We start from the raw sequence: 114816 nt of genomic DNA, 5'->3' as shown, positions 1-114816 counted from the left end.
TGGGCTCCACTTGGCCACCAGTTCGGCGCTGCACGCCTCACCACCGACGCACAGCACCTCGAGGCACCCGAGTCCCTCCGGATCGAGGGTCGACAGCGCCGAGGGCGTCATCAACGCATGGCTGATCTGCTCGTCGCGGATGAATGCGGCCAGCTCCGCGCCACCGAGAATCGTCGGCGGGGAGACGACGAGGGTCGCGGCGGCGGACAGTGCCGAGATCATCTCGCCGACGGCCATGTCGAAGCTCGGAGAAGTGTTGTGCAGGAACCGAGACGACGCTTCGACGCGATGCAGCTCCTTGCGGGACGCGGCCAGGTTCGCCAGTCCCCGGTGGCTCACCACGACGCCCTTCGGTCGGCCGGTGGACCCGGAGGTGTAGATGACGTACGCGGCGGTGGAGGCCGACACCGGGCCGAGCAGTTCGGCTGCTCCGATGGCCGATTCGGGTGCCAGGTCGAGCTCGGCGATCGTCGCGGGATCGTCGAGTTCCACCCACGGCACCTCCGACGGCAGGCCGCGTCGGGCCGTCGACGACGTCAACCCGAGCACGGCACCGGAATCGGCGATCATGTGCGCGATGCGCTCAGCAGGATAGGCGGGATCGACCGGTAGGTACGCCGCACCGGTTCGCGTGACGGCCCAGGTGCACAGAACCGATTCCGCCGATCGAGGGAGGGCGACGGCCACCACGGTCTCGGGACCGACCCCGTACCCCAGCAGAACGCGAGCCAACCGATTCGCGTACGCGTCCGCCTGGCGGTACGTGTAGTCGATCCCGTTCCAGCGCAGGGCAACTGCGTCGGGTCGGGCAGCCACGGCATCGTCGATCAGTTGACCGAGGGTGCGGGCCGGGGCGTCGACCGGTCCGACGAGCACGGCGTCCTGGCACGGGGCGAGATCTCCGATCGGTGCCGACGGATCGGCCAGTGCCGCGTCGAGCAGAGCGGTGAACTCGTCCACGAATCGGACAGCAGTGGGCTCGTCGAACAGATCGGTTGCGTAGCGCAGCGATCCGCCCAGCCGGTCGGAATCGGTGACGGTCAACGCCAGATCGAAGCGAGTGGCCTCCGATTCGTACGGGAACGGCGTGATCTCGAGCCCGGGCAGCTGCATGTCATTCGGCCGCTCGGTCTCCAGTGCGATCAAGGCCTGGAACAGCGGGGAATGCGCGGTCGAGCGGGCCGGTGCCACTGCCTCGACCACTCGCTCGAACGGAACGTCGGAGTGTTCCATCGCGGCCAGATCGACGGTGCGGGTCTGCGCAACGAGTTCGGTGAACGATCGACTCGGGTCGACGTCGAGGCGCAACACGAGGGTGTTGACGAACATGCCGACGACGTCGTCCAGTGCCCCCGATCCGCGGCCCGACACGGGTGTGCCGACGGGGATGTCGGTGCTTCCGGTCAGCCGGGCCAACAGCGCACCGTACGCCGCGTGCAGCACCATGAAGACCGAGGAGCCGGTCGACCTGGCGAGTGAGCGCACGTCCGCGGTGGTCTGCTCGGAGAACGAGAATTGCACGGCGCGTCCACGTTTGGATGCCACCGCCGGCCGGGGTCGGTCGGTTGGAAGTTCGAGCACGGCTGGCAGGTCGACCAATGTCTGCGTCCAGTATCGAATCTGTTGGGCTAGAACCGAAGTAGGATCCTCGGCGTTGCCCAATACCTGTCGCTGCCACACCGCGAAGTCGGCATACTGCACAGGAAGCGGAGACCACTGCGGTGGAGTGCCGTGGGACCGCGCCCCGTAGGCCAGTGCGACATCGCGTGCCAAGGGAGTCATCGACAGACCGTCGGCGCTGATGTGGTGCACGACGAGAACGAGAACGTGCGCCCTCGGCCCGGTCCGCAGCAACGCACCGCGCAGCGGCACACCGTCGGTGACGTCGAACCCGCGGCCGATCATTGCCGCCACTCGGGCCAGCACCTCGCTGTCGTCGACCTCCACAGGGCGCAGGTCGAGTGCCACGTTCCGGGCGATCACCTGGGCGGGATCCCCGTCGACCACCGGGAAGTAGGTTCGCAACGACTCGTGTCGGGTCAGCACATCGTCGACGGCGAGTTGCAACGCCTCATGGTCGACGGTGCCGTCCAATTGCACTGCAAAGGCGATGTTGTACGCGGCCGACGTCGGATCGAACCGATTGAGCAACCACATTCGCATCTGCGCGAACGACAGTGGGACGACCGACGGTCGCGGACCGGCGACCAGACGCGGCAACGCGGAACGCTCGGCGGAGTCGACCGCCACAGCCAACGACCGTACCGTCGTCGACTCGAACAGGGTGCGGACCGGCAGCGCGGTGCCTGCGGCGTCGTTGATGTGCGCGATCACCCGGGTAGCCGAGAGCGACGTACCGCCGAGGGCGAAGAAGTCGTCCCCGGCACCGACGGATGGCCCATCGAGGACCACGGCGAAGGCGTCGGCGACGATGCGTTCGGTGGCAGTTGCGGGCTCGACGAAGACCCGTGCCGAGACAGTCGGTGCCGGTAGTGCCGCCCGGTCGATCTTGCCCGGGCCGGTCCTCGGCAGAGCCTCCAGAATCATGATCGCCTGCGGCACCATGTGAGTGGGCAGGAATCGGCGCGAGTGTTGTCGAATCAGCTCGGGTTCCAGCACCCGACCGACCGCGGGGACGACGTATCCGACCACCTGCGAACCGATCACGGCACTCACCGACTGTGCGACGCCGTCGTAGGTGGCCAGTACCGCGTCGATCTCGCCGAGTTCGATCCGGAATCCGCGTACCTTCACCTGAGCGTCGCGTCGTCCGATGTACTCGTACCGGATTTTTTGCCGGCGAACGAGGTCGCCGGTGCGATACATTCTCCGGCCGCGGTGGTCGGCGACGAAACGTGTTGCTGTGAGACCGAATCGGCGGTGGTAGCCGCGTGCCAGCCCGTCTCCGGTGAGGTAGAGCTCCCCGATGGTTCCGGTGGGCACCGGATGCAGGCGGTCGTCGAGAATCACCGACTCGACGCCCCGAACCGGGCTCCCGATCGACACTGGAGCCCCTGGCTCGAGCGGTCCGTCGATCGTGGCGAAGATGGTGGTTTCGGTGGGACCGTACCCGTTGAACATGCGCAGGCGCGCGGACCACGCGTCCGCGAGAGTCGGTGGGCAGGCCTCGCCGCCGACGACGATCGTGGTTGTCGCCGGAACATCGGACGGGTCGACGGTGGCCAATGCTGCAGGGGTCACGAAGGCGTGGGTGACGCGTTGCAATGTTGCAGCGAGTTCGACCCCACCGAGGACGTCGGCGTCGGCGATCACCATCGCCGATCCGGCACCGACGGCCAACAACAGTTCCAGCACCGAGGCATCGAAACTCGGCGATGCGAAATGCAGAGTGCGTGAGGAGTTGTCGAGCTCGAACCGATCTACCAGGTCGGCCACCAGATTCACCAGTCCGCGGTGCGAGACGACGACCCCCTTCGGTTGCCCGGTGGTGCCCGAGGTGTAGATCATGTAGGCGGGATGATCCGATCGGAGCATCTCGGTTCGGTCCAGGTCGCTCACCGGCGTGCAGTCCGAGTCGACGTCGGCCACATCGTCGATGGACATCCAGGTGGGTCCGTTCGGCAGAGATCCGAGATGCCGATCGTCCGTGATCCCCAGTACCACAGCGGAATCTGCGAGCATGTACGCGAGGCGCTCCGCTGGGTAGGTGGGGTCGATCGGAACGAACGCGGCGCCGGTCTTGGCTACGGCCCAGGTTGCGAGTATCGAGGAAAGTCCGCGACGCAGTGCGACTGCCACGTACTGCTCCGGTCCGACGCCTCGTCGAATCAGCCTGCGCGCCAGTACGGTCGCCGCGTCGTCGAGCTCGGAGTAGGTCCACCGGACTCCGCCTGCTTCGAGGGCGAGAGCGCTGCCGCCTGCACTCATGACGGCCCCCGTCAGCAGATCCGGCAGGGTGCGATGAGCCAGCGCGGGCGCGCCCTGCAGCCGCGCTGGCTCGTCGGCGAAGAGAACCGGAATGTCTCCAACCGGGAGATCGGGATCCGCGAGCGCCGTCGTGAGGATCGTGCGATACCGCTCGGCTATCCCGGCAACGGTATCGGCATCGAATATATCTGTGGCATAAACGAACTCGATCGATGCGGTCTCAGGTGACGACCAGAAGGCTGCGTCCGACGAAAACGAGACGGTGACGTGCAGGTCGAACTTGGCCGCCACGTGCGCGGTATCGAGGGGGCGAATCGACAGGTTCGGCAGCTCCACCGCCGGCGGCGACGCATCCTCGATCGACAGCATCACCTGGAAGAGCGGGTGATACGCCGTCGAACGTGGGGGTTGGAGGATCTCGACCAGTCGCTCGAAGGGGATGTCGGCGTTGGCGTAGGCGTCGAGATCACGCTCGCGCACCGCGCCCAGGACGTCGGTGAACGTGTCGGACGGCTCGATCTGCGAGCGCAACACCAGAGTTCCGACGAACATTCCGACGAGGTCGTCCAGTTCGCGCTGCCCGCGGCCGGCCACCGGAGTGCCGATGGTGATATCGCGGGCACCCGAAATGCGGGCGAGTGCCACTGCCAGTGCCGCGTGCGCGATCATGAACCGCGTCGTTCCGGTGCGTTGGGCCATCGAGGTCATTGCCGCGACGGTGCCCGGTTCCAGATCGATCGACAGTCGGCCCCCGCGATGGGACGCGACCGGGGGGTGGAGCCGATCGGTCGGCAACGCGAGTCGCTCCGGCACACCGTCCAAAGCATCTGTCCAGTATCGGATCTGTTGGGATGCAACCGAATCGGGATCGTCCTCGGCACCGAGACGGCCCAGTGTCCACAGTGCGTAATCGGAGTACTGCACCGGCAGCGGCGTCCATTGCGGGGCGTGGCCGGCGGCACGGGATCCGTAGGCGATCATGACATCGCGAGCCAGTGGGTTCATCGACCACCCGTCGGCGGCGATGTGGTGCGCTACCACGATGAGTACGTGGTCCTCGGGCGACACTTCGAGTACCGCCACGCGCAGCGGCGGAGCAACGGTCACGTCGAATCCTCGAGCTGCAACTGCGTACAGGGCTCCGTCGAGCAGCGGCTCGGTGGTCCGGGCGACGGTGACGTCCGGGTACTGCGAGGTGACGACCTGTTGGGGCCCGTTCGGGCCGTCGGGGTAGACGGTACGCAGAATCTCGTGGCGTCCGACGACGTCGACCAGACCGGTGCGCAGTGCGTCGACGTCGAGGGCGCCGATGACGCGGAAGGCGGCCGCGATGTTGTAAGCCCCGGACGACGGATCGAATCGGTTGAGCAGCCACATCCGGTGCTGGGCCGGCGACAGCGGAATCCGGTCCGGTCGAGGTCCGACGACGATGCCGTGGCTGCCGACGCCACGGCCAAGACGGGTCGCCAGCAAACGGACGGTCGGGGCCTCGAACAGGTCTCGGACGCCCAGGTCGGAGTCGAGTTCCGCATTGATCCGCGCGATCACCTGGGTGGCGGTGAGCGAATCGCCACCGAGGGCGAACCACGACCGGGTGACGCTCACGCGCTCGGTGTCGAGCACGTCGGAAAAGATCTGTGCCACCGCCTCTTCGGACTCTCCAGACGGTGCCACGACACTCTCGGACGACACCAGTGTGTCCGGAAGTGCGGTGCGGTCGAGCTTTCCGGTGATGCCGAGCGGCATCGCGTCGAGCACGACGATGGTCGACGGCACCATGTATTCGGGGAGGGTGCGTGCCGCGTGCGCCGTCACGGCGTCGGTGTCCGCGGTGCCCACGATGTACGCGACGAGGCGGTCCGAGCGCACGACGGCAACGGCCGAATGCACACCGTCGACTGCGAGCAGGGCCGATTCGACCTCGCCGAGTTCGAGACGCTGGCCACGGAGCTTGACTTGGAAGTCGTTGCGGCCCAGATACTGCAGAGATCCGTCCTCGGACCACCGCACGAGGTCGCCGGTGCGGTACAGCCGGCGTCCCGAGTCCGCGGCGACGAAGCGGGCGGCCGTCAGGTCCGGCCGCGCGGCGTAACCGCGGGCCAGCTGTACTCCGCCCAGATAGAGCTCGCCGGTGACGCCCACAGGCACGGGTTTCAACAACGAATTCAGAACGTGGACAGTGGTGTTCCAGACCGGTGCGCCGATCGTGACAGGGCCTCGTTCGCCGGCTCGGGTGCGATGGTAGGTGACATCGACGGCGGCCTCGGTCGGTCCGTAGAGATTGTGCAGCTCGGCGTCGATCGCCCTGTGGTACCGGTCGACGATGGCCCGGGGCAACGCCTCACCGCTGGCGAACACCTGCCGCAGGGAGGTGCACTGCTCGGGGGTGCCGTACGTGAGAAACAACTCCAGCATGGAGGGTACGAAATGTGTTGTTGTGACGCTGTGTTCGCGTATCAGACCCGACAGATACATCGGGTCGCGATGGCCTTCGGGTTCGGCGATGACCGTCGTGGCACCGACGAGAAGCGGCCAGAACAATTCCCATACCGAGACATCGAACGTGGCCGGAGTTTTGTGCAGCACGACGTCGTGGGGCATCAGCGGATACTCGTGCTGCATCCACAGCAGCCGGTTGACGATCGCGCGGTGGGAGACCGTGACGCCCTTGGGCTTTCCTGTCGATCCGGAGGTGAACAGAACGTAGGCAGCGTGGTCCGGCAACAGCTCGGGCAGCGGATCGAGGGGCGCGGTGCCGAAGTCGCTCAGATCCAGTGAGTCGAGGTCGACCACGTCGACCGGAACATCCACCAGTGCACCGAGAATCAGCGATGGTGACGCGGTGGTGATCAGGTGCTCGATGCGGGTACGCGGCATCGACGGGTCGACGGGCAGGTAGGCACCGCCGGCGGCCACGACAGCGTGGACCGCGACGAGCTGGTCGAGCGAGCGCGCCATCGCCACACCCACTACGTCGTCGGGTCCGATTCCGATACTGCGTAGGTAGCGAGCCAGGCACCGCACCCGGGCCCAGAAGTTCGCGTAGGTCAGGCTCTTCCCCTCGAACACCGCTGCGGTCTCGGCAGCGTGTTCGTCGGCCGCGGCAGTGAGCAGGTCGACGAGGGTGAGCGCGGCCACCGGGTGCTCGGTGCGATTCCAGGCTGCTCGACGCGCATGCTCGTCCTCGGAGAGCAGGTCGAGTTGGGCTACCGGGCAGCATGGATCGCCGGTGAGTCCGTTGAGGGCACGGCGGAAGCGCTCGACGATCGACGCCGCACGAGAAGGATCGATGTTTCCTGCAGCGTATTTCAGCGTCATGCGCACCGTCGGCTCGAGGACGGTGATCAGCGTCAAAGGGTAGTGGGTGGCATCGGTGACGCGTAGGTCACGCACCCGAAGCCCGGCGATGTCGGTGTTTCGATCGAGTGCCGAATGGTCCACTGGGTAGGACTCGAAGACCGTCAGCGTGTCGAATCCGGCGCCTGCACCCACTCGCGAGCGGACCTCGGGCAACCCCACGTGATGACTGTCCAGCAGCTCCACGCTCTGAGCCTGCACTCGGGTGAGCAGTGCCGCGACGGTGTCGTCTCGGTGCACACGAACCCGGACCGGGAGGGTGTTGATGAACAGCCCGAGGGTGTCCTCGACGCCGGTCAGATCGGCGGGCCTACCCGAGACGGTCGCCCCGAACACGACGTCGTCGCGCCCGAGCTCGGCGGCGAGCACCAGAGCCCACGCTGCCTGCACGACGGTGTTGACGGTGACCGAGAGGTCCCGAGCCGCGGCTTCGAGGGCAATCACGGAGGCGTCATCGAGGGGCACCGCCAGCTCGGCGGGTATTTCATGGTTCGCTCCGTGGCCGGGAGCGAGCAGTGACGGTTCTTCGACCCCCGCCAAGGCATCGGCCCACTTGTCCAGTGCGCCGGTGTGATCGCGCTCGTCGAGCCACTTCACGTAGTCCCGGTACGTCCTGGCCGGAATCGGAATGGGACCGTCGGCGGCATAGAGTACCAGCAGTTCCTTGACGAAGATCGGCATCGACCAGCCGTCGAAGAGGATGTGGTGGTTGGTGACCACGAGGGACGCGCCGTCCTCGGTGTTGACCAGTACGAACCGCAGCAACGGTGGTGCGTCCAGGTCGAATCGCGCGGTGCGTTCGGCATGGGCAATGGTGGGCACTTCGGTGGCCTCGGCATCGACTGTGCGCCAGGGTAGTTCGGGATCGGTGAGGACCAGCGCCGCCGCGGTTCCCCGGTTGTCACGAACGAAGGCCGTGCGCAGGCTGTCGTGGCGGGCGAGCAGTCTGCGTGCGGCGCGCTGCAGTCGTGCCCCGTCGATCTTGCCGCCGAGCTCGAACACCAGCTGGGCGGTGTAGACGTCGACGTGCCCGCGGGTGAGCTCGGAGTGGAACATCAGTCCGTGCTGAAGCGGGGCGAGTGGCCAGATGTCGTCGAGTTCGCCGTAAGCGCCCTCCCATCGATCTATCTGATTCTGATCGACATTCACCAGCGACACATCGCTCGGGGTCAGTCCACCCGCATCCGGTGCGGATGCGTGCTCGGCCAGGCGGGCAAGCGCTGCCGTCCATCGATCGGCCAACCTGTCGACCTCCGCGCGGTCGAGCACCCCACGGGGGAACGCGAACGTGGCCTGCAACCGACCGTCGACGACCACCGCATTGATGTCGAGTGCGACCGTGACCGGCAGCCGATCACCACTCCCCGACCCGATGTCCATCGACGCGTCCGGGATCCAGCCCCGCCCGCGCAAGGCGTCGGGAATGTCGGTGGCGATGCGCCCCAGATAGTTGAAACCGATCTGCGGAGAGGGGCTTTCGGCGAGCACGGCGCTGGTGTCGTCGTTCAGGTACCGCAGCAAGCCGAATCCCGAGCCCGCACCCGGTATCGCGCGGATCTGCTCCTTGATGCGCTTGACGGCATCGGAGGCCGACACGTCACCGGCCAGGATGCCCTCGGCATCGATACCGTTCAGGCACAGGCGTACCGGATGGGTGGAGGTGAACCAGCCGACCGTTCGAGACAGATCGGCTCCGGGTACCAGATCCTCGTCACGACCGTGACTTTCGACCGAGACGAGGAACGACGATGGACGTTCGGGCCAGACGGCCAGCGCCAGGGCGGTGAGAAGGACATCGTCGACGGTGCCGCGGTAGGCGCGTGTGAGCGGCCCGATCAGTGCCTCGGTGACCTCTGCGGTGAGCTCTACCGCGACCTGATCGCGGGTGGCACCGACGTCGATCGAAGGATCGAGTGGACGTCGACCGATGAGATCGTGCGGACCGTCGAGAAGCGCTGTCCAGCTCGGCAATTCCGGCTGTACCTGCGTAGCGACGTCACTCAACCCATGGGCCCACCGGCGCATCGAGGTGGCCACCGGTTGCAGCTGCACCGCGGCCTTCGACTGCACCTGATGCCACGCTGCGGCCAGGTCGGGAACCAGAATGCGCCACGACACGCCATCGATCACGAGGTGATGCGCGATGACGATGATGCGTCCGATGCCGTGGGTGTCGATGATCTCGGGGTGGCCGGTGTCGGGTGCCACCCAGACCACCTGCAGCACGACGCCCGCACGCGGTCGCAGGCGCGCAGCGAACACCCGAGCGGATTCGACCAGCACAGAGGTGAACTCGCGACTACCCGGCCTGCTGGTGGTGGACACGCGGGTGACGACAGTATCGAGATCCACACTGCCGGTCGGCCGGATCGTCAGGCCGTCGTCGGTCAGCATCGAGCGCAGTGCGTCGTGATGGTCGAGTATCGCGGCAACGGTCCGGCGTAGACCGTCCAGTTCGAGATCTGCAGGCGCGGTGAGTACCACGGTCTGGTGGAACGCGTCCATGCCGTCGGCCCGGGTCAGCGACCGAACCGTCTGATTCATGATGGGGGTCAACGGCATATCGCCGACGCCGCCGCCCGGCAGCTCGTCGAGCGTCATCTGATGCGCTACGTCCGTTGCAACCTCGGCCAACCCGGCGACGGTACGACGCTCGAAGACGTCACGAGCGGTGATCACCACTCCGAGCGACTTCACGCGAGCCACCAGCTGGATGGCGACGATGCTGTCTCCGCCGAGTGCGAAGAACGATTCGTCCACACCCACCGAGTCGCGCTGCAACACAACGGCCATGGCGTCGGCAAGAATTTTCTCGACCGGTGTCGACGGGGCGCGGTAGGCCGTGGTGTCGGAGTCGAAGGTGGGTGGCGGGAGCGCGGATCGGTCTACTTTGCCGGTCGGGGTCAGGGGGATGGCGTCGAGTTCGACGAACACCCCGGGCACCATGTGCGTGGGCAGGTATCGAGAAGCGAAGGCACGCAACGCCGTGTGATCGAGAGCGTCTACCGGTTTGACGTACGACACCAGGATCGATGCCTCGCCGCGACGGTGCACCACCGACACCGCGAAGTCGACGGCCTCGAACTGCGAGAGGACGGTATCGATTTCGCCGAGTTCGACGCGTTGGCCGTGGATCTGAACCTGGAAGTCGCTGCGGCCGACGAACTCGAGCTCGGCGGAGTCCAGCGGACCGGTCCACCGCGCGATGTCTCCGGTGCGGTAGAGACGCCGTCCGTGTCCGAAGGGGTCGGCAACGAAGCGTGCGGCCGACAGCGCGGTTCTGTGGTGGTAGCCGCGGGCGATGCCGGGGCCGCCGAGGTAGAGCTCTCCCGCGGATCCCGGCGGCACGGGCTGCAGCCGGCGATCCAGCACGACTGCGTGTGAGCCCTGGACGGGACGGCCGATCGTGATGGCGCGCGGATCTGTCTGCGGCTGTGTCATCGTCACGACGATGGTGGTCTCGGTGGGTCCGTAGCTGTTGAACAGCAATGCTTTCGCGCCGAACCGATCGACCAGGTCCGGCGGCATCACGTCTCCGCCGACGACAACGGCGTCGAGGTCGTCGAGCTCGGTGGCGTCGACGGTGGTGAGCAGCGCGGGTGCGCAGATGATGTGGGTGACGCGATGGTCACGAAGGAAATGAGTCAGTTCTGCACCGCCGATCACGGTGGGCGGAGCGACGATCATCGTTGCTCCCGCACTGAATGCCTGGATCATCTCGAACAGGGACGCGTCGAAACTGGACGACGAGAAGCGCAGCAGTCGGGACGAGGTATTCACACGCAGTTCTGGTCTGGCGTCCGAGGCGAATGTCGCCAAGCCGGCGTGGGTGACCAGAACGCCTTTCGGAGTGCCGGTGGAGCCGGAGGTGTAGATCATGTACGCGGCGTGGTCTTCGAGGAGGGTCGCGCGTCGATGCGCGTCGGTGATCGGCGCACCCGATCTGCCCGTGCATTCCGCTCGAAAGTCTTCGTCATCGAGGTCGAGCCAGCTCACTTGCTGCGGAAGCTGCTGTGAGAGCGCGTGTTCACTGATCCCGATCGTTACCGCGGAGTCGACGAGCATGTGGGTGATGCGCTCGGGAGGGTAGCCGGGATCGATCGGAACGAACGTGGCACCGGACGCAGCGACGGCCCACAGCGCGACGATGGAGGCGATCCCGCGAGGTAGTGCGACGGCGACCCCGCTGCCCGGCCCGGCTCCGCGCGCGATCAGGGCACGTGCGATCGCGTTGGCCCGTTCGTCGAGTTCGCGATAGGTCAGCTTTTCGGCACCGAACTCGACTGCGATGTTGTCGGCCGCAGCGTCCACGCCGCGGCGCAGCAGGTCCGGAAAGAGCGCGGGCACAACTGCATCGGGCCCGACGAGCGGGACGAGGGTCGATCGCTCGGCGGCGTCGAGCACATCGAGTTCGAGAATCGGTGTGTCGGAGTCGGCCGTGAGGAAGCGCTCGAACAATGTCAGGAAGCGACGATGCAGGTCCGCGAACTGTTCGGCTCCGTAGATGTTGGGGTTGCCCTCGAACTCCAAACGGGAGCGTGTTCCGTCCGACGCCGGGTAGATGTTGATCGAGAGATCCTCCACCGGTCCGGTGGAGAGCACGTTGAACTCGCCGGTGAGCGGGCCGAACGTCACCTCGGTCTCGTAAGCCATGATGTTGATCGCCGGGCCGAAGAATCCGCGAGTCTCACTGCCTGCGCCTGCATCGCGGCGGATGTCCTCGGCTCGATAGCGCTGGTGTCGCAGCGCACCGGTCAGTTCCAACTGCACGTCTTCGACCAACGCCGACAGCGTGCACTGCGGGCCGATGCGTACCCGGACGGGCAGCACGTTGGAGACCATGCCACCGGAACGTCGCAGCAGGGCCGTCGTGCGGCCGGCAACCGGCAGGCTCAGCACCACGTCGTCGGTGCCTGTCATGCGAGCCAGAAAGGTCGCCACGGCGGCGATGGCGAGCGGAGCGAAGGCGGAGTCGAGTCGGTTCGCGGCGCTGTCCAGTACCCGCTCGATCGTCTCCGGTAGGTACCCGCCGCGCACGTGTGCCCTGGCCGCGGGCGGGGCGAGAGCGCCGGTGATGGACGGCGGCGGGGGCAGATCGGTCGTCTTGCTCTGCCAGTACCGACGATCCTTGGCGAAGCGGGGGGACTGCCGATACTGCGCCTCGGCGGCGTAGACCTCCCCGAGCGAGCCCGCCCGGGACGGTGCGGGCTCGCGGCCCTCGCTGACGTCGGTGTAGATCGACGCGACGCGTCGCATGAACTGAACGGCGCCGTAACCGTCGAGCACGATGTGATGGACGTGGGAGTACCAGAACGTGCGGTCGTCGGAGATGCGGAGCATCGCGCCCTTGATCAAGCGACCGTTCGTCAGATCGACAGCGGTGCCGTACGAGGTACGCATCCACTCGCGCGCCGCATTCTCCGGATCGGATTCCTGGCGGAAATCCACTGTCTCCGAATCGTCGCCTTGCTCGACGTCGATGTATTGGTGGGGTTCTCCGTCCTTTTCGAGCAAACGCAGAGAACCGACTCCGAACTCTCGCGCCGTGCGGCGGCAGGCATAACGCATCAGATCGAGATCGACGGCACCGCGAATATCGAGGTAATTGGCGATGGTGATCGGAACATTACTCAACAAATGTTGAGCAAACCATAAACCGCGTTGGGCGGCGGTGAGAGGAAAAGGGTGGGTGTCTTCTATGGACGTCCGATCCAGTTCTTCTTCCCGAATCGTCAGTGAATCAACGGATTCCAATGACTCGCCTCTTCGCGCACATAAGGGAGCAGTTACCGGCACGCCGTCGTGCGATGAAAGGAAATCGACGTTGCCCCGAAACGTCCTCCATTGCGCGCACAGCCCGAATGGAGTTCCAGCTACCGGCCTATCGACGTAGGTTTACACATCCGTTACCAACGGGTCAACCATCTTCGGCGCATCGTCGTAGACCTTGTGAATTGACAGAATCGCCGCCGGGCATTCGATGACACCTAACAACGCCGAAAGGCACTTACAGCCGACTTTTGCCGACTATAAGTGCCCCGGTTCAGGCGAAACAGATACGGCTAAGCCGATTTCCAGACTGCGACGACGGACGGCCGCGGTTGGGTGTCGCCGCCGTCGGGCCAATGCGAAATCGGCGCGTCGGCGGTGGCGTCGTCGCTCTCGCCGGGGTGCTGCACACACACCATGACACGCTCGTCGGTGACGATCGGACCGCAGGTCTCGCCGCCGGCGGGAACCGTCAGGAACTGCCGAGTCTCGCCGCGACGTTCGCCGTCGAGCACGACGGCGAACAGGCCGTCGTTGGAGTCGAGGGCATTGCCGTCGGTGGAGACCCACAGGTTGCCCTTGGCGTCGAACGCGAGGTTGTCGGGGCACGAGATCGGACTGACCTGGCTCTTGTCGAAGCCGCCGAAGTAGGTGTCGGCCTCGCTGGGGTCACCGCAGACCAACAGCAGATTCCAGGTGAAGGACGTGCCCGCGTGGTCGTCGTCGAGCTCGAGCACCTGACCGTTCTTGTTGGTGTTGCGGGGGTTGGCCTCGTCGGCCGCAGCCTTGCCTTCGGTGCCGCGGTTGGAGTTGTTCGTCAGCGCAACGTAGACCTTGCCCGTCACCGGGTTGGGCTCGAAGTCCTCGGGACGGTCCATCTTGGTTGCGCCCACCTTGTCGCCTGCCTGACGGGTGAACACCGCGACCTCCTCGGCCGACATACCGTCGACGAGGGATGTGCCGCGGCCGTCCTCGCCGGTTTCGAGCAGCGGGATCCACGTACCGGTGCCACGGAATTCACCGTTGGACGGCAGGGTGCCGGATCCGTCGATCTCGTCGGGAGTATCGCCGGTGAGGGTGGCGACGTACAGCGTGCCCGCGTCGAGCAGCGTCAGGTTGTTGCGCATCGCGGCCTGGCCGGTGCCGGGCATCATCTTTCGGCTGGAGACGAACTTGTACATGTAGTCGAAGCGCTCGTCGTCGCCGCTGTAGGCCACCACGGTGCCGTCATCGGTGACGTGGATCGTCGCGGCCTCGTGCTTGAAGCGGCCGAGCGCGGTGTGCTTGATCGGAGTCGACTGCGGGTCCCAGGGATTCACCTCGACGATGTACCCGAAGCGGTTCACCTCGTTCGGCTCCTGCGCCAGGTCGAAGCGCTTGTCGAAGCGCTCCCACTTGCGGTCGCTCGCGGCACCTTCGATTCCGTAGCGCGAGAGACGCTGCGCTACAACGGGATCGGTGACCGACTCGGCGTTGCCGAAGTACTGGTTGAAGTTCTCCTCGCCGGAGAGCACGGTTCCCCACGGTGTCAGGCCGCCCGAGCAGTTGTTGAACGTGCCGTACACCTTGGTGCCGGTGGGGTCGACGCTCGTCTTGAGGAAGTTGCTGCCCGCGGCGGGGCCGGTGACGACGAATTCGGTGGTGCCGGTGATGCGGCGGTTGTACTGCCCCATTGCCGGGGTGAGCTTGCCGGTGCCCGACTCGCCCTGCACCTGCACCACCGAAAGTCCGTGTGCGGCAAGGGCGACGTCGAACTGCTCTCGGGTGGGGTTCTCGGCGTCGTAGCCCTTGAACATCGCGGGCTCGGTGCTGTACTCGTGGTTGACCACCAGCAGGTGCGCGTTCGGAGTGCCCTCGATCGCCAGTAGACCGGCGAAGTCGTTGTTGAAGCCGAACTGCTTCTCCTGCGCGGCGGCCGTCTGGTTGTCGAAGTCGAACGCCGGTGCGCCTGCCACGACCGCGTCACCCCAGCGGATGACGATGCCCTGCTCGTAACCCTCGGGTACCACTACGGCGTCCTCGGTGTTCGGTTCCACCGCAACAAAATCCACGCCATCGACCGGTGGGGTGCCGGAGCCCGTGGTGTCGGAACTGCCGGTAGCCGCCGGCTCGTCGGTGGAACACGCGGCCAGAGCACTGCCCGCGCCAACGGCGAGCACTGCCATCGCTCCACCCTTGATGACGCCACGCCGGGACATCGCGGTCTTGACGATGTCGCCGAAGTACTCGCCCTTCGACGTATTGGGAATCTCGTGGAAGCACGCATCACCGCACTTGTACTTGCACGTCAATGATGAGCGCTTGGAGCTTCCGTCGTGAACGGCGAACAAGGGTAGTGGCTTCATGTCACGGCACGCTGTCACCCAAAAGCGAAAGTAAAGGAACGTTCAGGTGAAGTTGGGGCGAACGAGGCTGCCCTAAGACCCGATCGACTGCCACAACGGATCGTTCGGGCCGATGTCGTAGCTGCACTCGGTGGCTCGTGGGTCCGGTACGAAGGCCCACAGCAGCGCACCCGCAGTTCCTGCGGCGCGTTGACCGGCGATCTTGGTGGCGATACTGGTTGCGCGAGCTCCGGTCTCGCCACACGAACCGGCAAGTTGGCCGATCTCGCCCACCAACAGCGGCTTGCCGACCGAGTCGGTCTGAGTGATGCGCCGCTGCAACCCGTTCCACTGATCTCCGGGCAACGGCACGCCGTCGGCACCGTAATCGTGATACTGCAACACATCGACGAAGGGCGACTGGGCGAGGTACTCGTACTCGTCACCTTGGCTTCCGCACTGCCCGCCGCCGGTGAGACCGGCGGTGATCAGTGTGCGGGCATCGACCGAGCGCACCTGCTGCCCCGCGGTGTCGAAGAAGGATCGCAGAACCTGGGCTGCGTCGGCGGTGCAGGTTCGGGTGGTCCAGGAGCATGCCGCGTCGGTGCACGAGCTGGTCTCCGGCTCACCGACCAGTTCCCAGGCCGCCAGCGCGGGTGAATCCTTCCACCGATTCACGGCGGTGAGCATCCATTGCTGGAAGCTGGTCACGGCGGTTGTGCCGGGGACGGTAGGTGGCGTCGTCCAACCGTCGACGTACCACTGCTTGCCTTTGAACACGTTTCCTTCACAGGCCCCGTCCTGAGGCGAGAGAACGGGTACGAGCAGCTGACCGTGTGCCTCGGCCGCAGCGAAGACCGCGTCCATGGGACGAAAGTCGAGAGTGCCGGTGAATCGGTTGATTGCCAGGGCCTGGAATGCGTCGAATCGCGTCAGGGAATGCGGAGGCAATGCGCTGAAGTAGCCGTCCAGGTCGACCATCGCTCCGCAGCCCGCGTTGACCGACCAATCGGTCGCAAGCTGGTAGGCGTTGAATCCGGTCGGCCACCAGGGATTCCCGTCGAGTGCGAGACCGTCGGCGCTCGCGGTGACTCTGGCACCGGGGTCGGGGGCTGCTGCGACGTCGGCCGCGTCGGCACTCAGCATGAGCGACAGCACCATTGCGGTGCCGAGTGCGCACCGTGAAAGCATCGAGACGATCCGCATCGGCGTAATGTTAGACGGCTGCTACCGAATTACGAATTCGCCGACTGTCGGCAAAGGCGCGCCGCCGGTGACGATTACCGCCTCCCCTGGATCTTTCGGGTCGAGTGCGTCTCATTCGGATCGAGTGGACGAAATCGCTGATACTCGTCAATTATCATGTCTCCCAGTCGGTTTCTCGCAGGTAATCGAGACGCAGGGATACCGAATCATTTATCCTCCGGGGCGTCCGAAAACGATAATGCGCGATACCCTCATGGTCTTTACGTTTCTTTCATCGAAAGCTGGACCAATTCCTATGCGAATCGTTCGCGTTGCTTCCGCAATAGTTCTCACCGTGATTCCTCTGCTGATTCCGGTCGCGGTGGCGTCGGCGCAACCGGCCGATCAGGAAGCCAACCGATTCACGTTCGCCGAATTGGGCCTGGGGCGATCCACCACCGTCGATCCGACCGGAGAGCGCACTCGGCTGACAGTGCCGTCCCCCGTGGGCTCGGTGCCGTCGACCCTCAGCGGTGTGCTGACCACACCGGCCTGGCTCGACCGTGGATGGGTCGACGTCGAATCGGCCGGCCGGCCGATCGCCCGCATCACCCTCGACAACGCGGCACCGACAACCCCGGTATCGATTCCTCTCGCCGCAGCACAGACGGTCGACGGGGTGATCGCGCTCGACCTGATCCCCTCCTTGATCCCCGACGATCGGTACTGCCCGGATCCGGCTTCGGACGCGGTCCGGCTCATCGACGCGTCCGTCGACTACGCAGGGCAATTCGCTGTGCCGGGCACTGTCGCGGAATTTCTGCCTGCCCTGCTGCGCAAGCTCACGGTGTTCGTTCCGTCCGATCCGGATCGCGACATGATCACCGCAGCAACAGTTGTGGCGACATCGATAGTCCATCGCTACGGATCGCAGCCGGTTCAGGTCGTAGTGCGGCCGGACAACGAGCTGCAAGGAGCTGCGCCGGACGGTCCGCTCGAGAGGTCGGTGGTCCTGGCGAAGAACTCCGACGCCGGTGCCGAGCTGATCTATCCTCTCGAGCAGGCCCCGCCGCGCATGTACCTCACCGGTACCGGGTCGGATCTGAGCGATCAGGCCCGCCTGATCACCAGCGATCTTTCCGAGATTGCAGTGGCCACCTCTGCTCTGGCAGGACCATCCGCCCCGAAGGCGCAACTGGCACCAGAATCGATCACGCTCGACGATCTCGGGATCGGCACGGTGACCGGTTCGGGCGGTGCCACAGCGACCGCATCCATCGCGATCGATCAGACGCGGCTCGGCCGGTCTGCATCGAACATGTCCGTGCACCTGATCGGCAGCTACACGCCGGGCGCAGGATCGGTGCGGGCCACGGTGAACGGTTCACCGCTCGCAGTGTGGGAGGCCGACGACACCGGTCGGCTCGATCGATGGATCGACATTCCCGATTCGGCACTGTCCCGCGTCGAGACACTCGACATTGCCGTCGACCATCCGCTGACCACCGGCAGCGGTGGTTGCTCCGCTGCGGCCGATACGAGTGTGACCGTGGATGGTTCGAGTCTGGTGCGGTCGTCCGATTCCTCGACGCCGGCCCCGCTGGGAATGCGATCGATGCCGCAGGCGCTGATGCCGAAGTTCGAGATCGCGCTCGCCGACGAGTCCTATGTGGGAGTCGTCCGAGCGGTCACGATGGCAACCGGACTGCAGCGTCTGTCGAGTCTGCCGCTCGTGCCGGAGGTCGTGTCGATGGATCAGGCACTCGACGGTAGTGGCCCCGCACTCGTGATCGCACCGGCGTCGGATCTGCCGGACACGGTGACGCTTCCGCTGTCCTCGATCGACGAGACGACATTCCGGATCGCGAACCCGGACTCCGCCGGCGGTCCGACCGAACTGACGATCGATACCGATCGGCCATTCGCGACGGTGCAGGTCACGTCGGTTCAGGACAGCGCGGTCCTGGTCGGCTCCTGGAACTCGACGCCGAACGAATTCGACGCCATGCTGTCCTGGCTCGATGCCGATCCCGCTCGGTGGTACGCACTGGACGGCGACATCGTGTTCGCTGCGCAGAACACCGAACCGATGTCACTGTCGAGCGCGGCACTGTCCGGTAGCGACGAGCCTGCTGCCACGTCCGACGCCCCCTCCGACCGAACGACTGTGCTGATCGTGGGAGTCGGTCTGGCGGTCCTTGCCGTCGCCGGAGTGGGCGCTCTGGTCGTCACACTTCGAGCGCGCCGGTCGAGGACCGAGCCGAGCCGGCACAGCGACTCGCAATGACGGTGGACACGGCACCGGAGAAGGAGGAGGCCACACCGCCTCGGTGGCGCTCGCGACGGCCGTACGACCTGCTGATTCTGCGCTGGGCGGTACTGCTGACCAGTGTCGTGCTCGCATTCCTACCGACCTGGGTTCGGCTGGCACGCGAGGCAGCCGACGGTGCCGTGACCGCGTACATCTTCGTGCTGCCGTTGCTTGCCGTCGTCGCAGCACAGGGTGTCGCACGGCGGCGGACAGGCGAGCTGCCGATTCACGATCGTCAGACCGACAACATCGTCGGCGGCATCGGGTTGCTGGGCTCCATCGCGATCAAGGGGCTGTGGTTGCCCCGGTATGCCGACCAGTACGAACTCTCGCACCTGGACGTCCTGGCGGCGCTGGCCTTTTTCTTCGGTGGCGCGATTCTGCTGTTCGGGCTCCGGCCGGTGGGTCGGTTCTGGTCGGTGTGGGTGCTGCTGCTCGCGTTGAGCCCGCTGGGCTACCGGATGGTCGCTATCGGCTTCGGCGGAAGCCGATTCGCGTACGCGGCAGTGATGGTGATTCTGGCGGGCATCGCCGGTGCCATTGCCGTGGGCCGTACGAGTCGTCGGGGGTGGCTCGGATTCGCATGCACCGTGTCGACCGGACTCGCAGTCGCCGCAATCATGTTGGCGCTGTGGCCGCAGGTCCACATCGTTTGGTTGCAGCTCGTCCCGACGGTCGGCGCGGCCGCGGTCACCGGAATTGCCTTCTACGTGATCGCCCGTCGTGGGCGGTTCGACGAGCGAGAGCCGCATCGTATCGGTTCCCCGACGGCCAAGTGGTCGCCGAGTTCCCTCGTCGTCGCCATCGTCGCAGCCGCCGTCCTGTCGATCATTCCGCTACCCGGCCGCGCGGCGGTGGCGTCGGTGCCGGGACCACCCGGCGTGTCGACGACTCTTGCGCCCCCGGTCGGGTTCGGCCAGACGGACATTCAGGAATTCGGTTGGGTACGTGCATTTTTCGGATCGAGGGCAGCTCTGACTCGGCAGACGATGCGTGCCGAGGAGGGCAATTCCGCGTGGGACATGCGTTCGAGGCCACGGACCGTGGTCGTCGACGTGCTCTCGACCACGAATCGGGCCAGCCTGGCCGTGTATCCGGAGAGCACGTTGTACCGCCTGTCCAACACGCGCACGAGCAAGCCGCTGACCATCGATCTCGGTCGCGGAGTGACGGGTTCTCTGTACACGTCGGTCAGCGACGCGTTACTGCTCACGTGGACGAAGCTCGTGTTTCATTGGCAGCGAGGCGATGTGATGCAACGCGTGACCGTCATCAGCGTCGACAATCACGACCTCGATGCGGCGTTCCCGCAACCGATGCCGTCGATGGCGTCGAACCTCGGCACGACGATCGGCACCTTCCTGCGGGGCAACGCCATCTCCATCGACGACGATCCGGAATACAAGGACCGTGAGTTGTTGACGACCTTCGGTACCGGGCTCGTTCGCCAGCAGTGGGCCCTGGTGAACGGTGCGCCGCGATGACCGCGGCGCCCATGGGGGAACGGCCTACTCCCCCGCGCGTCGGAACGGAAACCGAGGAGTTCCGAGCAATTGCGCTCGACGACGCGATCAATGGCTTGGCCGATCGAAATCCGTTGGCGTCGGCAGCAATTGCCTTCGTTCCCTGGCAGAAGTACACGGCAATTGCGGCTGCGGTGCTGCTGCTGGCCTGTGGAGTGATCGCCCCGGTCGGGACCCTGCTCGCGGTCACGGTTGTCTGCACCATCGGGTATCTGCTGGCGATGATCGACCGCCTGTTGTTGTTCTCCCGTGGTCTGGACGCGTCGGCGATCGTCACGGTGACCGACACGGAGGCTCGGGCCGTTCCCGATGATCGGTTGCCGTACTACACCATTCTGGTTCCGGCGTACGACGAGCCGGAGGTGGTGGGTGACCTCATCGCGGCGATGACCGGGCTCGACTATCCCGCCGAGAAGCTGCAGGTTCTGTTGCTGCTCGAGGAGGACGACGAGGTGACCATCGAGGCGGCCGCGCGCAGCGGCGTCAGCGATCTTGTGGACGTGGTCCTGGTGCCCGCGGGCGATCCTCGCACCAAGCCGAAGGCCTGCAACTACGGATTGCATTTCGCGACCGGGACGATCGTGACGATCTTCGATGCCGAGGATCTGCCCGAGAAACTGCAACTGCGTCGCGTTGTCGCTGCTTTCGAGCGGCTGCCTGACACCGTGGCATGTGTGCAAGCGAAGTTGGCGTTCCACAACGGTTCTCAGAATCTGTTGACCGGCTGGTTCACCGCGGACTACGCGCTGTGGTTCGGTTACCTGTTGCCGGGCCTGATGGCCAGCACCTCGCCGATCCCCCTCGGCGGAACCTCCAATCATCTTCGGCGCGATGTCATCGACGAAGTGGGTGCCTGGGACGGCTTCAACGTCACCGAGGATGCCGACCTCGGTGTCCGCATCGCGGCCTCGGGGTACTCGACGGCGGTGTTGGACTCCACGACCCTCGAAGAGGCCAACAGTGATCCGATCAACTGGGTCCGCCAGCGATCCCGTTGGTACAAGGGTTATCTGCAGACGTGGTTGGTGCACATGCGCAGACCGGTCGAGACGGTTCGTGCCCTCGGACCGGTCGGCACCTACCGCTTCACGTTGTTGCTCGCGGGAACTCCGATCACCGCGTGCATCAACATGGCCTTCTGGTTCACCACGGCGGCATGGATTCTCGGCCAGCCCGCGTTGGTTGCCGAGCTCTTTCCGCCGTACATCTACTACTTCTCGTTGCTGTCGCTGGTGGTGGGCAACATCGCCACGGTGTACATGTATCTGATCGCGAGCCGAGAGAGCGACAACGCGTACCTACTGGTCCCCAGCCTGACGATGCCCCTGTACTGGGTGATGATGAGCGTGGCGTCCATCAAAGGCTGTTGGCAGCTGGTTCGCAATCCGTCGTACTGGGAGAAGACGTTCCACGGCCTGTCCGGCCCCGCTCCGGAGCCGTCGGTCGGCGAAGAGCAGAACACGTGAATCGGCGCACTCCGTGGATCGTGTTCGGAAGCTCGCTGGCGGCCTACCTGGCGGTGGGGCTCACACTGAGCATGCGTTTCGGCTACCTGCTCGGCGACGCACTGTCGCGAACCTCGGCCGCGCAGGCGGTGCTGCTCAGCCGCGATCCGCACGTGTCGGCCATCGGCTTCATCTTCACGCCGTTGACGGCCCTCGCGCAGTTGCCGATGGTCGCCTTCGCATCCTGGTGGCCGGCGATCACCCGGTGGAATATCTCGGGCATCGCGGTGTCGGCGGTGTTCATGGCCGGTGCCGTGGTGATGATTCACGGCATCTGCCGAGACCGCGGACTCGCCGGCCGATACCGCCTCCTGATCACCGTCGTCTTCGCGATCAACCCGATGATCGTCTTCTACGGCGCCAACGGCATGAGCGAGGCAGGCTTCCTGTTCTTCCTCTGCTGGGCCGTACGACGGTTGATTCGATGGGTGAACACCGACGACGTTCACGATCTCCTCCTGGCAGGCATCGCGTTGGCTCTCGCCTTCCTCGCCCGGTACGAGGGCGTCGTCCCGATAACTCTGGCCGCGGTGCTGGTGTCAGTCGTCACCGTGCTTCGGCGCGGCCGACCGCACTGGAAAAGCATGCGGCGCAGAGCAATTCTGGACGCAGTACTCGTCGCCGGGCCCGGCACGGCAGTGTTTCTGGTGTGGGTCACCACGAGCTGGCTGATCACCGGTGAGGCGCTCGCCCAGCTGTCCTCCAGTTACGGAAACGCCGCGATTCTCACGCAGTCCGGCGGGTCCAGCGGCGACCTGATCGGCACCGCGATGTTCTCGCTCGGTGCCGTCGTCGTGCTGGGGCCGACGTTACTGGTGACGCTACCGCTCGTCGCGGTGCTTGCGCTGCGTCGACGAGACCTCGAATTCGTGGTGGCACCATTGCTTTTCGGCGGGGTGCTCGGGTTCCAGGCCGCGAGCTACATCACCGGCTCGACGTTCGGTTTCCTGAGATTCTTCATCTGCACGATTCCACTGGCCGCCGTTGTTGTGGTGCAACTGTTTCCGGCTGCCGGAGACCAGTCGACGCGGCGAGCGGGCGCATTCCGGAAGTACCGCCCGCCACTTCCGGCACTGCGTCCGGCGGCCGCGACTGCCGTCGTAGTGCTCTGTGCACTCGCTCTTCCGGTGACGGGATGGGCGATGCTGCAGCCGTCGTTGTCCAGCCAGCAGTACGCCCTCGGCAGTCTCTTCGACGACGATCCTCCGGCCGACGACGCCGAGGCGATGGCGGCACGTCGTGTCATCGATTCCTTCTCCACCGAACGTCGACTGGCGTCCTACCTCGACAGCCAGGACCTCCCCGAGGGGTCGATCCTCGTCGACACCGTCTACGGGTTCGCCGTCGTCGCAGCGTCGGAACACCCGAAGCGGTTCGTGGTTCCGTCCGATCTGGACTTCACCAAGATCCTGAACGACCCGGCATCCGCCGGCGTGCAGTATCTGCTGACGGTGCCCAACGAGGGCCGCGGAGTGTCCGACGCCGTCAACCGGCGATATCCGACGGTCTACGACAACGGCGCCGATCTGTATCCACTCGTGCTCGAAGTTCCGAACGACGGTGCCGACCAGCCGGACTGGCGTGTGTACCGGGTGCCCAGCTGAGGCCCGGTGCTACAGCACCTGCGAGAGGAACGTCTTCAGTCGGTCGGTGTGCGGATCGTCGAACAGCTGCTCCGGCGTTCCGGTTTCGACGGCGCTGCCGTGATCCATGAACAGCACTCTGTTGGACACCGATCGTGCGAACCCCATCTCGTGGGTCACCACCACCATGGTCATTCCGCCCTTCGCGAGGTCGGCCATCAGCGCCAGCACGCCTTTGACCAACTCGGGATCGAGCGCAGAGGTGGCCTCGTCGAAGAACATCACCTCCGGCTTCATCGCCAGAGCGCGGGCGATGGCAACGCGCTGCTGCTGGCCGCCGGAGAGATTGCCAGGACGCGAGTCCGCCTTGTCGGTCAGCCCCACCAGTTCGAGCTGATCCATTGCCGCCGCACGAGCGGCTTCCTTGGACAGGCCGAGCAGCTTTCGTGGGCCGAGCGCGATGTTGTCGGCAACGGTCTTGTGCGGGAACAGATTGAACTGCTGGAACACCATGCCGATGCGTTGACGCAGCTCGTCCGGGTTGTCCTTCAGTACCGATGTGCCGTCGAGCAGGATGTCACCCTGCTCGGGCTCGTGCAGTCGGTTGAGGGCACGCAGCAGCGTGGATTTGCCCGACCCGGACGGGCCGATGACCGTCGTGGTCGTGCCGGCCGGGACGTCGATGCTCACCCCGCGCAGCACCTTGTTGGTGCCGAACGACAGGTGAATGTCTTTGCCTACGAGCGAAACAGAAGTCATGTCAGCCTCTTTCCACGACGACGGCCTGCTCCACCGGATCGAGCGTCTGCTCGGCCTTACCGGTGCGCAATCGCTTGTCGATGTAGTTCACGAGATGGGTGAGCGGCACGGTCAGCACCAGGTAGAACAATCCGGCCGCGACGAGCGGAGACAGGTTTCCGGTCTGCGCGTTGAGATCTCGACCGACGGCGAACAGCTCACGCTGGGTGGCGAGCAACCCGAGGAAGTAGATCAGCGACGAGTCCTTGATCAGCGAGATGAACTGATTCATCAGAGCCGGCAGGACGCGTCTGACACCCTGCGGGACGACGACGAGGTTCATCGAACGACGACGGCTGAACCCCAGTGCCCGTGCGGCTTCCATCTGACCGGCCTCGACGCTCTGGATACCGGATCGGAAGATTTCGCCGATGTATGCCGCGGCGAGCAGAGACAGTGCCGCTGCGCCGAGCCAATACGGGTTGCCGCCCGTCAGACCCTGCACCACCGGTCCGATACCGAGTCCGATGATCAGAATGATGACCACCGCGGGCAGTCCGCGGAAGATGTCGGTGTAGACCCGTGCAGGCCAGCGCAGCCAACGCGTGCGCGAGAGGCCCGCCAAGGCCAGCAGCATGCCCAGGGCCGTACCGATGATGCCCGACGCCAACGCCAGAATCAGCGTGTTCGGCAGACCGACCTTGAACAGGTCGGGGATGGCCGACTTGTACAGCGACCAATCGAAGAACGTATCCCCCAGCTGCGCCAGCGTGGATTTGGGTTGCACGGCAACGGCTTCGGGAGCGTTCGCATCGTTCTGAGCTGCGATGGCCGCGAAGTCGGGTAGCTCCGGCTGTGGGGCGGCCTTGCTACCGGGCTTGAAGCCGTCGGGCAATTCGCGCGGGACCCAGTCGGAGTAGAGGGTGGCCCAGGTACCGTCGGCGATCACCGCGTCGAGCCCGGAGTTCAGGGCGTCGATCAGCGGTTGATTGTCGCGGGCGACGGCCCAGCCGACGAAGTTGTTCAGCGAGAACGTGTTCTGCGTGATCGCGGTGCCGTCCTCGGGCTTGACCAAGCCCTCCGCCTGCTGTGACGGGGCGACCCATGCGTCGATCTGGCCGGTCTTGAGATTGGCGTAGGCGGTGTTGTAATCGGGGAACTTCACCGGATCGAGGCCGAGCGTGTTCACCACGTAATCGTCCTGCACGGTGCCCTGCACCACGCCGATCCTGGTGCCCGGGTTGAGGTCCTCGAACTTGGTGATCGGGCCGCCGGCCTTCGCAACGAGGGAGAAGTAGCCGAAGTCGTAGCCGTTGGTGAACCCGACGGTGTTCCGGCGCTCGTCCGTTGTCGTGATCGAGGACGACCCGACGTCGAAGCGGCGGCCGGCCACCTGCGCGAGCAGGCCCGAGAACTCGGTGCCCGAGAAGTTGATCTGCAGGCCGAGCTTCGCAGCGACGGCCTTCAGCAGTTCGTTGTCGTAGCCGGTGTACTCGCCGGCCGAGTCCAAGCAGATGCTGGGCGGGGCGTCGGACAATGTGCCGACGGTGAGGACGCCTGGCGTCGCCAATCCGAGGGATCCCGTGTCGATCCGGTCCAGCGGGGTGACGTTCGCTGTCGTGTACTTGTCCTCCGTCGCGGCAGCGGCCGCGGCGTCGAAGTTCGTCGGCGTCGACGACGCACTGTCGACACCGGGAGGGGCACACAGGTCGGTCGGACCTGCAGCCGCCTGATCATCGGAGGAGGACGTGCCACACGCGGCGAGCGTGAGAGCCATCAACAGTCCGAGAACGAGAACCACGAGCGCGCGTGAAGCGCGTACGGCAACCATGGACAAAACCCTAAGCGGACCAGGGCCCACTCACCCAAACGGGCGTCGCGCAAGGGTTTCGCTCAACGAACTGCAGTGACGTGTCTCTACTTGTGCGAGTCCCGCCACGCGATGGCATCGCCGAGCTCTGTGAGGTCGTATTCGGGGCCTCCGGTACCCACGGTGAACAGCGTTGCTCCGGCGTCGACGAAGTCCTGAGCGGTGTCCGCGCCCGGCCACGAGACCGATCGAGTGATGCCCGAGACGTCGCGCCCGACGGTCGTGCCGTGCTCGGCGAGGATCTCCGACTTGCGCTTCAACGCCTCGAGGTCCGCGAAGCTGTGCCAGATGTGCGCGTACTCGGCCACCATCTTCAGCGTCTTCTTCTCACCGCCGCCGCCGATGAGGATCGGGATGTCGCGGGTGGGCGCCGGGTTGCCGACGTCCAGTCGGTGTCGGATTCTGGCGAGACTTTCCTTCAGCAGCGCCAGCCGCGAACCGGCCGTGCCGAACTCGTAGCCGAAGTTGTCGTAGTCCTTCTCGTTCCAGCCGGCACCGATGCCGAGGATCAAGCGGCCGCCGCTGATGTGGTCGACGGTCCGCGCCATGTCGGCGAGCAGGTCCGGGTTGCGGTAGCCACCGCCGGTGACCAGGGCACCGATCTCGACGTTCGACGTCTGCTCGGCCCAGGCACCCAGCATCGTCCAGCACTCGAAATGAGCGCCGTCGAGATCGCCGTACAGCGGGTAGAAGTGATCCCAGTTGAAAACGATGTCGACGCCCGCGTCCTCCGACCGCAACACCGCGTCGCGGATCAACTGGTAATCGGGGGCGTGCTGGGGCTGAAGCTGAACACCGATCTTGACGGTCATGTAGGTCTCCTCGTCGTGTGGGCTGCGTCTCCCATGATGCACCCGAATACGCCTAGCCGATGCGGACGCCGTTCTCGGCCATCATCGCCCGCAGCACGAACCCGGCCTCGGAGCCGATGATCTCACCGACGAGGGTGACGTAGCGGTCGACGAATGCACCTCCGTGTTGCTGCTCGTTCTCCTCTGCGAAGTGGTGCGCGAGCTCGTGCAGCACCACCAGTTCCCGCAGCGCCCACGCTCTGTTGCCGCGATGCAGGGGAACGGCAATGGTGGCCGTGTCCGGTTCGTAGTGCGCGGCACCCGAGCCCGACCGGGCTCGGACGGTGATCACGCGGCCGGCGTCGGGCCACGTGGCCGTCACCCAGCTCAGCGCCAGAACCGCGTCGACATACGTCTGCACCGATTCGACGGAGGCGAACTTCCGCTCGATCGGCAGCGTGAGCTGAGAGCCCAGCACCTCCACGACGCGAATGCCGCGCTCCTCGGCGCGATCGAACATGGTGCGCACCAACTGCTCCGCGTCGTACACCGCGGATCGCTGCGCGTCCCTCACCTTGCCCATCCAGCCAGCCTAAGTGGTGTGAACCGCGAGTTCGTCGGGGGAACGCCGCACCTCCTGCTCCACTCCACGGCGTCGAGCGCGGGAATCGAGGTATCCGAAGTCGAAGTGGAGCAGGAATTGCAGATGACCCGGTTACGGAGCTCTGTGCGGACGGTGTAGAGATGCCAGCTTCGCCGCCAATGCGGTCCCGACTGCTGCAGATACTCCGCCACAGAGTGAGGCCACAGCCAATGCATGTGCGTAGCTTGCAGTATCGGCATTGGCCGAGGAACCGAGCGCCGTGAAGAACACCGCCCCGATCGCAGCGATTCCCATCGCGCTGGAGAACTGTTGAGCAGTGGTCAGGACGCCCGCCGCGGCACCTGCGTGGAGCGGGTCGATCTTGGCCAGCACTGTGCCGATCAGTGCCGGTACCGCCGTACCGTTGCCCAGACCGATTGCGATCATGGGCCCTGTCAACATCCAGGCAGCCAAATCTGTTCCAGCACAGAGTGAAATGACAGTAAGGGTGAAAAACCCGATCACCGCAAGCCCCGCTCCGAAGGCGATCACCGCAGGTCCGCGTCGGGCGATCGCTCCCTTCGCGCAGATCGACGCTACCGCGAAGGCGATGCCCAATGGGGCGAACATCAGTCCTGCCCACAGTGGTGTCAGGCCTAGTCCGTTCTGCAAGACCAGCGTCAGAGTGAACACCTCGCTGAAGAACGCAGCGAACAACGCAACCGAGGCCCCCAAACCCACAGTGAACGCGGCACGAGAGAACAGTGCGAGCGGAACGATCGGCCGCCCACCGCGTCGTTCGAGCGTCCGTTCGCGAAACAGCGTCAGCACCAACGTCGGTATCGACAGGGCAAGGCAGATCCAGGTCCAGGGAGCCCAGCCCTCGCCACGACCCAGAACCAACGGGACCAGAACGAGTCCGAGTGCAGTGGTGATCCCGACGGCCCCGATGAGGTCGAATGACGCCGGTTCGGTGCGGTCGTGTCGGGGCAGCGAACGCAGACCCAGTACCGCGGTCGCCAAGGCAATGGGCACATTGATCAAAAAAATTGTGCGCCAACCCAATCCGAGTACATCGAAATTGAGTAGTACCCCACCGAGAACTTGACCGGCGACGGCTCCGACCCCCATGGTGACGCCGAACCAGGACAGTGCGTTCGTGCGTTCGGCCGGTGGAAACGCGCGTGTGATCAATGCCAGTACTTGCGGAACCAGCAGCGCTGCGGTCAATCCATGAATCAACCGGAATGCGACGAGCTGCGTCGAGGTGGCGGCAAGCCCGCAGAGTAGTGACGCAAGACCGAACAGGACCATGCCGACGAGGAACGCGCGTCGATGACCGAACTGATCGCCGATACGGCCTCCTGTGATGAGTCCCGCTGCATAAGTGAACGCGTAGCCGCCGACGATCAACTCCAGCCCCGCCTCGGACGCACCGAGTTCGCGCTGAAGTACCGGAAGGCCGACATTGACCACATAGAGATCGAACTGCGCCATGAACATTGCGACCAGGACGACCGGCAACATCACCCACCGCAATGGGTGTGCGCCCGACGGTGGCGCCTCCTGACGTGACATTCCACCCGACGACTCGAAGCTGGGAACTGCAGCGCGTGACCTGCCCATATCGACTCCTACTATGTTCGACGTATATCGAATGATTGGAGACGCTACCTCCAAGTACGATGGATGTCGAACGGTTGGCTCCACTCATCGAAAGAGGCTCGACATGCGGACTCGGCAGCGCGCCGCTCTCCACCACCCCGGTGCCGACGAAATCGATCTTCTCGAGGTCCTACATGCGCTCGCCGATCCGACTCGGATGAGTATTGTCTTGACGCTCATTCGAGACATCGAAAGGCCCTGCGGCACATTCGATGTCGACGTCGCACCATCCACCCTGACTCATCATTTCCGAGTACTACGGGAGGCCGGGGTGATCCATCAACGCGAGGAAGGCCGGCGAAAATGGACAACTCTTCGACTGCATGAACTCGACGAGCGCTTTCCGGGTGTCTTGGCATCGATCACAGAGGCATACCTCGCACAGCCCGGTGTGTGACGACTCCGCTGCCTGCGGTCGTCGAGCTCATGTTGTCGACCACCGCCAGCGTTAGTCACCAGCGAACTGACCTCCAGCCGAACAGCCCCGACGAGCCAACGGCTCGCGTTGCCGAGTTAGCGGGTTTGTGTTCGAACTTCGACTCCCCTAAAGTCGTCTATCGACAACGATTGTCGAAGTCGTTCCCAGTTCTATCGTTCAGGAGATCCCGTGCTCGTCGTCGATGGCCTCTGCATCGACGCCGGGCGCACCCGCATCGTCGATCGTGTGTCGTTCGAGATTCCAGCCGGCCGCCGTCTCGGCCTGCTGGGGGCGTCGGGCTCGGGCAAGTCCCTGATCGCGTCGGCCCTCGTCGGGCAGCTGCCACCGGGCATCACCTGTACCGGCCGAATCCTCGTCGGCGGCCATGACGTTGCCGGAGTTCCTACGCCCCGGCGACCGCGCACCGCTCGCCCCGCGATGGTGTTTCAGGATTCGTCCACCGCCCTCAATCCCATGGTCACCGTCGGTAGGCAATTGCGAGCACCCGACGCGGCCGCGCTGCTCGAACGTGTGGGTCTGCGTGATGGGAGGCGCATCCTGGCCTCGCATCCGCTCGAGCTGTCCGGCGGTCAGCGCCAACGTGTGTGTATCGCACTGGCATTGGCGCGGGAGACCTCGCTGGTGATTGCCGACGAGCCGACGACGGCCCTCGATGTGGTCAGCCAGGCGCGAGTGGTCGACGCGCTCCGGGAGGCGGCGTCGCTGCTGTTCATCACCCATGACATCGCCGTGGCCGCACAGCTCTGCGATCACCTCGTGATCGTGGACTCCGGCACCATCATCGAATCCGGTTCCACCGCAGCAGTACTCGAGAACCCGGCATCGGATCGGGTGCGGCACATGCTCGACGTAGCCAGGGCTGCAGATCCTTACCGTCAGTTGGTGACGCCATGACGCCAGGATTGGTGGCGACCGAGGTCACCCGGCGCTTCGACTGTCACGGATCGTCACGCACCGCGCTGGACGCAGTCTCGTTCACCCTGTCGCCGGCCGGTCGTGTCGCCGTGATCGGCGAATCCGGTTCGGGCAAAACAACATTGCTGCGCACGCTGTTGGCGGTGGACTCGCCCGAGACGGGTTCCGTCGAACTGGAGGGACGCACAGTACGTCCCGGTTCGGCTCGCTCACTCCGATGGTTTCGGCAGCGTGTGCAATATGTGCCCCAGGATCCGGCGACCAGCCTCGACCCACGACGGAGTGTTCTGGATCTGGTGGCGACACCGCTGCGACTTCTCGGGGTCGACGGCGATCATCGAACCAAGGCAGGCGCGGCACTCGCTGCCGTCGGACTGGACGAGCGCTCTCTGCAGCGCCGACCGACGGAACTGTCCGGTGGTCAGAATCAACGCGTTGCGATCGCTCGTGCGGTGGCATGCGAACCGCAGTACTTGCTGGCGGACGAGCCGGTCAGCGGACTGGACCCCGATCTGCGCGAGCAGGTCCTCGCAGTGTTGGCTGGTCTGCCGAGCGCATTGCTGATCGTCAGCCACGATCTGTCGGCAGTTGCTCGGCTCTGCAACGACATATCGGTGATGCACGACGGCCGGATCGTCGAAACCGGCTGCGTGCGAGACATTCTGACCGAACCCCAGCACTCGTGCACCCGAGACCTGATAGACGCCGTACCCCGGCTTGCATGACTACACAGGAGATCCCTTGACCAACAACATATTTCGCATCGGCGCGCTCGTAGCCGTCGGTGCACTCACGCTCACCGGTTGTTTCGCATCCGGGTCCGCGTCTGGGGATGCCGAGAACCGCGCGCGCGTGGCGATGCTGCAGCCACCGCGCTCGGGGCTCTCGCAGTTCAGCGACGACGCCTTCAAACTCTCACGCTGGTCGACAGCCGAGACCTTGATTTCCCTCGACGACCTGGGTGACGCTCAGCCGGCGCTGGCGACAGCGTGGAATCGTGTCGACGAACGCACCTGGAGTTTCGACCTCCGACCCGACGTGACCTTCCACAACGGGGAGCCTCTCGATGCCGCCGCCGTCGTCACCGCTCTGACCGCTGCCACGACGGCCGCGCCGAAGCCGCGCATCCTCGACGGCGTCGAGCTGACGGCCACTGCCTCCGACGACGACACCGTATCGGTGACCACCGAGGTCATCGATCCGCTGGTCCCGCAGCGACTCTCGAGCCCTCAGTTGGCAATCCTCGCCCCCGTGGCCTATTCGTCCGGTGGAAGCAATCCCGTCGGCACCGGCACCGGGCCGTTCGTGTTGACTGCCGTGGACGGCACGTCGAGTGCCACTCTCGATCGCAACGAGAACTATTGGGGAGAGCCTGCGAAACTCTCCGGCATCGACGTCGATTTCGTGCCCGACGGCACCGCCCGCGCCGCTGCGCTTCGCAACGGGACGGCCGATGTGGTGGAGGCGATTCCGGTGTCGCAGGCCGCCAACATCGACCGAGAGCTGGTGCACGAGGTCCCCATGCCGCGTACCAACACCCTCTACCTGAACACCGCTTCCGGAGTGTTCGCAGACCCGGCCATGCGCGCCGCCGCAAGGGAATCGGTGGACAAGGATCGTCTGGTCGAGCAGGTCTACGAGGGTCGCGCCGACGCCGCGAACGGATTGCTCGGACCGGCGCTCCCGTGGGCCGCGGACCGTCCCACGCGCACCGAGACCCCGGCGGGCGACGCCACAGGTAAGACGATCACCCTCGCCACGTTCACCGACCGCGCCGAACTTCCCGAGGTCGCCGTGCTGTTGCAACAGGAACTCGAGGCGAAGGGATTCGTCGTGAACCAGGTGGTACGCGAGTACCAGTTCATCGAAACAGACGCTCTCAGTGGCGCATTCGATGCGTTCATCCTCTCCCGCGCCACGGTGCTCGACTCCGGTGACCCGGCGGCCTACATGTACTCCGATTTCGCGTGCGAGGGCTCGTTCAACATCTCCCAGTTCTGCGACCCCCAGGTGGATGCGGCCCTGGGAGATGCCTCCGCCACCGAGCCGGGTGACGAGCGCCGCGCCGCCGTTCTCGAGGCCGAGAAGCTGATCCTGGAGAAGGATGCGGCGGTACCGATGCTGCACGAACGCGTCATCCAGGGCGAAACCGAGGGAATCACCGGCGTTGCCCGCGATCCACGAGAACGCACCCTCATCACCAACCAGACCACCTTCGAGTAGGAAGTGCGCACCACTGCCTCGCGCCTCGTTGCGGTCATCGGAGTCGTTCTCGTCGTCGGGATGCTGCCCTGGCTATCCGATCGCGATCCGGCACTGAGCATTCTGCGGGCTCGCTCGGCAGAGCAGGAGGCAACACCGGAGGCCCTCGCCGCCATTCGCCGCGACCTCGGCCTCGACTCCGGACCGCTGCGGATGTTCTGGGACTGGCTCACCGGCATCGCGTCGGGCAATCCCGGAACGTCCTGGAACACAGGTGAACCCGTTCTGCCGGGGGCACTCGATGCCTTGACGGTCTCGCTCACACTCGTGGTCTTTGCGATGGTGGTTGCAGTCGTGACGGCGGCTGTCGTCGTGTTGCCCAGTGTGCGAGCAGGTTTGCGCGGCAGCCCGAGACGCACCGGGGGCGGCGTCGCCGCAGCGTTGACATCGCTACCGGAGTTCTTGCTCGCGTCGGCACTCGTCGTGCTCGGAGCCGTCTGGCTGTCCTTTCCGGCGTACGGCTGGAACGGTCCCGAGTACGCGGTGCTGCCTGCGCTCGCCCTCGGACTCCCGGCGGGAGGGCTGATCGGCCGATTGCTCGCGGACGCGATCGCCGTCACCTTCACCGAGAGATGGGTGACCACGTGGACGGTCGCCGGATTCTCCCGATCGGAGATCGCCTGCGCAGTACTGCGCCGTGCACTTCCGAGTATTGCGTCGCAGATCGGTCTTGTCATGGTCGCGATGACGGGCGGTGCGGTGGCCGTCGAAAAGGTCTTCGCCATACCGGGATTGGGCCGTGCCACCCTGGGCGATGCGCAGTCTCAGGACCTACCTGCCCTGCAGATCGACATTCTGCTGCTGTTGGCCGTCAGCGCTGCGCTCGGAATCGTCGCGGAACTTGCCCGGCGATTGCTTCTCGGCAGCGCAGTGCACGAGAAGGCAATGCCCATCCCGTCCGGCGTCTTCCACCCGTCTCCGCGACGCTGGCTCGTGCCGATCGTGGCGGCTTCCGCCCTCGGGATCATGGTGATCGTGGGTCTTCCGCGCGATGGGCAGTCAACGACGAGGGAGAAGTTCGCGGCTCCATCCCTTGCCTACCCATTCGGTACGGACGCGTCCGGACGAGATCTACTGGCCCGGGTCGCCGATGGTGCACTACGGTCCATCGGCCTCTCCCTTGCCGTCACGCTCGCGGCGCTGGTGGTCGGAGTTCTGTTGGGTCTGGTTCCGCGCGCGTCGAGGGGCCTGGTGGAGGTGACCAACGCGGCACCGCCGGTGGTCACCGGAATTCTGATCGCGGCGATCTGGGGGCCGAGCGCAGGAGGTGCTGCCGTCGCGGTCCTGATCGTCACGTGGGCACCGCTCGCGGCGCACACCGCTGCGCTCGTCGAGGAAACCCGGGCTCGGCCCTACATCTCCATTCTGCCGACGCTCGGTGCCGGCGAGACCCGCATTCTGCTCGGGGCTGTCGTGCCCACCGTGGTTCCGGTGGTGCTGCGGCACGCCATGATTCGGCTTCCCGGTGTCGCTCTGGCGTTGGCTGCACTCGGATTCCTCGGTCTCGGACCGCAACCGCCCGCAGCGGACTGGGGGTTGATTCTGTCCGACGGAGTCGCAGCGGTCGAGCGAGCACCGTGGGTAGCGGCAGCTCCGCTGGCCTCGTTGATGGCCCTCGCCGTTCTCGCTGTCTCGCTCGCCGCAGCCGCATCGGGTCGGGTGAGGTCGACCGGTAGCGTCGTCGAGAAAGTCGATGCAGGAGGGCGCGTTACATGAGTTCGAGTACATGAGCACGGGGACCGACAGGTCGCCGACGCGATGGCGGTGGTCGTTTTTCGTCGATCTAGGGCGGGCCACCCCCACCGTCCGATTGCTCGTCCTGACCCAGATGACCTTCAACATCGGCTTTTTCATGGTGTTGCCGTATCTGTCGGTTCATCTGACGAGTGACCTGGGGCTCGGGGCGGCGGTCGTCGGAGTGGTTCTCGGCATCAGAACCTTTTCGCAGCAAGGGTTGTTCTTCGTCGGCGGCACACTCGCGGATCGGTGGGGCATCAAGCCGGTCGTGCTCGTCGGCTGTGTGCTGCGGGTGGCGGGCTTCGTTGGCCTGGCGTTCGCCGATTCGCTGCTGGCGGTGCTGATCGCCACGGTATCGATCGGATTTGCCGCCGCATTGTTCTCTCCCGCAGTGGAATCCGCTGTGGCGATCGAGGCGGGCAAGAGCGAGGTCGATGGCGGCCCGACGCGGGTGCAGACGTTCGCGCTGATGTCGGTATGCAGCCAGATCGGCTCCTTCACCGGCCCGCTCGTCGGATCGGTGCTGTTGCTCGTCGACTTCCGTATCGCCTGCCTGGTGGCTGCGGCGATCTTCGTCCTGGTCATCGCGGCCCACGTGCGGTGGTTGCCGCGCGAGCGTGGTGAGCATCGCGACGACCCGTGGCTCTCGGGATGGACCGATGTGGTGCGCAACCGGACTTTTGTGCTGTTCGCGGTGGCGATGAGCGCACAGTTGGTGGCCTACAACCAGCTGTACCTGCTGCTGCCGCTCGAGGTCGAGCGGGCATGGGGTTCGCAGACGGTGCTCGGTTGGTTCTTCGCGATCTCGGCGGTACTGGTGGTGTCGACTCAGCTGCCGATCACCCGACGGGTCGCCGGGGTATCACCGCGGATCACATTGCCGATCGGATTTGCCGTCATGGCAGCGTCTTTCGTTCTCGTGGCCGTTGCTGCGCCGCTCGAATTGCACGGATTTGTGGGTCTGATCCCGGCAGCACTGTTCGTGTTGTTGCTCGCTCTGGGACAGATGATCGCCATGCCGCAAGCTCGGGACCTGGTGCCGCGCATGGCCGCCGAACGTCGACTGGGCTCGTACTACGGTTTCATGGCCTCGCTCGGCGGCATCGGAGTGCTCATCGGATCGACCGCACTCGGCGCCGTGATCGACGCGTCCCCTGCCACCGGCTGGGGTGCGGCCGTCCCGTGGCTGGTCGCCTCGCTGTTCCCCGTCGCCAGCGTCGTCGGCCTTCGTGTGGTGCTGAAGCGTCTCGACTGACCCGTCACGCTCCCCCACCCGTCGCCCGAACGGCCGGCTACACCCGAGCCCTCCTTTTCGGGGAGAGTCGACTCTCCCCCACCGAGAGGGGTGAGAATGTCGACATGAACGGATTGCTGACGATCGGCGAGTTCTCTCGGATCACACACCTGTCGGTGAAGACGCTGCGGCGCTATCACGAGTCGGGGCTGCTCGAGCCTGCGACCGTCGACGATTACTCCGGCTACCGGTACTACGACATCGAACAGGTCGCCACGGCGCAGATCATCAGACGGTTCCGCAGCATGCAGATGCCGGAGAAGGAGGTGCGGGCGATCGTGCGCACCCCGGACCCCGATGCACGAGCCCGGTTGATCAGCGAACACCTCACTCGGCTCGAACGGCAGTTGGACGACACCCGATCCGCGGTTACTGCCCTGCGCCGATTGTTGGATCCGACGCCGCCGACCATCGAGGTTCGACGCATCCTCACCGAGAAGTGTTCGGTGGCCGCTATTTCGGAGGTCGTCGACGCGTCCGACGTACTCGGTTGGTACTCCGAGGCGATGGCCGAGATCGACGCAGTCGTCTCCGAAACCACCGGACCACCGGGCGGGCTCTACGACAATGAGTTGTTCACCGAAGGTCGCGGGGTCATGACCGTGTATGTCCCCACACCGGATGCATCGTCTCTGAACAGAATTCGGCCGATGACGCTGCATCCCGCCGAACTCGCGGTGACAGTTCATCACGGATCGCACGACGATATCGATGTCACGTACGGCGCACTCGGGGTATATGTCGAGACCAACGGCCTGGCGATCGCGGGACCGGTGCGCGAGGTCTATGTGGTCGGTCCGCGCGATACCGAGGACTCTGCGTTGTGGCGCACCGAAATTGGATGGCCGGTATTTGCGGCGACGTCGAGCGGGCCTTGATCAGCGACCCAGCTGCCTGCTTGCTCCGTCGAGTTCGGCGTGCGCACCGATCTTCGCGTTTCGTCCCGCTCGATCTCCGGCCTTGCGGGCACCCTCGGAGTACCCGGCGTTTGCACTCTGACCCCGCCAGTGGCCCCGAGCCGTCGAGGTCTGACGGTAGTAGTCCCGAAGCTCGACCTCCTTGTTACGCAACACCAATGCGGTACCGGCACCCTGCTGTTCCTGAGCGATGGCGGTGGCCTCGGTGTCCTTCTTCACCTCCCCGAGTCGCTGACCGATGCGGGCTGCGAACGCGGTCTGGAAGTTCAGTCGTGCGGTCACGGCAGCGACGGGCACTTCCTCGCGCCGGGTGTAGCGTCGGCGATTCTTGATCTCGGTGACGGTACGAATGGCCGTCTCGGACTTGTAGGCACCGGATTTGATGTACGCGTCCGATGCTCGGACCATCTGGATCAGCAGTGAGGAGTACAGGGCCTCGGTGGTCTCGATGTCGGAGTCGAAGCCGTAGGCGAACACCTGCGTCGACGATCTGGACACATCGCACTGGACGTCGTTGGCATGGGCGATGGCGACGAACAGTTGCACGTAGGTCTTGAGCCCACGCTTGCCGGGTTCACCGATGGGGATGACCTTCTGGGTCGGCGTCGCCTGCCGTTCGCGGGATGCGCTGTGTGAACGCGCCACGGCCAGATCCACCGATGCCGACGTGGCCAAACGCTGAGCTGCCTCCATGAAGGCCTCGGCCTCGTGGGGGTTGTCGGTGGACTCCGCCTGGCGCAGTAATCCGCCGATTCGCGTCAGCATCTTGTCCGAACTCATGAGCGAAAGGGTACCGGGCACCTCCGACAGGTCGGGGTTGACCGATTCAGGAACGCGATAATGACCCCTGCGCGGTGAGTTGTGTGCCACAGTACCCATCGACATATGTGTCGGGGGAGCATCACTGCACGATTCTGCATGCCGATCTCCGGGCGCATACCACCGCGTAGAAGTAAGTGGAGAGAACACATGGCGTCTTTGATCACGAAGGTGGCGGTGGTTGCAACGGCAGCCACGCTGCTGACGCTCACCGGATGTTCGAGCGACAGCGGTTCGAGCGGCGATTCGGGTGCTGCATCCGAAAACGCCGACGGCCGTGGACCTATCACCTATGTAGAGGGCCAGGACACCACCGAGACCGGTGTCGTCCAGCAGATCGTCTCGGAGTGGAACTCCAGCCACCCCGAAGAGCAGGTCACCTTCAAGGAACAGTCCGCCGATGCCGATCAGGCTCACGACGACTTCGTTCAGCAGCTCCAGGCACAGCAGAGCGACTACGACGTGATGGCACTCGACGTCGTCTGGACCGCCGAGTTCGCGGCCAAGGGCTGGCTCGTGCCGCTCGAGGGCGAATTCGCCCTCGACAACGCAGGCGTTCTGCCCGCGACCGTCGCGAGTGCCACCTACAACGGCAAGCAGTACGCCGCGCCGAAGAACACCAACGGCGGGCTGCTCTACTACCGCAGTGATCTGCTCCCCGAGGCGCCCACCACCTGGGCCGAGCTCACCGAGGACTGCCAGGTCGCCCGGGACAACAACATCGATTGCTACGCAGGGCAATTCGCCCCATACGAAGGTCTGACGGCCAACGCGTCGGAGATCATCAACGCACACGGCGGATCGATCGTCGCCGAAGACGGCAAGACCCCCACCGTCAACAGCCCGGAAGCCAAGGCCGGACTGCAGACCCTCGTCACCGCGTTCGAGACCGGCGTCATCCCGGCCCAGGACACCACGTTCAAGGAGTCCGACAGCCAGCAGGCGTTCCAGGACGGAAAGACACTGTTCCTGCGCAACTGGCCGTACGTCTACGGCACCGCGGGGGAAGAAGGTTCGGCTGTGGTCGGCAAGTACGCGGTGGCACCGCTTCCCGGAGTCACCGGAGTGGGCACCTCGACGCTCGGCGGATACAACGCCGCGATCAGCGCGTACTCCGCGAACAAGGCCACTGCTGCCGACTTCCTGCGATTCATGCAGGGTGAGAAAGCTCAGCGCATCATCGCCGAGGGCGCTTTGCCGCCTGTGCTCTCGTCGTTGTACGACGATCCCGCACTGATCGCCGCGATGCCGTACCTTCCCGCGTTGAAGGCATCCATCGAGAATGCAGTTCCGCGCCCCGTCACCCCGTTCTACCCGGCCGTCTCGAAGGCCGTGCAGGACAACGTTTCTGCCGCCATCAAGGGTGAGAAGAGCGTGGACCAGGCGATCACGGACATGCAGGCCGGTATCGAAACCGCCGGCGCCAACTGATTTCGGGAGAACCAATGGCTGTACCTGCTGGTGTGACCAGTGGGGCCGCCGCAACCACCGCGGCCGGGGGCTCGTTCCCCGGCCGCGGTCGGCATGTGCGGTCCAAGAACAAGCGCTTCGGCCTGACGCAGGGCCGGGCTTGGCTGTTGATCGCACCGACGATGGTGATCCTTGCGATCGTCATCGTCTACCCGGTGATCCGAGCTCTGGTGATGTCCTTCTCCAAGGATCCAGGTCTCGATCCCGCTACCGGCATGTTCGTCACCGGTGGTTCTGCCGGCTTCGACAACTACACGCATTGGATTCTGCAGCAGTGCACCTCGGCGTCGGGCACGTTGGTGCCCTGCCCGCCGGGGACCCTCGGTTCTCAGTTCTGGGGTGCGGTCGGAAACACGGCGTTCTTCACGGTGGTGACCGTGTCCATCGAGGTGGTGATCGGCTTCGGGATGGCCCTCATCATGGGCAAGACCTTTGCCGGACGCGCTTTGCTGCGCGCGGCAATCCTGATCCCCTGGGCTATCCCGACGGCGGTCACGGCCAAGCTCTGGTACTTCATCTTCGCGTACGACGGCATCGCCAATCGAATTCTGGGAACGAACATTCTGTGGACCGGCGACGCGTGGCCCGCTCGTTTTGCGGTAATAATCGCCGACGTGTGGAAGACGACGCCGTTCATGGCGCTGTTGATTCTGGCCGGGTTGCAGATGATTCCCGCCGACGTCTACGAGGCTGCTCGCGTCGACGGGGCATCGGCGTGGCAGCGTTTCACCAAGATCACGCTGCCGTTGGTCAAGCCCGCATTGATGGTCGCGATTCTGTTCCGCACCATGGACGCGCTGCGGATGTACGACTTGCCCGCCATCCTCACCGAGGGCAACCCCGCCACGCGAACCATCTCGATCCTGGTGGTGGATCAGATCCGGCAGGGATTCAACAGCGCGGCGTCGTTGTCGACCATCTCGTTCATCATGATATTCGTCGTGGCGTTCATCCTGGTGAAGTTTCTCGGTGCCAATGCCGTTGCCACTCAGGACAATCAGCGTAAGGGGCCCGGCCGATGAAGCAGGCTCGCATCTACCTCGGTGTTGTCGTCATTCTCGTCTGGGGACTGGCGCCGTTCTACTGGATGGTCGTCACCGCATTCCGCGACCCGCGCTACACCTTCGACACGACGCCCTGGCCGACCCATGTCACGTGGGAAAATTTCGAGAACGCGTTGTCGACGGCGAACGGCAACAATTTCCTGCGTGCGGTGGGCAACAGTCTGATCGTGGGCGGCGCGACCACGCTGATCGCGTTGGTCATCGGCATCTTCACGGCATACGCGCTCTCCCGCATCGACTTTCGCTTCAGGTACGTGGTGACGGGCATCATCCTGGGTGCGTCGATGTTCCCCGTCGTCGCATTGGTGACCCCGCTGTTCCAGTTCTTCACCAACATCGGATGGATCGGCAGTTACCAGGCGATGGTCATCCCCAACATCTCGTTCGTCCTGCCGTTGACGATCTATACGCTGGCGGCGTTCTTCGCCGAATTGCCCTGGGAACTCGAAGAAGCCGCGCGGATCGACGGTGCCGGACGTTTCCAGGCATTCCGCCTGGTGATGCTCCCACTTGCCGCACCTGCCTTGTTCACCACCGCGATCCTCGCGTTCATCGCAGCAGTCAACGAGTACCTGCTGGCCAGTCAGCTCTCGAGTGACAAGACCGAACCGGTGACCGTGGCCATCGCGCGGTTCACCGGCAACGATCCGCTGGTGGTGCCGTATGCCGCGATCATGGCCGCGGGCACCATCGTTGCGATTCCATTGGTGATCATGGTGCTGCTGTTCCAGCGCCGGATCATCTCCGGACTGACGGCGGGCGGCGTCAAGTCGTGACGGCGCAGGACCATCTACAGTTGTTGGCAGGCATTCTCGGGTTCTTCGCGCTGGTAGCTCTCGGTTTCGCCGTCGCCGGGATCATCGGAGGAAATCCCGGCGTACTGCCGTCCGTGACGTTGCTCGGTCTGCTTGTCGCACTGTGGTTCGTCGTCAAGAGGATTCGCTGAAACTCGCCGTCGCCACGGACACCAGTTCGGTCAGTGCAGGACTCATCGCACTGCGCCACACCAGGGCCAGCATGGCGGCGGTGTGTGAGTCGGTCAGCTCGACTGCGACGAGCTTGTCGCCGTAGAACTCCGCCATCGATCGGCTGAGGATCCCCACCCCCAGACCGCGGGCTGCGAGGTCGGCCACCGCGTCAGGTGCACTGGCCTGCAATGTGATCGACGGAGTCAGACCTACTCCATAGCAGTCCCTGTCGAACACCGCACGAATGCCGGTACCCGATGGTAAGGCGACGACCGGGTACTCGCACACCTCGGCGAGTGTCGCTTCCTTCTGCGCCGCCAGTGGATGCTCCGCCGGAACGGCTGCGACGATCCGCTCGTCGATCACGACCATCGATTCGAGCCCGTCGGGGCTGCGGGCGGCGACACCTACCAGCGCGAGATCCATATCTCCCGCGCGAACAGCGGCCACCAGGCGGTCCGAATTGTCCTCGCGTAGTGCAAGTTCGACGCCGGGATGAGCCGCGTGGAAGCGCGCCAACGCGTCGAACAGTTGTGGAACGGTGCAAGCGGTGACCATACCGATGCTCAGTGAGCCGCGCAGTAGCCCGGTCACGTCGTCGACGGACTGTTTGACGGATCCGGCTGCGGCCAATGTGGCGCGAGCCTGCGTCAAAGCAGCCTTGCCGGCCGTCGTCAACGTGGCTGTGCCGCCGGACCTGTCGATCAACTCGGCACCGAGTTCTCGTTCGAGCGAACGGATCTGAGCGCTGACCCCCGACTGGCTGATATGCACGCGGGCCGCGGCTCGGGTGAAGTTCGCTTCCTCTGCGACGGCCACGAAGTATTCGAGTTGTCTCAGTTCCATTGCTGGACTCCAAGATTCGGACCCTCGCCGGCGTCGAGCCTCGCCACAGTGCGCTTCGGTGCCGTGACGCGGTAGCTGCAGTCGATCAGTTCGGCGGCTTCGGCCCAGACGTCGTCATCGGCCTTGCCGTTGCGGTCACTGCTCAGGTCAAATCCCACCCATCCTGATGGACCGAGGTAGGCGGGATGGAAGTAGCGCGGTTCGAGCTCGCAGGCCCGCTGCTCCTCGGCGCTCTCGCATTTGACCAGAATCGACAGATCGAACTGGTCACCACCTTTGACGCCACCGCCGAAGTAGGCGAACACCGTGGCTGTACGGAACGTCGGCCTGCCATGGGAAATTTTCTCTGTCACCTCGGGGTAGGCGAACGCCAGTGTCCGGACGCGTTCGAGGACCGGATGCTGGGAGGTGGGATCGATGGCCACTCGAGAACGATAGCGCGTGTTGTGTAGCTGCGGTTATGAGTAGAACTTCTAGGGCTTATCGGAACCAACTGTTGGACTTCTGACTCAGCTCGTTCGAGACTCGAAGTCATGACACCGACACCCGAAGACATTGCTGCGACCTACTTCGAGGCCTGGAAGGGCAAAGATTTCGACACCCTGGCGACGATCCTGCACGAGAACGCAACGTTTCGTGGGCCACTCGGCACAGCGACCAGCGGTGCCGAATGTGTGGCTGGATTGAAGGGAATGTCGCAGATCGTGACCGATATCGACATCGCGCACGTCTTCGTGGATGGCCCGAACGTACTGACGTGGTTCGACCTGCACACGTCGATCGCACCGCCGGCCGCGACCGCGAACTGGCAGCGAATCGAGAACGGAAAAATCATGGAAATCAAGGTGACATTCGATCCGCGCGACATCATCGCCGCGGGATAGGCGAACGCCCGCCGGCACTCGATGTGACATTTGGTGGCCCTTTCGGGGGTCAATGTCACATCTAGTGGACCGGCGGGCGTTCTGCGTAGTGGTGCGGACGAGTGCCGCTGGGGGCACTCGGTCACACCACTGCCGCAGGCAGTTATGCGTCGATGATGAACGCTTCGAGCTGCTCGCGGGCGACGTCGTCGGCCAGCTGCTTCGGCGGGCTCTTCATCAGGTATGCGGAAGCGGGGATGACCGGTCCGCCGATGCCGCGGTCCTTGGCGATCTTGGCGGCGCGGACTGCATCGATGATGACGCCGGCGGAGTTGGGCGAGTCCCATACTTCGAGCTTGTACTCGAGGTTGAGGGGAACGTCACCGAAGGCGCGGCCTTCGAGGCGGACGTAGGCCCACTTGCGGTCGTCGAGCCAGCCGACGTGGTCCGACGGTCCGATGTGGACGTCCTTGGCGTTGAACTCCTTCTGGAGGTTCGACGTCACGGCCTGGGTCTTGGAGATCTTCTTCGACTCGAGGCGGGTGCGCTCGAGCATGTTGAGGAAGTCCATGTTGCCGCCGACGTTGAGCTGCATGGTGCGGTCGAGCTGCACGCCGCGGTCCTCGAACAGCTTCGCCATGACGCGGTGGGTGATGGTGGCACCGACCTGGCTCTTGATGTCGTCGCCGACGATGGGGACGCCTGCGTCCTCGAACTTCTTGGCCCAGACCGGATCGCTGGCGATGAAGACGGGCAGTGCGTTGACGAAGGCGACGCCTGCGTCGATGGATGCCTGTGCGTAGAACTTGTCGGCTTCTTCGGATCCGACGGGCAGGTAGGACACGAGCACGTCCACCTTGGCGTCACGAAGGGCCTGTGCCACGTCGACGGGCTCGGCGTCGGAGATCTCGATGGTCTCGGAGTAGTACTTGCCGATGCCGTCGAGGGTCGGGCCGCGCTGGACGCTGACGGTGCTCGGGGGCACGTCGGCGATCTTGATGGTGTTGTTCTCGCTGGCGAAGATGGCCTCGGAGAGGTCGAAGCCGACCTTCTTGGCGTCCACGTCGAACGCGGCGACGAACTCGACGTCGCGGACGTGGTACTTGCCGAACATCACGTGCATCAGGCCGGGAACGGTGGCGTTCTCGTCTGCGTCCTTGTAGTACTCGACACCCTGGACCAGGGATGAGGCGCAGTTGCCCACACCCACAATGGCCACGCGGATTGCGTTGTTGTTCTCACCCATGGTCGGGTTCTCCTTCTGTCTTGACTGTCCGGTTCGGTGCTGAGTGGGACGGTGCTGGGTTGGGGCCGGCCTGCTCGGCCGCGATGACTTCGTTGAGCCAGCGCACCTCGCGTTCGCTCGATTCGAGACCGAGCTGGTGTAGCTGCCGGGTGTAGCGGTCGAGAGTCCCGTTCGCCTTGGCCACTGCGTCGCGGAGGCCTTCTCGGCGCTCCTCGACCTGGCGACGTCTGCCTTCGAGAATGCGGACCCGAGCTTCCGCCGGGGTCCGGCTGAAGAAGGCCAGATGTACGCCGAATCCGTCGTCGGTGTAGTTCTGCGGTCCGGTGTCGGCCACCAGTTCGGCAAAGCGTTCCCTGCCGAGTGGGGTGAGCACGTACACCCGTTTTGCTCGTCGTTTCACGAGCAATTCGGGACCGGCGTCCTCGGCGATGAGACCGTCGGTTTGAAGTCGACGGAGTGCCGGGTACAGCGATCCGTACGAAAATGCTCGAAAAGCTCCGAGTAGGCCAGTGAGCCGCTTGCGGAGCTCGTAGCCGTGCATGGGTGATTCGAGAAGCAAGCCGAGAATTGCGAGCTCGAGCATGCAACTCCCCCTTCTCGATTCCAACGACACAACATGGCGATGCGATTGACTGCACTATCGAAGAATGTATCGCGCCGATACATTGAATGACAAGCCGGTGTCCGGTTTTGTCGTGCCGAGACGCTGTTGTGAGGTCGAATCGAGCGATGGAGCGGGCAGGTGGGTTATCGATCTCCTCGATGCAGTGCCGCCATCTGTGTTCCGAGCGGCGTGAGCCGGTACAACACCGACCGGCCGTGTCGAGAGCCCTCGATCAGTCCGTTGTCGCGTAACACCCGAAGATTCTGTGAGACGGCGCTCGGCGTGACGGAGAACCGGTGCGCGAGCTGGGAGGTGGATGCGGGCTCGGCAAGCGCGAGCAGCAGCTCGGCCTTCGCGCTTCCGACCAACGCCGCGAGTGCAGGACCTCGGTCGAGTGGGGTGTACTCCCCGATCATTGTTCCCTGTCCGCGGGCCGGATACGACAGCCACGAGTGGCCGGGTGATGCTTGGTTCCAGATTGCCGTCACGTTCTTGGTGAAAACCGACGGGGTGAGCACCAGTCCTCGGTCGTCAGGTGACCCGTCGCCGACGGACGACGTCGTCAAGTGCTCTTCCAGCAGTCCGTTGTCCAGCAACCGAATAGAGCTACCGAGCCCGTCGAACAACCCCGTTGTACCTCGCTGCGCGAACTCTCTGCCGCGAAAGGTGATGTCCGACTCCAGGACTCGGTTGATCGCCGACCAGCATGGAGCGATTGCTGCGCGGTGGTAGTCGTAGAGGGCGTCGGCAACGACCTGCGCAGCTCGCTGCGGGTCATCGAAGACTCCGGCCAGCGCCGCCGGCGGCGGACGACCCTCGAACACAGTAATGAGGTCGTGTGCGACGACAGTCGGATCGGACGTCGCGATCAGCTCGCACTCCTCCTCGAGACCGAGTCGTTTGTCGGTGGGCAGCGGTGTGATGAAGTCAGGAATCCGTGCTCCGGAGGGGGATACGAGTGCGCGCACCAGTTCGGCGTCGTAGTGCGCTTCGGCATTCCGCGCTTGCTCATGCCAGTCCGTCAGATGAAACCTGCCCTGCGGCCCCAGCACCAGGGCCCACAAGCTCAATGCCGTTTCGGTCATCGCCGAGTACGCCAGCCGCACGCGAGCCAGATCGTCGACGCCGAGCCGATAGGTGATCATCGTGCTGCGACGCTAGACCGACGTCGCGCGATGCCGCAAGAGTGGGCGGTGGTCGGGCCTCGACCGAAGTACGGCGTCGACCAGGCGGGTCAGGAGCCGCGGGCGACGATCGATCGGATCGATCTGCTCCGCCCGCGCTGCGTCGTGCAAGTCCGCGATCCGTGTGTAGACGAGCGCGGCGGGTGGGTCGGCGGTCAGGTGGTGGAACGTTCGGAACGTGTTCATGCCGTTCACTGAACGCCCAGGGTGACGGGCAGGGAATCGATTTAGAGGGTGCCTACATCGTCGGCAGTCTCGGGCGGAGGGGAGACGGTTACGTGAAGACCGCCAGCGTTACCTGTAAATCGCAATCGGATTACCGGCGAAATCGAAGATGATGCGGCTGCTGTCGGCGGTGCGGAATTCCATCTCCGGTCTCTCTCGGTTGTCGATCGTGAGGTTGTTCACCACGGCATTCGGGTTCCCGAGGGATTCGGGAACTCCGGCAAGCAAATTGGCCACGAGCGTGTGGTCGATCGTCGTCCAGTCGAAAGTCCCCGCGTCGTTCAGGCTGGACGACGAATACAGCCTGGGCTCGAAGCCGCCGCTGACGCTCACATCCTCGACGGCACGGTCGGCGTCGAAGCGGTAGATGTCGGCGCGTTCGTCGTTGAATCGGATGCTCACCGAGATCACCTCCGAGGACTTGTACTGCTCGAGGTAGCGCGCTCGGAAATCGTCGAGACCAGCGGCGGTGTCGAACACGAAGGGCCGCGCGACAATCGGCGTCACACCGTCGGCAACCTCGACGGCAGACATCGGGGTCGCAGCTGACGTGGGCACTGCGACCTCGGCGGGCTCGTCGTCGGCGCGAGAGTCGAGCAGGATCACGGTCAATCCGACGGCGACGACGATGACGGCGAGAATCGCATACAGCACCCGGCGCTTGGGTTCGTAGTGCCGCGGCGGCGGTTCCGGCAGGTCGACGTCGCTTTGCAGGTCGTCGGTCAGAGCGCGGAGATCGCTGAGTGTGACTGCAGTGCCGGCTCTTTCGATACGAAGTCGATGTTCCTCGTAGGTCATCTGGCCGTCGGAGTACGCCCTGTCCAGTGCGGTTGCCGTCGTGGCGCGATCGATGTCCCGCGCTCGTTTGCTCGAGTTTTCCGCCATGGTCGGCCCCTAGCCTTCCGGATCGAACGGTCTGACGGAAGTGAAATGTCCGTCGAGATCAGTTGTCAAATAACCATTTTCACCGAGCTCGTTGCTCGCATACACCGACACCTGGGGGCCACCGCCGAAGTCGCGCACCAGAAGGTAGACGGTATCGACCCGAGTCAGGTTCAAGCTGACGCCCGCGCCGGCGGTCACGCCTGCGATGACGGGCAGATTCAAGGAACCGATGTCGACGGTGAGCGTGGAGGGAGTGCGCGTGGACGGAGTGCCGAAGTCGTCCATCGCCCCGTCGCGGTAGATCGAGTCGGTGTAGAGAAGTGGACGGTCGCGAACGGCATGGGTGTAGATGGCGTAGTCCGGATAGACACTGAGGTCGTCGAGCACCGTTGTGCCGAGTTCTTCGCGTGCAACCGACACGACCCGTTCGAGACCCTCGAGTTCGAGGAACCCCGCCGGGCCGAACTGGTGGCGAGGGTCGTCGGCCACCGCGCAGGAGCGAATGCCGAACGTCAGGGCCACGATGGCACCGATCAACGGCACGACAACGGTCAGTAGCCCGAGCCGGCGTCCACGCCGCCCGGGCACCGTGACGCTCTTCCACGGGGCTATCTCCGCGAGATCGGTCTCGCCCTGCAGGTCTTCGATGAGCCGGTGAAGATCGCCCAGCGTGGTCGCTCTCACGGCCGTTGCAACCCGCGCAGAGTGTTCGGCGTCGGTCAGCTGCCCTTCGTCGCGGGCTCGATCGAGGGTTGCACAGGTGGAGCATAGTTTCTCGGGCCTCGAACGCGGGCCGCTCGTCGTCGAGGCGGGGGTTCGCAGGTCCCCATCGGAGGGGGCGCACGTACTCTGGTCCTCGTGCGACTTCAGCGACAGGTGGTGGACTACGCCCTTCAGCGTCGGTCGCTGCTGGCCGAGGTCTACTCCGGTAGGACGGGTGTCGCGGCGGTCTGCGACGCGGATCCGTACCTGCTCCGCGCTGCCAAGTTCCACGGACGCGGTAGCGATGTGGTGTGCCCCATCTGCCGCAAAGAGCAGCTCACCTTGGTGTCCTGGGTTTTCGGTGAGAAGCTCGGTGCGCTGTCCGGGTCGGCGCGAACGGCCGACGAACTCGTTCGGCTCGCTGCGACCCAGGAGGAATTCTCGGTCCACGTGGTCGAGGTGTGCCGCTCCTGCAGCTGGAACCACCTCGTCCAGTCCTATGTCCTCGGGGCCGTCCCCGCACCCAAGCAACCCCGTCGTCCGCGATCGGGTTCCCGCCAACCGAACCGTCGTACCGCGAGTGAGTGACACAATCGCTCGGCTGATGCCTTTTCGCGAGAAGTCGACGCGGCCGCCGAAATTACTGGAGATCTGTACGTGAGTTCCCCCTACGACAACAACCCCGGTAACAACGAACCTGGCCGCAGCGACTCCGGACGGCGTCCCGACGTGCCGGGGCCCCCGCGCGGCAGCAGGCATTCCGATCCGCCCGGGCGTCGCCCAATACCGCCGCCCGGTCAGCGGCCGATGCCTGCGCCCGGCCAGCGTCCGATGCCGCCTCAGGGTCGGCCACCGATGCCTCCCCCCGGTCAGCGACCCGGACCTCCCCCGGGACAGCGTCCTGGACCTCCGCCCGGTCAGCGTCCGATGCCGCCTCAGGGTCGGCCTCCGATGCCTCCGCCTGGGCAGCGTCCTGGTCCTCCGCCGGGTCAGCGGCCGATGCCGCCTCAGGGCCGGCCTCCGATGCCTCCGCCTGGGCAGCGTCCGGGACCAGCGTCAGGCCAGCGTCCCTTACCGCCCCAGGGTCGGCCCCCCGGTGAGCGCCGCTATGGGGAGCCACCGGTCACGCCCGCTGCGCGCTCCGCAGCAGGGCCGGCAGCCGCTGCGGCCGGAGTGACCCGATCGGGATCCGTCCCGCCGCCACACGAACCGAACGATCCATCAGTCAGCTCCTCGGGCAGCGAACCGCCCGAGCCGCCCGAAAGAGGTCCCGCCGCGAAAACGAAGAAGAAGTCCAAGTGGCGGGTTGTTCGGCGCACGATGTACGCGCTGATCGCCTTGGGTCTGATCGTGCCGATTTTGGCGTTCATGGTGGCGTACACGCTGGTCGACGTCCCGCGTCCCGGTGACCTCAGAACCAACCAGGTCGCCACTGTCTTTGCGTCCGACGGCACGAGCGTGATCGGCAAGGTGGTGCCCCCCGAGGGCAACCGGACCGATGTGACGATCGACCAGATCCCGGAGCACGTACGCAATGCCGTGCTCTCGGCCGAGGACCGCGATTTCTACTCCAACCCCGGATTCTCGGTAACCGGATTCGGCCGAGCTCTGCGGGACAACGTGCTCGGACGCGACAGCGCAGGCGGCGGTTCCACGATCACCCAGCAGTACGTGAAGAACGCCTTGGTCGGTAACGATCGGACGCTGACGCGCAAGATGCGCGAGCTGGTCATCTCCTCCAAGATGGCGCGGCAGTGGTCCAAGGACGACATTCTCGCGGCCTATCTGAACACCATTTACTTCGGTCGTGGCGCGTACGGCATCGCAGCCGCGTCGACGGCGTATTTCGGTAAGTCCGTCGATCAGCTCTCGGTCGAAGAAGGTGCCGTGCTGGCGGCGACGATTCAGCAGCCCTCGGGTCTGGATCCCGAGTTCAACCCCACGGGTGCTCAGGCGCGCTGGAACTACGTGCTCGACGGCATGGTGTCGCAGGGCCAGCTCGACGCGACCCAGCGAGCCGCGATGCAGTATCCGCCGTGGATCCCCAGCTCCCAGGTGGACTCCGGCGATGCGGACGACGCGGGTCCCAACGGACTGATCAAGGCCCAGGTGCTGCGCGAGTTGTCCGCTGCCGGGGTCAGTGAGCAGGACCTCAACACCGAGGGTCTGCAGATCACCACGACGATCGATCCGAAGGCGCAGGCAGCTGCGGTCGAGGCCGTGGACAACAACCTCGAAGGCGAGCCGTCGGAATTGCGGACGGCGTCGGTGTCGATCGATCCGCGCAGCGGCGCGGTCCGTTCGTACTACGGCGGCGCGGACGGGCGCGGATTCGACTTCGCGCAATCGGGCCTGCAGACCGGCTCCTCGTTCAAGGTGTTCGGCCTCGCCGCTGCCCTGGACCAGGGCATTCCGCTGTCGAAGATGTACGACAGCTCCTCGCTCGACGTCAACGGCATCCAGATCAGCAACGTCGAGGGCGAATCCTGCGGAACCTGCACCATCGCCGAGGCCCTCAAGCGGTCGCTCAACACGAGCTTCTACCGCATGATGCTCGGCATGGACAACGGCCCGCAGGCCATCGCGGACATGGCTCACAAACTCGGTATCCCGCAGGAGATCGAGGGCGTCGGCCCCACGTTGACCGAGCCCGACAACGCGGGCCCGAACTACGGAATCGTGCTCGGCCAGTACCAATCTCGGGTCCTCGATATGGCCTCTGCCTATGCGACACTCGCGGCGTCCGGGGTGTACCACACCCCGCACTTCGTACAGAAGGTCGTCACGGCCGACGGCACGGTGTTGCTCGACCGCGCACCCGAGGCGGGCCAGCAGGTGGTCTCGGCGGCGGTCGCGGACAACGTGACCTCGGCGATGCGTCCGATCGCCGGATACTCCAACGGCCACAACCTCGCAGGCGGTCGTCAGTCGGCAGCCAAGACCGGTACCGCGCAGCTCGGCGACACCGGTCAGAACAAGGACGCGTGGATGGTCGGCTACACCCCGTCGCTGTCGACGGCGGTGTGGGTCGGTACCGAACAGGGCCTGCCGCTCGAGAACAGTTACGGCGGTCCGATCTACGGATCGGGCATACCGTCGGACATCTGGAAGGCGACGATGGACGGGACGCTGGAGGGCACCTCGAACGAGACGTTCCCGACGCCCGAGGCCATCGCCGGTCAGGCAGGCGTCCCGCAGTACTCGGCGCCCGCTCCGACCACCACGGCGGCACCGTCCGCTCCGCCGCAGGTGACATTGCCGATTCCTACGGAAATCTCCCCGCCGGTCGTCATCACTCCACGGCAGGTCGAAATTCTGCCCGGCGTGACGATCCCGCTGCCCGGATTGGCACCGGCTGAGCCGGCACCAGCACCGGCAGCGCCCGAACCGGCTACACCCGGGCAGTAGCGACCCCACCGGTGACGACCGAACCCGACCGCAAGGGTCGAGCATTGGCGAGCCCCGGTCGCCTCGACTCGGCGAGCGCAGCGGGCCGAGATCTACCCAGTCGGACCGATCCGATGACCGGGGAACTGTCCTCGGTCATCGGCGGTCCGGTCGGACGACACGCGGTGATCGGACGGCAACGGTGGTTCACCGCACTGCGGGTGATCCTGCTGCTGGCGGTGGTCTTTCTGTGCTTCGGTTGGTTCGCGAAAGCCGCGTGCATTCAGCAGGCTCCGGTGGGCCCGGGCGGTGAGCTCGGACTGGATTGGAGTGGCAGCCGGCAGTACGTGGCGATGTGCTACTCGGACACCGTGCCGCTCTACGGTGCCGAGCGACTCGACCAGGGTGCGTTCCCGTACAAGAAGTCCTGGGAAGAAACCAAGGCCGACGGCTCGACCCAGGTTCGGTACATGGAGTACCCGGTGCTCGCGGGGCTGTACCAGTACGGCTCGATGGTCGTCGGGAAGGTGTGGAACTCGCTGAGTTTCCTTCCCCAGGCCCTGCCCGTCGTCGTGTATTTCAACGTGGTTGCCCTGGGGCTGGCCGTCGCCTGGCTGGTGACCGTATGGGCCACGGCAATAGCCGCCGGACGGCGAATCTGGGACGCGGCCCTGGTGGCTGCGTCGCCGCTGGTGATCGTGCACGGCTTCACCAATTTCGACGCTCTGGCAGCGGCTTTCGCGCTCACCGGTCTGTTGGCATGGGCCAAGAAGCGGCCGGTTCTCGCCGGTGTGCTGATCGGACTCGGCGGTGCCACCAAGCTCTATCCCTTGTTGTTCCTCGGTCCGCTGTTGGTGCTGTGCTGGCGCACCGGACGGATGCGCGAGTGGGGCCTGACCGCCGGCGCCGCGATCGGAGCCTGGCTCGCCGTCAATCTTCCTCTCGCACTGCTGTATCCGTCGGGATGGTACGAGTTCTTCCGGCTCAACTCCGAGCGCGGGGCCGATCCGGATTCGCTGTACAACGTGGTCACCTCGTTCACCGGCTGGCCCGGTTTCGACGGTCCGCTGTACGTAGGTGCCAAGCCCTTGATCCTCAATGCCGTGACGCTGGTGTTGTTCGCCATCGTGTGTGCGGTGATCGCCTACATCGGTACTACGGCCCCGGTGCGGCCGCGGCTCGCGCAGTTGGTGTTCCTGGTGGTGGCCGGCTTCCTGCTCACCAACAAGGTGTGGAGCCCGCAGTATTCGCTGTGGCTGGTTCCACTGGCTGTACTGGCACTACCGCATCGCCGAATACTGTTGGCGTGGATGACAATCGACGCGTTCGTCTGGTTTCCGCGGATGTACTACTACCTGGGCGTGGAGAACAAGGGCGTGCCCGAACAGTGGTTCACCGCAGCTGTCGTGGTGCGCGATGTCGCCGTGATCGGGTTGTGCGCGTTGATCATTCGACAGATCTACCGGCCCTCCGAAGACCTCATTCGAAACGGCAGCGCCGTCGACCCGCTCGGTGGCGTTCTCGACGGCGCTGCAGATCGGACGACTACTGCCCGCAAGGTCACATATAGCGGCCGAGCTGTTTGACGGCTTCACCGGCGTGCTTGGCCTGAATGCCGTCACCGATGGCCTGTAGTTTCCATTCACTGCCCTGGCGATACACCTTGGCCATCACCAAGCCGGTGAACGGCATGCCGCCCTGCAGGGTGAACCGCGCCAGCTCGGTGTTGGTCGTGTTGTCCACCAGGCGGCAGAATGCGTTGGCTACCTGCTCGAACGTCTGACCGCGGTACGACGTGACGGTGAAGACGATGCCGGTGACGTGCTGGGGCACTTTCGTCAGGTCGACCACGATCACCTCGTCGTCGCCCTCGCCCTCACCGGTGAGGTTGTCGCCCTGGTGCACGATCGAGCCGTCCTTGGCTTTGAGCTGACCGTAGTAGACGACATCGTTGACGTTGCGGTCGGCGAGCATGATCGCGGACGCGTCCAGGTCGATGTTCGCGGCGCGGCCGCCGCCGCCGAAGAGGCCGCCCTTCTTGGGAGTGGTCACCGGGTCCCAACCCAGGCCCATGCGAATGACCGTCAGGGCCACGCCGCCGTCCTTGCGGAGAGTGACCTTCTGGCCCTTGGCGAGGCTGACGGGCTTGGCCTTGGTGAGGCTGACTTCCGGTGCCTCGGTGCGAACCGGTGCGGCGGGAGGTGCAGGCGGGGCAGCGGGAGGCGGTGGAGAGGCGGGAGGCGGTGGGGTGGCGGGAGCGGGAGGAGGCGTCGGTGCCGGAGCAGGGGCGTCGTCGACGGACACACCGTGGTCGGTCACCAATGCGGCGAATCCGCCCGCGTAACCCTGCCCGACGGCTCGCACCTTCCAGCTGCCCTGGCGACGGTAGATCTCGAGTGCGATCACGATCGACTCCGAGCTCAACCCGTCGATTGTGTACTCGTACAACACGTTTCCGGCCGTGTCGCTGACCCGCGCGACGGGAGCGGTGGATCGACCGAAATTGCTCGACGCGTCGTCGAGGGTGATGACCGCGCGGATCTGTTCGATGTCTGTGGGAACTGCGGCGAGCGAGACTGCCAGCCGGGCCGGACCGCCCTGGCCGGGCTCGAGGCGTACGCCGGGGCCGGTGGGCTGGTTGAAGAACACGAAGTCTGCGTCCGTCCGAACCTTCCCGGCGTCGGTGACCAGTAGTGCAGACAGGTCCGCGGGCACGGCCAACGCGATGGAGACGACGACGTCACCGACGGTGAGGGGGCCGTTCTGACCCTTGGACAACGGTTGACCGGCCGGAGCAGACAATGTGATGGACTCTCTCTCGAAGTGCTGGTTACCGTCATCCAATGTACTTGTTCGATTTGTCCGACTGCTGTGGCCGAGCGGACGTCAGATCTGGCGCAGGGTGAACAGGTCGCCCGGTGTGCAGCCGAGCACCCGGCACACCGCGGTGAGGGTCGAGAATCGGATGGCCTTGGCTCGGTCGTTCTTGAGCACCGAGAGATTGACGACGCTGACTCCAGCGAGACGCGAGAGCTCGGCGAGCGTCATGCCGCGGGCGTCGAGGATCTCGCCCAGATGGCAGACGACCAGATGGTCGACGAACTCCTCCGCCATCAGACCAGGCCTTCGGCATCGCGAGCGAGCTTGGTGCCCTGGGTGATCGTGGCATAGACGAACTGCAGGAACACGGCGACAACGACGGCTGTGTACAGGCCGACGGCCGAAATCGACGAGTTCACGATGTCGGAGAGCTCCAGTGCTCCGACTACCGAGTTGGTGCTCAGCAGGTTCATGAATCCGGTGATTGCGGGATACACGGCGATGCAGACACCGATCACAGCCACATCGGTGCGGGTGGCGTTGGTGAACGGGTCACCGACTATCACGCGATCGCAGAAGCGGTAGACGAACAGCAGGCCCACCAGAATGATCACCATTCCGATGACGATCGACCCGTACCGCATGACGTCGATGAATCCCAGCAGTCGGACGATGTCGGATCTCGGCACGCTGAGCTCGATCGCGTTGCCCGGCTGTAACTGGCCACCGAACAGTTCGGCGGGCGCAATGCCGGGCCGCAGTTCCAACCTCGCGAGGACGTAGTCCGCGGAGTGGTATTTCCATACCTTCCATCCGGACCATCCCACGGCCACCGCCGCGTAGAACACCATCGTCCATTTGTTGGTTCGTGCCGAGCCGAGTCCGTATGCCATCCCGCCGCCTCCATATCGATAGTCGATAACAACGAATATCGATAACCTATCGCTTATCGATAGGGTGTCAAGGGGTGGCCGGCATTACCGTCGCAGCGCGACCGCCATGTGGTGACCGATCTCCGAGGCCATGCCGGCGGTATCGGCCGGCAGGATGTCGATGGTGTCCTCGGAGTAGACGATGTATCGGCCGTCCCGCTCGAAGTCCATCCAGAAGAACGCGACTGCGTCGGTGTCGCGTCGGTTGTCGTACGTCCTACCGCGCGCGACGATGACTTCACCGGCCGCGGACCGAGGGCGGTGGAAGAAGGTCCGGAACTGCTCGTCCGCGGTGGCCCCTCGGGTCGCGGTGGACAGATGCCTCCCAGTCGTTGTTGCTGTGGCAGTGGATCGTTCGAGTCGCATGGTCGGTCGTCGGCCCACCGCATTGGCTGGAAAGGATGCGAGAACACGGGCAGGTGCCTGGGCAGGGCTGGTCAACGAGATCGTGACGGCACCGCCCGAAGTGGCGTCGGGTCCCGGCAGCTGGGTGAGCACCGCGGCAACATCGTGGCGCACCGCCGCGTGGGCACGGATGGTTCCGTAGCGAGGATCGCGTGTGTCGCCGCGACATTCGATGCGAACAACCGGGTCGACGAGGGTGCGAAGAGCCGCCCCGAGGTTGTCGTCCAGCACGGCATCGATTCTCGCCGAGGCCTCCCGCCGCAGAAGTTGGTACCGGTCCTCGGTGTCGACGTCGACGGTGACAGCCAGGGGGTACGGCAGTCGGTCTCGTCCGAATCGACTGCAGAGCATCATGAAATCGATGCCGTCCATGGTCCAGCTCGTCATGCTCAGCCGCCGAGTACCGGTGGTGCGACCAGAGGCAGCTCACCGATCAGTTCACTACCGTTGCCGACGTCGACCAGGTAACCGGGAGTCGCATGATCGGTGTCGTTGTCGCCGGCTCCTCTCGCGCCTCCTGCCCCCATGCCGCCCATTCCCGGTGTGCCGTGCGCCCCTGCACGTCCGGCCGCTGCTGCGCTGCCCGATCCGCTACCGCCCGGTCCGCCGCCGGTGGTCCCGGTGCCGCCGATCGGCGAGCCGAGAACGGAGCCGCCATAACCGGAGCCGCCGTATCCCGAGCTAGAACCGCCACCCGATCCACCGGCATAACCCGAGCCGCCGCTGTAACCAGAGCCGCTGTAACCAGAGCCGCCGTAGCCGCTGCCGGAACCAGCGCTGGCCCCCGAACCAGCGCCACCCCCAGAGCCGGTGCCGCCGGCAGAACCTGCGCCGCCGGCAGACCCGGGTCCGGAAGCAGATGCGGCACGCGTCTCGCCGGCACTGTCGGCCGGCGGCAGCGATCCCGCTTGCCCGGATCCGGGCTGGCCCGATCCCATCCCTGGTTGCCCGGCATCGGCAGGGTCCGCGCCACCAGGTTGTGTCCGAGCTGCAGCCGGGTCGGCTGTACCCGCGGATCCCGCACCGACACCCGAGGTGGATCCGCCGCCGCTCCCGCCGAGTCCCCAGCCTGCGGTCGAACCGCCACCGCCACCGCCACCGTCGGCGACGGGGTCGTGTGCCGCAGGTAGCACCGGAACCTGGGCGTCGGATTGCAGGACCCCCGGCACGTAGACCGACCGCATGACCTGGCGTGCCTGCTCTTGTTGCTCGTCGTGCAGGCGCGCTATTTCCTTGATGGAATCGGCGAACGGCAGTCCGCTCGGAAACGACGACTCGAGCATGCTCGCGCCGACGCCGATGTCGACGATCGGAGGTACGGCAGCCCTGGTCTGGGTGAATCCTGCGTGCGCCTCCAGCAGCTTGTTGCTGATCATGGTCATGGCGGTGGACAGCGCCGTGGCAGAGGACGTGTAGTCGCCGATCCCGCCCCGCACGGCGGCGGAGGTGGGCCCCGACCAGCCGGAATTCATCGCGCCTTCGATCCCGTTCCGGAAGCTGTCGGATCCTTCGGTGGCCGCGGCGGCCAGGTCGTTCCAGTTCTGCGACGACGTCGATATCGACTCCGCGGCGAGCGTGTTGACCTTCTGCACGATCTCCGCGTGCTTCATCACGTCGAACGGCTCGGTGACCACGACCTCGTTCGGTTCGTACTCGCCCGCGTATCCGTACGAACCGTTCTTTTTCGAGAACGTGCTCTCGATGAGCGAATTGACGGCCTCAGGACCGAAGCCGGCAGCAGGCCCGTGATCGATGATGGCCTGCACCTGCTGTTGGAGTTCTGCATACGGATCCGCCATACCCACCCCTTGCCCTACGTCTGTCCCCCCCGACGACCAGTTAGACGCGGCGCACGGCAGTTCGGTTCCGTAGCCACTCGAGAATTTCCTCGCTGGCCCGGACGCCGGAAGAATCGGTGACCGTCAGCCCGGGGCGGGTGAAACCGAGCAGCTCCAGTTCGCCGTGCCGCGGACGGATCGCGGCGTCGGCAGCGATGAGCATCTCGGCATCGAGTGCGCCGTCACCGGCGGCGAAGACTCGAGCATCGGCGTCGAGGGTGCCGTCCTGAATCAGCCTGGAACGAACCTCGGCCACCGCGGAGCTCTTGCACACCGCGTTGGGCATCGTGTAGATCTTGCGCCCCTGCTGCGAGACGTTCCAGTCCCGCGCGGCGCACCACTGCGACCACTCTGCGACGAAGTCCTCCGGTACAGCCGTCGTGTCTACGACGAGATAGCAGAACAGGCCATCTGCCTCGCGGTACTTCAGTACCCAATCCTCGGACACCCGCGATCTCAACTCGGCGCCGATTCCGACCAGATCCAACTCGAACCCGTTGCGCCAGTGCATGTCCGGCTCGCCGTCGGCGAGAATGTTGCCGCCGTTGCTGGTGATGGCGTACCTCCACGGGGCTCCCGGGAGTGCGATCCGGCGGAACTGCTCGATGGTGCGAGTCGTGGTCGGCACGACCACAACACTCTCGCTCAACTCGCGCAGCAGTGAGATGGACCGAGCGCTCATGTACGACAGCGGTTTTCCCTCGTACACCTCTACGCATTCGAAAGTGTCGTCCAGTGGAACCCCGAGTGCCCCCTCGGAGAAGATCATCGTGCGGTCTAGGTCCACGGCAACCAGAGCACTCACGACGCGTCCTCGGTGGAGACGTTCTTGATCAGTCCCATGCACGAATAGGCGAGGTCGGGGACGACGTCCACCGGGACTCCCCGCGCCGCAGCGAGCATCCGGATGTGTTCGTGCTCCGGCGCATCGGCGTCGCGCACCAGCACTCGCCATGGAACGCGGCGCAGCAGCACCCTGGTGGTTTCGCCGACGCCGGGTTTGACGAAATTGACGTGTGAGATCCCGTACTCCGCACGTACTTTTTCCACCGACGCCCAGCCGGACCAGTTGGGTGTTCGGTCGGAGCCGAGCACTGTTGCCACCGAGGCATCGACCTCGTCCCGGACGTCGTCGAAACGCGCAGCGACGGTGTCGAGCAAGTGGCGTGAGACGTCGTCGGGCGCTAGATCGGCGTAGTACTTCGCCCCATGGAAGTCGCCGGGCCGAATCAGTTCGTCGTTGAGCACGGTCCGTGAAACCAGCCCCGAGACAGTCGAGTTCAAGCAGGCCGAGGCGATGAGGAAGTCGTCGCGGGTGCCGTAGGTGCGTGCACAGTTGCCCGGATCGGCGAGCACGGCAAGGTCGTCGTCGAACTCGGCTCCGGGAAAGTCGCGGAGTGCGGCGGTGAGCTCGCGGGCGATCGCACCCTTGCCCGTCCAGCCGTCGACGAACACCACCGAGCGCGAGTCGTGGTGGTCGGCGAGGTATCGCAGCGCCACGGCGTCGATACCTCGATCGCGCACGATGGAGACGGCGTAGTGCGGAATCTCGATGCCGTGAGCAGCGAATGCCCAGCGACGCATCAGGATTCCGACGGGTGTGCCCGCGCGAGCGAGTGATGCGAGAGCGATGTCGTGTCCGCGCTCGGCCAGGACGACCTCGGTGACGGTACCGACCGCGATGGCCAGTCGTGATGCGCTCTCCTGCAACACCTTCTCGAACAGTTCACGGTAGGCGAGATCCGGCTGGTATTCGACCGGGAGCGACTCTGCGTAATGTGCCGTGCCGGCCTGAATCGCCTTCTCGCGCTCGTTGACTTCGGCTTCCAACGAGACCGACGAGAGGTCCTTGAGCAGCCAGGTGACTTCTTCTGCTGCGTACGAACCGAATTCGGGTCCTCGAAGCGGTCGCGCCCGCCGAGCGATCTCGAGCGCTGTCGGGTCTGCACCCGTGAGGACGACGAGTACGACGTCGGCGCCCGACGCGGCCAGAGTCTCGGCCGCGGCCGCCAGGGCATCCGTGTCTGCCGGGGCGTCGGCAACCAGTATCAACGTCGCGTCGTGCGGTGCAGATGCGTTGTAGAGGTAACGCAGAGCCGATTCGTCCTCGGGGGCGGTGAACTCGAAGCCGCGCCGCAGTGGGTAGCCGGGTACGTCCACCACGTATGCAGGCGATCGGGTGGTGGTCTGGAACAGCGCGGCGTGTCCGAGCTTCTGCAATGCCGCTGCGAGTCGGAGCGGCAGATACATCAGCTCCTCGTGACCGATCACCACCACTGCCGTCGAGTCCGCCAACGCAGCATCGACGGTGGCCGCAAGTGCGTCGATCGCGATGTCGAAACCAGCCGCGTCGGATCGCAGAAACCCGTGCCGCCCGCCGTCGGGAAGTGTCGCCGGCCACTGCGCGTCCACCCGGTGCACCGAACCGGGCTGTGCAGCAACGGGATTGAATACTGGATCGGGGAGGGCAAGCACCGTCTCCACCAATCCAGGGGCGAGCTCCACCGATCCCTGAGCGAGGCTCACGTTGTCGATCCGGATGCCGAGCTCGGTAGCCACCGCCGAGGCTGCAGCGAGATGCTCGGCGGTACGCATGTCGACCAGGGATGCGATGACGTAGTGCCTGCGTCCGGCCGAGGAATGAATCTGCCGCAACGCATCCAGCGCCGTCGCTCCGGTCGAGATCTCGTCGTCCACCAGAATCAACGGCAGCTCGCCGTCGAGAAGATCGGGCGACGTCGGCATCAGCAGGTGGTCGGTGGCGTGCGAATGCCCCTCCTCGAACTCACCGTGCACGGTCATCCCGGGAACGGTGCGCCGAGTCGAATGCAGGTAGCAGTGTGCGCCCAGGGCAGTTGCGACGGTGTGCCCCAATCCCGTTGCAGTTTCGGCGAACCCGAGCACATCGACATCGGACCCGTCCACGGCAGCGGCGACGAGAGCCGCCAGTTCCTCGCCGGCCGAGACGACGACGTCGGGATCGACGGGGATGTGCTTGCCGAGCACGGTCGAGACCAGCAAGTGGGCACGTCGTGGGTTGCGCCGCAGACCGGGTCGAACCAACTGTGTGGCAGCCCAGGACGACGACGAGCCGGTATCGGTCAGGGCGATGCCGTCGGCCGGATTCTGGTTCATCGTTGTGCCAGCGCGGTCAGTAGGTCCACGAACGTGATTCCTTCGTTGGTGACACCGAACGCCTTGGCGCGCAGTACAGTTTGCTTCGCCCAATTGCGGTGTGGGCCCAGTTCGTTCATCTTGTTCCGGTAGCCGGACGCCTGCACGCCACCCTGGTCGGACGAGAGGATGTCGAGTGCATCGTGGTACTCCTCGTGCGTCACCGCGGACAACGCATGAACGGCGGGGACGTGCGACGGATGAATGACGGTCTTGCCCTGGATGCCGTTGGCCCGGTCGAGAGCAACCTCGCGCAGGAGCGCGTCGAGGTCGCTGCTGACCAGTTGCTGGCGGAAGCGGACGGCGTCCTGGTCGACGAAGGGCGTCTGACGTAGCAACGGACGGAACATGCGTTCGTGGTCTGCGAAGTACTCCCACACCGGGCCGGTGATGACGTAGCCGGACCCGTCGTAGCGGCCCAGGTGGTTGACGATCGCACTGATGACGTCGGCGACGACGCGGACGTCGTAGATCGTCAGGTCGCGGTCGCGTCGGATGCCGAAGGTGCCGCACATGTCGGTGGCTCCGATGCGCACGGCCAGCACCGTCTCGCGGTAGGTCCCGAGTAGCTCACGGATGGCAACGAGTTCTGCGTCTCTGGTCTCGCGGTGTACCACCTCCGGCGATTCGAGGACGGGCATCGCGAACAGGCGGGTGCCGTGCAACCGCGAGGCCGCGACGATCTCGTCGAGGAACTCGGCTCCGCGTGCGGCAGTGAACTTCGGCACGACGAATCCGGCGAGCCCGCCCGCGCCCTGGGTGAGGCCGGCGCAGATGGTTCGGATGTGCTCGGGAGTGCGCGCCCGGACGAACACGAGCGAACTCGACCCCGAGAGTTCGTTCAGAGTTCGGATGGCGTTGGCCAAAGCTTCTTCCAGATCATGATCTGCGACAGCGTCTTCGAGATCGATGACGATGGACCGCACGCCCTCGTCGGTGCGCTTGTTCACCGTCGCGGTCAGGTCGGGGCGTGTTGCCGGGATGTACAGCGTGGCTCCGAGAGCTGTTGCCACGACGTCGTTTCCGTCGCTCGTCTCGATGTCTTCCGGCTGCCGGAAGAACACTCGTGCACGGGTGTCTGCGTCGAGATGGCGAAAGTGTTGCACCACTGTCCTTCGTGTGAATGTGATCAGTGCGAGCTGCGCATGCGTTCGATCACGCCTGCGATGAAGTCCGAAATGGTATCCAGATCCTGCAGATATGACCAGTAGTCGGGATGGGTACCCGTCAGCGCTGTGCTCGCCCTGTCGATCCGGGCGAGCTGAGCATCCAACACCGAGCCCCATTCGGCAACCAGGCCACGATTGATCGCGAGTTGTTGAGCGTCACGAAGTTTGAACCGCACTTTGTTCTCGGTCTCTTTCGGGTCGGCCTTCACCGCGCGCAGCAGACGAACTCGGTCGGTCACCGCGTCGACCAGATGTTCGGCATCGCTCAGGTGTTGGCGCGCCTGGGTCACCAGATCCAGCGACTGCTCGGGATTGCCTGCGTCGAGCGCCGAACGCGCCGCGCGCAGATCCTCGTCAGCCTGCTCGATGTGTCGCGCACTCGACCGTTCGTTGCGCGAAAGATCAGCCGAGCTCTTGGCATTGAACTCGCGAAGCAGGCTCGAGAAGGCCGGGGCGATGCCCTCCGATCGCGTTCGGACGGCTTCGATTCGAGTGCGTACCGAGGACAGTGCGGTCCTGGCCTCCTGAAGTCGTCCGGGGGCCGACTCCATTGCCGCGCGTAGAGCTGCGGCTCGTTCGCGCACCTGGGCAGCGTGCTCGCGTGCGCGCAGAGGATCGCGCTGATTGCTCTGCAATTGCGTTGTTGCCGAGTCGAGTTCGCGCCAAGCCAGACGCAGTGACGGGTACCCGGCGTACTGCTCGTCGACGGTGGCTCGGGCGGCATCGGCCTCGGTCAGTGCGTCGTGCACCAGGCGCGGCGTGGCCGCAAACTGAGCGGAGGCCTGCTCGAGGGTGCCGCGATGGGCGTCGTAGAACCTGTCGACCGCCGCGCTGGCATCGTGCAGTAGTCGGGTCGCGTTGTCGAAGGCCGATCTGGCAGCAGCCGTGGTGATTCCGTCGAATTGATCGGTGGCGGTGAGGTAGGCGGCCCCGGCGTCGAAGCACTGCTTCTCGGTGTCGGCCCATCGGGCTGCGAGTCTGTCCTCGGGGCGCAAGGCGGTGGAGGCCTCGACGCCTGCCGACGCGATGGACTGACGCTTGTCCATATCGAGGAAGGCGGCGACGGCGTTGTCCTGGGATCGGCGCGCGGAGGCGTCGGATTCTGCTCCTCTGCGGAACACCCCAGGCCAGCGACTTGTCACCTGCTCGATAGTACTGACGGGAACCCTGGCGATGTCGCAGTCGTTGGCGGAGTACGTCCAAGAACCGGACATTCCCACTACGGTTGTACCCGTAACGGGAAACCATTTGCGAAAGGACCTCTCCATGGGCGTCAGCCTCAGCAAGGGTGGCAATGTCTCGCTCACCAAAGCAGCTCCGAACCTCACGGCAGTCGTGGTCGGACTCGGGTGGGACATCCGCACGACGACCGGTACCGACTTCGATCTCGATGCCAGCGCCATCGCGCTGAACTCGACGAAGAAGGCCCTCAGCGACGGACACTTCGTGTTCTTCAACAACTTGAAGTCTCCCGACGGCTCCATCGAACACACCGGAGACAACACCACGGGTGAGGGCGACGGAGACGACGAGCAGATCAAGGTCGATCTCGCCGCTGTGCCGCCGGAGATCGAGACCATCACCTTTCCCGTGTCGATCTACGATGCGGACGCACGCTCGCAGTCGTTCGGTCAGGTGCGCAACGCTTTCATCCGCGTCATCAACCAGGCCGACAACTCCGAGCTCGCTCGCTACGACCTCAGCGAGGATGCCTCCACCGAGACCGCCATGGTCTTCGGTGAGCTGTACCGCAACGGCGCGGAGTGGAAGTTCCGCGCAGTCGGTCAGGGCTACGCATCCGGCCTTGCAGGCATCGCCCGTGACTTCGGAGTAAACGTCTAGTCAAGACTCTCCCAAGATTGGGGATACCCCCGCTTCATCGTTCATGATGGGCGGGGGTTTTTCCGTATTTGTCTGCCCCGACCGGTCGCTCCTGCCGGCTCCGCTCCTAGCCAGAAGGGCCACGCCTGTGGTTGTGAAGATCTTCGGATGGTCGATCGCGGTCACCATCGTCTCCGTCATCGTGGCTTTCCTCTACGGCGGGATCGAGGCGATGATCCTCGTCCTCATTCTCGGCGTGCTCGAGGTGTCCCTGTCCTTCGACAACGCCGTCATCAACGCCACCGTGCTGCGACGGATGAGTGAGTTCTGGCAGAAGATCTTCCTCACCATCGGCATCGTCATCGCCGTGTTCGGTATGCGGCTGCTCTTCCCGTTGGTCATCGTCTGGGCTGCCTCCGGTCTCGGTCCGGTGGCCGCGATCGACCTCGCGCTGAACCCGCCGCCGAACGACGCGGCGTACTTCGACGACGGCCGACCCAGCTACGAAACGTTGCTCACCGACGCGCACCCGCAGATCGCAGCGTTCGGCGGGATGTTCCTGCTGATGCTCTTCCTCGGCTTCATTTTCGAGGATCGCGAGATCACCTGGCTGAGCTGGTTGGAGAAGCCGCTCGCCCGAATCGGTCGCCTCGATCAGCTCTCTGTTGTCGTCGCGGGCCTGCTATTGGTCCTGAGCGCTGAATTCCTCGCCGACGACGACAAGATCTCCACAGTCATGGTCTCCGGCGTGCTCGGCATGATCACATACATCGCGGTGAACGGTCTCGGCGAGCTGTTCCACGTCGAAGAAGAGGGCGAAGAGTCGTCGGGTGGACCCAGCGAACTGGCAAAGGCGACGGGTAAGGCCGGCTTCTTCCTGTTCCTTTACCTCGAAGTGCTCGACGCCTCGTTCTCGTTCGACGGCGTCATCGGTGCCTTCGCCATCACTGCGGACCCGATCATCATTGCGCTCGGCCTCGGCTTCATCGGCGCGATGTTCGTCCGCTCGATCACGGTGTTCCTCGTGCGCAAGGGCACGTTGTCCGACTACGTGTACCTGGAGCACGGCGCACACTGGGCGATCGGCGCGTTGTCGGTCATTCTGCTGGTGTCCATCGGCATACACATCAACGAGCTGATCACCGGCTTCGTCGGCATCTTGTTCATCGGAGCTGCTCTGCTGAGCAGTATCCGACGCAACAAGCGCCTCGAGAAGGAAGGCGTGGAGACCTCGGTCAGCGTCTGATCTGCGGGTCCGCTGTGGTCCGGATACGCCGGGTCACAGCTCCGAGATATCCACCAGTCCGTCCTGGAGGGCCCGTGCCACCAGGCCTGCCTTGGTCGGGGCCGGTCGTCCGACCGAGGTGTACTTGGCCCGGATGCGGGTGAGGTGGGTGTTGACGGTGCCGAGCGAGAGAAACAGAGCTTTCGCAACCTCGGTCTTCGAGTCGTGTCGGATCCAGCAGAGAAGCACCTCGATCTCACGGCCGGTGAGGTCGGGCCGCGGCGGGAACGGGCTCGCAGGCACCGGGACGGGGTGTATCTGCATCGCCGGCGGAACCAGGCTGATGGGACCCCGTGTACCTCGCGTCGTCGGGACTGCCGAGTCGTTCGTGGAGGGCAAGGGTTCGAGCAGTGCAGACATCAAAATCTCCCGGACGCCGAAGTGGTTGAGACCGACTAAACCAATGTGGACGATTCTCACAGGTAATGCTCAGGTTTTCTGCCCTGATTTTCAGGGGCATTGAAACGTCAACCGTCGCGGCAGCGTCTCACGGCAGTACGACAGACTCGCGTCCATCGGCGTCGATCTCGATTCGCGCATCCTTTCGCGAGTCGCTGACCAGTATGGACGCGATCCTCCCGCGCCCGGGAGGCAGGATTCGAGCGGTCACCATTCCTCCCTCCGCACCCCGAAGGGCAGTGGAAACGGCGATGCTCACCCGCTCCGAAATTGTGGGATGAACCACAGCGGCATCAATCCCGTGGTGGTAATTCGGGCATCGGCAACCAACCGTCTTCGACCGCTCGCTTGTACAGGTCGGTTTTTGTCGGTGCCGGACGCCCGGCCTCGGCGTACTTGTTCCGAATGCGGACGAGGTAGTCGTTGACCGTCTGCTCGGACAGTCCGGCGAGACTGGCTACTCGGGCCGCCTTCTCCCCCGACGCATACAGCGCGAGTACCTCGCGCTGGCGGGGACTGAGACCGACATCGGGTAGCTGCGGATCACCGTCGATTGCGGCGGCCCAATCCGTCGTGACCACCTGACCGCCGCTCGCGGCGCGCCTGATCGCCGAGACGATCGCGGCCGCGGGCGCCGACTTTCGCACCACACCCAGTACGCCGGCGCGGGCAGCCGAGCGCACCAGAAATGCGTTCTCGGCACCGGTGTAGACGAGTACGCGGGCACCGGCGGCGTGCAGTTGCTCCACGTTCGAGCGAGGTGACGAACCGTCACCCAGCCGAAGGTCGAGAACCACCAGATCGAGTGTCTGCCGCTGTTCGAGCAGTTCGCCCACGGTGGCGGCGATGGACACCAATTCGAGGTCGGGTTCGTCCGCAAGCATCGCCTGAAGGCCGAGAGCCACCGATTCGTGGTCCTCGACCAGACCGACGCGTCGTACGTCGGCCCCCTTCTCGCTCGCGTCCCCCTGAGAATTCGACACCTGTGTCATGTCCCCGCCCCGCCCTAGGTACTACTGCCCCGGTGATGTCGTCAGCGATATCGTTGCTGGTCGGGGGGATATTACAGACGGCCCGTCGGTTTCGCCCGGGAAAGGGACGCGCATCCGAGCCCGGATGAACAGCACGAAGAACACCGCCAACAGCAGTGCTCGGCCCCATACCCCGACGAGGACGAAGAACTCCTCGTTCTCGGCGTCGGCACCCGAGGCGAGCGCAGCGAAATACTTGAAGACGCCGATTCCCATCGACAGATCGACGAGCAGATACGCGCCGACGAGTCCCCACGGAACCCGAAGCAGAACCAGGAACGGCAGCAGCCACAGCGTGTACTGCGGCGAGTGCACCTTGTGCAGCAGCATGAATCCGCACAGCATCGATCCACTGACCGCGACCCACGGATAGGTACCGTCCACCTTTGCGCGACGCCAGCCCAGCCACAGCGCGAGAGCGAAGGCGACGAACACCAGTAGCGGCGACGCGACGTCCACCACGTCCTGGAAAGACGCCTCGGCCTCGGCGTAGGCATCGGGAGTCATCTGGTCGCTGATGTAGAAGTGGCGCAATCCCCAGTACCAGATGGAGTTGGTCGTCAGGTCCGCCTGCCGCAGCGACTGGAACGTGAACGACGCGCGCCACCCCTCGTAGCCCAACACTGCGAACGGCAGATTCACTGCGATCACGGTGCCGATCGCGGCACCGGCGACCATCAGACCGCCGCGGATGTCCCAGCGGCCTTTGACTGTGTCGGCGGACTCGCGCCCGTCGATGCCGCCGGTGACCACGTACGCAATCAGTGGCAGCACTAATGCACCGGGATAGAGCTTGAGGCAGAAGCCGATAGCCAACAGCACCGACGCGAGAACTGCTCGCCGTCGCAATGGCATCGGCAACGTCATGACGAAGACCGCGCCGACGGCGGCGGCGACGACGGGCAGTTCCCAGTTGTGGAAGGCGTACATCACCAGCGGCGGGCCGATCGACCACAGCAGTGCCGACCAGCCGGCCATCCTGCCGAGCATCCACGCGGTGACCAGACCGAAGGGCGCGAGAATCAAGGCCGACGTCAGCAGAAACTGCGCGTCGGTATGCGCGGGAATGGCACCCAGCCACATCAGCAGGCCGCTGAGAACGGGGTACTCCACCGTTCCCCCGGTGAGGATTCCGTCGCTGGTGATGGCCCCGTGGATGTACGGGAAGATGTGGTTGTCGATATCGCGACCGAGCCAGAGAAACTGAATGTCCGAGTAGCAGACCGAGGAATCCTTGATCGCGTCGAACATCGTGCTGCGACCCGATGCGTCGAACGGCGCGACCGCGCAGCGGGCCTTGTTGAGATATCCGAGAATCAGTCCGAGTGCAGCCATCGTGACGACCACGACGACCGTCATCGGATTGGCGCGGACCCCGGATCGCATGACGCAAGACTATGACGCGCGAACGTCGGCCCGTACGCCCAGCAGGAATTAGCAGGTCAGCGCCCTGTCGTGTATCTTCGAGGGGTTGCTGACGCAACGACCCTCCTGCCACGGATAGTCCGTGGCCGTTTTCACTAGTCCACAGGAGGTGATGAGGTCTTATGCGTCATTACGAATTGATGGTCATTCTCGACCCCAATCTGGACGAGCGCACTGTCGCTCCGTCGCTCGATACGTTCCTCAACGTCGTTCGCAAGGATGGCGGCACCGTCGACAAGGTCGATGTGTGGGGCAAGCGTCGTCTGGCCTACGAAATCCTCAAGCACGCCGAGGGCATCTACGCCGTTGTGAACCTCAACGCCGAGCCTGCCACCGTCAGCGAGCTGGATCGTCAGCTCGGACTCAACGAGTCCGTGTTGCGTACGAAGGTCCTGCGACAGGGCAAGTAATTGTCGTTGCCCGCCTCTAGGCTGGCATCTACAACGCTTACTACTGAAAGAGGAACCATGGCAGGCGAGACCGTCATCACCGTCATCGGAAACTTGACGGCTGATCCAGAACTTCGATTCACCCCCGCCGGTGCGGCGGTTGCCAACTTCACGGTTGCATCCACGCCGCGCACATTCGATCGTCAGACGAACGAATGGAAAGACGGCGACGCGCTCTTCATGCGCTGCAACATCTGGCGCGAGGCAGCGGAAAACGTTGCCGAGAGCTTGACCCGAGGCTCGCGAGTGATCGTGAGCGGACGGTTGCGGCAGCGTTCGTACGAAACGCGTGAGGGTGAGAAGCGGACAGTCGTCGAGCTCGAAGTCGACGAGATCGGACCTTCACTCCGCTACGCCACCGCAAAGGTCAACAAGGCCAACCGCGGTGGAGGTGGCGGCGGAGGCGGCTTCAACTCCGGCTCCGGCTCCGGTTCCTCCGGCGGATCGAGCGGCGGCCGCTCGAACTCCTCGTCCAATTCCGGTTCCGGCGGAGACGATCCCTGGGGCAGTGCTCCAGCGGCATCGGGCTCCTTCGGCGGACGTGGCGGAGACGAAGAGCCACCGTTCTAGATCCTTCGATCGAGAACAACCAGATGTAACGGAGAAAGACCCATGCCCAAACCGCCATTGCGCGACAAGGTGCTCAAGAAGAAAGCGTGTTCCTTCTGCAAGGAGAAGAACGCGTCGATCGATTACAAGGACACGACGTTGCTGCGTAAGTACGTCAGCGATCGCGGAAAGATCCGTGCTCGCCGTGTCACCGGCAACTGCGTCCAGCATCAGCGTGACGTGGCCGTTGCCGTGAAGAACTCGCGTGAGGTAGCACTGCTGCCTTACGCCGCGACGGCTCGATAGAAAGGGGCGATTGGTATGAAACTGATCCTCACCGCTGATGTGGACAACCTCGGTGCGCCTGGCGACACCGTAGAGGTCAAGGACGGCTACGGCCGTAACTTCCTGCTGCCCCGCGGACTGGCCATTCAGGCCACCCGTGGAGCTCAGAAGCAGGTCGACGGCATTCGCCGCGCTCAGGAAGCTCGTGCCGTCCGCGGACTCGAGCATGCCAACGAGCTCAAGCAGGCCATCGAAGGCCTCGAGGCCGTCACGCTGTCCGTCAAGACCGCGGGCGACTCGGGCAAGCTGTTCGGCTCGGTCACCGCGTCGGACGTCGCTTCCGCGCTCAAGGCTGCCGGTGGCCCGGTTGTCGACAAGCGCAGCATCGATCTGCCGAAGGCACACGTCAAGAGCACGGGCAAGCACGACATCGTCGTGAACCTGCACCCCGACGTGACCGCCAAGTTCAAGCTGGAGGTCGTCGGAAGCTGATTTCGGCTTTCGGCCCAGTACGGCCGCAGAAAAGCCCCGCGAACCACGGTTCGCGGGGCTTTTTCGTGTCTTCTCACAAAGATCAACTGTCGCAATGGGTTCCAATTTGTGAAGCATCTCTCTCGATGACATCTTTAGCCAAGGTTTGCGTAGCCTTTACGTGGGGGCGACATTCGACGCCGGAACACGATCGACCGACCTGACGCCTAGACGCCCGGAGGACCTGCCGTGACAACGACAGCAGAGCACGACTCAGAACCCAGCCCGAAGACCCGATCCGAGCCACCGTCTCGGATCGGGTCGATAATGAAGTACGACCTCCCGGCCTCCCTGGTCGTTTTCCTTGTGGCAGTGCCACTTTCGATCGGCATCGCCGTCGCCTCCGGCGCCCCGATCATGGCCGGCCTCATCGCCGCAGTGGTCGGCGGCATTCTCGCGGGCATCCTCGGTGGATCACCATTGCAGGTCAGCGGTCCCGCCGCGGGTCTGACGGTGGTGGTTGCCGAGTTGGTCAACCAATTCGGCTGGGGCATAACGTGCGCTATCACGGTTCTTGCCGGTGCTGTGCAGATCCTGTTGGGAATGAGCCGAATTGCGCGTAGCGCTCTGGCGATCTCGCCCGTGGTGGTACATGCCATGCTCGCCGGAATCGGCATAACCATTGCGCTGCAGCAGATTCACGTCCTCCTCGGTGGTGAGTCCGAGAGCTCGGCCGTGCAGAATATCCTCGCACTTCCCACGTCCGTCGCGAACGGTCAATGGCCGTCGATCATTGTCGGTGGGATCGTTGTCGTGCTCATGTTCGCCTGGCCGCGGTTGGCCGAGCTGTCCAGCGTGTTGGCGAAGGTCGCCAAGGTTCCCGCCGCACTGGTCGCAGTGGTCACTGCCACTGCCGTCTCGATCTTCTTCTCCCTGGACGTCGAGCGAATCGAATTGCCGGGCAACCTGATCGAATCGCTGAGCTTCCCGATCATGCCCGACGGGCAGTGGAGCGCGTTTGTCACCGGCGTCATCACCATTGCGCTGATCGCCAGCGTCGAGAGCCTGCTCTCCGCGGTTGCCGTCGACAAGATGCACAGTGGTGAGCGCACCAACTTCGACCGAGAATTGATGGCACAGGGCGCGGGCAACATGGCCTCGGGTGCCATCGGCGGTCTGCCGATCACCGGCGTCATCGTGCGCAGTGCCACGAACGTCAAGGTCGGTGCCAAGTCTCGAGCGTCGGCGATTCTGCACGGCGTGTGGATCTTGATCTTCTCGGTGCTGTTCATCTCGATCGTCGAGCTGGTCCCGTTCGCTGCACTCGCGGGTCTGTTGGTGATGATCGGTGTGCAGCTGATCAAGTTGGCGGACATCAAGATTGCGAACAAGACCGGTGACATCGCAGTCTATGCGGTGACGGTCGTCGGAGTGGTGGCACTGAATCTGCTCGAAGGCGTGCTCATCGGATTGGCTTTGTCGATCATTCTGGTGCTGCGTCGTGTGGTGTGGGCCAACGTCCGCGCGGAGGAAACGGTCGACGGTACCTGGCGCGTCACCATCGAGGGTTCGTTGAGCTTTCTCGCGCTCCCGAGACTGACGCACGTGCTGTCCACCGTCCCTGCGGGAACAGACGTCACCGTGCGCTTGGGTGTCGACTTCCTGGACCACGCCGTCCACGACGCGTTGAACGAGTGGGTGCGTCAGCACGAACTCGGCGGTGGCACAGCGAAAGTCGAGGAAGTGGGTACGGCGTCGATGGCTGCCGCCGCCGAGGGTCCACCCAAGCGTGGGTCCGCGACGGTACGCAGTTCGTTGGCTCCGTGGCGCGCCTGGCAGCTCAAGAGCGATGATGCGCAGGAGGATTCGCCTGTAGCGCTACGGGCTGTGATGAGCGGAGTGGCCGAATACCACCGCACCCATGCACCCAACATCCGTCCCCACCTCGAGGGGTTGACCGACAGCCAGGATCCGGACACGCTCTTTCTCTGCTGTGTGGATTCGCGCGTCATGCCGAACACGATCACCAGTAGCGGGCCGGGTGATCTGTTCACGGTCCGGAACATGGGCAACCTCGTTCCCGCGAAGGGTCAGGATTGCTCGGTGGAGGCCGCGCTGGCGTTCGGTGTGGATCAGCTGGGCACCTCGTCGGTGGTGGTGTGTGGACACTCGGGCTGCGGTGCCATGAAAGCGGTGCTGAGTGGGCCGGAGAATGCCGCCGACGAGTCCGTGGCGGAATGGCTGGGTCACGCGGTGGCGAGCTTGGACGCGTACCGCAGCGGGCACGTGGTGGGCCGTCAGGCCGCAGAGCTCGGTTTCGGCGAAGCGGATCAACTCGCCATGGTGAACGTGGCCGTGCAGTTGCAGACGCTCACTCGTCACCGCGTGGTCGGCCGCGCCAACGCCGAGGGACGCCTGCACATCACCGGACTGTTCTTCGACATTCCGACGGCCCGGGTGCTCCAGATCGGCACCAAGGAGGTCACGGTGCTGGATCCGGCCGACTGCCCACAGAAGAGCCATGTCTGACATCTGATCAGCGGCGAAGAGGGGCCCGATTCCAAGCCTGGAATCGGGCCCCTTCTGCTGAAACGGGTTGATGGTTTGTTTCTGTGATCATTCCCAGCCCGTGTGACCTAGTTCACCCTGGGGTTCACCTGGCATTTACTCAACACGCCCGAGCTGTCAATTCGGACGACACGCCGATCCAGAATCAATGCACAGGAAGAAAACTTTATGTACACCCTTCGACCAGGCTGAACCGCCGAAACTGTGAAAGTTATACCCAGGTTATCCCCAGGTGGTCAACACGGTTGTTCAAGCTCATCCACATTTCGTCCACAGCTTCATGCACAGGCTGTGTTGTGACTACTGCCGATAGCGCTTAACGTCCGTGCAGCGTCTCTCTCGATGCCGCGCAAAGGCGACGAGACGGCGTGAATCCGGTGTCGATCAGTACCTGTCGGTGCCCGGGGGTAGAACTTGCTGGAGCGCACGGCCGGGTGGTACTCGGCGGTGTTGACGACTATTGGGGAGAGGACGGCCGGTTCGCGTGGCAGTTGTGGACGATCGAGGACAGTCCGACTACTCCGGCTCCTCCTCCAGCGAGGGCCCTGGTGAGGATTTCGGTCGCCAACCCCCGCAGGACATGGCCGCCGAGCAGTCCGTCCTGGGCGGAATGTTGCTGAGCAAGGACGCCATTGCCGACGTGCTCGAGGTACTTCGGCCGGGTGATTTCTATCGGCCGGCCCACCAGAACGTCTATGACGCGATTCTCGATCTCTACAGCCGCGGCGAGCCCGCCGACCCGGTGACCGTCTCGGCCGAGCTGGATCGACGCGGGGAGCTCAAGCGCATCGGCGGTCCGCCGTACCTCATCACGCTGACCCAGACGACGCCGACGGCGGCCAACGCCGGGTACTACGCCGAGATCGTCGCCGAGAAGTCGATTCTCCGCCGCCTCGTGCAGGCCGGCACCCGCATCGTGCAGTTCGGCTACGCCGGAGCCGATGGCCAGGACGTGGCCGAGGTCGTCGACCGCGCGCAGGCCGAGGTGTACGAGGTCACCGAACGCCGCACCTCCGAGGACTTCCTGCCCCTCGAAGAGCTGCTTCAGCCCACGATGGACGAAATCGACTCCATCGCCAGCCGTGGCGGTATATCCCTCGGTGTACCAACAGGATTCGCCGAACTCGACGAAATCACCAACGGTCTTCACCCGGGTCAGATGATCATCGTCGCGGCGAGACCTGGCGTGGGTAAGGCGCTCGCTCTCGACACGCCGCTTCCGACGCCCGACGGCTGGACCACCATGGGCGAGGTGGCCGTGGGTGACCACCTCATCGACGCCCATGGCATGCCGACGCGTGTCGTGGCGGCCACGGACGTCATGCTCGATCGACCGTGCTACGAAGTCGAATTCTCCGACGGCACAGTCATCGTCGCCGACGCGGAGCACCAGTGGTTGACCGAGACCAGGGCGTCACGCAAGTCGGCGCAGGCTGCGGCCGTCAACTACAACCGGACTCGCAATCAGAAGACCTTCGCTGCTGTGCGCACCACCGAAGAGATCGCGAACTCGGTGCGCTGCCCGACGAAAGATGCACGCATCAATCACTCGGTCACCAATACCGAGGCTGTTCAGCTGCCGGAGCGTGAGCTTCTGGTGCCGCCGTACACCATGGGTGCTTGGCTGGGAGATGGAACATCGGCCTGCGCGCAGATCACCAGCGCTGACCCTGAAATCATCGCCCGAATCGAAGGCGAAGGCCTGCACGTGGTGGCGTCGGAGAAAGCCGCACTCCGATACTCGATCAAACTTCCTACCGAGGTTGTCGAGGCAAAGGACTGTGTCGTCTGCGGCAAGCAGTTCGTGCCGTTTCCGCTCAATGTCCGTACCTGCGGCCAATCCTGCGGCGGCAAAGCGCGTTTCATGTCCGCTCCGGTCGCTGCACCGACGTGCATCGACTGCGGCAAGGTGACGACTGGTTTGCACCGCTGTCAGGCATGCCGCAACTCGATCGGGACCGTGCAGGCGCGTCTACGGACGATCGGTGTATTGGGCGACAAGCATGTACCCATCGACTACCTCCGCGGTTCCGAGGCCCAACGGCGTGCGTTGTTGGCGGGTCTGCTCGACACCGACGGCACTGTCACCGGGGGCGGCTCGGTTCAATTTGCGGTCACTAGTGAACGACTCGTCCGTGGGGTGCGTGAGCTGATCGTCAGTTTGGGCTATCGCGTGCAGATGTCGACCAGGAGTGTGCGGGGTCGGAGCGAAGCGTCGTCGACCGCATTCACGTTGACGTTCGCGACGGACGATGTGGTGTTCGGTCTGCACCGGAAGCAGATGCTGCACAAGGAACGTCGAGCTGCGGGGTCCACCGTGCGGTCGGGATCCCGATTCATCGTCGACGTTCGTCGGGTCGATTCGGTTCCGGTTCGTTGCGTGGAGGTCGACGACGCGGAGCACCTCTATCTCGCCAGTGAGTCGATGATCCCGACCCACAATTCAACGCTGTCAATGGATTTCATGCGTTCGTGCTCCATCAAGCACGGCATGCCCAGTGTCATTTTCTCCCTGGAAATGAGTCGCACCGAGATCGTCATGCGACTGTTGTCCGCCGAGGCGAAGATCAAGCTCGGCGACATGCGTTCGGGAAAGATGACCGACGACGACTGGACCAAGCTGGCTCGGCGCATGAGTGAGATCAGCGAAGCGCCGCTCTTCGTCGACGATTCGCCCAACCTGACGATGATGGAGATTCGCGCCAAAGCGCGTCGCCTCAAACAGCGCAACGGCCTGAAACTCATTGTGGTGGACTACCTTCAGCTGATGTCGTCCGGTAAGAAGGTCGAATCTCGTCAGCAGGAGGTCTCGGACTTCTCCCGTCAGCTCAAGCTTCTCGCCAAGGAACTCGAATGCCCGGTGGTCGCGGTCTGCCAGCTCAACCGTGGTCCTGAGCAGCGAACCGACAAGAAGCCGATGGTCTCCGACCTCCGTGAGTCCGGCTCACTGGAGCAGGACGCCGACATGGTGATTCTGCTGCACCGCCCCGACGCGATCGAGCGCGACGACCCCCGTGGCGGCGAGGCCGACCTGATCCTCGGCAAGCACCGTAACGGTCCGACCGCGACAATCACTGTGGCGCACCAGCTGCACCTGTCGAGATTTGTGGACATGGCGCGAGGCTAGGGCCGACAGCGCTGGGTCGCGTATTCTCCTTGAGAATCAACCCAAGCACCTGACGCAGCAATCGACGAAAGAAATCCATGCCAGAGGATCAGAACACAGACGTTCCACCGAATCACCTCGCGATCGATCCGCGGAGCCCCTTCTACAACGAAGAGGTTCTTCGCCGGGACGTAGGCATTCGCTTCAATGGCGTCGAGAAGACCAGTGTTCGCGAATACAACGTGACCGAGGGTTGGGTGCGTGTAGAAGTCCCTACCGCCAAGGATCGCTACGGAAATCCCATGCTCGTCAAGCTCAAGGGCACTGTCGAACCGTACTTCCGCGACGCACAATAGCGGGCTCAGCCCGGGGCCCAGTCGACGGTGGCACCGGCCACCACCATCGATTCGAGGGCTGACTGATGCTCGGCTTCGGTCGATCCCGCGCAGGCAGCGGAGTGGACCGTCACTCGATAGCCCAGTGAGCATGCGCGTTCTGCGGCGATCCGAACCCCGAAATCCGTCAGGTATCCGGTGATCACCACGTGTTCCACCCCGGCGAGTCTCAGCTGGGCGTTCAGATCGGGGTTGGACCAGATGTCGCGGTCGAACTTCGTGGCGATGAGGTCTCCTGGCCGAGGCGTCATCGACGGGTGGAAGCGGGCACCGTCACCGTCCGCGTCGGAGCGCATCGGATCGGCTGCATCCCGGCTCAGATAGCGAGTGCACACCACCAGTGCACCCGTAGCGCGCTGGGCTGCACGGACCGATCCTGCGCGAGCCGTTGCGTCGGGATCGTGTCCGAGCTCGATGATCCAGGGCTGAAAGTCGATCTCCAACAACGCCGTTCGCGGCATGTCAGTAACGTTTTCCGACTGCAGCGGGGGCATCGTCGAGCGCGGTGAGATCCTCGGCGGTGAGCTGAAGCGCCAGTGCCGCGAGGTTGGCGTCGAAATGCTCGATGTTGGTGGTGCCGGGAATGGGAATCACATGGGTGCCCTGGGCGAGTACCCACGCCAATGCCACAGCGGCAGGGGTGGAGTCGTGCCTCGATGCAACAGCCGACACCACCTCGACGATCGATCGGTTCTGTTCGGCCGCATCTCTGGAAAATCGGGGAAGTGCCAACCGCATGTCGGTCGCCGGAAGTGCGGAGGTGTCGAGTGAACCGGTGAGGAACCCTCGACCCAGAGGCGAGAACGGCACGAACACCGCGTCGTTCTCACCCGTCCACTCGACGATGTTTCCCGCAGGCTCACCGTCGTGGGTAGTGCCCTGCCCCAGTGCGTTTCGAGTCCACAGGGATAGTTCGGACTGCACTGCAGCGACCGGATGAATGCTGTGGGCCACCTGTGCCTGCTCGACGGTGACCTCGCTGAGCCCCAGGGCGCGCACCTTTCCCGCCGCCACCAATTGGGACAGTGCTCCCCAGGAGTCCTCGATCGGCACCTGGTCGTCGACGCGGTGGAGGTAGTACAGATCGATGGTGTCCACACCGAGGTTCCGCAGGCTCGAGTCGCAGGCCTGCGCGAGGTGCTTCGGCGTACCGTTTCGCGTCAGAACAGGCGCGCCGCCGTCGGCGTTCCCGATCAGGCCGGCTTTCGTGGCGATCACAGCGTTCGTCCCGGCCAGAGCGCGGCCGACGACCCTCTCGTTGTGTCCGGCAGCGTAGGCGTCGCTGGTGTCGAAGAAGTCGATACCCGACGCGAGTGCGTGCGCCAGGATGGGTGCACCGGCAGTGTCCGAGGAGGTATCGGCACCGGTGTAGGCCCAGCTGATACCCATGCAGCCGAGGCCGATGGCACCGACATTGCGTCCGAGTGCCGGGACGTTACGAGTGGAAATCGACATGAATGCTCCTGTGCTCGTTAGTTGATGGGTGGACGACCGCGAGACCATCGCAGTCGAGACCCCCTGCGATCAGGTCCTCGTAGTGCGAGATTTTCGTTTCCAGCGCAGACCGTGCTTCGGCGAGACGACGTTGCTTCTCGTCGACCCGGACCCGGTGCGCGCTCAGAATGTCGATCCGTTCCTGATGTGTGGACGCACCCAGATTCACCAGAACCACGAATCGACGCATATCGGCCGTGGGCATCCCGGTCGACCGAAGACGAACCAGAAGTTGCACGAGTGCGACCAGTCTCGGGCTGAACGCGCGCCTACCCATCGGCGTGCGTGGGATCTCGGGTATCAGGCCCTCCCGCTCGTACCAACGCAACGTGTCCTGCGTCAGCCCCGAGGACTCGGCCATCTCGGCAATCCCGATACTCACGGGCTCGGTGTCGGTCGTGGCCGGTGAATGCGGTGTTGCGGTCATGGGCCAGACGCTACGTCTTCGAGTGCACTCCAACGCAAGCCGAAATCGGCCATGGGCTCACACCAGTCTGGCGTGCCCGTGAAAGAGCATGGCGGCGGCCGCATCGGTGCGTTCGGAATCCCCCGTGGTGAAGCGATCGAGAAGTAGCCCTCGGAATCCGGCACCGACGTTTGTTGCCTGGATGATCGCCGTTGTGGAGTCCATCCCACAACGGGCCATCGCGGCGGCCAAGGCGTCGGTGAGTGCACGCACGCTGGCACGTGCGAAGTCCGCGAGAACACCGGATTTGATGGACGCAATTCCGATGACCTGCATCAGGATTCGTGAGCTGACCGCATCGGTACCGTCGGTCATCGCCGTCCACAGTTGGTGCAATCGTTCCTCGAGCTGCTTCGAATCGCGGACGTCGCCGAACATCTCGTCGAATGCCGGCCGTTGACTTGTCAGCGCCTGCACGATCAGGTTCTCACGAGAATCGAAGTAGTAGATGAGCATTCGAGAACTGGTACCGAGTTCGGCTGCGAGCGGGCGAAGCGTCAAGTCGTCGAGTCCATGGGTGCCGATGTACTCGACCACACGGCCGAGCAGTTCGACTCGCTTGTCGTGATCGAGAGGACGGGCCATCACTTGACTGTACCGGTCGCTACATGTACTGATGAACGCTATGAGTGAACCGATCGCTACACAAACTTCCCGCAGCGCCGTCGTCACCGGGTACGTTGCAACGACGGCACTGGCGGACGACGCCGACACCACCTGGGAGCGACTGCTCGACGGCCGCAGCGGGATCGGACCCCTCGAGAGTGCGTTCGTGTCGGAATACAACCTTCCGGTTCGCATCGGCGGGGTGTTGCAGATGGCACTGGCCGATCATCTGACCCGTGTGGAGCAGCGCAGACTGTCTTTCGTCGAACAGCTGGCGGTTGTGCTCGGGCACCGTCTGTGGGGTTTGTCCGGTCTGCACGGCATGGACTCGGATCGACTCGCAGTGGCAGTGGGCACCGGGTTGGGCGGCGGTGACGCGTTGATCGGGGCCGTCGATGCGATGCGAGCAGGTGGATATCGAAAGGTGTCGCCGATGTCGGTGCCGATGGTCATGCCGAACGGTCCTGCAGCTCATATCGGACTCGAGGTCGGAGCCCGTGCGGGGGTGTTCACACCGGTATCGGCGTGCTCTTCGGGTTCGGAAGCCCTGGCTCATGCGTGGCGGTTGATTGCAACCGGCGAAGCAGATGTCGTCGTCGCAGGCGGCGTCGAGGGGCATATCGATGCCGTACCGATAGCGAGCTTTTCGATGATGCGTGCCATGAGCACGCGCAACGACGAACCGGCTCGCGCGTCGAGGCCGTTCGATCGTGATCGGGACGGATTCGTGTTCGGGGAGGCCGGAGCACTGTTGATCGTCGAGTCGGAGCAGCATGCACTGGCTCGCGGCGCGCGTATTCACGGCCGCCTCCTCGGTGCCGGAATTACCTCGGACGGGTTCCATATCGTGGCACCGGATCCGGAGGGTCGGGGAATTCGCAAGGCGATGGAAAAGGCCATCGACGCAGCGGGTTTGAGCACGCAAGATGTCGACCACGTCAACGCGCATGCCACGGCGACTCCGATAGGTGACCTGTCGGAGGCCAAGGCTATCGCCGCTGTCGTGGGAAATGCCTCCGTATACGCGCCGAAGTCCGCGCTCGGGCATTCCATCGGCGCAGTCGGCGCACTGGAAGCAATTCTCACCATGCTGTCGATCCGTGATTCGGTGGTGCCGCCCACGCTGAACCTCGACAATCAGGACCCTGCAATCGATCTCGATGTCGTTCGTTCGAGGCGCCGCCAGAAGATCGACTATGCATTGAGCACTTCGATCGGATTCGGCGGGCACAACGTCGCCCTCGCGTTCGGGCGTTACTGATTCCGAGTCGCGGGCCGCAGCGTTACCCACACGTCAAAGACGAGTAGTGCGCCGATTCCCACGATCGGATCGCCTGATTCGACTGCGAACGAATCGATTTCAGATGTCATCGGTTCGGCGTCGTAGAGCGGAAAGCTCTGGTCACATACGGCAGGTCGATCGTCGCCGATCCCTGCAGACCCAATTCGTCGAACAAGGTGGCAAGGTTCCGATCTATGCCGTTGCGCTCATCGGCCATCGCGGTGATGTAGAAACTGCGCGATCGAACCAGGTCGGTCAGCAGCGATCGGTTCACCGTGCGAGACCACGCCCATCGGCGCGCTTCGAGACGATCGAAGGGCTCCGCTATCGGCGGCGGACCGTCGTCGAACATGGCCATCGCTCCGCCACGTGAGACCACGGAGTTGAGGCGTCGAACCCAGGGCTGTGACTCGTCGCGAATGTTCCAGATCAGACCCAGTGCGCCGCCGGGACGCAGGACCCGTCCGATCTCGCGTGACGCGGCCACCGGATCGACCCAGTGCCAGGCCTGTCCGAGCAGCACTCCATCGAGACTCTCGTCGTCTATTGGGAGGGACTCGGCAGTACCGACCAGGGTCGGGACACCCGGTACCGCGATCCGCAGAGCGTCGAGCATGGCCGTATCAGGGTCGACGGCAATGGCGTCGCAGCCAGCGGCAACGATGCTTCGCGTGAGCTTGCCCGTGCCGGCACCGACGTCGGCGACCCGTGGACGACGATCGGACGCGAGGGTGGGCTCCAACATCCACGCGACTGCGTCCGACGGGTATTCGGGACGAGCAGATTCGTACACCTCGGCGGCGGTCCCGAACGACGTCGAGCTATTATCTCGGCTAACCATGAGGTCACGTTACCCGTCCGATTCGAGCTCGAGCTCGTAATAGAGAGCCTTGGGTCCATCGCCGCGTCCTTCGTGGCAGTCGAAGCCGCGCTTCTCGTAGACGTGGCGCGCTGCCTCGTCGTCTTCCGAGGTGTTGAGGTCCATGTAGGTGGCGCCCCTGTCGCGTGCGTGCTCGATGACGTCGTCGAGAAAGGTTGTGCCGTAGCCCTTCCCGCGATGGACTGGCTGAATGTAGAACTCTGCGAGATAGGCCTCGATGTCGGCGCTCCACGTTCCGGTCCGGAATCGAAGAACCGCAACACCGATCGCGGGGGTCCCGAATGTCAGCACGCTGGTGTCACCGGATGTGACCAGCCTGTTCAGATGGGCCACAAGCCATTCGGGCTCGGGTGCCGGGTCGTCGTACTCGCGATTGAAATCGACCAACAGGTTCGCGGCCTCGAAGAGCCCGTCGGAATCTCTGACGTCACGTGTGCCGGACATATCGACTCCTCGAGGTGTCAATTTTCTGGTTGAACAAGCTTTTTGGCATCGAGCAAACCGAGACAGGGATGCATTTCACGCAGCGAACGAATGGCTTCGATGGTTCTGCCGGATTCTGCGACCACCGCGTCGACATCCTCGGCTGGGATGGCCTCGCGAGCAGTCTTGTTGGGCGCGAGCCAGGACCGTCCGTGCCGGTACCAGAGCCACGGGGCCGCTACCGCCAGCACTACCAGCTTCGACCAGTTCCACATCGACGGTTCGGACACGATATCGGCGATCGCTGAAAATACGAGCAAGGCCAACCAGATGCCGAGCAGGTACCGGGTCCAACGACGTTGACGATCGTTCATGCCTCCATGCTGTCACTGCCGTTCGATCCCGACAACGCGTCAGCGTCGCAATTCGGCATCGAGTTGAGTGAGAAGTGTGCCGAAACTCGTGCGCCCGGTGGCCGGTGTTGGAAAGCGGCGCAAGACCGAACGCACGGTCGCGTCGGCTCGATCTTGGATCCATTCCGTCTGTTCTGCAACAGCATTGGAGTCCGTCAGCATCAGATGCACGGCAGATCCGAGAATGTGCTTGACCTGATGGGGGCTGTACAACGGATGGAGAAATGCGGCACCGGCGGCGTGCATCGCGGACAGTGCGGCGTCCGTGGCCGCAGATGCCGGCACCTCGCGGGCGGCCTTGTGCGCGTCCCAGGCGAGCTTGCGTAGCGCTCCAGTTCGCTCGCCGGACTCGAAAAACGCCTCAGCACCGTCGATTGCCAAGCCTGGACGCGAATCGTTGGGGCGGGCCAGCTCGTAGATCGGCAATGCGCGTCGGGCACAGGTGGCAGCGAAGGCCGTCACGCGTCGAATGTCGTCGAGACTCAGCTCCACTTCAGCGGATTCGTCCACCTCAGCACCCTCGGGTCCGGTTGCGGTTCAACATGAATCCGAATCGTCCGAGAACCAACCCGGTCAGCGCGCCGAGTGTCGCGCTGGCAATAGGGACGAGGTACAGCCACAGCGTCGATAGGCCTTGGGTTCGTCGGTCGAACGACTTGTTCATCGCGTCCACGAATTCGTCGCTCGTCGTGACACCGTTCAGAGGCTCGTAGCCACCCGAATACACGACGCCACTCGTGTTTGTGGTCATTTCACCTATCTGATACCAGCCCAGTGGAGCCAATCCGATGACAAATCCGAACAGGAGCAGGAGGATGACGAGATTGCGCACCGTCTCAGGCTATTGCCCCCGTCAACCGTCGTACACCTCCATGGTGATGCAGAAGGGGTGGCCGGCGGGGTCGAGGAGAACTCGCCATCGCGGGTCGGGCTGCTGCTCTGCTTCTGTTGCCCCACATTCGACTGCGTAGGCGACGGATTCGGCAAGGCCCACTCTCGCAGCGAGATCGAAGTGCACGATGGACGCCGACGGCCACGTGGGCGGGATGTAGTTCGCCCAGAAGCGCGAGGTAGAAGCGAGCGAGCTCCCCCGGCTCGGGGCAGTCGATGGATATCCCTGCTACGTCGAGGTGTGGGCGCGACATGTCACGAGAATACGGTGGCTCCCAGCGTGATGACGACGATCACGAAGATGGCCAGGAGTAGCCAGCCCTCCCACGTGTGCGGGCTGATTCCCCAGCCGTACCGTTTCGGACCGAACCACGTTCGGGGTGGATTGAAAGCCATAGCGCCGTCCTGAATGTTCGGAGTCGCGTCCACCCTACGAAACCACCAGACTATTCGCAATGGTAATGACTTGGTCATACACTCTCGTCTCCGAAATTTCAGCGATACAATTGCGCTGTTGCCGTCGCGCGTTGAGCCAGTTCGTCTCGAATTGAGCTCGGCTGCAGCACTGTTACGGCAGGCGCACACTGCCACAGGGCTCCCACAGCGTGATTGTGCCCGGAGAACTCGATGACTGCGAGGCGTCGTCCGTCGTCCTGCACTTGATCGCTGATCACTCGAACGACGTTCTTGGTCAACGAGATCCATACCGAGTCCTCTACGAGGCACGTGACTTCGATGTGGGCCAAACTTGCGCGAAAGGATGTCCGATGCGCCGTGAATGCCGCCTCCAGATCCACGGCGGCGCTGCGATGGGCGGCCTCGTCGAGGACGGTCAGGGTATCGATGCGCGATACTCGATAGACACGTTCGTTTCCCTCTCGGGCGGCGAGCAGGTACCAATGCTCGCCGGCGTAGACGAGCCCTACTGGGTCCAGGGTTCGGTCGGACAACTCGCCGCCGCGGTTGCGGTACGACATCCGTATCCGCACACCGTCGATGACGGCTCGCTGCAATTCCGGTAGATGGACCTCGGATTCGTGGGGAAACGCGAAACCGTCGGGCCGTACCAGGATTCGTTGTGACGCAGTGCTTGCCGCCGCTCGGTGGGCGTCGGGTATCGCGGCGACAACCTTGCGCATCGCGCTCGCGAACGCCGGGGTGGCGACGCGTCCCGCGCCGGAAGCGAGCAATGCCGTCGCCTCGGCGGCCGTCAGACCGGTCAGCTCGGTCCGATAGCCAGGCAGCAGACTGATGCCACCACCGCGACCGCGATCGGTGTAGACCGGTATGCCCGCCGAGGACAACGCTTCTATGTCGCGCAATACGGTGCGCGTGGACACTTCGAGCTGGGCGGCGATGTCGGCAGCATTCAGCCTGCCCCGGTGTTGGAGCAGCATGACGATGGACAACAGCCGGTCTGCGCGCACTCGAAAAGTCTCTCACCGAAACATGACAGAAGACGTCATGTTCAGTCGATTTACTTCTACTCAGCAGGCCACACCAGGCGGCCGCGGAACGGAAGGCTCAACAATGGACACCATCGAGACCACACAGCAGACTGACCCGCGCGAGGTGTACTTCACCTCCGCTGCTTGGGTGAGCGGCCTGCTCGCAGGGGTGCGCGCCGACCAACTGGACCTTCCCACCCCATGCGACGAGTTCGATGTCCGGACTCTGGCCGGTCACCTCGTCGCGACGGTGGCCAGGTTGATCGCGATCGCCGAACTGGGTAGCCCGGACTCGGTTTCGCCGTTCTCTCCTGACCACGACGCCGCATCGTTCGACACTCTGGTGGAGCAGGCGCGCGCGGCCTGGGCCGACGACGCGGCACTCGACGCCCCTGTCGTCGTTCCGTGGGGTGAAGTCCCAGGGCGATCGGCTGTCTGGGGCTATTCGCGGGAGTTACTGGTGCACGGATGGGATCTTGCTGTTGCGACGGGGCAACCCGCCCATGCCGACCCTGCGCTCGTCGATCCGGTAGCCGTGGAACTTCGAGCACTGCTTCCGGCGGAGAGTCGGGTTCCGGGAGTCCCCTTCGGGCCCATCGTGGAACCCCGTTCCGAGGCAGGGCCGTTGGAACGCCTGGCGAACTTCGCGGGCCGGTCGTCGGACGGTTGGGTGTAGCACGATGCCCTTGACCTCGAGTGCACTCGAGGTTGCAGGGTGGGTCTCATGCAGATGACCTTCGACGAGTTGCCCAAACTCATGACGCTGATGACCGGCGACGAAAAGCACGGTGTGAGCGCCACATCCACGTTGGACGTGCTGTGGGTGCTGTACTCCGACATTCTTCGTCTCGACGCGGCCAAACCGGATGACCCAGATCGCGACAGGTTCTACCTCTCCAAGGGACACGGCCCGATGGCGTATTACGCGGTGCTCGCCGCGCGGGGGTTCCTCTCGCCGACCGAGCTCGCGTCGTTCGGCAGCTACCACTCACCGCTCGGCAATCATCCGGACCGCACGCTGATTCCCGGGGTCGACATCGGATCGGGGTCGCTCGGTCATGGCTTGGCGTTGGCTGCTGGAACTGCTGTGGCGCTGCAGATCCAGCGGAGCGAGGCCCGGGTGTTCGTACTGATCGGTGACGCCGAGCTCGACGAGGGCAGCAACATGGAGGCCATCCAATTCGCCGGGCGATCGCAGCTGGGAAACCTGACCACTGTGGTGATCGACAACGATTCGGCCGGCCTGGGTTGGCCAGGTGGCATCGCCTCGCGCTTCGCTGTCGAGGGGTGGTCGACATCCGACGTAGACGGCCGAGACCACAGTGCGCTCCAGCAGGCGTTTCGCATCGATCACGGCGACCGGCCCCACGTGGTGGTCGCCCACGTGGAGAAGAAGGAGAACTGAAATGACGTCGACGCTGAACAGGACCGCGGATCAGCGCGAACACTTCTACCGTCTGGTGCCGGAGCTGTTGGCGCAGGACGAGCGAATCGTGTTGGTGTTGGCCGAGATCGGTGTTGCCTATCTCGAGCCGCACCTCACTCCTGACATCCGATCGCGGGTGGTCAACGTGGGTATTCGAGAGCAGGCGATGATCGGTGTCGCGGGCGGTATGGCGCTCGCGGGCTTGCGTCCGATCGTGCACACTTTCCCACCGTTTCTGATCGAGCGGCCCTTCGAGCATGTGAAACTCGATCTGGGACATCAGGATGTCGGCGCGATCCTGGTCAGCTCGGGCGGCTCCTACGGGTGGCCACAGGGCGGTGAGACGCACTTCGGCCAACGCGATGTCGCGCTACTCGACACCCTGGACGGGTGGACGGTGCACGTGCCCGGGCACGTCGACGAGGTCGAATGGATGCTGCGCGGTGCGGCTGCATCCGACGATCGCGTCTACATCAGGCTCGACGGTGTCTCGAACGGTCATTCGTACGGTCGACCCGGAGGTTCGATGGCCGTTCTGCAACAGGGTAATTCCGGCACTGTGATCTCGGTCGGTCCGATGACGGACCGGGTCCTGGCCGCGGCCCGTGGACGTGACGTCACCGTGCTGCACACCTCGACGATCAGGCCGTTCGACGGTGCAACTCTCCGAGAGACGCTGACATCGCCGGACGTCATGATCGTCGAGCCCTATCTTGCGGGAACCTCTGTGCCGCATATCGATCGAGCGGTGGCGGACATACGGCATCGAGTGCTGGGGATCGGTGTGGAGCCTGGAGAGCGGAGGAAGTACGGAACGGTGGCCCAACACGACCGAGCCAACGGCCTCGACATCGAGGGGCTGTCCCGGTCGATGGACGACTTCTTCGTGTGATCAGTGTTGGCGGCGCTCGTATCTGGCCTTGGCGACGTTGTAAGCAGACTCGAGGAGTTCCCCGATCTGGGAGTCGGTCTGCGAAGACGGGTTGACCACCGACAACCAGCCCGCAGTGCCGTAGTGAGGGTGGGCGGCAAGGGTGTCGTCGGTGTTGGCCTGGGGTGCGTGAGCTGCTTCGCGTGGGTGCACTCCCAGTAGTCGCTCGAATTCCGGCTTTCCCGCAACGACATTGACGCGGAACGCGCCGGCACGGTCCAGCCGAGACAACTCGTCACCGGGATAGTTCTTCGTCACGATGGTTGCGAACGGCTGGGTGGACGTCGGAACAGTCCCGTCCGGCGAGTAGTAGAAGAACACATCGCCCCAGGCGAGTTCCGGAGTTCCATCACCCTCTCGGGGCTGCTGCGCCAAAGTGCCGTCGAAGCTGCCGACCAGATTGACGATGTCATCGAGTGTCATTCATCGATCGTCACATGTTCTGCGGTCTCTGCCCAGAGTTCAGCCGACTTTGTAGGTTCCCGTGCCGGTTGCGACGAGGCGGCCGGATTCGGTCCCGACAATGTCGACTCGACACGTCTTCAGGCTCCGACCCGCGTGTATCCGAGTACCGACGATATCGACACCCTCGGCATATACCGGCTCCATGAACTGCACAGACATGGAGACCGTGACGCCCCGAAGCTTCTCGGGCACTTCGGATCCGGCCCATGCTGCGGTCATGATCCCGAGATCGATACAGCCGGCGATCACACCTCCGTGCAGCATCTGGCCCACGGTCGACAGTTCGTCTCGGTACGACAGCCGAAGCCGGGCGGTGCCCTCGCCGATATCGATCAGCTCGATTCCCAGCTGCTGCACGAACGGTGACTGCGGCAGAAAGTGGACCATCGCCGCGCTTCCGCTGTCCGGCAGCTGTACGTCCTCGGTTGTCATAGCTTCTCCTCTATCCTAATTTGATTCCGTTATCGGAACCAGACTACGATAAGTGCATGGTCTTGGATACCCCCAGCGACAAGCGGAAGCGTCGAACACACACCGCGGTGCTCGACGGCGCTCGCTCTCTCTTCCTGCGCCACGGATATCGGGGAACGACGATCGAGATGCTCGCCACCGCAGCCGATGTGGCGGTGAGCTCGATCTACGCAAACTTCCCCGCCGGCAAGGTGGACGTGTATGCCGCTCTGGCGTGGCGAACCGCCCAGAGCCACGCTGAACAGATGACTGCCCCCATCGATGCGGTCGAATCTACGCACGTCGTTGCCGAGTTCCTCGACCGATACATCGCGTTCCACCGCGACAATCCACTGGCGCTGCGGCTGCTCGCGCTGACGGATGTGGACAAGTCCGAGTCCGCCTCGGTCGGTGAGGCGAAGACGAAGATCGATACTGCACTCGGTGAACTCATCGATTCGGTGACGCGTGCGGTGGTGGATGCCGGAGCCGACGTCGTCCCTCGTGCATTGGTTCTGAATGCCTGGGCGGCGATGAACGGCGCTGTGTCACTGCATCAACGACGCATCGTCGATCGATCCATGCTCGACGCGATGCTCGCGATCACGCGGGCGGACATGCTCCGCCACTTGAAAGGGGTGCCCGATGAAACCCGGTGAACTGAGCGTAGGCCGTCGTGCGCGAATCGTGGGAGCGGCTGTGCGAGAACAACTCGCGATGTTGCCCGGTACCGTGCTCGGTCCTCGGCGACGTTCGTCGGGTGCTGCATGGCACACAGTCGATGCTCCGGATTCGCGACTGTGCCGGGACGCACTCGAGGAGGCGAGGGAGTGTCTGAGTGAGCCCGTGTTGATGCACAGCGCGCGGTGCTGGCAGTACGCCTCGGCATTTGCGGACATCGATGGTCTGCGGCCGGATTCTGAGGCGCTGTACATCGCGTGCCTGTTGCATGACGTAGCTCTCGGCGCAGAACAGAACCAGGTGGCTGGATGCTTTGCACTGATCGGTGCCGAGCGAGCCGAAAAGTTCGTCCGCCGACACGAAGGCGACGATCGAACGGCCCAGATCGTTCACGAGGCGATAGCCCGGCACATGGACGTCGCGACACCGGAGGGATCGGAGGCGGCGCTGCTTCACGATGCGGCACACCTGGATGTCAGTGGCCGCCGGATTCGCGATCTCGATCCGCGCTGCATCGATGTCATCGAATCCAGTTGTACGCGAGAAAGTTTCGCCGCAGACTTCGCAGCCAGGATGAAGGTCGAATCGAGAAGGCGACCGAGGTCTACGGCGGCGACGTTGTGGCGCTCAGGAATGTATCCAGCGATGAAGGCGAATCCCCTGGAGCGCATGGTCACCTCGTCGAAGTCGCTGTCGCGCGATGGATGATCGATTCGATTCGATCGGCGTCGTCGGAATCTCTCGGTGCGTACAGGAAGACGTAAGTCTCGGGTAGTCCGAACACGGGGCGTCCTGCCAGCGGGTGCAGTTCACCCCACCCCGCGGATATGACGGTCTGCGCATCGTCCGGTTGCAGTACGACGTGCAACGAACCTTCGGTCTCGTGTACGTGCACGATTTCGCCTTTGGTTCGGGAGATCCAGGGCGAAGCAGAACGGAGATCGGATAGATACAGCGCCTCCCCTCTACGCTCGAATCGACTGCGCTCCAGATGAAACGGTCCATCCGACGACGCCTCGGCGGTGACGGCAGCAATCAGCCGCTCGATCAGAGCACTGGTACCCCGATCGTTGAGCTGGCGATGGGGAATCGGGTACGGCGCGATCGTCGGCCGTGGTCCAGGGCGACGTTCGAGCTGCCAGTGGAGACCGGTACCCGATGTACCGTCGACACGAAGTGCGTCGCGTCGCGCAAATGGTCTCAGTGCGGTGGTCATCAGCCAGCCACCGACATTGGAGGGAAGTCCTCCCGGCCCCAGTTCCATCCACGCGGTGTAGTCGTTCTTGACCTTCTTCACCGGGTCAATCTAGCTGCTGGGTCGATCCAGCTGGTTGGTGTTCGTCAGGGCCGCGTACATCTTCGGATGTACAGCGAGATACCCGCACAGACCGATGTGCAGACGAATACCGACTCGTAGCGTTGGTCAGGTCAACGAAACATTGAATGCGAAGGGACCATCATGCAGGTCGCAACATTTCTTTCTCAGCAACCGTCGACCACCGAGCAGGTGCTCGGTGTGGGATTGGGAACCCTGGGCCTGGTGATCGCTCTGGTGCTGACGTTCGGTGCGGTGTTCTTGTTCATCGCCGCGCTGATCAGCATCATGCGTTCCCCCAACTACACCGTCGCCGGGCGGGCAGTGTGGATCTTCGTCGTACTGGCGTTTCCCTTCCTCGGTCCCCTGGTCTGGTTCGTGTGGGGTCGCAAGTCGACCTTCGCCGTGGATGTTTCCCACAGCCTCAGATGATGGAACCGATCGTGCGCGCAGCATCGGGGAACTCGCCGGGGTTGGGCCCGGCATAGTTGAGTCGAAGGTACTTGCCGGTGGGTTCGGCCGGAAAGTAATCGCTTCCGGCCCCGACGATGACACCGGCGGATTTGCATTGCTGCACAATCTGTTCCAGATCGACGTCGTCGCGCAGGCGCATCCACAGATTGAGCCCACCGCGCGGCACAGCATCGAGATGGCCGCGAGGTGCGAACTCGATCAGGCTGTTCGCCAACAAGTCCCGTCGAGAGGCCAATTGTGTGCGCAGATGCCGGAGATGGGTACGCCAGGCGGGTTGCGTCACCACGTCCAGCGCGACTGTTTGCAGGATCCCGCTGACGTACATCGACTCGGCACCGGTGTCTGCGAGGATTCGCTCGTGTGCGGGGCCGCGAGCGATCAAGCCTGCCAATCGAACCGACGGCGACACCGTCTTGGTGAGCGATCGTAGGTACACCACATGCCCGGCGTCGTCCCGTGCCGCCAATGGATTCGGCTCGGCAGTGATGCCGAAATCGTGGGCCGAGTCGTCCTCGATCAGGAATGCGCCGTGCCGTCGCACAGTGTCGAGAACCTGCTCGCCGAGCGCAGGCGACCAATGGGCTCCGGTCGGGCTGGCAAACGTGGGTTGGGCATAGAACGCCCGAGAGCCGTTGCGCGCGAACGCCTGTGCCAGAGCATCGGGGTCAGGACCGTGCACTCCGCTGGGGACCGGTACCACGCGAACGCCCGCCTGGGTGGCAGCGAGAATCGCGCCCCAATACGTCGGCGATTCCATCAGTAGCGGACGGCCTGCGCCGACGAGCGCCCGGAATGCGGTACTGAGGCCGGTCTGGCTGCCGGGAATGATGACGACATCGCTCGCCGACGGCGGAGTGACGCCCAGCGGCGTGGAGGCCCCCAACTCCGCTGCGAACCACGCCCGCAATTCGGGCAGTCCGGCGGTCGGGGGCCGAGCTATCACCGCGTCGGTGCGGGATGCGCGAGTGAATGCAGCGTGAACGAGTCTCTCCGGCAACAGCTCCCGAGCCGGATAGCCCGAATGCAGTGCGATCACATCGCTCGACGTGGACTGTAGGGCGGCCGGAAGTTGCAGTCGGTTGCCCGGCGCTCCCAGTGCCGCCGTCTGCCACCCGTAGTCGTTGGGCCGCGCCGTACGTACGGTTCTGACGAATGTGCCGACACCAGGGCGGCTTTCGATGACGCCTTGCGCGGTGAGGGTGCGCAGCGCCTTCTGCACCGTGACCGGACTGGCCGAATGCTGGGCCACCAGGGAGCGGGTGGACGGCAGCTTCGCCTCGGGGGGCGCGGTCGCGATCCACTGCTTCAATGCGTCCACAATCCGTGAACTGCTATCGTCGGACATGACACAGCATAGTAGCGCTACTCGTTCCGGTGCGAGCCCGCTATCGCGCTCCGGATTGTTGTGGGGCTTGGCAGGCGTCACTGCATTCTCGTTCACCGTTCCGCTCACTCGCATCGCCGTCACCGGAGGCCTGTCACCGCTGTTCGTCGGTACCGGGCGCGCCGTGTTCGCCGCCGCATTGGCGGCAGTTGCGCTGGCAGCGACGAGACAACGGCTCCCCCAGGGTGGACAGTGGGGTCGGCTGGCCGTGATCGCGGCCGGTGTCGTCATCGGCTTTCCGGTGCTCACCTCGTATGCCCTCACCACGGCATCCGCCGGTCACAGCGCCGTCGTCATCGCACTGCTCCCGGCGGCCACCGCCGTTGTCGCGGTAGTACGAGAACGACAACGAGTCCGGCCGATGTTCTGGCTGGTCGCAGCCGTGGGCGCTGCCGTCGCGATCGGATTTGCGGCCGTTCGGGGCGGCCGGCCGGCCGGGCTCGGGTGGTCGGACCTGTTGCTCCTCGGGGCGGTTGTCGCAGCGGCGGTGGGCTACGCCGAAGGGGGCTTGCTGGCCCGCGAACTCGGGGCCTGGCAGACGGTCTCGTGGGCTCTGGTGGTGAGCGTTCCGGTGACCGGTGCGTTGGCCGCTTTCTCGTGGTGGGAGCAGCCGTCGACAGCAGGTGCACCCGAGTGGGCATCGTTCGCCTACCTGGCGGTGGTGAGCATGTACCTCGGGTTCTTCGCCTGGTATCGGGGCCTGGCCATCGGCCCCATGTCGAGCGTGAGCCAGATTCAGCTGATCCAACCGGTGCTCACCATCTGCTGGGCCGCGATCATCCTGCGCGAGGGGTTGACGTGGCCGGTGGTCGGGGGTGGAGCAGCGGTCATCGCATGTGCAACAGTGGCGGTCCGGACCCGGATGTCGCCGTCCGTTCGACAGGAGGAACTTTCGGAATGACGAAATCGATCGATCAGGCGCGCAAGCTCGAGAATGTTCGCTACGACATTCGTGGACGCATTCTGGACAAGACCGAGGAGCTCGAGGAGCAGGGACACACCATCCTGCGCCTCAACGTCGGCAATCCTGCGCCCTTCGGGTTCGAGGCACCGGACGAGATCATGATGGCCATGATCCGAAATCTGCCTACCGCACAGGGCTACTCGGATTCCAGAGGCCTGTTCTCCGCCCGCACCGCGGTGGTGCAGTACTACCAGACCAAGGGATTGACCGATCTGGATCTCGACGTCGGCAACGTCTACCTCGGCAACGGGGTCTCCGAGCTGATCACGATGACGATGCAGGCTCTGTGCAACCCGGAGGACGAGATTCTGATTCCGTCGCCCGATTACCCGCTGTGGACGGGATCGGTGGCGCTCGCCGGTGGCACACCCGTCCACTACCTGGCCGACGAGAGTCAGGACTGGGCCCCGGACTTCGAGGATCTCGAAGCCAAGATCACCCCTCGCACCCGCGCGATCGTGGTGATCAACCCGAACAACCCGACGGGGGCGGTGTATCCGCGCGAGGCACTCCAGCGGTTCGTCGAACTGGCGCGTGAGCACGATCTGATACTGCTCGCCGACGAGATTTACGAGAAGATCGTCTACGACGGTGCAGAGATGACGAATCTCGCCACTCTGACCGGCAAAGATGTTCTGTGCTTGACGTATTCGGGTCTCTCGAAGGCATACCGGGTGTGTGGATTTCGGGCCGGATGGTTGACGGTAACCGGGCCGCGTCGACGTGCGGCGAGTTTCATCGAGGGCATCACCCTGTTGTCCAACATGCGGATGTGCGCAAACGTACCGGCACAGCACGCAATACAGACTGCGCTCGGCGGCAGGCAGTCGATCGAAGATCTCCTTCTTCCGGCCGGGCGGCTGACGGCGCAACGTGACCTCGCGCATCGCATGCTCAACTCGATCGACGGAATCAGCTGCGTGCAAGCAGCGGGTGCGCTGTACATGTTCCCGAAACTCGACACGGACCGCTTCGGGATCGTCGACGACGAGAAGTTCGTACTCGACCTCCTCGAGTCGGAGAAAATTCTCGTCAGTCACGGCCGTGCCTTCAATTGGGATGTGCCCGATCACTTCCGACTCGTCACTCTGCCCAACGTCGACGATCTCGCCACTGCGCTCGAACGTCTCGGCAATTTTCTCAGCTCGTATTCGCAGTAGGACTTCTGCTCGAGCTGATTTTAATTCCGTGCCGGGTAGTGCACGGGGTCGTTCATGCAGATAAAGCCCCTGATCGATGTCCTACACGGCCTTTGGTGCCCGGTGGGCCGGTGATATTTCCCGACTCGGCCCGGGAAATGCGGGTTACGCTCGTCGTCCGATCTGCCGGGCGAGAGGGAATTCGTGGATCTATGGGGTTATCTGCAGGGGCGGGGTGAATCCCTCGCGTTTCTGACCTATCAACATGCGTCGCTGGCGTTTCAGACGGTTCTGGTGGGCACGGTCGTGGCTGTGCTCATCGCAATCGCAGTCCATCGTCTTCCGCTGTTCTCGGCGTTGACGCTGACGACCAGCCGAGTAGCGCTGACGATTCCGTCTTTGGCGTTGCTCGCGTTGCTCATCGTGCCATTCGGCCTCGGGGTAGTGCCCTCGTTCATCATGCTCGCGTTCTTCGCGGCCATGCCCGTGATCGGTAACGCCATCGTCGGACTGCGCGGCGTCCCCGACACCGTGATCGAGTCGGCGAAGGGAATCGGTTTCTCGCGCAGCCGCATCCTTGTGTCCGTCTCGCTGCCCATGGCGTGGCCGGTCATTCTCACCGGCATTCGCGTCTCGACGCAGATGGTTGTCGGCGTCGCGGCCATCGTCGCGTACGTGCTCGGACCCGGCCTCGGTTCGCTCATCTTCAACGGCCTGTCGAGACTGGGCGGGACCAATTCCGTCGAGATGGCAGTGACCGGAACAGTCCTCATCGTCGTCATCGCCCTGGTGTTCGACGCCCTGCTCGTCCTCCTCGGGCGCCTCACCATCTCGAAGGGATTGTCATGACGGACAACACGACCGGCGGACCGACGGTCACCGGTGCCTCCATTCGCCTCGACGGTGTGGTCAAGCAGTACAAGGGTCAGAACAAGCCGGCAGTGCAGAAGATCGACCTCGAGATCGAGGCCGGCCATATCGTGGCGTTCGTGGGACCGTCCGGCTGCGGTAAGACGACGACGCTCAAGATGATCAACCGACTGATCGAACCGACCGAGGGCCGTATCTTCATCGGTGACCGTGACGTGACCGGCGAGGACCCGGACAAGCTTCGCCAGTCCATCGGGTACGTCATCCAGTCCGGCGGACTCTTCCCGCACTGGTCGGTCGCCAAGAACGTCGGAGCCATTCCGCGCGTCCTGGGTTGGGACGCGAAGAAGATCGAGGAGAGAACCGACTACCTGCTCGATCTGGTGGGGCTCGACGTCTCCGACTTCCGCGATCGCCTACCCAAGGACATGTCGGGCGGACAGCAACAGCGTGTGGGTGTAGCGAGAGCGCTCGCTGCCGATCCGCCGGTTCTGTTGATGGACGAGCCCTTCGGCGCCGTGGACCCGATCACCAGGGTTCGGCTGCAGGACAGCCTCATTGCCATCCAGCACGAGCTCGCGAAGACGATCGTCATCGTCACTCACGACTTCGAGGAAGCGACGAAGTTGGGCGACAAGGTATTGATTCTGTCCGAGGGTGGTCACATCGAGCAGTACGCGACTCCGGAAGAAATCCTGGCCAAGCCGGCCAGTCCGTTCGTCGAGGAATTCATCGGCTCAGGAGCCACTCTGGCGCACCTGACACTATCCAGGGTCAAAGACGTGGAACACGATTCGGTAGTGACCGCCAAGGTCGGCGACAACTCGCTGGAGGTCATCGCGCGCGCACGGGCGCAGGGTGCCACCTGGATCGTCGTCATCGACGAACACGGCCGCCCCCGAGCCTGGCCGTCTCTCGACGAAGTGGCCACCAAGGACCGCATCACCGACTACGTCGACGAGCGATTGCCCACCGTCGCACCGTCGTCGACGCTCAACGACGCTCTCGATTCGATGTTGGCCGCCAGTCAGGGCGGCGTACTCGTCACCGACGGCCGAGGTGCCGTGACCGGCGCATTGACGATTGCCACCGTCATGGCCGTCATCCGGGGGCAGCTCTCGGACGCTCGATCCGGCGACGGCCACGTCACGTACTCGGCCCATACCGAAGGCGCAGCAACATGAATCGACTGCGCCGTGCCCCGTTGGATGTGTGGTTCGAGCCGATCGTCATCGTGGTACTCGGACTCGGCTACATCCTGTGGTATCGATCGACGACACTGACCACCACCGAACAAGCATCGCTCGGCTGGGACAACCTGAAGACCACTATCGTCGATCACATCGTTCTGACATTGACGGCCACGGTGATCGTCGTCGTCATCGCAATACCGTTGGGCATTCTGCTCACTCGGGACCGAGCGAAGAACCTTCGGCCGGTGGCCGTCAACTTCGCCAACATCGGTCAGGCCGCTCCGGCAGTCGGTCTGATCGTGCTGCTGACGATGTGGCTCGGAACCGGATTCCGAACCGCTGTAGTGGGTTTGGTCGTCTACGCAATTCTGCCGATCCTTCAGAACACGATCGTCGGGATACAGCAGGTCGATCAGCGAACGATCGAGGCGGCCCGCGGCATCGGGTTCTCCGGGATTCGCACCCTGGTGCAGGTGGAACTTCCCCTGGCGGTGCCGGTGATCCTCAACGGCGTGCGCACCGCGCTGGTCATCCTGGTCGGAACCGCCACGTTGAGCACGTTCATCGGGGCGTCCAGCCTCGGCACGCTCATCACGACGGGCACGACGCTGTTCTTGCCGAAGTTGCTCATCTCCGGTGCCGTTCTCGTTGCACTGCTGGCACTGATCATCGACTGGCTCGGCCGTGTGGTCGAATTGTTCGCGACCCCAAGAGGAGTGGCATGATTCGCCGTCTGTTCGCCGCCGCTGGAGCTGTGGCGCTCGCCGGCTCGTTGGCTAGCTGCGGTCTGGTGAGCTCGTCGGGAACGTTCGAGAGCACCACGCTTACGGACGGTGCGAGGCCGCTCGACGGCGCGTCCCTGGTGGTGACGAGCAAGAGTTTCACCGAGGGCGTGCTCCTCGGGAAGATAACGGCCACATACCTTGCCGCCGCGGGCGCGAAGGTGACCGACTTGACCGGTGCGCCGGGGTCGGCGTCGTCGAGACAGGCGCAGCTCAACGGCGACGCAGACATCCTGTGGGAGTACACCGGCACCGGCTGGGTCAATTATCACAGCCAGACCGAGACGATCAGCGATCCGCAGGAGTTGTGGGAGCGCGTTCGTGACATCGAGAAGAGTGAGTACGACCTCGACTGGCTACCTCCGGCCAACTTCAACGACACGTACGCGTTCGCGGCATCTGCCGCCACCGCCGAGCGACTCGGCGTCGCCACTCTGTCCGATGTCGCGAAGCTCCCGGAGGCCGACCGAACATTCTGCGTCGATGACGAATTCTTCTCTCGTTCGGACGGTTTCGGCCCGATGCTCGACACGTACGGGATCGGACTGAACGCGCCGGGTGGGGTGCCGTCCAGTAACGTCACCCGCATGGACGCCGGTGTCGTGTACACGTCGACCGCAGACAGTTCGCCCTGCAATTTCGGTATGGTTTATACCACCGACGGCCGGATAAAGAACCTGAATCTGACCGTGCTGCAAGATGATCGCGCATTCTTCCTGCCGTACAGCGGCACCGCTGTGGTGCGCAATGCGGTGCTGGAGCAGCATCCCGAGATCGCCGATCTGCTGGCGGTGGTGTCGGGGCGTTTGACCGACGACCTGATGCAGGAGCTGAACGGGCGGGTCGATATCGAAGGCGAGGATCCGTCGGACGTCGCATACGAGTGGCTGCAGAGCGAGGGGCTCGTGAACTGACCTCAGGTGGGGTCCGGCTCGAAGAGCTGCTCGATGGTGCAGTCGAAGGCCGCGGCGAGGCGAAAGGCGACGGGCAGGCTCGGGTCGAATCGCTCCTTCTCGATGGAGATGATCGTCAGGCGGGTGACGTCGATCCGTTCGGCCAGTTCGCTTTGAGACCAACCCTTCTCGGTGCGACGCCGTCGAACGTCGTTCCTCATTCGGACAGGGCTCGGTAGCGCGCGAACGCATACCGGCCGGTGAACGATGCGAACGCAGCCAGCAACAGACCCGTCAGCAGCAGAGTTGCCGGGGGATCGACGCGGGTGATGGCCACCACCGCCAGAGTCAGGCCGAGGACGGTCACAAGATCGGTGGCGGTGCCGCTGGACGCCGCCGTGGTCCAATGGCTTTCGATGCTGTCACCCGAAGTGTAGGTCTGGTCGGCAGTGACCGGTGCAATGATCAGTATCCAGCCCAGCATCGCCCCGAACGGTAGCGCGGTGAATCCGAACACCACCGCCGCGACTCCTGGGGCGACGGGCGAGACCAGCCAGGCCAGTAATGCCGTCGCCGAGGCAGTGGCGAGGCCGACAGCGGCGACCGATATCCATTTGAGTGTCACCTGAATGCTCCGATCGTAGGTATAGTTCGCTATACGTATAGGAAACCATACATCGGGCCTCACACTCGTGCGAGCGAGTCGGTGAGAAAACTGTCACCGACGTGCAGCATCGGTGTAGTCGGTCGAAACGTGCCAGGTGATGAGGTAGTGGTACCGAAGGAAAGGACCACTGTCATGCCGGATCTCTTCAGCCCGTTCACGCTCAAAGGCGTGACGCTTCGAAACCGAATCGCCATGTCGCCGATGACGATGTATCGCTCCGTCGACGGGAAGATGAACGACTTTCACCTGATGTATCTCGGTGCGCGCGCGGCAGGCGGATTCGGGATGGTGTTCCCGGAACAAGTTGCGATCACGCCGGACGGTCGCACGACTCCTGGCTGCGCCGGGATCTACGACGACGACCAGATCGAGGGTCACGCGCGCGTGACGGCGATGATCAAGGACATGGGATCGGTCCCGGCCATTCAGCTGGGTCACACCGGACGCAAGGGCAGCGAAGTCCCACCGTGGCAGGGCGGACATCAGCTCCCGGCAGACCATCCCGACGGCTGGGAGTGTGTTGCACCGTCGGCGATTCCCTACGGCGGCGACCACTCGTTCCCCGTCCACGAACTCACCGTGCCCGAGATCAAGGCGATCCACCAGAGCTACGCCGACGCAGCTGTCCGTGCTGCGGAAGCCGGCTACGAATGGCTGGAGATGCACTACGCCCATGGCTATCTCGGGGCAAGCTTCTTCTCCCCACTGGCGAACCAGCGCACCGACCAGTACGGCGGAAGCCTGGAGAACCGGGCACGGTTCCACCTGGAGGCGCTCGACGCGGTGCGTGAGGTGTGGCCGGAGAAGTACCCCCTCACCATGCGGTTGGGCTCGGACGACCACCACCCCGACGGGGTTCAGTTCGACGAATCCATGATCGCCATCGGATGGATGAAGGAACACGGCCTGGACATGGCCGATGTGAGCCTGGGCTTCAATACCGACGACATGGTGGACCCGCCTTTCGGTGACATGGGGTTCATGGTCGAGCGGGCTGCGCGTGTCAAGCGCGAGCTGGATATCCCCGTGACCTGCAGCTGGAATCTGGGGGTGCCCGAAAACGCGGATGCCGTGATCCGTGACGGCAAGATCGACGTCGTGTTGCTCGGTCGTCCGGCGCTGGCCAACCCGCACTGGCCGGTGTGGGCAGCGCGCGAGCTGGGCCACGGTGACCCGTTCTCACTGGTGCCCGAGGACTGGAGCTGGTGGCTGAAGAACTTCCGGGGACACGACCCCAGCATCGGACTGCCGCCGGCGAAGGTCGTGGAGGTCGAGCAGGAGCGCAAGATCGCGTAGCAGTCAGGGGAGGCCGGACGGCGATCACAGACCATCTGTGGACGGTAGGGTTCCAAGGGCTCGCATCATGAGGAGCCCAGTGGTGTTCTCGTATCGACGCGGAGGTTTGTGATGGCCGGCGGACTCGTAGCTCTGCTCGACGACGTGGCAGCGCTGGCGCGCCTGGCTGCCGCGTCCATCGACGATGTCGGTGCGGCGACCGGGAAGGCGACGGCCAAAGCGGCCGGTGTCGTGATCGACGATGCGGCGGTGACGCCGCAGTACGTTCGCGGTCTCGCGGCCGAACGTGAACTCCCCATCATCAAGCGCATCGCTGTCGGCTCGCTTCGCAACAAGCTGCTGATCATTCTGCCGATCGCCCTGTTGTTGAGTCAGTTCTTGCCTTGGCTGTTGACGCCGATTCTGATGCTCGGCGGTTGTTACCTCAGCTACGAGGCGGCGCACAAGATCTGGGGCGCTCTGTTCGGTCACGGTGACGATCACGCCGCCGCCGAGGACGAGCCGCGCGACGAGGACAGTGTTGTCTCCGGTGCGGTGCGGACCGACTTGATCCTGTCCGCCGAGATCATGGTCATCGCGCTGGACACCATTGCCGGTGAGGGCTTCTGGAGCCGATTGATCATCCTGGCGGTCGTCGCCGTGGTCATCACGATCGTCGTCTACGGCGTCGTTGCGTTGATCGTCAAGATGGACGACATCGGTCTGAAACTGGCCGACGGTTCCACCGGGTTCGTCGAGAAGTTCGGCCGGGGTCTGGTCAAGGGCATGCCCAAGGTCATGTCGGTGCTGTCGGTCGTCGGCACCGCCGCAATGTTGTGGGTCGGCGGACACATCTTGCTCGTGGGCATCGACGAGCTCGGCTTCCACCCCATCTACGAGCTCGTGCACCACGGCGAAGAAGCGGTGCGCGGCGTCGCCGGCATCGGCGGAGTGTTGGCGTGGATCGTCAATACTCTCGCGTCGGCGATCATCGGTGCGATCGTCGGTTGCATCATCGTGGTTGCACAGCTGGGAATCTCGAAGGCGCTCGTCAAGCGGGCTGCCGCGAAGTAGTGGCGGTACCGGCTACGTTCGCCGTCGTTCATCCATCGTCGGAACCGGCGTCGGAGATCCTGTATCGCTACTACGCCGACGTGGTCGGACGCTTCCACGGCCGGGAGGCGTCGGACATCGAAGTGCGTGGAGCAATGGTCGACGACCCGAGCGACGACCTTGCCGGAGATTCGGGCACGTTCGTAGTGGCGTATGCGGAGCAGTCCGTCATCGGCTGTGGTGGAGCACGTTTCATATCCGACGACGCCGCTGAGTTGACGCGAATCTTCGTGGATCCGATCGGCCGGAGGGGTGGCGTCGGCGCATCATTGATCGGGTACATCGAGAATCTTGTTCGAGAGTCCGGCCGCAGCAGAATCCGACTCGATACCCGAGCCGATCTGGTCGAGGCCCGCCGCTTGTACTCGCGGCTCGGCTATGTCGACGTCCCAGCATTCAACAGCGAACCCTACGCCGAGGTGTGGCTCGAAAAGCAGCTCTTCTGAACGGCTTTCGTCACCGTCGAGCCAACTCGAGGACCCGTCGCTCGGACATGGAGACATCGGCGAGCGATGCCGTCAACTCGTCCCACGCCCTCTGAACGCGGAGTTCGTCTCGGCGGAGGCGCTTCTGCGCAGCAGCGAGTCTGCGGCGCTCGGCCAGAAGCAGATGTCGATCGCGATCCTGCCTGGCCATGAAGAGGTACGTGTGCGGATCGAACGGATACATGCCAACTCCTATGGTGTAGTGGGGAATCCGTGCATCAGCACCATGACGTGCTCACGCTCTCCCGAGGTCGCGTTCTCGCCGTGTCGACGCCATTTGTCGATGACGGCACGCATCTCCGTGCCCATCTGTTTCGTCTCTTCGGCGGTGAGTCGCAGTACGTCGTCGGAGCTGAACGCCGCCGACACCCATTCCGGACCCCAGGACTCGGACGTCCGATCGAAGTCACGAAGGCGAGACCACTGGTGCGCTAACCAGGAGTCCTTGGACGCCTTGGCAACCGACAGGGACTCGGGCGAATCGGAGAAGTCGTTCTCGGACCAGCTGAAGCCCTCCTCGTTGGCCTCCGACCACCAACGCTGGCGCTTGTCCGAGCCGTTCTCGACCTCCTTGACGAACCCGTGCTCGGCGAGTTTTCGCAGGTGATAGCTGACCGAGGCGGGTGACTCGTCCACCAGATCGCCGAGCTGGGTTGCCGTCATCGACTTGTTGGCGCGCAACGCGTAGAGCAGGCGCAGCCGAATGGGATGCGTCAGTGCTTTCAGCTCGGACATGTCCGTCAGCTTCCGCGGCGTCCGGGGCGGTGGTGGTGGGCTCATGCACCAACCATAGCCCGAAAGAAATATTTCGCAATAGTTCTTTCGGATTTGGACACTCGTAACTCACGCGATCGAGTCGAGGAACTCCAGCATCGCGCTATCGAACTCGTTCGGCCGGTCCATGTTCGCGGCGTGACCGCAGTTCTCCAAGACCACCGATCGACCGAGCGGATTCAGCTCCACCGACTCGGAAGCGTGTGCAGCAGGCCAGAACTGACTGTCGCGCGCGGCGACCATCAGGAACGGTCTGTCGGTACCGGCAATGGTTGCGCGCCAATCCTGGGCTGCGTGATCGGCGAGCAGCGCCTTCATCGGTGGGGTGTCGGGCGACGCCATCTTCGGCATCGTCCGTAGTGCGACAACGAGCTTCAGCAGCGACGGAATGGACTTCCATTGGGGCCGGCCATGGCCGGTGTCGGGTATTCCGTTGTCGAAGAATGTCTTTCGATTCTCTTCGGTAAGTCCGTAGAAGCCGTTCGGCCAGTCTGCGCTGTTGACCATCTTCGGTGTCTGATCCACCGACACGACAGCCCGTACGTGGTCGGTGCCGAATTGTGAGATGTAGGACCAGACGGTGCTCGCTCCCATCGACCCGCCGATCAATACGACCTCGTCGACGCCCAACGCTGCCAGGAAGTGTGCGACATCGCGCCCGTGCCGCTCCACGGATGCGCCGTGGGCCGGTGCTTCCGATGCCCCATGGCCGCGTCGATCGAGAGCCAGCACGCGATACCCGGCCGCCACCAACGCCTTCTGCTGCAACGCCCATGTGGTCGCGGGCGCACAGAAGCCGGCGATGAGCACCACGACCGGGCCGGCGCCCTCGTCGATATAGCTCAGAGTGACGGAGTCGTCGGTGACCACTGTCGGCATGGTGAATCTCCCGTGTCAGAAGAACTCGGTCAGGCGAACTCGGCGTGCATTTCCCAGATCAGGATCTCGCTCGCAGTCGATGCTGTCACGCGGTGTCCGCCGGTACCGGTCAGTCGCACCGCGTCACCTTGGGCGAGGTCGCCTACGTCCTCGAACGCCGCGGAACCGTCGGCCATGAAGACGTGACCGAACGGCGCGTCGGGAACGGTGACGGACTCCCCGGGTTCGAGTCGAGCGACATGCAGCGTTGCGTAGCGGTTACCGATCCGAACGCCGCCGCGGCCCGGCATCCCGGACGCCACCGGCACCAGCTCGCCGGATGCCAACTCGTCGCGCACATCAAGCTCCTCGTACGAGGGCACCCGTCCGTCGGTGTCGGGTGGAATCCACATCTGTACGACGCGCAACTTCTCTCGGCTGGTCAGGCTCGATGCGTTGCGTTCGGTGTGCCGAATGCCGGTGCCGGCACTCATGCGTTGAAGCAAGCCTGGGTAGACGATCCCTGAATTACCCTCAGAGTCGGTGTGTTTCAGCGTCCCTTCCAGAACCCACGTGATGATTTCCATGTTCTCGTGCTGATGGGAGTCGAAGCCCTCGCCCGGAAACACCGTGTCCTCGTTGTGCACCATGAGCAGCCCATGCGCGTTGGCCGCGAGGTCGTAGTTGCCGGTGGCGGGGAAAGACTGCTTGGAGTCGAGCCACTCGTTCCACCAGTGATGGCGTTGTTCACCGGGTATGTGAGTCACGGTCACGACGCGTGGTTCCGCATCGCTGTGAAAGTTCGGGTCAGCGCCGCGAGATCGTTCGGGTCCACCAGGTCGAACATGTTCTCTCGCACTGTCTCGACGTGGCCCGGGCTGGCGGCGGTGAGGGTGTTCATGCCTGCTTCAGTGAGCTCGGCGGACATTCCTCGCTTGTCGTCGTCGCATTTGACGCGAACGACCCAGCCGTTGTCGACGAGTCGGCTGATGGCCCTGGTGACGCCGCTGCGAGTCGTGGTGACAGCGTCTGCCAGTTCGCTCATACGTCGGCGACGGTCGGGTGCTTCCGACAGAACGACCAGCAGCTCGAAGTCGGTGAACGAGATTCCCGAGTCGCGTGTGAGTTGATTGTCGAGGTCGCGAAGCAGCAGCCGCGTCGCGTCGAGGTACGCGCGCCAGGCCCGCTGTTCGTCGGTATCGAGCCACCGTGGTGAATCCATGTCTCCATGCTAGTTGACAACGCAACTAACGGGTGTACTGTTCTCAGTAGTTGACGAAGCAACTACTTGACCGGAGGGTGGAGCGATGACCAACGAACTGACTGCCGAAGAGACACGCCGAGCGCAGGAACACGAAGAGCAGCGAGATCGCATTCGTGCGGAGCATCTGAAGCCGGCCGGTGCGCGGCCCGCGTCGTCTGCCCGCGGACTCCATCACACCGCGTTGGTCAGCAGCGACGTCGAAGCAACGGTGCGCTTCTACCAGGATCTGCTCGAGTTCCCGCTCACCGAGCTCATCGAGAACCGCGACTACCCGGGCTCTTCTCACTTCTTCTTCGACATCGGCAACAGCAACCTGTTGGCCTTCTTCGACTTCCCGGGCCTCGACGTCGGTCCGTACGCGGAGGTTCTGGGTGGACTGCACCACGTGGCAATCAGCGTCGAGCCCACCCGTTGGGAGCACCTACGCACCAAGCTGACCGACGCCGGAATCGAGTTGATCGAGCACAGTGACGTCTCGCTGTACTTCCGCGACCCCGACGGTGCGCGGCTGGAACTCATCGCCGATCCGCTCGGTGAGATGTACGGCTCACACGTTCTCTGAGAACCCACCTACTTCGAGATTCGAGGCAATGACATGACCTCTGCAGCAACCACACTCGACATCCGCCGCGCCGATGACCGATTCAAGACGAAGATCGGCTGGCTGGACTCCAAGCATTCCTTCTCGTTCGGCAACCACTTCGATCGCGGCAACACCCATCACGGCGTCCTCATGGTGAACAACGACGACATCGTTACCCCGGGCATGGGATTCGACACCCACCCGCACCGCGACATGGAGATCGTCACCTGGGTTCTGCAAGGGTCCCTGGTGCACCAGGATTCGATGGGCCACTCCGGCGTCATCTACCCCGGTCTCGCGCAGCGCATGAGTGCGGGTACCGGAATTCTGCACTCGGAGAAGAACGATTCGTGGCGACTCGGTGATACCGCCGGCTCGTATTCGGGGAAGCACGGCGATCCTGTTCGGTTCGTCCAGATGTGGGTCGTGCCGGACGAGCAGGGCATCACCCCGGGTTACGAACAGCTCGAGATCGACGGCGAATTGCTCAGCGGCGGTTTGGTTCCCGTCGCGTCCGGAATGCCCGACCATTCCGATCATGCGGCCATTCGCATCAAGAACAAGTACGCGGCCATGCACGTGGCGCGCTTGCAGGCCGGGCAGGCTCCCGTCGAGATACCCGACGCGCCGTTCGTGCACATCTTCGTGGCGGAGGGTGAGGCGATGCTCGAGGGCGTCGGACTACTGGCCGAGGGCGATGCCGTGCGCGTCAGCGGAGGCGGCGGCCAGAAACTGAGCACCGCCAGCGGTGCCGAAGTGATCGTCTGGGAGATGCACGCCGCAATCGCCGGCTAGTCGGTCTCTCGGTGCGGACGGAACGAGTGCTCCTCGTGGTCGAGTTCGTGCTCGAGGCTACGCATGCTGTTGTCCGGTAGCCGGCCGGCATCTCGCCAGCACAGCAACTCCTCCCGCTCGACCGCCAGGATGCGTCGGCGGGTACTCATCGCGGCGATCTGCTCCGGCGAGATGACCGAGTCGCCCACTTCGGACTCGTCGAGATGGTCGAGTCGGCGGTGGTACCGGTCGATCCGATGTTCCAACTCGTGGCGCAGTATCTCCCGCCCCTCGTCGTCGAGTTCTTCCTCGTCGGCGATGCGATCAAGTTGTGACAGTGCAGCTTTGGTCGATCCCTCACGTGCTTCGTTTCGCAGACGTGCCTCTGCTGCGGGGTCGGCGACGACGTTCAGCTTTCGTACCAGCGGAGCGAACGTCAAGCCCTGTCCGACGACCGTCACCAGCACGACCAGAAATGCGCAGAACAGCAACAGGTCTCGGCTCTCGAACGGCTCACCGGAGTCGATCGTCAGGGGCAAAGTGAACACGGCCGCGACGGTGATGACTCCACGAGTGCCGGCCCAGCTCATCACCACCGCCTCGCGTGCGGACAGACCCGTGGTCAGCAACCACAGCGGCCGCAGCAGCAGGACTCCGGCGAGCGTGACCGTGACTGCGAGGGCGATGGTGGTCCCCGAGTATGCCGACAGGCCGCCGACCACGGTGGGCAACTGCTCGCCGATCAACAGAAACACGAAGCCCTCGAGCAGCAGATCTATCAGCCGCCACACCGCGCTGGTCTGCAGGCGGCTGGCTCCGGAGATGGCGTGGCGAGTGTGATGCCCGATCACCAGTGCCGCGACCACGACGGCCAGAACTCCCGACGCATGAACCTCTTCGGCCGCCAGGTACGCAACGAACGGCGTCGCCAGCGACACGATGTTGAGCAGCAAAGAATCGTGAACGTATCGCTGTACCAGTCGAATCAGCAGGGCGACGACCAATCCGACGACGATGCCGCCGACGGCCGCCAACACGAACAATCCGCCGGCGTGAGCGAACGTCATGTCCTGGCTCGAGATCGCGGCGATGGCCACGGTCAGCATCGTCAGCGCGGTCGCGTCGTTCAGCAAACCCTCCCCTTCGATGAGGGTCACCAGCTTCGGTGGAATGCCGGCGCGTCGACCGACCGCAAGGGCGGCCACCGGGTCCGGCGGTGCCACGGCGGCACCGAGCGCCATACCAGCGGCAAGCGTGATACCCGGAACGAGCAACCACAGACCGACGCCCACGAGGGCAGCGGTCGCCACCACGAGGGCGACCGACAAACTCAAGATGGTCCACACGTTGCGGCGGATGGCGATCAGTGACGAGTTCAGGGCAGCGCTGTAGAGCAGCGGTGGGATCACCAGGGTCAGAACGACTTCGGGGTCGAGGACGATGTCGGGCAACGCAGACGCCGAGACGGCCAGGCCGGCCAAGGTCAACAACGCTGCCGAGGGTAGCGTCGTCTTCTTCGAGACCACCTGTGCGGCGACGATCAGACCCGTGGCAGCCAGGACCAGGCCGAGGGTTTCTATCACGGTAGGTCGAGAGGGAAATAGTTCACCCGGCTGTATTCCACCAGGTCAGAGGTTCAAACTATCTCTTCAGCCCGAACATCTTCGCGATCGTCTTCTCCATGAACGTCGCCGGCAGCAACCGTCGCGCCAGAAACACGACCGGTGCGTTGCTTCCTCTGGCGTACAAGGGTTTCGGCTTGTCGGCCTCGATGGCCTTCAGTACTACCTCGGCGACGTCCTCGGCGGAGATGCCGGTTCCCTCCTTGCGATCCAGGGACGAGATCGCGGTGTGGAAGTCGTCTCGGTGGACAGAATCCGCGGCGATGTACTTGGTACGGCGTTCGCTGATTCCGGTGTTGATCGATCCCGGCTCGACGGTGGTCATCCACACGCCGAAGGGAGAGAGTTCCAGACGCGCCGCGTCGGAGAAGCCCTTGATCGCTGCTTTCGTCGACGCGTAGGACGAGCGATAGGCGAGGGGGAAGCTGGCCAGCATCGAGCCGACCATCACGATGCGGCCGTAGCCTCGCTCGCGCATACCGGGAATGACGTTCTGCGACAGCGTCACTGCGCCGAAGACGTTCAATTGGAAGAGTCGTTCGATGGCGTCGGTCGGCAGCTCCTCGAACGGTCCCGACTGGCTCTCGCCCGCGTTGTTGACCAGAATGTCGACGGCACCCAGTTCCGCGACGAACGCGCCGATCGACGCGGTGTCGGTCAGGTCGAGGGCTCGATATTCGACGCCCGACGCCCGTTGCGCGTCGGTCATCGAATCCGGGTTTCGGGAGGTGCCGATCACTCGATATCCCCGAGTGACGAGCAACTGTGCGACTGCGCGTCCGATGCCCGAGGACGCTCCGGTGACCACTGCCGTGCGATTCATGCTCACAGGCTACGGGGTGGTCCATTCGAACCGGGTGACGATCGTAGTCGTACCGGTTAGTCTGTTATCCGTGCAAACGAATTCTCCCGCCTTGCTGCTCGAGCACATGTGCATGGCCTTCGGCCCCAAGGTTGCGGTCGACGACCTGTCGCTGATGGTTCCGCCCGGTTCGATGTTCGGGTTGGTAGGACCCAACGGTGCAGGCAAGACGACATCGCTGTCCATGGCAGTGGGGCTGCTGAGGCCGCAGTACGGGCGGAGTCTGGTATTCGGACGAGACGTCTGGGCCGATCCGATCGCGGCGAAAGAACTGCTCGGCGTGCTGCCCGACGGACTGACCTTGCCCTCCCAGTTCACCGGCCACGAGCTCCTGACCTACATCGGTCGACTGCGCGCGATGCCGGAAGACGTCATCGCGCAGCGTCGAGACGAGCTGCTGGACGCATTGGACCTGACCGACGCCGGAGGAACCGTCATCGCCGACTACTCCGCGGGAATGACCAAGAAGATCGGGCTGGCTTCCGCGTTGCTGCACGGGCCCCGATTGCTGGTGCTGGACGAGCCTTTCGAAGCTGTAGACCCCATCTCCTCCACCACGATTCGAACCATCCTCGTCCAGTTCGTCCGCTCCGGCGGGTCGGTGATTCTGTCGAGCCACGTCATGGCCCTCGTCGAGCAGCTGTGCACACACGTCGGCGTCATCACCGGAGGCCGAGTGGTGGCGGCCGGAACCGTCGACGAGGTCCGCGGCGGCGGGACCCTGGACGATGCCTTCGTTCGCCTCGTCGGCACCCGCAATCAGAACCCGGACGGACTGTCCTGGATGCGCTCGTGATGTCGGTCGGCCGCACTGTCCTGCAGATGCGAATCACGCTCTACCGCAGGCAGTTCAAGGGCGGACAAGCGGTGGTCAAGACCGTGTCCGGATTGCTGGGGCTGGCACTCGCGGTTCTCGCATGCGTGATGGCGGCTCGAACCGACGCGTCGCAGGTACTGGTGGGCGGCACCGCAAGCCTCGGACTGACCCTGACGGGCTTGAGTTGGGTGCTCTTCCCGGTGTTGTCGGGCATCTCCGACGACAACATCCAGCCCCGCCACTTCCAGCTGTTGTCCGTCGACCCCGCGCGACTGGCCCGTGCGCTGCTGACCACGTCGGTGGTCGGCATGGTGGTTCCACTGACGATTATCGTGGCGGCGTCCATTCCGATCTACGCTGTGTCCCGCTCGGTCGCAGCACTGCCGTTGGCTCTGGTGGCCTGGCCCGCAACGGTGGTGTTCTTCGTGACGCTGTCGAGGGTAGTGACGTTGGCGATGTCGCAGCTGCTCAAGAGTCGACGCAGCCGTGAGTTCGCCCTGTTGGCGTTCGGAGCCGTCTTCGGAGGCCTGTACTTCCTGCAGTTCCCCATCACCCACAATCTCGATCGAGTGCTGTCGGGTGAGGTGACATGGCCGCTCACGCTGGCACATTCGATTCCGTTCAGCTGGGGAGTTACCAGCGTCGACGCGGTGCTCGAGGGCAATTGGCTGCCGGCGATCGGCGCACTTGCGGGATTGCTGCTGCTGGACGTCGCACTGGTATGGGCATGGCAGCGACTGGTTCTGCGCCACTTCGAGGGACGGGTCTCGACGTCGTCGGGATCGACCCGTAAGCAGACGATCGCCGACGGCCGCGACGGAGCAACAGGGTGGCGGGTGACGAGGGTCGGCGCGGTGGTGACCCGAGAGCTGTCCCTCTGGCGCGGTGACATGCGTCGTCGAAGTCAGCTGCTGTCGGTTCTGATCTTCGCGGTGCTGGCTGGTATCGGCCCGTTGGTGACCGATTCGATTCCGTTCACTGCCGCCTGGGGTGCCTGGGTCGTGATCTTCATGGCGATGGGTGCGGGATCGAATTCGTACGGTCTCGACGGTAGCTCGATGTGGCACCTGGTCATGATTCCGCAGGCCCTCCCCGACGACGTCCGTGGTCGGCAGATCGCCTGGTTGCTGATCGCGGCCCCCTTCGCGATCGTGCCGGTCGTGGTGGTTCGAGTGTTCGGCGATCTCGGGCTCGACCGACTGGAGATCCCGATCGCATTGACGATCTCGATGCTCGGAGTCAGCGCCGGCCTGACCGCCGTGAACTCCGTACGCGGTGCCTACCCCGTGCCCGAAGCTACGAAAACGTTTTCGATGAACACGCGGGGATCGTTCACCGGCAACGCATTCGGATTCCTCGTACTCGGGATAGTGGTCCTGGCGGTATCGGTCGTGCCTGTACTGCTGCTCGCGCTGCTCCTTCCGGGAGCGTGGGCGTATCTGTCGATTCCGGTGGCCGTAACGATCGGCTGGCTGGGGATGTGGTGCGGCGCGCGGATGGCAGTCGGCGCGTTGGTTCGTGACTCCGACAGAGTCCTGAACTCGGTGATGTCACGGTAGCGCGCGGATTGCCCGACACGGGTTACCCGCAGCAAAGGTGTGCGACGGTACGTCGCGGGTGACGACACTCCCCGCTCCGATCACCGAGTTCTCGCCGATGGTGACTCCCGGGCACACGATGACGCCGCCGCCGAGCCAGACGTTGTTACCGATGGTGATGGGAAGGGCGCTCTCCCAACGTGTCCGGCGAGATTCGTGATCTTCCATAGGATGCAGAGCTGTCAGTAGTTGGGCGCGCGGGCCGATCGAGACGTCGTTACCGATGGTGATGGGTGCGCAGTCCAGCAAGATTGCATCGTAATTGAGGAAGGTGTTCGAGCCTATGGAAATGTATGTGCCGTAGTCGCATTGGAATCGGGGCATGATCCACGAATCCGCTCCGATGGATCCGAGCAGCTCGCCGAGCAGTTCACGCCGTTCTTCGGTCCGGTCCGCCGCGGTCGCATTGAACCGATCGAGCAGCTTTCCGCACGAGACCCGAGACGCCACCAAGTCGGGATCACTGTCTCGGTAGAGTTCGCCGCGCAGCATCCGATCCCGATTCTCACCCATGTATGTCACGCTACAAGCCGGTCGACATTTCGAACAGTGCGACGCTGAACCACGAACTCCCATCGCCGAAATCGCGCCGACCGACGTAGCGAAACCCCTGCCGTAGGTAGTAGCTGCGCAGGTCGATGTTGGTCTCGGCGCAATCCAGACGTAGCAGCGCTCTACCTTCCTGCCGGGTCCGCTGCGATGCCCACTCGAGCAGCGACGCGCCCAGTCCCGTGCCGGATTCGCTTCTGTCGATCACCAGTCCGTGCACGTAGCCTGCGGATTCGCCCTGCTCCGGCCAGATGCCAGGGTCGGCCCAGATCAATCTCAGCGCGCCGGGCAGCCAACCAGTCCTCGGCGGCGTGCCGGAGGCCGAGTATCGTTGCTGCGTCGGCGGCGGATGCGAGTTCTACGGTGAGCACCGTGCCATCGTACGGAGGTGGCGAGTCCTGTGGTGAACGTGCTTGTGGTCGAGAGTGATTCGGACCGGAAGGCCTTTCCGTCGATCGCTGGAGTCCAGTTCCGGCGCTGCGCGATCGATGAGCTGGCCGATACGGTCTCCTGGGCCGAGGTGCTGCTGTTTCGCACGTTCGAGGCCGTCGATCTGCAGGCCGTGTGGCCGAATGCCGCCAACCTGCAGTGGATTCATGCGTCCAGCGCGGGAGTCGATCGACTGTTGGACCCGGGTCTGCGCGAAGGGCCGTGGCTGCTGACCAACTCGGGAGGCATACTCGACCATGCGATAGCCGAATATGTCGCAGCAGGAATTCTGGCGTCGGTGAAGAAGCTGCCCCAGGCACTTCGCCGTCAGCGTGAGCGAGTCTGGGAGCATCGAGTCAGCTCCGGAGTTCGCGGCAAACGTGCGCTTGTCGTCGGACCGGGCTCGATCGGACGTGAAATCGGCCGGGTACTCGGCGCTCTCGGCATGCGCGTCGATGCGTCGGGGACATCCGAACGCCCGGGGGATGCGGAATTCGCGCGAATTCGTCACGTCCAAGAATTACGTTCGTATGCAGGCGAATACGCCGTCATCGTGCTCGCTACACCGTTGACCGAGAGAACCCGTGGTCTCGTCGGTACCGAGGTGCTCGCGGCCATGAGTCCCGATGCGGGTCTGGTCAATATTTCCCGCGGTCCGGTCGTCGACGAACAGGCTCTGTGTGCGGCCCTGGCCTCCGGGACGATCGGCTGGGCAGTGCTCGATGTCTTCGAGGTCGAGCCGCTGCCGGCATCGAGCCCGCTGTGGAACCTGGACAACGTGATCCTGACCGCCCATCTGGCCGGGGACGCCGACGACTTCGCCGAGCGGTTGTGGCAGCTGTTCGAGGAGAACCTGGAGCGATATCTGCACGGTTCGCCGCTGGTCAACGTCGTGGACAAGCAGACGGGATATGTCCAGCGGTAGATCGAACCGACAAAGTGTGTGTAACAGTGCGTAGCGTGTACTAGGGTGCACGAGTGCGGGTAATCAATCATTCGGCGATCGCGTCGACCAGTCGGGAGGCGGCATTCGCCTACCTCGACGATTTTCGTAACGTGCCGCAGTGGATGTTCGGCATCACACGGTTCGAGCCGACGAGCGAGATCACATCCGGTCTCGGAGCTACGTACGACGCGACGATGCAGATCGGCCCCAAAGCGCTGAAATCTGTTGTGCACGTGACAGAGTGGGTCCACAACGAGCGACTCACCCTCGAGTCGGTCGAGGGGCTGTCGAACTCGTCCACGTGGTCGTTCGAGGACGCCGGTGACGGCCGAACCCGACTGGTGGTCGTCTTCCGCTACAGCCTGCCCGGCGGTATAGCCGGTAGGGTGCTCGGAGCTGTCGTGGAACCCGTTGTGGGTCAGGCAATCCGGCACACCGAGTCGACTCTCCGGGGCCGCTTGGAAGCGGCCGGTCAGTAAACGTACTTGTCCAGAGCGTCCAGTGCCGGTCTTAGCACTGGCTACCGAGGCGTATGTCGGTACTCTGGCTAACATGTCAGAGGATGTGCGACCAGAACGTGGACTGACCTTCGGCCGAGTTGCGGAGGATTACGACCGCGCCCGACCAGGTTACCCCGCCGAGCTGTACGTGGACATCGTGTCCGGAGGAAGGCTGCGAGTACTCGAGGCCGGAGCCGGTACCGGTAAAGCCACGGTTGCCTTGGCCGAGCTCGGCGCATCCCTGGTTGCGGTGGAACCGGATTCGGGCATGGCAGAGGTCGTTCGGCGTCGTACCGAGAACCTCGACGTCGAGGTGCAGGTGTCGCGATTCGAGGAATGCGTAGTCGAGCCGCGGTCGTTCGATGTGGTCGTCGCCGCGCAGTCTTGGCATTGGGTGAACCACGAGCAGGGAGTAGCGGTGGCGGCCCGCGCGTTGGTACCGGGCGGCGCGCTGCGGCTGTGGTGGAACATGCCGGGCGACCTCGACGGGCCAGCGTGGGATGCCGTGAGAGCTGCCTACGACGCAACCGAACCGGAAGCGGCACCGCTGCTGGCGCGGTCTCTCGGTGCGCAATCGGAGTCGAGCGTGCCTCGAGCCGACGGCTTCGGACCCTGGTCGTCCTCGACGTACAGGTGGGTCCAGCGCTACACGGCGGACGAATTCTGTGCGATGGCCGCGACGTACTCGAGTCATCTGGTACTCGACGACACGCGGCGCGACGAGGTGTTGAACGCGGTGCACACGGCTATCACCGAGCACGGACACCTGGATTATCACTACGTCACCCAGATGATGACAGCGCAGTTGCAGTGACAGAGAGGGCTAGGAGATCGTCGTGGTGCACACGACGAACTGTCTTGCCTCGTAAGCGAACCCGCCCTCCGGGCAGTCGTTGGGGTCGGCGGTACCTGTCTTGATTTCGGTGACCTGTTCGACGTCGGTCGCGCTGGGGTCGCTGCAGTCGACACGTGCGGGCTCGTCGATACCGCCGGTGGGAACGCTCATGCATCCGTCGACGACCCAATCCACGTCGAGGCACAGAGCGCCCTGCTCCACGCCGTCGAGAGTCTCGTAGTACGTCTGATTGACATCGGTGGGGCACTGCTCGTTCTGCTCGGCCTTCGCAATGACCTTGTAGTTCGATTCCATGCTGCCGCACTCTGCGTTGGCGATGGTGGCGGCGGTCATCGTGCCGCCGAGCTCGACGCATTGACCGATCTCGACATCGATATCGGTGGAACCACCGGCGTCGATGCCCTCCTGGCCGGTGACGTCGTCGGTGGTGCTGGCAGCGGCCGACGTCGAGGACGAGGTGGTGGTGTCTGCGGCAACGGCGTTGCCCGCGTCGGACGACGAGCAGCCTGCGGCGAAGAGCAGCGTGAGTGTTGCACCCGCGGCGAGGAACCCTCTGGACAGTGCGTGCATCGTGGCGTGACCTTCTGGACCCATCCAGGCGAAGGAGTGCTCCTTCGTCGGCAACCCCGCGGGCTACCGAAAAAATATTCTTTACTATTCACGGGGATTTTGAAAGTCACGAACGGAACACGATCGACGAAACCCACTTGGTGTTGTGCACGCCCGGCAGTGCAGGCACGATCACCCGTGCGGGATAGCCGTGATCGAGCGAGAGATCGACGCCGTTGACTCTCAACGCCAGCAACGAGTCGGTATGTGTTACTTGATTTCCCTGCAGCACTGCGCGAGTGAAGGCACCGTTCTGCTCGAGAGAGGTCACCTCGGCCGAGCGCGGTTGGGATACACCCGCGAGGGCGGCAAGTTCTGCCAACGGGACGCCGGTCCAGGTCTGAGTCGTCGACCATCCTTCGACACAGGCGATGGGAAGTTCGGCAGTGCGCTGCGGCATCGACAGCAGTCTGCCGCGGGACAGCACCACCGGAACGGCGTCGTCGGCTGCGCCTGCGATCGTCAACTGCCAGTCGGCTCCGGTCTGTGCCTCGGTGATTCCCGCCGCCTCCGCGGTCCGATTGATCTGAAAGTCGTTGGGGCCGTCGCCGTAGGAGCGCCCGCGCGGCAGCAGAATCGCGGCCTTGCGGAGAACGCCTCCGACCGTCTGGCCCACCGTGAGCACAGTGACGAAACCCATTCCAGCAGCGACCAATCCGATTGCGCCGCGGCGGTTCATCGTTGTCGTGTGGCCGTGGTCGGGGGACTCGTTGCGCGCGCGCAGCACGTCCATCAGCGACTCGGACCGCAGGGTTCGCCACATCAGCGGCACCTTGAGCCCGAGATGGACGAGGAATCCGGCGATGAACACCCAAGCGCCGAAGTAGTGGGCGGCATAGAAGTCGAAGCCGAAGACGTAGTCGTACTGGATGTTGAGTACACCGGTGACGATCTCGAACAGCAGACCGCCGACGAGCGCCAGCAGGGACAGGCGTTCGAGTGCATGCGCAGGCGAACGAACCGGCGGCAGTTCGACGAGCTTGGGCATCACCGACCACAGCTTGGCGATGACGAGAGGCACGATGATCAGGCCCAATCCCACGTGCAGACCCTGCGTCAGCTGGTAGAGCCAGGCAGGGTTCGTAGGCCAATCGAAGAACGGCAACCGCAACCACCCGACGGCACCCGGCTTGGCCTGGCCGAACTGGGGCCCGTACGCGATGTACGACAGTAGACCGGTCACGATGACGATCGGTAGGGCAACGAGCAGCACTGCGCCGAACAGCGACGTCAACCACGTGCCGCGCAGCGGACTGCGAAAGCGCACGAGAGAATTGCGGGCGTCGGCCATGTAGGGCATTCGCTGCCCTGGCAGTCCCGGATGTGTCGTGCCCAGCTTCCCTGCCTGTTTCATTGCCTCGTAGAAGGCCTGTGCATCTGCGGCCGTGGATATTTTCGGACGGCCGGATGCCCATCGGTGAAAGAGCTCGTCGTACCTCTCCCCCATCGCCGACGGCACAGCCGGGTACCGAGCCGCGATCTCGGCTGCCCGCTTGCGCAGGAGAGCTGTTCGAGCGGTGTCGATGGTGGCCGAATCGAACCCCGGGGGCAGCGGCTCTCCCGCCACGAGCGCACGGATGAGCTCCTTCTGACGGCGAGCCAGGTCCTCGCTCACACCGTCGGACCCAGCACCCGGTCCGGCGTGATTCGTTCCAGGCCCGCTGAATCGGCGATCGCGTCGAGTTCGTCCAGCAGCTCCACTTCGGGTGGGTAGTGTCCGTCGCGCTCGAGCATGAGTGGTGTGCGGTGCCCGGCTGCAGTGAACGTTCTGAGCAGCTCGAGTACCTCTTCGGGAACTGCCGCGGTGTGCGAGTCGTGGTAGACGCCATCACGTTCCGTGCCACCGGCAATGTGGCAGTACGCAATTCGGTCCAGAGGCAGCCGGGCCAGTTCGGTCCACGGGTCACGGCGTCGGTTTCGCGCGTTCGCGTAGACGTTGGCGATGTCCAACACCAAGTCGACGCCGGTACGCTCTACCAGCTCGCTGAGGAACTCGCCCTCGGTCAGCTCGTCATCGGGCCAATCGAACAGTGCTGCAATGTTTTCCACTGCCAATGGCACCGAAAGTCCGTCCTGCGTTCGCGCTATGTTTCGAGTCAGCACAGTCAAGGCCTCGCGGGTCCGCGGCATCGGAAGCAAATGCCCGGCCTCGATGCCATCGGCACGAACGAACGCGATGTGTTCGCTGACGATAGGCGACCCGAGCAGCGAGGCGACCCGCTCCAAGTGCGCTATTCGGTTGTGCTCCAACGGCTCCGCACCGCCCAGAGACAAACCGATTCCATGAGTGACGACGGGGACGCCCAACGAGGTGAGGCGCTCCG

General features: G+C 64.2%; 110 protein-coding genes and 1 pseudogene (1 of these 111 only partly in view). 51 read left to right on the top strand and 60 right to left on the bottom strand.

The window, feature by feature from the left end:
* The 3 genes from CH294_RS09325 to CH294_RS09315 form a co-directional block, all read right to left on the bottom strand.
* Positions 1-13041, bottom strand: the 5' portion of a protein-coding gene (locus CH294_RS09325; RefSeq protein ID WP_283164498.1) for a non-ribosomal peptide synthetase. It extends 1650 nt beyond the left edge of the window; only the first 13041 of its 14691 coding nucleotides appear in the window; its start codon is at positions 13039-13041; its stop codon lies beyond the left edge, outside the window.
* Between the two features lie 266 nt (positions 13042-13307).
* Positions 13308-15359, bottom strand: a complete 2052-nt coding sequence (locus CH294_RS09320) for a PhoX family phosphatase (RefSeq protein ID WP_094737738.1) — start codon at positions 15357-15359, stop codon at positions 13308-13310.
* Between the two features lie 72 nt (positions 15360-15431).
* The gene (locus CH294_RS09315; RefSeq protein ID WP_094737868.1) at positions 15432-16499 is read right to left on the bottom strand and encodes a beta-mannosidase; all 1068 of its coding nucleotides are present in this window, start codon (positions 16497-16499) and stop codon (positions 15432-15434) included.
* Between the two features lie 340 nt (positions 16500-16839).
* Between CH294_RS09315 and CH294_RS09310 the strand changes: the two genes are divergently transcribed.
* Genes CH294_RS09310 through CH294_RS09295 form a run of 4 tightly spaced genes read left to right on the top strand, consistent with a single transcriptional unit; the run spans position 16840 to position 23466 of the window.
* A complete protein-coding gene (locus CH294_RS09310) occupies positions 16840-18810 on the top strand; it encodes a hypothetical protein (RefSeq protein WP_094737737.1) in 1971 nt (656 codons plus the stop codon).
* Positions 18807-20318 (top strand): hypothetical protein, encoded by a 1512-nt coding sequence (locus CH294_RS09305; protein ID WP_094737736.1) that lies wholly within the window; start codon positions 18807-18809, stop codon positions 20316-20318. The genes CH294_RS09310 and CH294_RS09305 overlap by 4 nt, the downstream gene beginning before the upstream one ends.
* Positions 20315-21823, top strand: a complete 1509-nt coding sequence (locus CH294_RS09300) for a glycosyltransferase (RefSeq protein WP_094737735.1) — start codon at positions 20315-20317, stop codon at positions 21821-21823. The genes CH294_RS09305 and CH294_RS09300 overlap by 4 nt, the downstream gene beginning before the upstream one ends.
* A complete protein-coding gene (locus tag CH294_RS09295; protein WP_170944658.1) occupies positions 21820-23466 on the top strand; it encodes a glycosyltransferase family 39 protein in 1647 nt (548 codons plus the stop codon). Before CH294_RS09300 ends, CH294_RS09295 begins: the two co-directional genes overlap by 4 nt.
* A 9-nt stretch (positions 23467-23475) precedes the next feature.
* Here CH294_RS09295 and CH294_RS09290 read toward each other — a convergent pair whose 3' ends face one another.
* The 5 genes from CH294_RS09290 to CH294_RS09270 form a co-directional block, all read right to left on the bottom strand.
* Positions 23476-24204 (bottom strand): amino acid ABC transporter ATP-binding protein, encoded by a 729-nt coding sequence (locus tag CH294_RS09290; protein ID WP_094737734.1) that lies wholly within the window; start codon positions 24202-24204, stop codon positions 23476-23478.
* A gap of 1 nt (position 24205) precedes the next feature.
* The gene (locus CH294_RS09285; RefSeq protein WP_094737733.1) at positions 24206-26014 is read right to left on the bottom strand and encodes an ABC transporter substrate-binding protein/permease; all 1809 of its coding nucleotides are present in this window, start codon (positions 26012-26014) and stop codon (positions 24206-24208) included.
* A gap of 86 nt (positions 26015-26100) precedes the next feature.
* On the bottom strand, positions 26101-26865 hold the full coding sequence (locus CH294_RS09280; protein WP_094737732.1) for an LLM class F420-dependent oxidoreductase: 765 nt from the start codon (positions 26863-26865) through the stop codon (positions 26101-26103).
* A 52-nt stretch (positions 26866-26917) separates the two neighbouring features.
* The gene (locus CH294_RS09275; RefSeq protein ID WP_094737731.1) at positions 26918-27427 is read right to left on the bottom strand and encodes a TIGR04338 family metallohydrolase; all 510 of its coding nucleotides are present in this window, start codon (positions 27425-27427) and stop codon (positions 26918-26920) included.
* Positions 27428-27559: 132 nt separating this feature from the next.
* Positions 27560-29053, bottom strand: coding sequence for an MFS transporter (locus CH294_RS09270; protein ID WP_094737730.1), 1494 nt, complete (start codon positions 29051-29053; stop codon positions 27560-27562).
* Positions 29054-29156: 103 nt separating this feature from the next.
* Here CH294_RS09270 and CH294_RS09265 point away from each other — a divergent pair, with 103 nt between their 5' ends.
* The 7 genes from CH294_RS09265 to CH294_RS09235 all read left to right on the top strand — a co-directional run bounded on the left by CH294_RS09265 (position 29157) and on the right by CH294_RS09235 (position 36617).
* Positions 29157-29489: a helix-turn-helix domain-containing protein gene (locus tag CH294_RS09265; protein ID WP_094737729.1), complete on the top strand. Its 333-nt coding sequence runs from the start codon at positions 29157-29159 to the stop codon at positions 29487-29489.
* A 210-nt stretch (positions 29490-29699) separates the two neighbouring features.
* Complete coding sequence (locus CH294_RS09260; RefSeq protein WP_170944657.1) at positions 29700-30425, top strand: ATP-binding cassette domain-containing protein; 726 nt, start codon at positions 29700-29702, stop codon at positions 30423-30425.
* The gene (locus CH294_RS09255; protein WP_094737727.1) at positions 30422-31171 is read left to right on the top strand and encodes an ABC transporter ATP-binding protein; all 750 of its coding nucleotides are present in this window, start codon (positions 30422-30424) and stop codon (positions 31169-31171) included. The genes CH294_RS09260 and CH294_RS09255 overlap by 4 nt, the downstream gene beginning before the upstream one ends.
* Positions 31172-31187: 16 nt before the next feature.
* A complete protein-coding gene (locus CH294_RS09250; protein WP_094737726.1) occupies positions 31188-32669 on the top strand; it encodes an ABC transporter substrate-binding protein in 1482 nt (493 codons plus the stop codon).
* Between the two features lie 3 nt (positions 32670-32672).
* A complete protein-coding gene (locus CH294_RS09245) occupies positions 32673-34424 on the top strand; it encodes an ABC transporter permease subunit (RefSeq protein ID WP_212709778.1) in 1752 nt (583 codons plus the stop codon).
* Positions 34425-34434: 10 nt separating this feature from the next.
* The gene (locus CH294_RS09240) at positions 34435-35700 is read left to right on the top strand and encodes an MFS transporter (RefSeq protein ID WP_094737865.1); all 1266 of its coding nucleotides are present in this window, start codon (positions 34435-34437) and stop codon (positions 35698-35700) included.
* A gap of 104 nt (positions 35701-35804) precedes the next feature.
* Positions 35805-36617: a MerR family transcriptional regulator gene (locus CH294_RS09235; protein WP_094737725.1), complete on the top strand. Its 813-nt coding sequence runs from the start codon at positions 35805-35807 to the stop codon at positions 36615-36617.
* Here CH294_RS09235 and CH294_RS09230 read toward each other — a convergent pair whose 3' ends face one another.
* Positions 36618-37436: a DUF2786 domain-containing protein gene (locus CH294_RS09230; protein WP_094737864.1), complete on the bottom strand. Its 819-nt coding sequence runs from the start codon at positions 37434-37436 to the stop codon at positions 36618-36620.
* 189 nt (positions 37437-37625) lie between these two features.
* Here CH294_RS09230 and CH294_RS09225 point away from each other — a divergent pair, with 189 nt between their 5' ends.
* The 4 genes from CH294_RS09225 to CH294_RS27450 are packed head-to-tail and all read left to right on the top strand — an operon-like array spanning position 37626 to position 40955.
* Positions 37626-38906, top strand: a complete 1281-nt coding sequence (locus CH294_RS09225) for an ABC transporter substrate-binding protein (RefSeq protein ID WP_094737724.1) — start codon at positions 37626-37628, stop codon at positions 38904-38906.
* A 14-nt stretch (positions 38907-38920) separates the two neighbouring features.
* Positions 38921-39967, top strand: coding sequence for a sugar ABC transporter permease (locus CH294_RS09220; protein WP_170944656.1), 1047 nt, complete (start codon positions 38921-38923; stop codon positions 39965-39967).
* Positions 39964-40785 carry a carbohydrate ABC transporter permease gene (locus CH294_RS09215; protein ID WP_094737723.1) on the top strand — a complete coding sequence of 274 codons (822 nt, stop codon included), beginning with the start codon at positions 39964-39966 and terminating at the stop codon, positions 40783-40785. Before CH294_RS09220 ends, CH294_RS09215 begins: the two co-directional genes overlap by 4 nt.
* Positions 40782-40955: a hypothetical protein gene (locus CH294_RS27450; RefSeq protein ID WP_165430164.1), complete on the top strand. Its 174-nt coding sequence runs from the start codon at positions 40782-40784 to the stop codon at positions 40953-40955. Before CH294_RS09215 ends, CH294_RS27450 begins: the two co-directional genes overlap by 4 nt.
* On the opposite strand, the gene CH294_RS09210 is transcribed toward CH294_RS27450, so the two are convergent.
* Positions 40939-41823: a LysR family transcriptional regulator gene (locus CH294_RS09210; protein WP_032402748.1), complete on the bottom strand. Its 885-nt coding sequence runs from the start codon at positions 41821-41823 to the stop codon at positions 40939-40941. The two genes, CH294_RS27450 and CH294_RS09210, sit on opposite strands and share 17 nt — an antisense overlap.
* A complete protein-coding gene (locus tag CH294_RS09205; RefSeq protein WP_032402749.1) occupies positions 41814-42248 on the bottom strand; it encodes an MmcQ/YjbR family DNA-binding protein in 435 nt (144 codons plus the stop codon). Before CH294_RS09205 ends, CH294_RS09210 begins: the two co-directional genes overlap by 10 nt.
* 108 nt (positions 42249-42356) lie before the next feature.
* On the opposite strand from CH294_RS09205, the gene CH294_RS09200 reads away from it, so the two are divergent.
* A complete protein-coding gene (locus CH294_RS09200) occupies positions 42357-42707 on the top strand; it encodes a nuclear transport factor 2 family protein (protein ID WP_094737722.1) in 351 nt (116 codons plus the stop codon).
* Positions 42708-42849: 142 nt separating this feature from the next.
* On the opposite strand, the gene CH294_RS09195 is transcribed toward CH294_RS09200, so the two are convergent.
* The 6 genes from CH294_RS09195 to CH294_RS27445 all read right to left on the bottom strand — a co-directional run bounded on the left by CH294_RS09195 (position 42850) and on the right by CH294_RS27445 (position 47652).
* Positions 42850-43932: an inositol-3-phosphate synthase gene (locus CH294_RS09195; protein WP_032378712.1), complete on the bottom strand. Its 1083-nt coding sequence runs from the start codon at positions 43930-43932 to the stop codon at positions 42850-42852.
* Positions 43925-44515, bottom strand: a complete 591-nt coding sequence (locus CH294_RS09190) for a PadR family transcriptional regulator (RefSeq protein ID WP_032402751.1) — start codon at positions 44513-44515, stop codon at positions 43925-43927. Before CH294_RS09190 ends, CH294_RS09195 begins: the two co-directional genes overlap by 8 nt.
* Positions 44516-44679: 164 nt before the next feature.
* A complete protein-coding gene (locus CH294_RS09185; RefSeq protein ID WP_094737721.1) occupies positions 44680-45681 on the bottom strand; it encodes a helix-turn-helix domain-containing protein in 1002 nt (333 codons plus the stop codon).
* Between the two features lie 12 nt (positions 45682-45693).
* On the bottom strand, positions 45694-45906 hold the full coding sequence (locus CH294_RS09180; protein ID WP_141216475.1) for a hypothetical protein: 213 nt from the start codon (positions 45904-45906) through the stop codon (positions 45694-45696).
* A 108-nt stretch (positions 45907-46014) separates the two neighbouring features.
* Positions 46015-46830: a DUF1707 domain-containing protein gene (locus tag CH294_RS09175; RefSeq protein WP_094737719.1), complete on the bottom strand. Its 816-nt coding sequence runs from the start codon at positions 46828-46830 to the stop codon at positions 46015-46017.
* A gap of 9 nt (positions 46831-46839) precedes the next feature.
* Positions 46840-47652 (bottom strand): DUF1707 domain-containing protein, encoded by an 813-nt coding sequence (locus CH294_RS27445; RefSeq protein WP_283164500.1) that lies wholly within the window; start codon positions 47650-47652, stop codon positions 46840-46842.
* A gap of 36 nt (positions 47653-47688) precedes the next feature.
* Between CH294_RS27445 and CH294_RS27440 the strand changes: the two genes are divergently transcribed.
* Positions 47689-48120: a DUF5318 domain-containing protein gene (locus tag CH294_RS27440; RefSeq protein ID WP_170944655.1), complete on the top strand. Its 432-nt coding sequence runs from the start codon at positions 47689-47691 to the stop codon at positions 48118-48120.
* A gap of 518 nt (positions 48121-48638) precedes the next feature.
* Here the strand turns inward: CH294_RS27440 and CH294_RS09155 are convergent.
* Complete coding sequence (locus CH294_RS09155) at positions 48639-48902, bottom strand: hypothetical protein (protein WP_165430152.1); 264 nt, start codon at positions 48900-48902, stop codon at positions 48639-48641.
* On the opposite strand from CH294_RS09155, the gene CH294_RS09150 reads away from it, so the two are divergent.
* Both CH294_RS09150 and CH294_RS09145 read left to right on the top strand, forming a co-directional pair.
* Positions 48853-50940, top strand: a complete 2088-nt coding sequence (locus CH294_RS09150) for a transglycosylase domain-containing protein (protein ID WP_037152039.1) — start codon at positions 48853-48855, stop codon at positions 50938-50940. The genes CH294_RS09155 and CH294_RS09150 overlap by 50 nt on opposite strands.
* A gap of 113 nt (positions 50941-51053) precedes the next feature.
* The gene (locus tag CH294_RS09145; protein WP_094737861.1) at positions 51054-52505 is read left to right on the top strand and encodes a glycosyltransferase 87 family protein; all 1452 of its coding nucleotides are present in this window, start codon (positions 51054-51056) and stop codon (positions 52503-52505) included.
* Here the strand turns inward: CH294_RS09145 and CH294_RS09140 are convergent.
* The 9 genes from CH294_RS09140 to CH294_RS09100 all read right to left on the bottom strand — a co-directional run bounded on the left by CH294_RS09140 (position 52480) and on the right by CH294_RS09100 (position 62303).
* Positions 52480-53721: a TerD family protein gene (locus CH294_RS09140; RefSeq protein WP_249305185.1), complete on the bottom strand. Its 1242-nt coding sequence runs from the start codon at positions 53719-53721 to the stop codon at positions 52480-52482. The genes CH294_RS09145 and CH294_RS09140 overlap by 26 nt on opposite strands.
* A gap of 84 nt (positions 53722-53805) precedes the next feature.
* Complete coding sequence (locus tag CH294_RS09135; protein WP_032378705.1) at positions 53806-54033, bottom strand: helix-turn-helix transcriptional regulator; 228 nt, start codon at positions 54031-54033, stop codon at positions 53806-53808.
* Positions 54033-54632, bottom strand: coding sequence for a hypothetical protein (locus CH294_RS09130; RefSeq protein ID WP_094703346.1), 600 nt, complete (start codon positions 54630-54632; stop codon positions 54033-54035). The genes CH294_RS09135 and CH294_RS09130 overlap by 1 nt, the downstream gene beginning before the upstream one ends.
* An 84-nt stretch (positions 54633-54716) precedes the next feature.
* On the bottom strand, positions 54717-55463 hold the full coding sequence (locus CH294_RS09125) for an ESX secretion-associated protein EspG (RefSeq protein WP_094737716.1): 747 nt from the start codon (positions 55461-55463) through the stop codon (positions 54717-54719).
* Positions 55464-55465: 2 nt separating this feature from the next.
* The gene (locus CH294_RS09120; protein ID WP_094737715.1) at positions 55466-56875 is read right to left on the bottom strand and encodes a PPE domain-containing protein; all 1410 of its coding nucleotides are present in this window, start codon (positions 56873-56875) and stop codon (positions 55466-55468) included.
* 40 nt (positions 56876-56915) lie between these two features.
* Entirely contained in the window at positions 56916-57719 is an 804-nt protein-coding gene (locus tag CH294_RS09115) for an HAD family hydrolase (protein ID WP_094737714.1), read from the bottom strand.
* On the bottom strand, positions 57716-60049 hold the full coding sequence (locus tag CH294_RS09110) for a phosphoribosyltransferase (RefSeq protein ID WP_094737713.1): 2334 nt from the start codon (positions 60047-60049) through the stop codon (positions 57716-57718). The genes CH294_RS09115 and CH294_RS09110 overlap by 4 nt, the downstream gene beginning before the upstream one ends.
* Positions 60046-61194, bottom strand: coding sequence for an HpcH/HpaI aldolase/citrate lyase family protein (locus CH294_RS09105; RefSeq protein ID WP_032402815.1), 1149 nt, complete (start codon positions 61192-61194; stop codon positions 60046-60048). Before CH294_RS09105 ends, CH294_RS09110 begins: the two co-directional genes overlap by 4 nt.
* A gap of 23 nt (positions 61195-61217) precedes the next feature.
* The gene (locus CH294_RS09100) at positions 61218-62303 is read right to left on the bottom strand and encodes a hypothetical protein (protein WP_094737860.1); all 1086 of its coding nucleotides are present in this window, start codon (positions 62301-62303) and stop codon (positions 61218-61220) included.
* Positions 62304-62523: 220 nt separating this feature from the next.
* Here CH294_RS09100 and CH294_RS09095 point away from each other — a divergent pair, with 220 nt between their 5' ends.
* Entirely contained in the window at positions 62524-63099 is a 576-nt protein-coding gene (locus CH294_RS09095; protein WP_027495074.1) for a TerD family protein, read from the top strand.
* A gap of 127 nt (positions 63100-63226) precedes the next feature.
* Positions 63227-64324 (top strand): DUF475 domain-containing protein, encoded by a 1098-nt coding sequence (locus CH294_RS09090; protein ID WP_037152033.1) that lies wholly within the window; start codon positions 63227-63229, stop codon positions 64322-64324.
* A gap of 33 nt (positions 64325-64357) precedes the next feature.
* Here CH294_RS09090 and CH294_RS09085 read toward each other — a convergent pair whose 3' ends face one another.
* The 3 genes from CH294_RS09085 to CH294_RS09075 all read right to left on the bottom strand — a co-directional run bounded on the left by CH294_RS09085 (position 64358) and on the right by CH294_RS09075 (position 67179).
* A complete protein-coding gene (locus CH294_RS09085; protein WP_032402762.1) occupies positions 64358-64723 on the bottom strand; it encodes a helix-turn-helix transcriptional regulator in 366 nt (121 codons plus the stop codon).
* Between the two features lie 332 nt (positions 64724-65055).
* Positions 65056-65754 carry a response regulator transcription factor gene (locus tag CH294_RS09080; RefSeq protein WP_094737712.1) on the bottom strand — a complete coding sequence of 233 codons (699 nt, stop codon included), beginning with the start codon at positions 65752-65754 and terminating at the stop codon, positions 65056-65058.
* 21 nt (positions 65755-65775) lie between these two features.
* Positions 65776-67179, bottom strand: coding sequence for a DUF2029 domain-containing protein (locus CH294_RS09075; protein WP_094737711.1), 1404 nt, complete (start codon positions 67177-67179; stop codon positions 65776-65778).
* 161 nt (positions 67180-67340) lie between these two features.
* On the opposite strand from CH294_RS09075, the gene rpsF reads away from it, so the two are divergent.
* From rpsF to CH294_RS09040, 7 genes are all read left to right on the top strand, one after another.
* Positions 67341-67628 carry a 30S ribosomal protein S6 gene (gene rpsF / locus CH294_RS09070; protein WP_008711385.1) on the top strand — a complete coding sequence of 96 codons (288 nt, stop codon included), beginning with the start codon at positions 67341-67343 and terminating at the stop codon, positions 67626-67628.
* 57 nt (positions 67629-67685) lie between these two features.
* The gene (locus CH294_RS09065) at positions 67686-68237 is read left to right on the top strand and encodes a single-stranded DNA-binding protein (RefSeq protein WP_032378699.1); all 552 of its coding nucleotides are present in this window, start codon (positions 67686-67688) and stop codon (positions 68235-68237) included.
* A gap of 42 nt (positions 68238-68279) precedes the next feature.
* A complete protein-coding gene (gene rpsR / locus CH294_RS09060) occupies positions 68280-68522 on the top strand; it encodes a 30S ribosomal protein S18 (protein ID WP_008711381.1) in 243 nt (80 codons plus the stop codon).
* Positions 68523-68537: 15 nt separating this feature from the next.
* The gene (gene rplI / locus CH294_RS09055; protein ID WP_032378698.1) at positions 68538-68993 is read left to right on the top strand and encodes a 50S ribosomal protein L9; all 456 of its coding nucleotides are present in this window, start codon (positions 68538-68540) and stop codon (positions 68991-68993) included.
* Positions 68994-69299: 306 nt separating this feature from the next.
* Positions 69300-71501: a bifunctional SulP family inorganic anion transporter/carbonic anhydrase gene (locus tag CH294_RS09050; RefSeq protein WP_170944670.1), complete on the top strand. Its 2202-nt coding sequence runs from the start codon at positions 69300-69302 to the stop codon at positions 71499-71501.
* Between the two features lie 523 nt (positions 71502-72024).
* Positions 72025-74667 (top strand): replicative DNA helicase, encoded by a 2643-nt coding sequence (gene dnaB, locus CH294_RS09045; protein WP_170944654.1) that lies wholly within the window; start codon positions 72025-72027, stop codon positions 74665-74667.
* A gap of 77 nt (positions 74668-74744) precedes the next feature.
* Positions 74745-75002, top strand: coding sequence for a DUF3297 family protein (locus CH294_RS09040; RefSeq protein ID WP_032378696.1), 258 nt, complete (start codon positions 74745-74747; stop codon positions 75000-75002).
* 5 nt (positions 75003-75007) lie between these two features.
* Here CH294_RS09040 and CH294_RS09035 read toward each other — a convergent pair whose 3' ends face one another.
* From CH294_RS09035 to CH294_RS09020, 4 genes are read right to left on the bottom strand one after another with little or no spacing between them, the layout of a single operon-like run.
* Complete coding sequence (locus CH294_RS09035) at positions 75008-75502, bottom strand: cysteine hydrolase (protein ID WP_170944653.1); 495 nt, start codon at positions 75500-75502, stop codon at positions 75008-75010.
* A gap of 1 nt (position 75503) precedes the next feature.
* Positions 75504-76496, bottom strand: a complete 993-nt coding sequence (locus tag CH294_RS09030) for an aldo/keto reductase (RefSeq protein WP_094737708.1) — start codon at positions 76494-76496, stop codon at positions 75504-75506.
* Positions 76477-76962, bottom strand: a complete 486-nt coding sequence (locus CH294_RS09025) for a MerR family transcriptional regulator (protein WP_094608882.1) — start codon at positions 76960-76962, stop codon at positions 76477-76479. The genes CH294_RS09030 and CH294_RS09025 overlap by 20 nt, the downstream gene beginning before the upstream one ends.
* Before the next feature lie 57 nt (positions 76963-77019).
* Complete coding sequence (locus CH294_RS09020) at positions 77020-77586, bottom strand: TetR family transcriptional regulator (RefSeq protein ID WP_094737707.1); 567 nt, start codon at positions 77584-77586, stop codon at positions 77020-77022.
* 40 nt (positions 77587-77626) lie between these two features.
* Here CH294_RS09020 and CH294_RS09015 point away from each other — a divergent pair, with 40 nt between their 5' ends.
* Positions 77627-78868, top strand: coding sequence for a KasA/KasB family beta-ketoacyl-ACP synthase (locus CH294_RS09015; RefSeq protein WP_094737706.1), 1242 nt, complete (start codon positions 77627-77629; stop codon positions 78866-78868).
* Positions 78869-78974: 106 nt separating this feature from the next.
* Here CH294_RS09015 and CH294_RS09010 read toward each other — a convergent pair whose 3' ends face one another.
* From CH294_RS09010 to CH294_RS08980, 8 genes and pseudogenes are all read right to left on the bottom strand, one after another.
* Entirely contained in the window at positions 78975-79730 is a 756-nt protein-coding gene (locus CH294_RS09010) for a class I SAM-dependent methyltransferase (RefSeq protein WP_094737705.1), read from the bottom strand.
* Positions 79731-79739: 9 nt separating this feature from the next.
* Positions 79740-80213, bottom strand: coding sequence for a GNAT family N-acetyltransferase (locus tag CH294_RS09005; RefSeq protein ID WP_094737704.1), 474 nt, complete (start codon positions 80211-80213; stop codon positions 79740-79742).
* A gap of 17 nt (positions 80214-80230) precedes the next feature.
* Positions 80231-80566: a hypothetical protein gene (locus tag CH294_RS09000; protein WP_094737703.1), complete on the bottom strand. Its 336-nt coding sequence runs from the start codon at positions 80564-80566 to the stop codon at positions 80231-80233.
* A 39-nt stretch (positions 80567-80605) separates the two neighbouring features.
* Positions 80606-81115 (bottom strand): putative immunity protein, encoded by a 510-nt coding sequence (locus CH294_RS08995; RefSeq protein ID WP_094737702.1) that lies wholly within the window; start codon positions 81113-81115, stop codon positions 80606-80608.
* Between the two features lies 1 nt (position 81116).
* The gene (locus CH294_RS08990) at positions 81117-81437 is read right to left on the bottom strand and encodes a hypothetical protein (RefSeq protein WP_094737701.1); all 321 of its coding nucleotides are present in this window, start codon (positions 81435-81437) and stop codon (positions 81117-81119) included.
* Between the two features lie 21 nt (positions 81438-81458).
* Positions 81459-81750: pseudogene (locus tag CH294_RS28065) on the bottom strand (VOC family protein).
* A gap of 1 nt (position 81751) precedes the next feature.
* The gene (locus tag CH294_RS27435; RefSeq protein WP_165430165.1) at positions 81752-81892 is read right to left on the bottom strand and encodes a hypothetical protein; all 141 of its coding nucleotides are present in this window, start codon (positions 81890-81892) and stop codon (positions 81752-81754) included.
* Between the two features lie 98 nt (positions 81893-81990).
* Positions 81991-82923 (bottom strand): WYL domain-containing protein, encoded by a 933-nt coding sequence (locus CH294_RS08980; protein ID WP_094737700.1) that lies wholly within the window; start codon positions 82921-82923, stop codon positions 81991-81993.
* Between the two features lie 103 nt (positions 82924-83026).
* Between CH294_RS08980 and CH294_RS08975 the strand changes: the two genes are divergently transcribed.
* Genes CH294_RS08975 through CH294_RS08965 form a run of 3 tightly spaced genes read left to right on the top strand, consistent with a single transcriptional unit; the run spans position 83027 to position 85262 of the window.
* On the top strand, positions 83027-83620 hold the full coding sequence (locus CH294_RS08975) for a TIGR03086 family metal-binding protein (protein ID WP_037152010.1): 594 nt from the start codon (positions 83027-83029) through the stop codon (positions 83618-83620).
* Between the two features lie 48 nt (positions 83621-83668).
* On the top strand, positions 83669-84349 hold the full coding sequence (locus CH294_RS08970) for a thiamine pyrophosphate-dependent enzyme (protein ID WP_032402775.1): 681 nt from the start codon (positions 83669-83671) through the stop codon (positions 84347-84349).
* Position 84350: 1 nt separating this feature from the next.
* On the top strand, positions 84351-85262 hold the full coding sequence (locus CH294_RS08965) for a transketolase (RefSeq protein ID WP_094737699.1): 912 nt from the start codon (positions 84351-84353) through the stop codon (positions 85260-85262).
* On the opposite strand, the gene CH294_RS08960 is transcribed toward CH294_RS08965, so the two are convergent.
* On the bottom strand, positions 85263-85724 hold the full coding sequence (locus CH294_RS08960) for a DUF6194 family protein (protein ID WP_094737698.1): 462 nt from the start codon (positions 85722-85724) through the stop codon (positions 85263-85265).
* 39 nt (positions 85725-85763) lie between these two features.
* Positions 85764-86198 carry a PaaI family thioesterase gene (locus CH294_RS08955; RefSeq protein ID WP_094737697.1) on the bottom strand — a complete coding sequence of 145 codons (435 nt, stop codon included), beginning with the start codon at positions 86196-86198 and terminating at the stop codon, positions 85764-85766.
* Positions 86199-86254: 56 nt separating this feature from the next.
* On the opposite strand from CH294_RS08955, the gene CH294_RS08950 reads away from it, so the two are divergent.
* Positions 86255-86875 carry a TetR/AcrR family transcriptional regulator gene (locus CH294_RS08950; protein WP_094737696.1) on the top strand — a complete coding sequence of 207 codons (621 nt, stop codon included), beginning with the start codon at positions 86255-86257 and terminating at the stop codon, positions 86873-86875.
* A gap of 40 nt (positions 86876-86915) precedes the next feature.
* A complete protein-coding gene (locus CH294_RS08945) occupies positions 86916-87605 on the top strand; it encodes an HD domain-containing protein (RefSeq protein ID WP_170944652.1) in 690 nt (229 codons plus the stop codon).
* Here CH294_RS08945 and CH294_RS08940 read toward each other — a convergent pair.
* Positions 87571-88194: a luciferase family protein gene (locus CH294_RS08940; RefSeq protein WP_094737694.1), complete on the bottom strand. Its 624-nt coding sequence runs from the start codon at positions 88192-88194 to the stop codon at positions 87571-87573. The genes CH294_RS08945 and CH294_RS08940 overlap by 35 nt on opposite strands.
* Before the next feature lie 162 nt (positions 88195-88356).
* On the opposite strand from CH294_RS08940, the gene CH294_RS08935 reads away from it, so the two are divergent.
* Positions 88357-88644: a PLD nuclease N-terminal domain-containing protein gene (locus CH294_RS08935; RefSeq protein WP_037152001.1), complete on the top strand. Its 288-nt coding sequence runs from the start codon at positions 88357-88359 to the stop codon at positions 88642-88644.
* Here CH294_RS08935 and CH294_RS08930 read toward each other — a convergent pair.
* Positions 88637-90031: a PLP-dependent aminotransferase family protein gene (locus tag CH294_RS08930; protein WP_094737693.1), complete on the bottom strand. Its 1395-nt coding sequence runs from the start codon at positions 90029-90031 to the stop codon at positions 88637-88639. The genes CH294_RS08935 and CH294_RS08930 overlap by 8 nt on opposite strands.
* Here CH294_RS08930 and CH294_RS08925 point away from each other — a divergent pair.
* From CH294_RS08925 to CH294_RS08900, 6 genes are all read left to right on the top strand, one after another.
* On the top strand, positions 90030-90971 hold the full coding sequence (locus CH294_RS08925; protein ID WP_094737692.1) for a DMT family transporter: 942 nt from the start codon (positions 90030-90032) through the stop codon (positions 90969-90971). The two genes, CH294_RS08930 and CH294_RS08925, sit on opposite strands and share 2 nt — an antisense overlap.
* The gene (locus tag CH294_RS08920; protein ID WP_094737691.1) at positions 90968-92194 is read left to right on the top strand and encodes a pyridoxal phosphate-dependent aminotransferase; all 1227 of its coding nucleotides are present in this window, start codon (positions 90968-90970) and stop codon (positions 92192-92194) included. The genes CH294_RS08925 and CH294_RS08920 overlap by 4 nt, the downstream gene beginning before the upstream one ends.
* A gap of 183 nt (positions 92195-92377) precedes the next feature.
* A complete protein-coding gene (locus tag CH294_RS08915) occupies positions 92378-93022 on the top strand; it encodes an ABC transporter permease (protein WP_032378676.1) in 645 nt (214 codons plus the stop codon).
* Positions 93019-94227 carry an ABC transporter ATP-binding protein gene (locus tag CH294_RS08910; protein WP_094737690.1) on the top strand — a complete coding sequence of 403 codons (1209 nt, stop codon included), beginning with the start codon at positions 93019-93021 and terminating at the stop codon, positions 94225-94227. Before CH294_RS08915 ends, CH294_RS08910 begins: the two co-directional genes overlap by 4 nt.
* Positions 94224-94961 carry an ABC transporter permease gene (locus tag CH294_RS08905; RefSeq protein ID WP_037151991.1) on the top strand — a complete coding sequence of 246 codons (738 nt, stop codon included), beginning with the start codon at positions 94224-94226 and terminating at the stop codon, positions 94959-94961. The genes CH294_RS08910 and CH294_RS08905 overlap by 4 nt, the downstream gene beginning before the upstream one ends.
* Positions 94958-95932: a glycine betaine ABC transporter substrate-binding protein gene (locus CH294_RS08900; RefSeq protein ID WP_094737689.1), complete on the top strand. Its 975-nt coding sequence runs from the start codon at positions 94958-94960 to the stop codon at positions 95930-95932. Before CH294_RS08905 ends, CH294_RS08900 begins: the two co-directional genes overlap by 4 nt.
* Before the next feature lie 2 nt (positions 95933-95934).
* Here CH294_RS08900 and CH294_RS08895 read toward each other — a convergent pair whose 3' ends face one another.
* Both CH294_RS08895 and CH294_RS08890 read right to left on the bottom strand, forming a co-directional pair.
* Positions 95935-96132 (bottom strand): helix-turn-helix transcriptional regulator, encoded by a 198-nt coding sequence (locus CH294_RS08895; RefSeq protein WP_037175057.1) that lies wholly within the window; start codon positions 96130-96132, stop codon positions 95935-95937.
* Positions 96129-96536, bottom strand: a complete 408-nt coding sequence (locus tag CH294_RS08890) for a hypothetical protein (RefSeq protein WP_094703330.1) — start codon at positions 96534-96536, stop codon at positions 96129-96131. The genes CH294_RS08895 and CH294_RS08890 overlap by 4 nt, the downstream gene beginning before the upstream one ends.
* A 174-nt stretch (positions 96537-96710) precedes the next feature.
* Here CH294_RS08890 and CH294_RS08885 point away from each other — a divergent pair, with 174 nt between their 5' ends.
* The 3 genes from CH294_RS08885 to CH294_RS08875 all read left to right on the top strand — a co-directional run bounded on the left by CH294_RS08885 (position 96711) and on the right by CH294_RS08875 (position 99412).
* Positions 96711-97874 (top strand): NADH:flavin oxidoreductase/NADH oxidase, encoded by a 1164-nt coding sequence (locus CH294_RS08885; protein ID WP_052058523.1) that lies wholly within the window; start codon positions 96711-96713, stop codon positions 97872-97874.
* A 111-nt stretch (positions 97875-97985) separates the two neighbouring features.
* Complete coding sequence (locus CH294_RS08880) at positions 97986-98927, top strand: DUF808 domain-containing protein (RefSeq protein ID WP_032402783.1); 942 nt, start codon at positions 97986-97988, stop codon at positions 98925-98927.
* The gene (locus tag CH294_RS08875) at positions 98927-99412 is read left to right on the top strand and encodes a GNAT family N-acetyltransferase (RefSeq protein ID WP_212709776.1); all 486 of its coding nucleotides are present in this window, start codon (positions 98927-98929) and stop codon (positions 99410-99412) included. The genes CH294_RS08880 and CH294_RS08875 overlap by 1 nt, the downstream gene beginning before the upstream one ends.
* A gap of 10 nt (positions 99413-99422) precedes the next feature.
* On the opposite strand, the gene CH294_RS08870 is transcribed toward CH294_RS08875, so the two are convergent.
* The 5 genes from CH294_RS08870 to CH294_RS08850 form a co-directional block, all read right to left on the bottom strand.
* Entirely contained in the window at positions 99423-99635 is a 213-nt protein-coding gene (locus tag CH294_RS08870; RefSeq protein ID WP_032402785.1) for a hypothetical protein, read from the bottom strand.
* An 8-nt stretch (positions 99636-99643) separates the two neighbouring features.
* Entirely contained in the window at positions 99644-100231 is a 588-nt protein-coding gene (locus tag CH294_RS08865) for a helix-turn-helix domain-containing protein (RefSeq protein ID WP_037151985.1), read from the bottom strand.
* A 63-nt stretch (positions 100232-100294) separates the two neighbouring features.
* Positions 100295-101104: an alpha/beta hydrolase gene (locus tag CH294_RS08860; RefSeq protein WP_094737688.1), complete on the bottom strand. Its 810-nt coding sequence runs from the start codon at positions 101102-101104 to the stop codon at positions 100295-100297.
* Positions 101105-101133: 29 nt separating this feature from the next.
* The gene (locus CH294_RS08855; RefSeq protein ID WP_037175061.1) at positions 101134-101856 is read right to left on the bottom strand and encodes a pirin family protein; all 723 of its coding nucleotides are present in this window, start codon (positions 101854-101856) and stop codon (positions 101134-101136) included.
* On the bottom strand, positions 101853-102305 hold the full coding sequence (locus CH294_RS08850; RefSeq protein WP_094737687.1) for a MarR family transcriptional regulator: 453 nt from the start codon (positions 102303-102305) through the stop codon (positions 101853-101855). Before CH294_RS08850 ends, CH294_RS08855 begins: the two co-directional genes overlap by 4 nt.
* 85 nt (positions 102306-102390) lie before the next feature.
* Between CH294_RS08850 and CH294_RS08845 the strand changes: the two genes are divergently transcribed.
* The gene (locus tag CH294_RS08845; RefSeq protein ID WP_094737686.1) at positions 102391-102909 is read left to right on the top strand and encodes a VOC family protein; all 519 of its coding nucleotides are present in this window, start codon (positions 102391-102393) and stop codon (positions 102907-102909) included.
* 33 nt (positions 102910-102942) lie between these two features.
* On the top strand, positions 102943-103725 hold the full coding sequence (locus tag CH294_RS08840) for a pirin-like bicupin family protein (protein WP_094608866.1): 783 nt from the start codon (positions 102943-102945) through the stop codon (positions 103723-103725).
* On the opposite strand, the gene CH294_RS08835 is transcribed toward CH294_RS08840, so the two are convergent.
* Together CH294_RS08835 and CH294_RS08830 are read right to left on the bottom strand one after the other, a co-directional pair.
* Positions 103722-105287, bottom strand: a complete 1566-nt coding sequence (locus CH294_RS08835) for a Na+/H+ antiporter (protein WP_094737685.1) — start codon at positions 105285-105287, stop codon at positions 103722-103724. The genes CH294_RS08840 and CH294_RS08835 overlap by 4 nt on opposite strands.
* A 58-nt stretch (positions 105288-105345) precedes the next feature.
* Positions 105346-106149: an SDR family oxidoreductase gene (locus CH294_RS08830; RefSeq protein ID WP_094737684.1), complete on the bottom strand. Its 804-nt coding sequence runs from the start codon at positions 106147-106149 to the stop codon at positions 105346-105348.
* Between the two features lie 106 nt (positions 106150-106255).
* Here CH294_RS08830 and CH294_RS08825 point away from each other — a divergent pair, with 106 nt between their 5' ends.
* On the top strand, positions 106256-106984 hold the full coding sequence (locus CH294_RS08825; RefSeq protein ID WP_094737857.1) for an ABC transporter ATP-binding protein: 729 nt from the start codon (positions 106256-106258) through the stop codon (positions 106982-106984).
* A gap of 26 nt (positions 106985-107010) precedes the next feature.
* Entirely contained in the window at positions 107011-108564 is a 1554-nt protein-coding gene (locus CH294_RS08820; RefSeq protein ID WP_249305181.1) for an ABC transporter permease, read from the top strand.
* On the opposite strand, the gene CH294_RS08815 is transcribed toward CH294_RS08820, so the two are convergent.
* A complete protein-coding gene (locus tag CH294_RS08815; RefSeq protein WP_094737856.1) occupies positions 108556-109116 on the bottom strand; it encodes a sugar O-acetyltransferase in 561 nt (186 codons plus the stop codon). The two genes, CH294_RS08820 and CH294_RS08815, sit on opposite strands and share 9 nt — an antisense overlap.
* 10 nt (positions 109117-109126) lie before the next feature.
* Positions 109127-109426: a GNAT family N-acetyltransferase gene (locus CH294_RS08810; protein WP_249305179.1), complete on the bottom strand. Its 300-nt coding sequence runs from the start codon at positions 109424-109426 to the stop codon at positions 109127-109129.
* A gap of 114 nt (positions 109427-109540) precedes the next feature.
* Between CH294_RS08810 and CH294_RS08805 the strand changes: the two genes are divergently transcribed.
* The 3 genes from CH294_RS08805 (at position 109541) to CH294_RS08795 (ending at position 111841) form a co-directional block, all read left to right on the top strand.
* A complete protein-coding gene (locus CH294_RS08805; protein WP_094737681.1) occupies positions 109541-110506 on the top strand; it encodes a D-2-hydroxyacid dehydrogenase in 966 nt (321 codons plus the stop codon).
* Positions 110507-110559: 53 nt separating this feature from the next.
* Positions 110560-111006: an SRPBCC family protein gene (locus tag CH294_RS08800; protein ID WP_094737680.1), complete on the top strand. Its 447-nt coding sequence runs from the start codon at positions 110560-110562 to the stop codon at positions 111004-111006.
* A 73-nt stretch (positions 111007-111079) separates the two neighbouring features.
* Complete coding sequence (locus CH294_RS08795) at positions 111080-111841, top strand: class I SAM-dependent methyltransferase (protein WP_094703322.1); 762 nt, start codon at positions 111080-111082, stop codon at positions 111839-111841.
* Between the two features lie 9 nt (positions 111842-111850).
* Here CH294_RS08795 and CH294_RS08790 read toward each other — a convergent pair whose 3' ends face one another.
* The 3 genes from CH294_RS08790 to CH294_RS08780 form a co-directional block, all read right to left on the bottom strand.
* Positions 111851-112453, bottom strand: coding sequence for a hypothetical protein (locus CH294_RS08790; protein WP_249305177.1), 603 nt, complete (start codon positions 112451-112453; stop codon positions 111851-111853).
* 106 nt (positions 112454-112559) lie between these two features.
* The gene (locus tag CH294_RS08785; RefSeq protein WP_094737854.1) at positions 112560-113792 is read right to left on the bottom strand and encodes a molybdopterin-dependent oxidoreductase; all 1233 of its coding nucleotides are present in this window, start codon (positions 113790-113792) and stop codon (positions 112560-112562) included.
* A 311-nt stretch (positions 113793-114103) separates the two neighbouring features.
* On the bottom strand, positions 114104-114816 hold a 713-nt coding region (locus CH294_RS08780; protein ID WP_141216473.1), incomplete at its 5' end, for a DUF692 domain-containing protein.

It is taken from the genome of Rhodococcus sp. 14-2483-1-1 (assembly GCF_002259335.1).
In the GTDB taxonomy this organism is placed as follows: domain Bacteria; phylum Actinomycetota; class Actinomycetes; order Mycobacteriales; family Mycobacteriaceae; genus Rhodococcoides.
The sequence above is the reverse complement of the archived record's forward strand: the minus strand, read 5'-3'. Positions and strand labels throughout refer to the sequence as shown.

Excerpts from the sequence above, each read along its gene's own strand:
- CH294_RS09310 (WP_094737737.1), top strand. The coding sequence starts at position 16,840 with ATGCGAATCGTTCGCGTTGCTTCCGCAATAGTTCTCACCGTGATTCCT.
- CH294_RS09240 (WP_094737865.1), top strand. The coding sequence starts at position 34,435 with ATGAGCACGGGGACCGACAGGTCGCCGACGCGATGGCGGTGGTCGTTT.
- CH294_RS08870 (WP_032402785.1), bottom strand. The coding sequence starts at position 99,635 with ATGTATCCGTTCGATCCGCACACGTACCTCTTCATGGCCAGGCAGGAT.
- CH294_RS09180 (WP_141216475.1), bottom strand. The coding sequence starts at position 45,906 with ATGAACACGTTCCGAACGTTCCACCACCTGACCGCCGACCCACCCGCC.
- CH294_RS08905 (WP_037151991.1), top strand. The coding sequence starts at position 94,224 with ATGAATCGACTGCGCCGTGCCCCGTTGGATGTGTGGTTCGAGCCGATC.
- CH294_RS08865 (WP_037151985.1), bottom strand. The coding sequence starts at position 100,231 with ATGAGCCCACCACCACCGCCCCGGACGCCGCGGAAGCTGACGGACATG.
- CH294_RS08930 (WP_094737693.1), bottom strand. The coding sequence starts at position 90,031 with ATGTCCGACGATAGCAGTTCACGGATTGTGGACGCATTGAAGCAGTGG.
- rpsR (WP_008711381.1), top strand. The coding sequence starts at position 68,280 with ATGCCCAAACCGCCATTGCGCGACAAGGTGCTCAAGAAGAAAGCGTGT.
- CH294_RS08900 (WP_094737689.1), top strand. The coding sequence starts at position 94,958 with ATGATTCGCCGTCTGTTCGCCGCCGCTGGAGCTGTGGCGCTCGCCGGC.
- CH294_RS09280 (WP_094737732.1), bottom strand. The coding sequence starts at position 26,865 with ATGACCGTCAAGATCGGTGTTCAGCTTCAGCCCCAGCACGCCCCCGAT.
- CH294_RS09150 (WP_037152039.1), top strand. The coding sequence starts at position 48,853 with ATGTACGCGCTGATCGCCTTGGGTCTGATCGTGCCGATTTTGGCGTTC.
- CH294_RS08910 (WP_094737690.1), top strand. The coding sequence starts at position 93,019 with ATGACGGACAACACGACCGGCGGACCGACGGTCACCGGTGCCTCCATT.
- CH294_RS09175 (WP_094737719.1), bottom strand. The coding sequence starts at position 46,830 with ATGGCGGAAAACTCGAGCAAACGAGCGCGGGACATCGATCGCGCCACG.
- CH294_RS09095 (WP_027495074.1), top strand. The coding sequence starts at position 62,524 with ATGGGCGTCAGCCTCAGCAAGGGTGGCAATGTCTCGCTCACCAAAGCA.
- CH294_RS09040 (WP_032378696.1), top strand. The coding sequence starts at position 74,745 with ATGCCAGAGGATCAGAACACAGACGTTCCACCGAATCACCTCGCGATC.
- CH294_RS08975 (WP_037152010.1), top strand. The coding sequence starts at position 83,027 with ATGGACACCATCGAGACCACACAGCAGACTGACCCGCGCGAGGTGTAC.
- CH294_RS09230 (WP_094737864.1), bottom strand. The coding sequence starts at position 37,436 with ATGAGTTCGGACAAGATGCTGACGCGAATCGGCGGATTACTGCGCCAG.
- CH294_RS09030 (WP_094737708.1), bottom strand. The coding sequence starts at position 76,496 with ATGTCGATTTCCACTCGTAACGTCCCGGCACTCGGACGCAATGTCGGT.
- CH294_RS27435 (WP_165430165.1), bottom strand. The coding sequence starts at position 81,892 with ATGGCTTTCAATCCACCCCGAACGTGGTTCGGTCCGAAACGGTACGGC.
- CH294_RS09215 (WP_094737723.1), top strand. The coding sequence starts at position 39,964 with ATGAAGCAGGCTCGCATCTACCTCGGTGTTGTCGTCATTCTCGTCTGG.
- CH294_RS09065 (WP_032378699.1), top strand. The coding sequence starts at position 67,686 with ATGGCAGGCGAGACCGTCATCACCGTCATCGGAAACTTGACGGCTGAT.
- CH294_RS09305 (WP_094737736.1), top strand. The coding sequence starts at position 18,807 with ATGACGGTGGACACGGCACCGGAGAAGGAGGAGGCCACACCGCCTCGG.
- CH294_RS09220 (WP_170944656.1), top strand. The coding sequence starts at position 38,921 with ATGGCTGTACCTGCTGGTGTGACCAGTGGGGCCGCCGCAACCACCGCG.
- CH294_RS09075 (WP_094737711.1), bottom strand. The coding sequence starts at position 67,179 with ATGCGATCCGGGGTCCGCGCCAATCCGATGACGGTCGTCGTGGTCGTC.
- CH294_RS08965 (WP_094737699.1), top strand. The coding sequence starts at position 84,351 with ATGACGTCGACGCTGAACAGGACCGCGGATCAGCGCGAACACTTCTAC.
- CH294_RS09145 (WP_094737861.1), top strand. The coding sequence starts at position 51,054 with ATGACCGGGGAACTGTCCTCGGTCATCGGCGGTCCGGTCGGACGACAC.
- CH294_RS09080 (WP_094737712.1), bottom strand. The coding sequence starts at position 65,754 with ATGACACAGGTGTCGAATTCTCAGGGGGACGCGAGCGAGAAGGGGGCC.
- CH294_RS09265 (WP_094737729.1), top strand. The coding sequence starts at position 29,157 with ATGCGGACTCGGCAGCGCGCCGCTCTCCACCACCCCGGTGCCGACGAA.
- CH294_RS09190 (WP_032402751.1), bottom strand. The coding sequence starts at position 44,515 with ATGCTCGAGCTCGCAATTCTCGGCTTGCTTCTCGAATCACCCATGCAC.
- CH294_RS08885 (WP_052058523.1), top strand. The coding sequence starts at position 96,711 with ATGCCGGATCTCTTCAGCCCGTTCACGCTCAAAGGCGTGACGCTTCGA.
- CH294_RS09085 (WP_032402762.1), bottom strand. The coding sequence starts at position 64,723 with ATGTCTGCACTGCTCGAACCCTTGCCCTCCACGAACGACTCGGCAGTC.
- CH294_RS08935 (WP_037152001.1), top strand. The coding sequence starts at position 88,357 with ATGCAGGTCGCAACATTTCTTTCTCAGCAACCGTCGACCACCGAGCAG.
- CH294_RS09235 (WP_094737725.1), top strand. The coding sequence starts at position 35,805 with ATGAACGGATTGCTGACGATCGGCGAGTTCTCTCGGATCACACACCTG.
- CH294_RS08970 (WP_032402775.1), top strand. The coding sequence starts at position 83,669 with ATGCAGATGACCTTCGACGAGTTGCCCAAACTCATGACGCTGATGACC.
- CH294_RS08785 (WP_094737854.1), bottom strand. The coding sequence starts at position 113,792 with ATGCCCTACATGGCCGACGCCCGCAATTCTCTCGTGCGCTTTCGCAGT.
- CH294_RS08860 (WP_094737688.1), bottom strand. The coding sequence starts at position 101,104 with ATGCCGACAGTGGTCACCGACGACTCCGTCACTCTGAGCTATATCGAC.
- rplI (WP_032378698.1), top strand. The coding sequence starts at position 68,538 with ATGAAACTGATCCTCACCGCTGATGTGGACAACCTCGGTGCGCCTGGC.
- CH294_RS09255 (WP_094737727.1), top strand. The coding sequence starts at position 30,422 with ATGACGCCAGGATTGGTGGCGACCGAGGTCACCCGGCGCTTCGACTGT.
- CH294_RS09130 (WP_094703346.1), bottom strand. The coding sequence starts at position 54,632 with ATGGCATACGGACTCGGCTCGGCACGAACCAACAAATGGACGATGGTG.
- CH294_RS09125 (WP_094737716.1), bottom strand. The coding sequence starts at position 55,463 with ATGACGAGCTGGACCATGGACGGCATCGATTTCATGATGCTCTGCAGT.
- CH294_RS09020 (WP_094737707.1), bottom strand. The coding sequence starts at position 77,586 with ATGGCCCGTCCTCTCGATCACGACAAGCGAGTCGAACTGCTCGGCCGT.
- CH294_RS09135 (WP_032378705.1), bottom strand. The coding sequence starts at position 54,033 with ATGGCGGAGGAGTTCGTCGACCATCTGGTCGTCTGCCATCTGGGCGAG.
- CH294_RS08850 (WP_094737687.1), bottom strand. The coding sequence starts at position 102,305 with ATGGATTCACCACGGTGGCTCGATACCGACGAACAGCGGGCCTGGCGC.
- CH294_RS08845 (WP_094737686.1), top strand. The coding sequence starts at position 102,391 with ATGACCAACGAACTGACTGCCGAAGAGACACGCCGAGCGCAGGAACAC.
- CH294_RS09315 (WP_094737868.1), bottom strand. The coding sequence starts at position 16,499 with ATGGTGCTGTCGCTCATGCTGAGTGCCGACGCGGCCGACGTCGCAGCA.
- CH294_RS09010 (WP_094737705.1), bottom strand. The coding sequence starts at position 79,730 with ATGGTTAGCCGAGATAATAGCTCGACGTCGTTCGGGACCGCCGCCGAG.
- CH294_RS08925 (WP_094737692.1), top strand. The coding sequence starts at position 90,030 with ATGACACAGCATAGTAGCGCTACTCGTTCCGGTGCGAGCCCGCTATCG.
- CH294_RS09120 (WP_094737715.1), bottom strand. The coding sequence starts at position 56,875 with ATGGCGGATCCGTATGCAGAACTCCAACAGCAGGTGCAGGCCATCATC.
- CH294_RS08955 (WP_094737697.1), bottom strand. The coding sequence starts at position 86,198 with ATGACAACCGAGGACGTACAGCTGCCGGACAGCGGAAGCGCGGCGATG.
- CH294_RS08895 (WP_037175057.1), bottom strand. The coding sequence starts at position 96,132 with ATGAGGAACGACGTTCGACGGCGTCGCACCGAGAAGGGTTGGTCTCAA.
- CH294_RS09320 (WP_094737738.1), bottom strand. The coding sequence starts at position 15,359 with ATGAAGCCACTACCCTTGTTCGCCGTTCACGACGGAAGCTCCAAGCGC.
- CH294_RS09035 (WP_170944653.1), bottom strand. The coding sequence starts at position 75,502 with ATGCCGCGAACGGCGTTGTTGGAGATCGACTTTCAGCCCTGGATCATC.
- CH294_RS09195 (WP_032378712.1), bottom strand. The coding sequence starts at position 43,932 with ATGGGTGAGAACAACAACGCAATCCGCGTGGCCATTGTGGGTGTGGGC.
- CH294_RS09270 (WP_094737730.1), bottom strand. The coding sequence starts at position 29,053 with ATGGGCAGGTCACGCGCTGCAGTTCCCAGCTTCGAGTCGTCGGGTGGA.
- CH294_RS08830 (WP_094737684.1), bottom strand. The coding sequence starts at position 106,149 with ATGAATCGCACGGCAGTGGTCACCGGAGCGTCCTCGGGCATCGGACGC.
- CH294_RS09290 (WP_094737734.1), bottom strand. The coding sequence starts at position 24,204 with ATGACTTCTGTTTCGCTCGTAGGCAAAGACATTCACCTGTCGTTCGGC.
- CH294_RS09025 (WP_094608882.1), bottom strand. The coding sequence starts at position 76,962 with ATGACCGCAACACCGCATTCACCGGCCACGACCGACACCGAGCCCGTG.
- CH294_RS09100 (WP_094737860.1), bottom strand. The coding sequence starts at position 62,303 with ATGGACAAGCGTCAGTCCATCGCGTCGGCAGGCGTCGAGGCCTCCACC.
- rpsF (WP_008711385.1), top strand. The coding sequence starts at position 67,341 with ATGCGTCATTACGAATTGATGGTCATTCTCGACCCCAATCTGGACGAG.
- CH294_RS08950 (WP_094737696.1), top strand. The coding sequence starts at position 86,255 with ATGGTCTTGGATACCCCCAGCGACAAGCGGAAGCGTCGAACACACACC.
- CH294_RS09210 (WP_032402748.1), bottom strand. The coding sequence starts at position 41,823 with ATGGAACTGAGACAACTCGAATACTTCGTGGCCGTCGCAGAGGAAGCG.
- CH294_RS09275 (WP_094737731.1), bottom strand. The coding sequence starts at position 27,427 with ATGGGCAAGGTGAGGGACGCGCAGCGATCCGCGGTGTACGACGCGGAG.
- CH294_RS08840 (WP_094608866.1), top strand. The coding sequence starts at position 102,943 with ATGACCTCTGCAGCAACCACACTCGACATCCGCCGCGCCGATGACCGA.
- CH294_RS08960 (WP_094737698.1), bottom strand. The coding sequence starts at position 85,724 with ATGACACTCGATGACATCGTCAATCTGGTCGGCAGCTTCGACGGCACT.
- CH294_RS09300 (WP_094737735.1), top strand. The coding sequence starts at position 20,315 with ATGACCGCGGCGCCCATGGGGGAACGGCCTACTCCCCCGCGCGTCGGA.
- CH294_RS09110 (WP_094737713.1), bottom strand. The coding sequence starts at position 60,049 with ATGAACCAGAATCCGGCCGACGGCATCGCCCTGACCGATACCGGCTCG.
- CH294_RS08815 (WP_094737856.1), bottom strand. The coding sequence starts at position 109,116 with ATGGGTGAGAATCGGGATCGGATGCTGCGCGGCGAACTCTACCGAGAC.
- CH294_RS09050 (WP_170944670.1), top strand. The coding sequence starts at position 69,300 with ATGAAGTACGACCTCCCGGCCTCCCTGGTCGTTTTCCTTGTGGCAGTG.
- CH294_RS09185 (WP_094737721.1), bottom strand. The coding sequence starts at position 45,681 with ATGATCACCTATCGGCTCGGCGTCGACGATCTGGCTCGCGTGCGGCTG.
- CH294_RS09155 (WP_165430152.1), bottom strand. The coding sequence starts at position 48,902 with ATGAACGCCAAAATCGGCACGATCAGACCCAAGGCGATCAGCGCGTAC.
- CH294_RS08795 (WP_094703322.1), top strand. The coding sequence starts at position 111,080 with ATGTCAGAGGATGTGCGACCAGAACGTGGACTGACCTTCGGCCGAGTT.
- CH294_RS08790 (WP_249305177.1), bottom strand. The coding sequence starts at position 112,453 with ATGCACGCACTGTCCAGAGGGTTCCTCGCCGCGGGTGCAACACTCACG.
- CH294_RS08880 (WP_032402783.1), top strand. The coding sequence starts at position 97,986 with ATGGCCGGCGGACTCGTAGCTCTGCTCGACGACGTGGCAGCGCTGGCG.
- CH294_RS09005 (WP_094737704.1), bottom strand. The coding sequence starts at position 80,213 with ATGTCCGGCACACGTGACGTCAGAGATTCCGACGGGCTCTTCGAGGCC.
- CH294_RS08825 (WP_094737857.1), top strand. The coding sequence starts at position 106,256 with ATGTGCATGGCCTTCGGCCCCAAGGTTGCGGTCGACGACCTGTCGCTG.
- CH294_RS09015 (WP_094737706.1), top strand. The coding sequence starts at position 77,627 with ATGAGTGAACCGATCGCTACACAAACTTCCCGCAGCGCCGTCGTCACC.
- CH294_RS09200 (WP_094737722.1), top strand. The coding sequence starts at position 42,357 with ATGACACCGACACCCGAAGACATTGCTGCGACCTACTTCGAGGCCTGG.
- CH294_RS08820 (WP_249305181.1), top strand. The coding sequence starts at position 107,011 with ATGCGAATCACGCTCTACCGCAGGCAGTTCAAGGGCGGACAAGCGGTG.
- CH294_RS09285 (WP_094737733.1), bottom strand. The coding sequence starts at position 26,014 with ATGGTTGCCGTACGCGCTTCACGCGCGCTCGTGGTTCTCGTTCTCGGA.
- CH294_RS08920 (WP_094737691.1), top strand. The coding sequence starts at position 90,968 with ATGACGAAATCGATCGATCAGGCGCGCAAGCTCGAGAATGTTCGCTAC.
- CH294_RS09000 (WP_094737703.1), bottom strand. The coding sequence starts at position 80,566 with ATGAACGATCGTCAACGTCGTTGGACCCGGTACCTGCTCGGCATCTGG.
- CH294_RS09225 (WP_094737724.1), top strand. The coding sequence starts at position 37,626 with ATGGCGTCTTTGATCACGAAGGTGGCGGTGGTTGCAACGGCAGCCACG.